Annotated in this window: 79 protein-coding genes, 1 tRNA gene and 1 pseudogene (1 of these 81 running past the window's edge); 47 read left to right on the top strand and 34 right to left on the bottom strand. The window is 71.3% G+C overall.

The window, feature by feature from the left end:
• A protein-coding gene (locus tag ACGFIQ_RS13535) for a metallophosphoesterase family protein (RefSeq protein WP_393243355.1) crosses the window boundary here: on the bottom strand, positions 1–1,403 show its 5' portion. The gene continues 337 nt to the left of window position 1, outside the view; 1,403 of the gene's 1,740 nt are visible here — the first part of the coding sequence; it begins with the start codon at positions 1,401–1,403; the stop codon falls past the left edge of the window.
• Between the two features lie 144 nt (positions 1,404–1,547).
• Here ACGFIQ_RS13535 and ACGFIQ_RS13530 point away from each other — a divergent pair.
• Positions 1,548–1,624 (top strand) — tRNA-Thr (locus ACGFIQ_RS13530).
• A 378-nt stretch (positions 1,625–2,002) separates the two neighbouring features.
• On the opposite strand, the gene ACGFIQ_RS13525 is transcribed toward ACGFIQ_RS13530, so the two are convergent.
• The gene (locus ACGFIQ_RS13525; RefSeq protein WP_393243353.1) at positions 2,003–2,821 is read right to left on the bottom strand and encodes a TrmB family transcriptional regulator sugar-binding domain-containing protein; all 819 of its coding nucleotides are present in this window, start codon (positions 2,819–2,821) and stop codon (positions 2,003–2,005) included.
• A 931-nt stretch (positions 2,822–3,752) separates the two neighbouring features.
• Here ACGFIQ_RS13525 and ACGFIQ_RS13520 point away from each other — a divergent pair.
• Both ACGFIQ_RS13520 and ACGFIQ_RS13515 read left to right on the top strand, forming a co-directional pair.
• Entirely contained in the window at positions 3,753–4,532 is a 780-nt protein-coding gene (locus tag ACGFIQ_RS13520; protein ID WP_393243351.1) for a thioesterase II family protein, read from the top strand.
• Between the two features lie 215 nt (positions 4,533–4,747).
• Positions 4,748–15,262, top strand: a complete 10,515-nt coding sequence (locus ACGFIQ_RS13515; protein ID WP_393243349.1) for an SDR family NAD(P)-dependent oxidoreductase — start codon at positions 4,748–4,750, stop codon at positions 15,260–15,262.
• Between the two features lie 3 nt (positions 15,263–15,265).
• Here ACGFIQ_RS13515 and ACGFIQ_RS13510 read toward each other — a convergent pair whose 3' ends face one another.
• Genes ACGFIQ_RS13510 through ACGFIQ_RS13500 form a run of 3 tightly spaced genes read right to left on the bottom strand, consistent with a single transcriptional unit; the run spans position 15,266 to position 16,592 of the window.
• On the bottom strand, positions 15,266–15,718 hold the full coding sequence (locus ACGFIQ_RS13510) for a hypothetical protein (protein ID WP_393243347.1): 453 nt from the start codon (positions 15,716–15,718) through the stop codon (positions 15,266–15,268).
• Positions 15,715–16,416 carry an SGNH/GDSL hydrolase family protein gene (locus ACGFIQ_RS13505; protein ID WP_393243345.1) on the bottom strand — a complete coding sequence of 234 codons (702 nt, stop codon included), beginning with the start codon at positions 16,414–16,416 and terminating at the stop codon, positions 15,715–15,717. Before ACGFIQ_RS13505 ends, ACGFIQ_RS13510 begins: the two co-directional genes overlap by 4 nt.
• Complete coding sequence (locus tag ACGFIQ_RS13500) at positions 16,413–16,592, bottom strand: hypothetical protein (RefSeq protein ID WP_393243343.1); 180 nt, start codon at positions 16,590–16,592, stop codon at positions 16,413–16,415. Before ACGFIQ_RS13500 ends, ACGFIQ_RS13505 begins: the two co-directional genes overlap by 4 nt.
• A gap of 762 nt (positions 16,593–17,354) precedes the next feature.
• Between ACGFIQ_RS13500 and ACGFIQ_RS13495 the strand changes: the two are divergent.
• The 5 genes and pseudogenes from ACGFIQ_RS13495 to ACGFIQ_RS13475 all read left to right on the top strand — a co-directional run.
• Positions 17,355–28,517 (top strand): annotated as a pseudogene (locus ACGFIQ_RS13495) (SDR family NAD(P)-dependent oxidoreductase); the annotation flags it as partial.
• 43 nt (positions 28,518–28,560) lie between these two features.
• Positions 28,561–34,986, top strand: coding sequence for an SDR family NAD(P)-dependent oxidoreductase (locus ACGFIQ_RS13490; protein WP_393243341.1), 6,426 nt, complete (start codon positions 28,561–28,563; stop codon positions 34,984–34,986).
• A 46-nt stretch (positions 34,987–35,032) separates the two neighbouring features.
• Entirely contained in the window at positions 35,033–40,996 is a 5,964-nt protein-coding gene (locus tag ACGFIQ_RS13485; protein ID WP_393243339.1) for a type I polyketide synthase, read from the top strand.
• 44 nt (positions 40,997–41,040) lie between these two features.
• Positions 41,041–42,408 carry an MFS transporter gene (locus ACGFIQ_RS13480; RefSeq protein ID WP_393243337.1) on the top strand — a complete coding sequence of 456 codons (1,368 nt, stop codon included), beginning with the start codon at positions 41,041–41,043 and terminating at the stop codon, positions 42,406–42,408.
• A 31-nt stretch (positions 42,409–42,439) separates the two neighbouring features.
• A complete protein-coding gene (locus tag ACGFIQ_RS13475) occupies positions 42,440–43,918 on the top strand; it encodes a cytochrome P450 (protein WP_393243335.1) in 1,479 nt (492 codons plus the stop codon).
• 69 nt (positions 43,919–43,987) lie between these two features.
• Here ACGFIQ_RS13475 and ACGFIQ_RS13470 read toward each other — a convergent pair whose 3' ends face one another.
• The gene (locus tag ACGFIQ_RS13470; protein WP_393243334.1) at positions 43,988–44,716 is read right to left on the bottom strand and encodes an LPXTG cell wall anchor domain-containing protein; all 729 of its coding nucleotides are present in this window, start codon (positions 44,714–44,716) and stop codon (positions 43,988–43,990) included.
• A 108-nt stretch (positions 44,717–44,824) separates the two neighbouring features.
• On the bottom strand, positions 44,825–45,676 hold the full coding sequence (locus ACGFIQ_RS13465) for an aminopeptidase (RefSeq protein ID WP_393243332.1): 852 nt from the start codon (positions 45,674–45,676) through the stop codon (positions 44,825–44,827).
• A gap of 139 nt (positions 45,677–45,815) precedes the next feature.
• On the opposite strand from ACGFIQ_RS13465, the gene ACGFIQ_RS13460 reads away from it, so the two are divergent.
• Complete coding sequence (locus ACGFIQ_RS13460; protein ID WP_393243330.1) at positions 45,816–46,373, top strand: DUF4240 domain-containing protein; 558 nt, start codon at positions 45,816–45,818, stop codon at positions 46,371–46,373.
• A 57-nt stretch (positions 46,374–46,430) separates the two neighbouring features.
• Here ACGFIQ_RS13460 and ACGFIQ_RS13455 read toward each other — a convergent pair whose 3' ends face one another.
• Positions 46,431–47,048: a pyridoxamine 5'-phosphate oxidase family protein gene (locus ACGFIQ_RS13455; protein WP_393243328.1), complete on the bottom strand. Its 618-nt coding sequence runs from the start codon at positions 47,046–47,048 to the stop codon at positions 46,431–46,433.
• A gap of 167 nt (positions 47,049–47,215) precedes the next feature.
• Here ACGFIQ_RS13455 and ACGFIQ_RS13450 point away from each other — a divergent pair, with 167 nt between their 5' ends.
• From ACGFIQ_RS13450 to ACGFIQ_RS13440, 3 genes are read left to right on the top strand one after another with little or no spacing between them, the layout of a single operon-like run.
• Entirely contained in the window at positions 47,216–47,719 is a 504-nt protein-coding gene (locus ACGFIQ_RS13450) for a DUF2231 domain-containing protein (RefSeq protein WP_393243326.1), read from the top strand.
• Positions 47,719–48,270, top strand: a complete 552-nt coding sequence (locus ACGFIQ_RS13445; RefSeq protein ID WP_393243324.1) for an Hsp20/alpha crystallin family protein — start codon at positions 47,719–47,721, stop codon at positions 48,268–48,270. Before ACGFIQ_RS13450 ends, ACGFIQ_RS13445 begins: the two co-directional genes overlap by 1 nt.
• An 8-nt stretch (positions 48,271–48,278) precedes the next feature.
• On the top strand, positions 48,279–49,385 hold the full coding sequence (locus tag ACGFIQ_RS13440) for a glycosyltransferase family 9 protein (protein WP_393243322.1): 1,107 nt from the start codon (positions 48,279–48,281) through the stop codon (positions 49,383–49,385).
• A gap of 1 nt (position 49,386) precedes the next feature.
• On the opposite strand, the gene ACGFIQ_RS13435 is transcribed toward ACGFIQ_RS13440, so the two are convergent.
• Both ACGFIQ_RS13435 and rfaE2 read right to left on the bottom strand, forming a co-directional pair.
• Complete coding sequence (locus ACGFIQ_RS13435) at positions 49,387–50,265, bottom strand: glycosyltransferase family 2 protein (protein WP_393243320.1); 879 nt, start codon at positions 50,263–50,265, stop codon at positions 49,387–49,389.
• Positions 50,262–52,082 (bottom strand): D-glycero-beta-D-manno-heptose 1-phosphate adenylyltransferase, encoded by a 1,821-nt coding sequence (gene rfaE2 / locus ACGFIQ_RS13430; protein ID WP_393243318.1) that lies wholly within the window; start codon positions 52,080–52,082, stop codon positions 50,262–50,264. Before rfaE2 ends, ACGFIQ_RS13435 begins: the two co-directional genes overlap by 4 nt.
• Before the next feature lie 155 nt (positions 52,083–52,237).
• On the opposite strand from rfaE2, the gene ACGFIQ_RS13425 reads away from it, so the two are divergent.
• A complete protein-coding gene (locus ACGFIQ_RS13425; RefSeq protein ID WP_393243316.1) occupies positions 52,238–52,777 on the top strand; it encodes a type 1 glutamine amidotransferase domain-containing protein in 540 nt (179 codons plus the stop codon).
• 164 nt (positions 52,778–52,941) lie between these two features.
• Positions 52,942–54,618 (top strand): MDR family MFS transporter, encoded by a 1,677-nt coding sequence (locus tag ACGFIQ_RS13420; RefSeq protein WP_393243315.1) that lies wholly within the window; start codon positions 52,942–52,944, stop codon positions 54,616–54,618.
• 39 nt (positions 54,619–54,657) lie between these two features.
• Here the strand turns inward: ACGFIQ_RS13420 and ACGFIQ_RS13415 are convergent, their stop codons facing one another.
• On the bottom strand, positions 54,658–55,512 hold the full coding sequence (locus tag ACGFIQ_RS13415; RefSeq protein ID WP_393243313.1) for a helix-turn-helix domain-containing protein: 855 nt from the start codon (positions 55,510–55,512) through the stop codon (positions 54,658–54,660).
• 150 nt (positions 55,513–55,662) lie between these two features.
• Here ACGFIQ_RS13415 and ACGFIQ_RS13410 point away from each other — a divergent pair, with 150 nt between their 5' ends.
• A complete protein-coding gene (locus ACGFIQ_RS13410) occupies positions 55,663–56,772 on the top strand; it encodes an NAD(P)/FAD-dependent oxidoreductase (protein ID WP_393243311.1) in 1,110 nt (369 codons plus the stop codon).
• Positions 56,773–56,779: 7 nt separating this feature from the next.
• On the opposite strand, the gene ACGFIQ_RS13405 is transcribed toward ACGFIQ_RS13410, so the two are convergent.
• On the bottom strand, positions 56,780–57,412 hold the full coding sequence (locus tag ACGFIQ_RS13405; RefSeq protein ID WP_393243309.1) for a TetR/AcrR family transcriptional regulator: 633 nt from the start codon (positions 57,410–57,412) through the stop codon (positions 56,780–56,782).
• Positions 57,413–57,541: 129 nt separating this feature from the next.
• Here ACGFIQ_RS13405 and ACGFIQ_RS13400 point away from each other — a divergent pair, with 129 nt between their 5' ends.
• Positions 57,542–58,576 (top strand): aldo/keto reductase, encoded by a 1,035-nt coding sequence (locus ACGFIQ_RS13400; protein WP_393243307.1) that lies wholly within the window; start codon positions 57,542–57,544, stop codon positions 58,574–58,576.
• Between the two features lie 122 nt (positions 58,577–58,698).
• On the opposite strand, the gene ACGFIQ_RS13395 is transcribed toward ACGFIQ_RS13400, so the two are convergent.
• Positions 58,699–59,190, bottom strand: a complete 492-nt coding sequence (locus tag ACGFIQ_RS13395) for an NUDIX domain-containing protein (protein ID WP_357068488.1) — start codon at positions 59,188–59,190, stop codon at positions 58,699–58,701.
• Positions 59,191–59,247: 57 nt separating this feature from the next.
• Between ACGFIQ_RS13395 and ACGFIQ_RS13390 the strand changes: the two genes are divergently transcribed.
• Entirely contained in the window at positions 59,248–60,897 is a 1,650-nt protein-coding gene (locus ACGFIQ_RS13390) for a fatty acid--CoA ligase (protein WP_393243305.1), read from the top strand.
• A gap of 185 nt (positions 60,898–61,082) precedes the next feature.
• Here the strand turns inward: ACGFIQ_RS13390 and ACGFIQ_RS13385 are convergent, their stop codons facing one another.
• The 6 genes from ACGFIQ_RS13385 to ACGFIQ_RS13360 all read right to left on the bottom strand — a co-directional run bounded on the left by ACGFIQ_RS13385 (position 61,083) and on the right by ACGFIQ_RS13360 (position 66,387).
• Complete coding sequence (locus ACGFIQ_RS13385) at positions 61,083–62,093, bottom strand: NADPH:quinone reductase (RefSeq protein WP_393243303.1); 1,011 nt, start codon at positions 62,091–62,093, stop codon at positions 61,083–61,085.
• Positions 62,094–62,121: 28 nt separating this feature from the next.
• Positions 62,122–62,775 carry an HAD family hydrolase gene (locus ACGFIQ_RS13380; RefSeq protein WP_393243301.1) on the bottom strand — a complete coding sequence of 218 codons (654 nt, stop codon included), beginning with the start codon at positions 62,773–62,775 and terminating at the stop codon, positions 62,122–62,124.
• 32 nt (positions 62,776–62,807) lie between these two features.
• The gene (locus tag ACGFIQ_RS13375) at positions 62,808–63,635 is read right to left on the bottom strand and encodes a hypothetical protein (protein WP_393244000.1); all 828 of its coding nucleotides are present in this window, start codon (positions 63,633–63,635) and stop codon (positions 62,808–62,810) included.
• Positions 63,636–63,823: 188 nt separating this feature from the next.
• Complete coding sequence (locus tag ACGFIQ_RS13370) at positions 63,824–64,498, bottom strand: FKBP-type peptidyl-prolyl cis-trans isomerase (RefSeq protein WP_393243299.1); 675 nt, start codon at positions 64,496–64,498, stop codon at positions 63,824–63,826.
• 146 nt (positions 64,499–64,644) lie between these two features.
• Positions 64,645–65,280 (bottom strand): DUF4241 domain-containing protein, encoded by a 636-nt coding sequence (locus ACGFIQ_RS13365; protein ID WP_393243297.1) that lies wholly within the window; start codon positions 65,278–65,280, stop codon positions 64,645–64,647.
• Positions 65,281–65,355: 75 nt separating this feature from the next.
• A complete protein-coding gene (locus tag ACGFIQ_RS13360) occupies positions 65,356–66,387 on the bottom strand; it encodes a Ku protein (RefSeq protein ID WP_393243296.1) in 1,032 nt (343 codons plus the stop codon).
• Between the two features lie 85 nt (positions 66,388–66,472).
• On the opposite strand from ACGFIQ_RS13360, the gene ligD (ACGFIQ_RS13355) reads away from it, so the two are divergent.
• Positions 66,473–67,414 carry a non-homologous end-joining DNA ligase gene (gene ligD / locus ACGFIQ_RS13355; protein ID WP_393243294.1) on the top strand — a complete coding sequence of 314 codons (942 nt, stop codon included), beginning with the start codon at positions 66,473–66,475 and terminating at the stop codon, positions 67,412–67,414.
• A complete protein-coding gene (gene ligD, locus ACGFIQ_RS13350) occupies positions 67,404–68,315 on the top strand; it encodes a non-homologous end-joining DNA ligase (RefSeq protein ID WP_393243292.1) in 912 nt (303 codons plus the stop codon). The genes ligD (ACGFIQ_RS13355) and ligD (ACGFIQ_RS13350) overlap by 11 nt, the downstream gene beginning before the upstream one ends.
• 315 nt (positions 68,316–68,630) lie before the next feature.
• Here the strand turns inward: ligD (ACGFIQ_RS13350) and ACGFIQ_RS13345 are convergent, their stop codons facing one another.
• Complete coding sequence (locus ACGFIQ_RS13345) at positions 68,631–70,931, bottom strand: esterase-like activity of phytase family protein (protein ID WP_393243290.1); 2,301 nt, start codon at positions 70,929–70,931, stop codon at positions 68,631–68,633.
• A gap of 54 nt (positions 70,932–70,985) precedes the next feature.
• Complete coding sequence (locus tag ACGFIQ_RS13340; protein ID WP_393243288.1) at positions 70,986–72,104, bottom strand: hypothetical protein; 1,119 nt, start codon at positions 72,102–72,104, stop codon at positions 70,986–70,988.
• Between the two features lie 139 nt (positions 72,105–72,243).
• On the opposite strand from ACGFIQ_RS13340, the gene ACGFIQ_RS13335 reads away from it, so the two are divergent.
• From ACGFIQ_RS13335 to ACGFIQ_RS13305, 7 genes are all read left to right on the top strand, one after another.
• Positions 72,244–72,996 (top strand): TIGR03089 family protein, encoded by a 753-nt coding sequence (locus ACGFIQ_RS13335; protein ID WP_393243286.1) that lies wholly within the window; start codon positions 72,244–72,246, stop codon positions 72,994–72,996.
• 266 nt (positions 72,997–73,262) lie between these two features.
• Positions 73,263–76,154, top strand: coding sequence for a hypothetical protein (locus ACGFIQ_RS13330; RefSeq protein ID WP_393243284.1), 2,892 nt, complete (start codon positions 73,263–73,265; stop codon positions 76,152–76,154).
• A 59-nt stretch (positions 76,155–76,213) separates the two neighbouring features.
• Positions 76,214–76,366 (top strand): hypothetical protein, encoded by a 153-nt coding sequence (locus ACGFIQ_RS13325; RefSeq protein WP_393244049.1) that lies wholly within the window; start codon positions 76,214–76,216, stop codon positions 76,364–76,366.
• A complete protein-coding gene (locus ACGFIQ_RS13320; RefSeq protein ID WP_393243998.1) occupies positions 76,336–76,407 on the top strand; it encodes a hypothetical protein in 72 nt (23 codons plus the stop codon). Before ACGFIQ_RS13325 ends, ACGFIQ_RS13320 begins: the two co-directional genes overlap by 31 nt.
• 173 nt (positions 76,408–76,580) lie before the next feature.
• Positions 76,581–76,958, top strand: a complete 378-nt coding sequence (locus ACGFIQ_RS13315) for a hypothetical protein (RefSeq protein ID WP_393243282.1) — start codon at positions 76,581–76,583, stop codon at positions 76,956–76,958.
• Positions 76,959–77,054: 96 nt separating this feature from the next.
• A complete protein-coding gene (locus tag ACGFIQ_RS13310) occupies positions 77,055–82,040 on the top strand; it encodes a carbohydrate-binding protein (protein WP_393243280.1) in 4,986 nt (1,661 codons plus the stop codon).
• Positions 82,041–82,396: 356 nt separating this feature from the next.
• Positions 82,397–83,092, top strand: coding sequence for a hypothetical protein (locus ACGFIQ_RS13305; protein ID WP_393243278.1), 696 nt, complete (start codon positions 82,397–82,399; stop codon positions 83,090–83,092).
• Between the two features lie 124 nt (positions 83,093–83,216).
• Here ACGFIQ_RS13305 and ACGFIQ_RS13300 read toward each other — a convergent pair whose 3' ends face one another.
• Positions 83,217–83,588, bottom strand: coding sequence for a DUF4267 domain-containing protein (locus ACGFIQ_RS13300; RefSeq protein ID WP_393243276.1), 372 nt, complete (start codon positions 83,586–83,588; stop codon positions 83,217–83,219).
• 88 nt (positions 83,589–83,676) lie between these two features.
• Here ACGFIQ_RS13300 and ACGFIQ_RS13295 point away from each other — a divergent pair, with 88 nt between their 5' ends.
• On the top strand, positions 83,677–84,249 hold the full coding sequence (locus tag ACGFIQ_RS13295; protein WP_393243274.1) for a TetR/AcrR family transcriptional regulator: 573 nt from the start codon (positions 83,677–83,679) through the stop codon (positions 84,247–84,249).
• Between the two features lie 244 nt (positions 84,250–84,493).
• On the opposite strand, the gene ACGFIQ_RS13290 is transcribed toward ACGFIQ_RS13295, so the two are convergent.
• A complete protein-coding gene (locus ACGFIQ_RS13290) occupies positions 84,494–86,173 on the bottom strand; it encodes a DNA repair helicase XPB (protein ID WP_393243272.1) in 1,680 nt (559 codons plus the stop codon).
• Between the two features lie 172 nt (positions 86,174–86,345).
• On the opposite strand from ACGFIQ_RS13290, the gene ACGFIQ_RS13285 reads away from it, so the two are divergent.
• Together ACGFIQ_RS13285 and ACGFIQ_RS13280 are read left to right on the top strand one after the other, a co-directional pair.
• Positions 86,346–87,233, top strand: coding sequence for a L,D-transpeptidase family protein (locus ACGFIQ_RS13285; RefSeq protein WP_393243270.1), 888 nt, complete (start codon positions 86,346–86,348; stop codon positions 87,231–87,233).
• A gap of 97 nt (positions 87,234–87,330) precedes the next feature.
• The gene (locus tag ACGFIQ_RS13280; protein ID WP_393243268.1) at positions 87,331–87,567 is read left to right on the top strand and encodes a hypothetical protein; all 237 of its coding nucleotides are present in this window, start codon (positions 87,331–87,333) and stop codon (positions 87,565–87,567) included.
• A 30-nt stretch (positions 87,568–87,597) separates the two neighbouring features.
• Here the strand turns inward: ACGFIQ_RS13280 and ACGFIQ_RS13275 are convergent, their stop codons facing one another.
• Positions 87,598–90,084 (bottom strand): helicase-associated domain-containing protein, encoded by a 2,487-nt coding sequence (locus ACGFIQ_RS13275; protein ID WP_393243266.1) that lies wholly within the window; start codon positions 90,082–90,084, stop codon positions 87,598–87,600.
• A gap of 84 nt (positions 90,085–90,168) precedes the next feature.
• Here ACGFIQ_RS13275 and ACGFIQ_RS13270 point away from each other — a divergent pair, with 84 nt between their 5' ends.
• The gene (locus tag ACGFIQ_RS13270) at positions 90,169–90,792 is read left to right on the top strand and encodes an HAD family hydrolase (RefSeq protein WP_393243264.1); all 624 of its coding nucleotides are present in this window, start codon (positions 90,169–90,171) and stop codon (positions 90,790–90,792) included.
• 27 nt (positions 90,793–90,819) lie between these two features.
• Positions 90,820–91,206 carry a cold-shock protein gene (locus tag ACGFIQ_RS13265; protein WP_088986676.1) on the top strand — a complete coding sequence of 129 codons (387 nt, stop codon included), beginning with the start codon at positions 90,820–90,822 and terminating at the stop codon, positions 91,204–91,206.
• Here the strand turns inward: ACGFIQ_RS13265 and ACGFIQ_RS13260 are convergent.
• The 3 genes from ACGFIQ_RS13260 to ACGFIQ_RS13250 form a co-directional block, all read right to left on the bottom strand.
• Entirely contained in the window at positions 91,167–91,997 is an 831-nt protein-coding gene (locus ACGFIQ_RS13260) for a 1,4-dihydroxy-6-naphthoate synthase (RefSeq protein WP_393243262.1), read from the bottom strand. The genes ACGFIQ_RS13265 and ACGFIQ_RS13260 overlap by 40 nt on opposite strands.
• Positions 91,998–92,230: 233 nt before the next feature.
• The gene (locus ACGFIQ_RS13255) at positions 92,231–92,914 is read right to left on the bottom strand and encodes a futalosine hydrolase (protein WP_393243260.1); all 684 of its coding nucleotides are present in this window, start codon (positions 92,912–92,914) and stop codon (positions 92,231–92,233) included.
• Positions 92,911–94,512: an MFS transporter gene (locus tag ACGFIQ_RS13250; RefSeq protein ID WP_393243258.1), complete on the bottom strand. Its 1,602-nt coding sequence runs from the start codon at positions 94,510–94,512 to the stop codon at positions 92,911–92,913. Before ACGFIQ_RS13250 ends, ACGFIQ_RS13255 begins: the two co-directional genes overlap by 4 nt.
• Between ACGFIQ_RS13250 and ACGFIQ_RS13245 the strand changes: the two genes are divergently transcribed.
• Positions 94,511–95,440: a DUF3027 domain-containing protein gene (locus ACGFIQ_RS13245; protein WP_393243256.1), complete on the top strand. Its 930-nt coding sequence runs from the start codon at positions 94,511–94,513 to the stop codon at positions 95,438–95,440. The genes ACGFIQ_RS13250 and ACGFIQ_RS13245 overlap by 2 nt on opposite strands.
• Positions 95,441–95,477: 37 nt before the next feature.
• Here ACGFIQ_RS13245 and ACGFIQ_RS13240 read toward each other — a convergent pair whose 3' ends face one another.
• A complete protein-coding gene (locus ACGFIQ_RS13240) occupies positions 95,478–95,723 on the bottom strand; it encodes a DUF2530 domain-containing protein (protein WP_393243254.1) in 246 nt (81 codons plus the stop codon).
• A gap of 88 nt (positions 95,724–95,811) precedes the next feature.
• On the opposite strand from ACGFIQ_RS13240, the gene ACGFIQ_RS13235 reads away from it, so the two are divergent.
• The 5 genes from ACGFIQ_RS13235 to thpR all read left to right on the top strand — a co-directional run bounded on the left by ACGFIQ_RS13235 (position 95,812) and on the right by thpR (position 100,407).
• Positions 95,812–97,290, top strand: coding sequence for an NCS2 family permease (locus ACGFIQ_RS13235; protein ID WP_393243996.1), 1,479 nt, complete (start codon positions 95,812–95,814; stop codon positions 97,288–97,290).
• A gap of 115 nt (positions 97,291–97,405) precedes the next feature.
• The gene (locus ACGFIQ_RS13230) at positions 97,406–97,855 is read left to right on the top strand and encodes a MarR family transcriptional regulator (RefSeq protein WP_357251878.1); all 450 of its coding nucleotides are present in this window, start codon (positions 97,406–97,408) and stop codon (positions 97,853–97,855) included.
• A 73-nt stretch (positions 97,856–97,928) separates the two neighbouring features.
• Positions 97,929–99,212 (top strand): MFS transporter, encoded by a 1,284-nt coding sequence (locus tag ACGFIQ_RS13225; RefSeq protein WP_393243252.1) that lies wholly within the window; start codon positions 97,929–97,931, stop codon positions 99,210–99,212.
• Between the two features lie 96 nt (positions 99,213–99,308).
• On the top strand, positions 99,309–99,818 hold the full coding sequence (locus ACGFIQ_RS13220) for a hypothetical protein (RefSeq protein WP_393243250.1): 510 nt from the start codon (positions 99,309–99,311) through the stop codon (positions 99,816–99,818).
• Between the two features lie 7 nt (positions 99,819–99,825).
• A complete protein-coding gene (gene thpR / locus ACGFIQ_RS13215; RefSeq protein WP_393243248.1) occupies positions 99,826–100,407 on the top strand; it encodes an RNA 2',3'-cyclic phosphodiesterase in 582 nt (193 codons plus the stop codon).
• Here thpR and ACGFIQ_RS13210 read toward each other — a convergent pair.
• A complete protein-coding gene (locus ACGFIQ_RS13210; protein WP_393243246.1) occupies positions 100,377–101,189 on the bottom strand; it encodes a helix-turn-helix domain-containing protein in 813 nt (270 codons plus the stop codon). The genes thpR and ACGFIQ_RS13210 overlap by 31 nt on opposite strands.
• Before the next feature lie 236 nt (positions 101,190–101,425).
• Between ACGFIQ_RS13210 and ACGFIQ_RS13205 the strand changes: the two genes are divergently transcribed.
• Both ACGFIQ_RS13205 and ACGFIQ_RS13200 read left to right on the top strand, forming a co-directional pair.
• A complete protein-coding gene (locus ACGFIQ_RS13205; RefSeq protein WP_393243244.1) occupies positions 101,426–102,094 on the top strand; it encodes a DUF4097 family beta strand repeat-containing protein in 669 nt (222 codons plus the stop codon).
• Between the two features lie 15 nt (positions 102,095–102,109).
• Positions 102,110–102,949: an alpha/beta fold hydrolase gene (locus tag ACGFIQ_RS13200; protein ID WP_393243242.1), complete on the top strand. Its 840-nt coding sequence runs from the start codon at positions 102,110–102,112 to the stop codon at positions 102,947–102,949.
• Positions 102,950–103,044: 95 nt separating this feature from the next.
• Here ACGFIQ_RS13200 and ACGFIQ_RS13195 read toward each other — a convergent pair whose 3' ends face one another.
• Positions 103,045–103,305: a hypothetical protein gene (locus tag ACGFIQ_RS13195; protein ID WP_393243240.1), complete on the bottom strand. Its 261-nt coding sequence runs from the start codon at positions 103,303–103,305 to the stop codon at positions 103,045–103,047.
• A gap of 227 nt (positions 103,306–103,532) precedes the next feature.
• On the opposite strand from ACGFIQ_RS13195, the gene ACGFIQ_RS13190 reads away from it, so the two are divergent.
• Positions 103,533–103,982, top strand: coding sequence for a hypothetical protein (locus ACGFIQ_RS13190; RefSeq protein WP_393243238.1), 450 nt, complete (start codon positions 103,533–103,535; stop codon positions 103,980–103,982).
• A gap of 79 nt (positions 103,983–104,061) precedes the next feature.
• On the opposite strand, the gene sepH is transcribed toward ACGFIQ_RS13190, so the two are convergent.
• The 3 genes from sepH to ACGFIQ_RS13175 all read right to left on the bottom strand — a co-directional run bounded on the left by sepH (position 104,062) and on the right by ACGFIQ_RS13175 (position 107,765).
• The gene (gene sepH, locus ACGFIQ_RS13185) at positions 104,062–105,141 is read right to left on the bottom strand and encodes a septation protein SepH (RefSeq protein ID WP_393243236.1); all 1,080 of its coding nucleotides are present in this window, start codon (positions 105,139–105,141) and stop codon (positions 104,062–104,064) included.
• Positions 105,142–105,326: 185 nt separating this feature from the next.
• Complete coding sequence (gene serC, locus ACGFIQ_RS13180) at positions 105,327–106,454, bottom strand: phosphoserine transaminase (protein WP_393243235.1); 1,128 nt, start codon at positions 106,452–106,454, stop codon at positions 105,327–105,329.
• A 204-nt stretch (positions 106,455–106,658) separates the two neighbouring features.
• The gene (locus ACGFIQ_RS13175; RefSeq protein ID WP_393243233.1) at positions 106,659–107,765 is read right to left on the bottom strand and encodes a citrate synthase 2; all 1,107 of its coding nucleotides are present in this window, start codon (positions 107,763–107,765) and stop codon (positions 106,659–106,661) included.
• Positions 107,766–108,047: 282 nt separating this feature from the next.
• Here ACGFIQ_RS13175 and pdxH point away from each other — a divergent pair, with 282 nt between their 5' ends.
• From pdxH to ACGFIQ_RS13140, 7 genes are all read left to right on the top strand, one after another.
• On the top strand, positions 108,048–108,677 hold the full coding sequence (gene pdxH / locus ACGFIQ_RS13170; RefSeq protein ID WP_393243994.1) for a pyridoxamine 5'-phosphate oxidase: 630 nt from the start codon (positions 108,048–108,050) through the stop codon (positions 108,675–108,677).
• On the top strand, positions 108,674–109,969 hold the full coding sequence (locus tag ACGFIQ_RS13165) for an MFS transporter (RefSeq protein ID WP_393243231.1): 1,296 nt from the start codon (positions 108,674–108,676) through the stop codon (positions 109,967–109,969). The genes pdxH and ACGFIQ_RS13165 overlap by 4 nt, the downstream gene beginning before the upstream one ends.
• An 18-nt stretch (positions 109,970–109,987) precedes the next feature.
• Positions 109,988–110,917, top strand: a complete 930-nt coding sequence (locus tag ACGFIQ_RS13160; RefSeq protein ID WP_393243229.1) for an aldose 1-epimerase family protein — start codon at positions 109,988–109,990, stop codon at positions 110,915–110,917.
• A complete protein-coding gene (locus ACGFIQ_RS13155; protein ID WP_393243227.1) occupies positions 110,917–111,519 on the top strand; it encodes a nitroreductase family protein in 603 nt (200 codons plus the stop codon). Before ACGFIQ_RS13160 ends, ACGFIQ_RS13155 begins: the two co-directional genes overlap by 1 nt.
• A 187-nt stretch (positions 111,520–111,706) precedes the next feature.
• Positions 111,707–112,012, top strand: a complete 306-nt coding sequence (locus ACGFIQ_RS13150; protein WP_091395231.1) for a type II toxin-antitoxin system VapB family antitoxin — start codon at positions 111,707–111,709, stop codon at positions 112,010–112,012.
• 52 nt (positions 112,013–112,064) lie between these two features.
• Entirely contained in the window at positions 112,065–113,225 is a 1,161-nt protein-coding gene (locus ACGFIQ_RS13145) for an acyl-CoA dehydrogenase family protein (RefSeq protein ID WP_393243225.1), read from the top strand.
• Positions 113,226–113,324: 99 nt separating this feature from the next.
• On the top strand, positions 113,325–114,173 hold the full coding sequence (locus tag ACGFIQ_RS13140) for a DUF4230 domain-containing protein (RefSeq protein WP_393243223.1): 849 nt from the start codon (positions 113,325–113,327) through the stop codon (positions 114,171–114,173).
• Positions 114,174–114,798: 625 nt separating this feature from the next.
• Here the strand turns inward: ACGFIQ_RS13140 and ACGFIQ_RS13135 are convergent.
• Positions 114,799–115,008, bottom strand: coding sequence for a PspC domain-containing protein (locus tag ACGFIQ_RS13135; RefSeq protein ID WP_088951236.1), 210 nt, complete (start codon positions 115,006–115,008; stop codon positions 114,799–114,801).
• Between the last annotated feature and the right edge of the window lie 335 nt (positions 115,009–115,343).

Genomic DNA, 115,343 nt, shown 5'->3' with positions numbered 1-115,343 from the left:
CCGTAGAACGGCAGCGCCAACCAGACCCAGGTGCCGCCGGTGGCCAGCGCCACCTGGGCCACGCCGTGGCCGACGCCGAGAAGCCAGTGCCGGGCGTGCCGCTTGCCGCTGGCGTTGGGCGGCTTGGCGAACAGCACCGCCGCCAGCACCGTCACGAGCACCATCAGCACCAGCGGGACGCTGAACAGTCGCTGGTCGGTGCTGTCGGCCCAGTTTGTCGTCGCGCCCGCCATGGCCAGCATCAGCAGGGTGTGCAGGATGCCGAGCAGCGTCGTGAAGCCGGGGTTGCGGAACGGCAGCCGGGCGAAGATGCCCCAGCCGTAGCGGCGGGAGCGGGCCGCGTCCGGATAGCGGGCCACCAGATCGTACGGCTGCGACACGCTGGCCCGCCGGGCCAGCGTGTCGCGTGGCGGCACCTCGATGCGCTCCGGCAGCTTGTGGGTGGGGTACAGGTACGCCCCGCCGCCGCCACAGGTGATCAACTGCCGGTTCGGGCCGGCGTACCGGGCGTAGTGGTGCAGGTCGCCGGAGAGCAGCAGCCGCACCTGTGCCCCGGTCGGGTCGATGATCGTCCGGATGAAGTAGTCGATCGAGTCGTACGCCATCGGGCTGTCGGCCGCCTTGACCCAGGTCGGCGACGGCCCGGCCAGGATCACCTTCGACTCCGGGCCGAGCCGGCGGGCCACCTCGTCGAAGTAGGCCAACTGCGGGTCGTCCAGGTACGAACCGGACTGGTCGTCCACGCCGAGCAGCCACCAGCCGGCCGGCAACTCAACAGCGAAGTACGACCGCGACTGCCCGGTACGCCAGCCGGCGAAATTACGGTCCCGGGAGCGGACGAACAGCCGGAGGAACGCCGTCAGGCCGTCGTACCAGTCGTGGTTGCCCGGCACCGCGAACAGCGTGGGACGCTCGGGCGGGGTCGTCGGCAGCGCGGCCTGGTAGGGGCCCTTGCACCGGTTCTCGTACTCTTCGTAGGCCGCCGACGGGTACACCTGGTCTCCGCCCATCACCAGGGTCTGCGCCCTGGGCAGCCGGTGCCCGTCCACCGTCAACGCCGGCTGGGCCAGCAGGTACGCCACGGAGTAGGTGGCGTGGAAGCCGTCACCGAGGTCGGCCACGTAGTCGAGCCAGAGCCCACCGTCCGGCCCCGCCTGCTGGAAGACGTCGTCGCCGAAGGCGTTCTGCAACTCGCGCTTGTCCAGGTACGCCCCGAAGAGGACCGCCAGCAGCGTGCGGATGCCGGTGCTGATCAGCAGGAACGGTGCCAGCCACGGCACCGGCTTGCGTGGGGTGAAGCCCAGCTCCAGCGGATCGGTGGAACGTGGCCGGGGCCGGGCACTCTCGCCGTGGGGGTGATCGTCGGCCGCCGGAGCCGGGTGGTCGTCGCGTTCGTCGTTCACCCGCCGCAGCGTAGTACCGGATCCGGCGAGACGCTGTCCGGTAACGGGCCAGTTGGCAGCCGTTGTCCGGTTGGCGGTGGTGGGAGGGGCGAGGGTATCCCGTTCGGTGTTGGGCAACGGGGTGCCGTACACTTGCTGATCGTTGCCGCCTTAGCTCAGTCGGCTAGAGCGACGCACTCGTAATGCGTAGGTCGACGGTTCGATTCCGTCAGGCGGCTCCAGGGCGAGGCCCTGACCAGCAGAAATGTTGGTCAGGGCCTCGCGTTTGTCGATGGGATATTGAATCGGCCCCCGAAACCCCCCGATAACGCCCGTAGGCGATCAGGTTCGACATGTCTGGACAGGTCGGGCGTCGGCTTCTGGTCTGTCCGCGCCTACGTGGACCCGCGCGGAGCCGTGATCGCGACCCAGGCTCAACTCAGACGGCACTGTCACTTCTGGCCCGGAGGAGATGCTGTCCTCGTACCCGATCCGGCGTGCGACGCTTGAGGCGCTGGACCTTGTACAAACGCGGCTGTACCCCAATGCCGTCAGTCCCGAGCGGCTCTCACCCGCGCGCGTCCGCCGCGGGTTTCGGCACCTACGCCTTGAGGTTCAAGCTAGATGATGCCGAGTTCGGCTGCCCGGGCGCCGGCTTGGAAGCGGGAACTGGCCCGGATCTCGCGCATGATGTCGGCGACGTGGCGGCGGTAGGTGCGCACCGAGATGCCCAGTTTGCGGGCGGCCACCTCGTCCTTCTCGCCGGCCACGAGGCTGGCGAGGATCGATTTCAACGGCTCGCCGCGCAGCTTCTCGTGGCACTGGACGGCCCCGGGAAGCGGAGCGCCGGAGCTCCAGGTGGCTGCGAACATGGTGCGCAGCACCTGCACCAGGGGGTTCATCGAGACCAGCACGGTCTGCGGGCTCTCGTCCTCGCGGTGCGGTGTCCGCAACACCGCCTCGCGCCCGTCGGTGATCACCAGATCCTGGTCGGGCAGGTCGCGGGTGCGATGCCCGGGCTGGTTGCCCGTGGGCCGTACAGGGTGGAGCCTGGCGGCGTTGACCGGCGACGGCACCACGGCTTTCACGGGGATGCCGCGGTGGCGGGCGGCCTGCAGAAGGCGAACGGCGTGGTTCCGGCGATCGGCGGACAGGTCCCGAGGCGACAGCGCGCAGAGGATCTCGCGCTCCGCCTTGGTGATCATCTCGTCCATCGCGGTGTGGAACGCGGTCTCGCCGCCGGGGAGGATCTGGATGTGCCGGCTGTCGTGCTGCCGCCTCGACATGGCTTGTCTGATCAACTCCTGGGCCTGATGGAGGCTGCTCTCCACCTCGTCCTCGGGGTGGACCCAGGCGCGGGGCGCGTTCAGGTGTGCCCCTCTGGTGAGGAAGTTCTCTTTCTCCCGGCAATGTGAACTCTTGGTGTCCGGCGTTGTCATCAAACCCCCGTGGTTCAAGCCTTGGCAGGAATCAGTCAAGACTAGCGGCTCGGAGCCATTGACGGCCTCCATGTCTGACAGCTTATTGCCACGGGTGCATCCCGCCGAAATGCAAGTTCGGGCAGAACCATCCATAGTGCACTTAAAACTGTCTGTTGATGAAAGTATGAGCGCACGGTGATGGCGCTTTCGATCATTCTTCTTTGTGCAACGTGCGCGGTTGGCCGCGCTTCCTGCGCGAACGCGAACCTACTGGCGGGTCACCTATCGATGATCTTGGAAAGGGCAATGACTGAGCGTCAACGGTGTCACGACGACACCACGACACTTCATTCCCCAGTGGCGTTTTGATTGATGATCTGGTATAGCGGCGCGCAAAGGGCGAGGTGGTCGCGTTCCTGGTGGCCCCGGGTAGACGACCGTCCCGGCAACCGGTCACCGTTGACCTGTCGGCTAGGCGCTTGACAACCGGCCTAACGAGGGTCCGTTCTGCGGGCTACCCGCCGGGATCCGGGAACGGGCGGGAACCCCTCCGCGGTCGTTCTAGACGCCTGACTTAAGCGTCATATCCGTCAGCTCGATGTCCAACTTGGCACACTCTCTACGGTCGATGTCCGGTCGGCCGGGTTTGCTGCCGGCGATTTGCCGAGGGTCGGTAAGGAGAGCCGGCTGGCGGGCGGGTGGAACCGCTCCGGATGCCCTTCAGCACATCGTCGTTACGGCCGGGTTACTGCAAGGGCATCCATGAATGTCCACGGAAAAGCAGTTCCGGGACCATGGCAGCTTCCTGCGCGCGGTGTTCCGTGGCACCCGCACTTTGCTGTTACCTGAAGTCCGTTCGCCGCATCTGTGTGTGTGGAGGGCAGCTCATCTCTTCGGCAACGAACTCTCTCGACGACCCATCAGACCAGACCGAAGACGAGGAACGTCGATGACCGTGTTGACGCGCGGACCAGTGAGCGACGACCCGTGGCTGCACCGCGTCGCCGTCGGAGACCCGGACGCCGTACGGTTGGTGGTGCTGCCGCATGCCGGCGGTTCCGCGAGCTACTTCGCCGCGCTGGCCCGCGAGCTCGCCACGGACTTCGACGTGGTGATCGTGCAGTACCCGGGGCGGCAGGAGCGTCGCCGTGAACCGGCTCTGCGCACCATCGCCGCGCTGGCCGACGGGGTCTTCGGAGCGTGCGGCGCGCCGGACCGCCCGACCGTTCTGTTCGGGCACAGCATGGGCGCGGTGGTGGCATTCGAGACGGCGGTGCGGATGGAGCAAGCCGGCGCGACCGGGCTGCTCGGGGTCATCGCCTCCGGGCGGCGGGGACCCGCGGTGGTCGGGCACGAGGACGTGCACCGGCGCGGCGATGCCGGGCTGATCGCCGAGCTGCGGGCACTCAGCGGCACCGCCGCGGCCGTCTTCGACGACGAGGACATCATCGCCATGATCCTGCCCGCGCTGCGGGCCGACTACCGGGCGGTGGAGACCTACGAGATGAGCCCGGGCACCCGGCTCCGGACGCCGGTCTCCATCCTGGTCGGCGACGCCGACCCGCGGGTCTCCGTGGCGGAGGCGGGCGCCTGGTCCGACGTCACCGACGGTGGCAGCCGGCTGCGGACGTTCCCCGGCGGCCACTTCTACCTGGACCAGCACCGTGCCGGCGTGGCCACGGCGATCCGCGAAAGTGTCGAAGGATTCCGCGCCCGGGTACGGGCCTAACTTGATCTTTAATTCGCCAGGGAGGCCAGGTCCGGGCCCTGGTGGAACTGGGCGCTACTGCGTGCGGGAAATGATCGAGAGCTGTCGCCGGGGCAGGTGGGAAACACCATTCCGGGGCGGCTGACAGCTACTTGCCACGGATCTCCTCAGGCCCGGCGGTGCTGCGTAGTCTCCCGGAGACACTTGCCGGCCACCGATCTCACGACAGGGGTGCCATGACGGGCGCGGACCGGCAGCGGATAGCCATTGTGGGCATTGCGACCCGGACCCCGGACGCGACGGGGCCGGAGGAGTACTGGCAGCTGCTCCGCGGCGGTGTGGACGCCGTACGCGACCGCGCCCCCGCACGCGGCGGCGGCCCCGATCGGGGCGGGTTCGTCGACGGCGTCGACGAGTTCGACGCCGGCTTCTTCCGGATGTCCCCGCGCGAGGCCGCCGAGACCGACCCGCAGCAGCGGCTCGCCCTGGAACTCGCCTGGCAGGGACTGGAGGACGCGGGCATCCCGGCGGCGTCCGTGGCCGCACCGGTCGCCGTCTTCCTCGGCGTCATGGCGGCCGACTACGCCGACCTGGTGGTCCGGTCCGGCGAGGTGACCCGGCACAGCCTGACCGGCATGGGCCGGGCGATGATCGCCAACCGGATCTCGTACGCGCTGGGCCTGGACGGCCCCAGCATGACCGTCGACACCGGCCAGTCGTCGTCGCTGGTCGCGGTGCACCTGGCGTGCGAGAGCCTGCGCAGCGGCGAGGCCGGGGTGGCCCTGGCCGGCGGCGTGCACCTGAACCTGTCGCCGCTGAGCACCGCCGTGGTGGAGGCGGCCGGGGCGCTGTCGCCGGACGGCCGTTGCTTCGTCTTCGACGAGCGCGCCAACGGCTACGTGCGCGGCGAGGGCGGCGGCGTGGTGGTGCTGAAACGGCTCGACGAGGCGATCGCGAGCGGCGACCGGATCTACGCGGTCATCGAGGGCAGCGCCGTGCGTACCGGAAGCGGGGTCACCGGGCTGACCGTGCCCAGCGCGGAGACGCAGGCGCGCACCATCGACGAGGCGCTGGACCGGGCCGGGCTGCGACCGGAGCAGGTCCAGTACGTGGAGTTGCACGGTACCGGCACCCCGGTCGGCGACCCGATCGAGGCGCGGGCGCTGGGCGCGACCTACGGCCGGTCCCGTTCCGCGCCGCTGGTGGTCGGCTCGGTCAAGACGAACATCGGTCACCTGGAGGGCGCCGCCGGCATCGCCGGGCTGATCAAGGCGGTGCTCTGCGTGCACCGGCGCGAGCTGGTGCCCAACGTCGACTTCGGCACTCCGAACCTGGCGATCCCGCTTGACGAGCTGGGTCTGCGGGTGGCCGAGCGCCTCGAGCCGTGGCCGGCGACCGGCCGGGTCGCGGCGGGGGTGACCTCGCTCGGCATCGGCGGCTCCTGCTGCCACCTGCTGCTCACCGAGGCACCCGCCGCCGCGCCCGCGCTGCCGGTGAGGGAGCAGCCGTCCGCTCCGTTCCCGATTCCGGTCTCCGGTTCCGACCCCGAGGCGGTCCGTACGCAGGCGGCCCGGCTGCACGATCACCTGATCGGGCGCCCGGAGCTGGACCTGCGCGACGTCGCGTTCTCCGCGGCCACCACCCGCACCCAGCTCGAGCACCGCGCGGCGGTCGTCGCGGCGGACCGCGACGCGGCGCTGGCCGGCCTGTCCGCGCTGGCCGCCGGGGACGGCACCGCTGCCGGTGTGGTGTCCGGCCGGGTCTTCGCCGGCCGCACCGCGGTGCTGTTCACCGGCCAGGGTGCGCAACGTGCCCGGATGGGCGCCGACCTGGCCCGGGCGTACCCGGTGTTCGACCGGGCGCTGGGCGAGGTCTGCGCCGAGCTCGACGCCCGGCTGGGCCGGTCGCTGCGGGCGCTGCTGGAGGCGGCACCGGACAGCCCGGACGCTGCCCTGCTGCACGAGACCCGGTACACCCAGCCGGCCCTGTTCGCCGTCGAGGTGGCGCTGTTCCGGTTGGCCGAGTCGTTCGGCGTACGCCCGGACGTGCTGATCGGACACTCGGTGGGCGAGCTTGCCGCCGCGTACGTGGCTGGTGTCCTGTCCCTCGCCGACGCCGCCGAGCTGGTCGAGGCCCGCGGCCGACTGATGGGCGCGCTGCCGCCCGGCGGCGGCATGGTCGCCGTCCAGGCGGCGGAGACCGAGGTCCGCGCCACTCTGCCCGAGGGGTTGTCCGTCGCCGCGGTCAACGGCCCGCTGGCGGTCGTGGTCTCCGGCGATCTGGCCGCGATCGACGCCTGGCTGCCCCGGTGGGCGGGCCGTAAGACCAGCCGGCTGACCGTCAGCCATGCCTTCCACTCCGCGCTGATGGATCCGATGCTGGCCGAGTTCGGGCGGGTCGCCGCACGGCTGACCTTCCACGAGCCGCGGATCCCGGTGGTGTCCAACCTGACCGGCACCCTGGTCTCCACCGAGCTGACCGACCCCGGCTACTGGGTCCGGCACGTGCGCGAGGCGGTCCGGTTCCACGACGGGGTGCGGTCACTGCGCGAGTACGGCGTGACCCGGTTCCTGGAGCTCGGCCCGGACGCGGTGCTGACCGCGGCAGCCCGGCAGACCCTCGGCGACGACCCAGAGGTGATGCTCGCCGCGGCGGCGCGCGCCCGCCGACCCGAGGTGGAGACCTTCGCGGCGTTCCTCGGCGCCGCGCAGGTCGCGGGTGTCGCGCTCGACATGACGGCCGTTCTCCCGGACGCCCGGCGGGTGGAGCTTCCCCCGTACGCCTTCCGTAAGCAGCAGTTTCCGCTGCCCGCGGCCGACGTCACCGCTCCTGAGCTCTACCAGGTCGACTGGGTCCCGGTCGTCGCCGGTCCGGCGGCCACCGCTGAAGTCAAGGTCGCCGAGGCGGTCGAGATCGTCGAGGCGATCGACGCCGTGACCACCCTGCTCCTTCTGCAGCGCTGGATCGCCGGCGGGCCGGCGGGCACCCGGCTGATGCTGGTGACCCGCAACGGCATCGCGGCCGGGGACGAGGCGCCCGACCTGAACGTGGCGCCGGTGTGGGGTCTGGTGCGCAGCGCCCAGTCCGAGCACCCGGGCCGGTTCCTGCTGGTGGACACCGACGACCCGGACACCGACCTGGCGACGCTCGGCGGGCTCGCCGCCGCGGGCGAGCCGCAGTTGGCGATCCGCGCCGGCCGGCTCCTGGCGCCGCGGGTGGTGCGCTGCGACGCGGCCGGTCCCGTCCCGGCGTACGACACGGACGGGACCGTGCTGATCACCGGTGGGACCGGCAGCCTCGGTTCGGCGTTCGCCCGGCACCTGGCCGGCACGCGCGGGGTGCGGCGATTGTTGCTGGTCAGCCGCCGCGGACTGGCAGCGGATGGCGCGGTCGAACTGGTCGCCGAGCTGGCCGCGCTGGGCTGTGCCGCCGAGGTGGTCGCCTGCGACGTGTCCGACCGCGCCCAGGTGGCCGAACTGGTCGTCGGACGCGACCTGACCGCCGTCGTGCACGCGGCCGGTGTGCTCGACGACGGCCTGGTGGTTTCGCTCACCCCGGACCGGTTGGCCGCGGTGATGCGCCCCAAGGGCGACGCCGCCCGGCACCTGCACGAGCTGACCGCCGACCGGCCGCTGACCGCGTTCGTGCTGTTCTCTTCGGTGGCCGCACAGATCGGCAGCCCCGGGCAGGGCAACTACGCCGCGGCCAACGCCGCCCTGGACGCGCTCGCCGCGCACCGCCGGGTGCACGGCCTGCCCGCCACCTCGCTGGCCTGGGGCCTGTTCGACGACCCGGCCGGCATGGCCGGCACCCTGGACGCGGCCGCCTCGGCCCGTTGGGCGCGGACCGGCATCCGGCCGCTGGCCGCCGGCTCCGCCGCGGAGCTGTTCGATCGCGCGCCCGGCATCGGCCGGGCCGTGCTGGTCCCGGCCCGGTTTGACCTGCCCGCGCTGCGGGAGATGGCCGCCGCGGGCACACTTCCGCCGCTGCTGCGCGGCCTGGCACCGATCCCGGCCCCGTTCGGCACCGCTCCGGTCGGCACCGCACAGGCCCCGGCCGGTACGGCTCTGGGGCAGCGGCTCGCCGCCGTGCGACCGGCCGACCGGGACCGGCACCTGGTGGAGCTGGTGCAGGGCCACGTCGCGGCCGTCCTCGGACACGGGTCGGCCGGCGCGATCGACCCGCTGCGCGCGTTCAAGGAGCTCGGGTTCGACTCGCTCGCCGGGGTGGAGCTGCGCAACCGGCTGATCCAGGACACCGGCGTCGAGGTGCCGTCCACCCTGGTCTTCAACCATCCCACCACGGCCGGCGTGGCCCGACTGCTCCGCGACCTGGTGGACGGCGGCGACGCCATCGGCCGGGCCCCGGTCGCGGTGCGCCCGGCGGCGGCCGACGAGCCGCTCGCCATCGTCGGCATCAGCTGCCGCTACCCCGGCGGGGTGGGCTCGCCAGACGACTTCTGGTCGCTGATCGCCGACGGCCGCGACGCGGTAACCGGCCTGCCCGAGGACCGCGGCTGGGACCTGCAACGGCTGTACGACCCGGATCCGGAGCGGGCCGGCACGCTCTACACCCGCGGCGGTGGTTTCCTGCACGACGCGGGTGACTTCGACGCCGGCTTCTTCGGCATCAGCCCGCGCGAAGCGCTCGCCACCGACCCGCAGCAGCGGCTCATGCTGGAGGCGTCCTGGCAGGCGTTCGAGGACGCCGGCATCGACCCGGCGACGCTGCGCGGCTCGGACACCGGCGTCTTCTGCGGCGTCATGTCGTCCGACGACTACGGCAGCGGGAACCCGCCGGAGCTCGAGGGCTTCCGGCTCACCGGCACGACGAACAGTGTGGTGTCCGGCCGGGTGGCGTACGCCCTGGGTCTGGAAGGTCCGGCGGTGTCGGTGGACACGGCCTGCTCGTCGTCGCTGGTGGCCCTCCACCTGGCCGCACAGGCGCTGCGCAACGGGGAGTGCTCGCTGGCGTTGGCAGCCGGCGTCACCGTGATGGCCAAACCGTTCCTGCTGGTCGAGTTCAGCCGCCAGCGCGGCCTGGCGGCGGACGGGCGTTGCAAGCCGTACGCGGCCGCCGCCGACGGCACCGGCTTCTCCGACGGCCTCGGCGTGCTGGTGCTGGAACGGCTGTCCGACGCGCGCCGCAACGGCCGCCGCATCTGGGGCCTCGTCCGGGGCAGCGCGGTCAACCAGGACGGCGCGTCGAACGGTCTGACCGCGCCGAACGGGCCGTCGCAGGAGCGGGTGATCCGGCTGGCGCTGGCTCAGGCGGGCCTGACCGCGGGCGACGTGGACGCCGTCGAGGGTCACGGCACCGGCACCCGGCTCGGCGATCCGATCGAGGCACAGGCGCTGCTGGCCACCTACGGCCGCGACCGAGGCGAACGCGACCCGTTGTGGCTGGGCTCGGTGAAGTCGAACATCGGTCACACCCAGGCGGCCGCCGGTGTCGCCGGTGTGATCAAGATGGTCCAGGCGATGCGTCACGAGATGCTGCCGCGCACCCTGCACCTGGATGCGCCGTCGCCACACGTGGACTGGGCGTCGGGCGGGGTGCGGCTGCTGACCGAGGCACAGCCTTGGCCGGCCACGGACCGACCGCGCCGGGCCGGCATCTCGTCGTTCGGTGTCAGCGGCACCAACGCCCACGTGATCGTCGAGGAGCCGCCGGCCGTCCCGGCGGCGGCCACTCCCGAGCCGGGCTGGGGCGCCGGTCCGGTGCCGGTGCTGCTGTCCGCGCGCGGCGACGACGCGCTACGGGCGCAGGCCGACCGGCTCCGCGCGCTGCTGATCGCCCGGCCCGGGCTGACCCCGCTGGACGTGGCGTACTCGACCGCGACCACCCGTGCCCAGTTGGAGACGCGGGCTGTGGTGATCGGCGCCGACCGCGGCGAGATGCTCGCCGGGCTGCGTGCGCTGTCCGCCGGGGAACCGGCGCCGGAAGTGGCTGAAGGGCAGTCGGCCACCGGTGCGACCGTGTTCGTCTTCCCCGGCCAGGGTGCGCAGTGGGAAGGCATGGCGGTGGAGCTGCTGGACTCGGCCCCCGTTTTTGCCGCCGAGATCGCCGCCTGCGAGGAGGCGCTGTCCCGCTACGTCGATTGGAAGCTGACCGACGTGCTGCGCGGCACCGGCGGTGCGCCGTCGCTGCAGCGGGTGGACGTGGTGCAGCCGGCGCTGTTCGCGGTGATGGTGTCGCTGGCCGCGCTCTGGCGCTCGTACGGGGTCCGGCCGTCCACCGTGGTCGGCCACTCGCAGGGCGAGATCGCCGCGGCCTACGTGGCCGGTGGTCTCACCCTGGACGACGCCGCCCGCATCGTGGCGGTGCGCAGCCAGCTGGTCCGCGACCGGCTGGCCGGCTCGGGGGGCATGGTCTCGCTGGCCCTGCCGGAACCGGTGGTGCGCGAGCTGATCGGTCCGTACCACACCCGGGTGTCGATCGCCACAGTCAACGGCCCGACGGCCGTGGTGATCGCCGGGGAACCAACGGCGCTGGACGAGATCGTGGCGGCCTGTGAGCGTGACGGGGTCCGTGCCCGCCGGGTGCCGGTGGACTACGCGTCCCATTCGCCGCAGGTCGAGGTGCTGCGCGACGAGTTGCTGCGGTTGCTGGAACCGATCGCTCCCCGCGTGGGCGAAGTGTCGTTCTATTCCACCGCGCTCGGCCGCTACCTAGACACCACCGAACTCGATTCCGGTTACTGGTACCGGAATCTGCGCGAACCGGTGGGCTTCGAGCCGGCGGTCCGCGCACTGATCGCCGACGGTGCGGCAGCGTTTCTGGAGATCTCCCCGCACCCGGTGCTCACCATGGCCATGCAGGAGACGGCGCAGGCGGCCGACGCCGCTGACCGGATCGCGGTGCACGGCTCGTTGCGCCGCGACGAGGGCGGCCCGCGCCGGTTCCTGTTGTCGCTGGCCCAAGCGCACGTCGCCGGGGTGGGCGTGGACTGGTCGGCCTGGTTCGCCGGTTCCGGTGCGGTCCGGGTGGACCTGCCGACATACGCGTTCCAGCGGCAGCGGTACTGGCTGATGCCGGGTGCGGCCACCGGGGACGTGGCCGCCGCCGGGCTGGGCCGGCTGGACCACCCGCTGCTCGCCGCCGTCGTGCAGCTCGGCGACCGCGACGAGTGGATGTTCACCGGCCGTGTCTCGGTGCAGGCGCAGCCGTGGCTGGCCGACCACGCGGTGTTCGGCACCGTGCTGATGCCCGGCACCGGCCTGGTGGAACTGGCCGCGGCGACCGGCGAACAGCTCGGCTGCCCGGTGGTGGACGAGCTGGTGCTGCAGCTGCCCCTGGTGCTGGCGGCCGACGAGTCCCGACAGGTGCAGGTCCGGGTCGGCGAGACCGACGGCGACGGCCGCCGTGAGGTGGCGATCTACTCCCGGCCGCCGGACGCCGCCGTGACCGATGCCTCACGGATGAGCTGCCACGCCCGCGGCTGGCTCGGTACGGACCCGGCGGCGATGGCGGTACCCTTTCCGTCGTCCTGGCCGCCGGCCGGCGCGGAACCGGTACCGGTGGACGCCCTGTACGGGCGTCTGGCCGAGGCCGGATACGAGTACGGACCGATCTTCCAGGGCGTCCGGGCGGCGTGGCGGGACGGCGCGGACGTCTACACCGAGCTGGCGGTGCCGGACGAGGCCGGCACCGGGTTCGGCGTGCATCCGGCGTTGCTCGACGTGGCCTTGCACGGCGCCCTGCTGGGCAAGCAGACCGGCTCCGCCACCGATCTGCCGTTCTCCTTCTCCGGTGTGGTGCTCGGCTCCGGTCGCAGCCGGTCGCGGGCGCGGATCTCGCCGGTGGACGACACCACCGTACGGATCGACATGGTGGACGAGGCCGGCGATCCGGTCGCCACCGTGTCGAAGCTGGTCTTTCGGCCGGTCGACCCGGCGCAGCTGGAGCGCGTACCCGGCAACGCCCCCGACGCGCTGTTCCGGGTGGACTGGGTCACGCCCGCCGACGCCGTGAACGGCGCGCAGGCGCCCCGGCTGGTCGTCGGCGCCGGTGTGGCCGTACCCGCCGGCACCTACCCCGACCTGGACGCACTGGATCGCGCGTTGGCCGGGGGAGCGCCGGTCCCCGACCTGGTGGTCGCCCCGATCCGCGACGGCGCGGACGTGCACGCGACGACGGCGCAGGCGCTGGACCTGGTGCAGCGGTGGCTCGCCTCGGAGTGGCTGACCGACGCCCGGCTGATGGTGGTCACCGCGCAGGCGGTCGCCGCGGGCGGCGGTGTGGCGGACCTGGATCAGTCACCGGTGTGGGGTCTGCTGCGCAGCGCGCAGTCCGAGCACCCGGGCCGGTTCCTGCTCGTCGACACCGACCAGCCCGTCGACACCGAGCAGCCGGACTGGGCCGCGCTGGGCGCGCTGGGCGAACCGCAGATGGCCGTCCGGGAGGGCCGCACGCTGGTGCCGCGGCTGCGGCGGGTCGACCCGCCGCCCCCGGGTGCGGCGTGGCGGCTGAGCCAGGACGGCAAGGCGTCCCTGGAGGACCTGACGCTGGTCACCTCCGACGCGGACCGGTCGCTCGGCCGCACCGAGGTCCGCGTCGGCGTCCGCGCGGCCGGCCTGAACTTCCGCGACGTGCTGATCGCGCTGGGCCGGTACCCCGGTGACGCCCCGCTGGGCAGTGAGGCCGCGGGCGTGGTGCTCGAGGTGGGCGCCGAGGTCACTGACCTGTCGCCGGGCGACCGGGTGATGGGGCTGGTGACCGACTCGTTCGGCCCGATGGCGGTCGCGGACCGGCGGATGCTGGTGCCGATGCCGGCCGGCTTCAGCTTCGTGCAGGCTGCGGCGATCCCGATCGCCTATCTCACCGCCCTGTACGGGCTGGCCGACCTGGCCTCCGTCGGTGCCGGTGACCGCGTGCTCATCCACGCGGCGGCGGGCGGTGTCGGCATGGCGGCCGTGCAACTGGCCCGGCTGCGCGGCGCCGAGGTGTACGCGACGGCGAGCCCCGCCAAGTGGGACGCGGTCGAGGCGGCCGGCGTCGACCGGTCGCGGATTGCCTCGTCGCGCGACCTCGGTTTCCGGCCGGCGCTCCTGGCCGCCACGTCGGGCGCGGGCGTGGACGTGGTGCTGGACGCCCTCGCGGGGGAGTTCGTCGACGCCTCGCTGGATCTGCTGCCGCGCGGCGGCCGGTTCGTGGAGATGGGCAAGGCCGACATCCGCGACGCGGCCACGGTCGCGGCTGCGCACCCAGGCGTCCAGTACACCGCGTTCGACCTGTTCGACGTGGACCGCGACCGGATCTACGAGATGCTGACCGAGGTGGTCGACCTGTTCGAGCAGGGCCGGCTGCGGCACGCGCCGGTCCGGACGTGGGACGTGCGCGACGGCCGGGAGGCGTTCCGGTTCCTGCGCGAGGGCCGCAACACCGGCAAAATCGTGCTGACCGTCCCGGCGCCGCTGGACCCGGAGGGCACGATCCTGATCACCGGGGGCACCGGTGGCCTCGGCGCGCTGTTCGCCAGGCACCTCGCGGCGACCCGCGGCGCGAAGCGGCTGCTGCTGCTCAGCCGCCGCGGCCCGGCCGCACCCGGCGCCCCGGAACTGGTCGCCGAACTCGCCGGGCTGGGCACCGAGGCGCGCGCGGTCGCCTGCGACGCCGCCGACCGGCCGCAGCTCGCCGCGTTGCTGGACTCGCTCGACCACCCGCTCACCGCGGTCATCCACGCGGCCGGTGTGCTCGACGACGGTGTCATCGAATCCCTGACGCCCGAACGCCTGGCGACGGTCATGCGTCCCAAGGTGGACGCGGCCCGGCATCTGCACGAGCTGACCAGTTCCGACGAACTCGCCGCGTTCGTGTTGTTCTCCTCGGTCGCCGCCCTGATGGGCACCGCGGGACAGGGCAACTACGCCGCGGCGAACGCCTACCTGGACGCGCTCGCGGCACACCGGCGCGCTGGCGGTCTGGCCGCGACCTCCCTGGCGTGGGGTCTGTGGGCCGACGCCACCGGCATGACCGGCGAGCTCGGCGAGGCCGACCTGGCCCGCCTGGAACGGGTCGGCATCGACCCCCTGCCGACCGGGCTGGGCCTGCAACTCTTCGACCAGAGTCTCGGGTACGCCGATGCGCTGCTCGGTCCGGTACGGCTGAACGTCGCCTCGCTGCGGGCCCAGGCCCGCGCGGGGACGCTGCCGCCACTGTTGCGCGGCCTGGTCCGGGCACCAGTCACCCCGCGGGCGGCGGCCACCACCGGTTCGCTGACGGAACGGCTCACCACGGTCGTCCCGGCGGACCGGGAACAGGTCGTGCTCGATCTGGTACGGGCCCAGGTGGCCGCCGTGCTCGGGCACTCCTCGCCGGAGGCGGTCGACGCGGACCGGGCGTTCAAGGCGCTCGGCTTCGACTCGCTGGCGGCGGTGGAGCTGCGCAACCGGCTGAGCCGGGCCACCCAGCTCCGTCTGCCCACCACGATGATCTTCGACCATCCGACCCCGGCGGCGGTCACCGGTTTCCTGCTTGCCAGCGCGGGCGTGGCGCAGGAAAGGCCCCGCCCGCCGATGGAGGCCGAGCTGGCGAAGCTGGAGGCGCTGCTGAGCGAGGTGGCCGGCGACGCGCAGCGCCTGGCCGAGGCGGAACCCCGGCTGCGGGCGTTCAGCAATCGGCTGCGCACGGTGCTCGGCGGGGGTACGCCGTACCACGAGGAGACCCCGATCGACCCCGACGACGCGCTCGGTGGGGTGTCCGATGAGGAGATGTTCGACCTGATCGACAAGCAGTTCGGGGCGGCCTGACGGTCACGCCGAGCCGGCCTCCGCGTCCATCCGGATCAAGTGCAGCAACCGGCGTACGGCGAGGTGGTGCGCCCCGGAACTGATCACCAGCGCGCGGTAGACGAAGCCGTGCAGTCCCGGGAACGCCGCGTACGTGCGGGCGCTCACCACCGTGCACCCGGCGCCCTCGGTAAGGGTCAGCACCAGCGAGTAGCGGGAGAAGCGGTGCCGTCCGGTCAGGCGCAGGATCCGTCCGGGCACCGCCTCCGCCACCCGGAAACCGGTCAGGGTGGCGCCGTCCTGTTCCAGGGGCGTCCGCGACGAGCGGGGCGGATCGGCGGCCAGCAGCCGGGCGATGGCCTCGCTGGCCGCGAAGCGGGGACCGGCGACCTGCGTGGTGAGCGCGCGCCACACCCGGTCCGGCGACGCCACCACGTCCATCCGGTGCTCGTCGACGAACGGGAGGCCGGCGGTCACGGCGTCACATGATCGGCAATGATCCCGGACCAACGGCGGTAGCCGACCGCTGACGGATGGAAGTGGTCGCGGGCGAAGAACTCCGGTCCCACCGGCAGCAGCGACGTGGCGTCCACCCACACCGCCCGCGGGTGCTCCTTGCACACCTGCCGGGCCACCTCGTCGAGCATCCGGGCCCGCTCGGCCAGATAGCGGCCCAGGACGCCGGGCATGGACGGGAAGATGTCGAACGGAGGGATGCCGGTGACCGCCACCCGTCCTGCCCGCTGGCCCAGGTCGTCCACGATGGCCGTGACGTCGTCGCGCCACGCCTGCGGGTCGCGCCGGCTGAGCACGTCGTTGACCCCGGCCAGCACCACCGCCACGTCCAGCTCCGAACCGATCGTGGGGAGCAGCTTGTAGCGGATGCGGCGCGCGGTGGCGGCGTGCTGCCCGGCCACGGACCATTCGACGCGGCGGCCGGTGCGCTCGGACAGCTCACGCGACAGCGCCCCGGGCACCCCGTCGTCGTGGTTGTCGACACCGCAGCCGGCCGCGGTCGACTCACCCACGATCGCGATTCGCAGCGGCGCGCCGGTGCCGCCACCGTCAGGTACTACCTCACCGGTGGTGGGTCCGCCGGCCGGTGGTACGACCTCGGTGCGCGACCGCACCAGGTAACCCTGTGCCGCGACGACCGGCATGAGTAACGGGTTCATTCGGCATCCACCTGACGGCTGCCGAAGAGGCGGAACTCGGATGCCGGGGCCACACCGATCCGGCCGGCGACTTCGGTAGTCGTGGCGGCGGTCGAATCACGGTCGGAAAGTGCCGATGCCCCGGCCATGATCCATTGTCGACGGCGCTGAGCCGTGGTGCCCCGTTCGGTTCCCATCCCGCCAGCATCGCGTAGTGACCACTTCCAGACAAGCAACCGGTCACCCGGCGGGGCGTGCTCCGCCGATCTGCTCGACGATGCTGGGCGTAGCCCCTCTAACTAACGCATCACCGCGGTCACGTCACTGAGACACAAGTCACTGGTTCCGCACGACGGGAAGGGTCCGCTCCCGCGTTATCCGGCAAAATAGGTCAATAGCGTGGCGCGTCATTCGGTGGTCGCCGGCCTCGTATTGTTCCGCGTTGCACATTTTACGTGTCGGTAACGCGTCCCCGATCACCGCTGCGCAACTTCATGCCACCGCGCCGGATTCGCGCAGAAATCCGCTTGGCAACGTCTTGACCTGCGTTTTTGCAATGCTGGCCGCGAGTTCGGGACGTGGGTTGGGCGATCTCATAAATGATCTTGGCAGGTACCGGACGATGCCTTCTTCGCGGCATGACAACGACGAACGCTGCTGCGTATCGTCACCCCGCAACGAGCGTTCGGTGATGCTTTCCGGGTCCGCAGGAATGGCTAGGCAGCCCGATGACGCGCCGCGTAACGCGGCGAGGTGAACGACGGCCTCGGCGAGGTCTCCCCCGACGAGGCAGGCGACCTGATCGACAAGGAGCTCGGATCCGTATGACCCAGGCGACGGACGATCCGCGGGACGGCCTCAGTGCGGGCGAGCAGAGGCTGCGCGCCTACCTGCGCAAGGTGACCGGAGAGCTGCTCACGTCGACCCGCCGGGTGCGCGAGCTGGAGGAACGCGACCTCGAGCCCCTCGCCATCGTCGGGATGAGCTGCCGCTACCCGGGCGGCGCCACCTCACCCGAGGCGCTGTGGCAACTGGTGGCCGACGGCCGCGACGCGGTGACCGGTCTGCCCACCGATCGCGGCTGGGACGTCGAGCGCCTGTACGACCCGGACCCCGACCAGGTCGGCCACGTGTACGCCAGCGGCGGCGGCTTCGTCGACGGCGTCGGCGACTTCGACGCGGACTTCTTCGGCATCAGCCCCCGCGAGGCCCTGGCGATGGACCCGCAGCAGCGACTGCTCCTCGAATCGTCGTGGGAAGCCCTCGAGGACGCCTGCATCGACCCGTTGTCGCTGCGGGGCACCCGCACCGGCACCTTCTTTGGCGCGCTCGCCTCCGAGTACGGCGGCGACATGCCGCCGGAGCTGGAAGGCCTGCGCCTCACCGGCACCACCACCAGCGTCCTGTCCGGCCGGGTCGCCTACACCCTCGGGCTGGAAGGCCCGGCGGTGACCGTGGACACCGCCTGCTCCTCCTCGCTGGTCGCCCTGCACCTCGCGGCCCAGGCGCTGCGCAGCGGCGAGTGCTCACTGGCGCTCGTGGCCGGGGTGACAGTGCTGGCAAAACCGTTCCTGCTCGTGGAGTTCAGCCGGCAGCGCGGCCTGGCGCCGGACGGCCGGTGCAAGCCGTACGCGGCGGGCGCGGACGGCACCGGCTTCTCCGACGGTGTGGGCGTGCTGGTGGTGGAGCGGCTGTCGGATGCCGAGCGCAACGGTCACCGGATCCTTGCCGTGGTGCGTGGGTCGGCGATCAATCAGGATGGTGCGTCGAATGGTTTGACGGCCCCGAATGGTCCGTCGCAGGAGCGGGTGATTCGGCAGGCCTTGGCCAGTGCGGGTCTTACGGCCGGTGACGTTGATGTCGTCGAGGGGCATGGCACGGGGACTCGGTTGGGTGATCCGATCGAGGCTCAGGCGTTGTTGGCGACGTATGGGCAGGATCGCGAGTCGCCGTTGTGGTTGGGGTCGGTGAAGTCGAATATTGGTCATACGTCGGCGGCGGCGGGTGTCGCGGGTGTGATCAAGATGGTGCAGGCGATGCGGCATGAGGTGTTGCCGCAGACGTTGCATGTGGATGCGCCGTCGCCCGAGGTTGATTGGGATTCTGGTGCGGTTCGGTTGTTGACCGAGGCGCGGCAGTGGCCGGTTTCTGAGGGCCGTCCTCGCCGTGCGGGTATTTCGTCGTTTGGTATCAGTGGGACGAATGCGCACGTGATCATCGAGGAAGCCCCGGTTGTGCCGGTGGTGGAGTCGGTGCCTGTGGTGGAGTCTGCGGGTGTGGTGCGGCCGGTGCCGGTGGTGGTGTCGGCGCGGTCGGAGCAGGCGTTGCAGGCGCAGCTAACCCGGTGGGCGGTGCTGGACGGTGATGTGCGTGATATCGCGTTTTCGGCGGCGACGACTCGGGCGCATCTACCGTTTCGGGCGGCGGTGGTAGCCACTGACCGGCTGGATTTCAGCACGGTGCTGCGGGGCAAGGTCCTCAGCGGTAAAACCGCGGTGATGTTCACTGGTCAGGGTGCGCAGCGGGCCGGGATGGGTGTGGATCTGGCGACGGTGTATCCGCTGTTCGCCCAGGTGTATGACGAGGTTTGTTCCCGCTTCGACTTCGACCCGCGGTCGTTGCCGGTTGAGGAGTTGAATGATACGGCGTTTACGCAGCCGGCGTTGTTCGCGGTTGAGGTGGCGTTGTATCGGTTGGTGGAGTCGTTGGGGGTTCGTCCGGATTATTTGATCGGTCATTCGGTGGGTGAGATCGCGGCTGCGCATGTCGCGGGTGTGTTGTCCCTGGATGATGCGTGCACGTTGGTGGCGGCGCGGGGTCGGTTGATGGGTGCGTTGCCGGCTGGTGGGGCGATGGTCGCGGTTCAGGCTGATGAGGCTGAGGTCCTGGCGACCCTGCCCGATGGTTTGTCGGTGGCGGCGGTCAACGGTCCGCAGGCGGTTGTGGTGTCCGGCGACGCGGCGGTGATCGAGGCGTGGTTGCCGCGGTGGGCTGGTCGGAAGACCACCCGGTTGACGGTCAGTCATGCGTTCCATTCGGCGTCGATGGATCCGATGCTGGCCGAGTTCGGGCAGGTCGCGGAAACGTTGACGTGGAGTCCGGCGCAGATGCCGGTGGTGTCGAACGTGACAGGTGCGCTGGCCGGCCCGGAGCTGAGCACCCCGGAGTATTGGGTGCGGCATGTGCGTGAAGCGGTCCGCTTCCACGACGGTGTGCAGGCGTTGCACGAGCTGGGGGTGCGGCGTTTCCTGGAGTTGGGTCCGGATGCGGTGTTGACCGCGATGGCCCGGCAGAGTGTCGATGACGCCCTGTTCGTGGGTGCGTTGCGCAAGAACCGGGACGAGGCGGAAACCTTCGCCGGGTTCCTGGCCCAGGCGCATATCGCCGGTGTTGATCTGGACTGGGCGGCCGTCATCCCCGACGGGCGGCGGGTTGATCTGCCGACGTATGCGTTCCAGCACCAGCGGTACTGGCTGAACCCGGCCACCGGCTCAGATCCCGCCGCCGCCGGCCTCACCGCAATCGACCACCCACTCCTGACCGCCGCCGTCCAACTCGGCGACCACGACCAGTGGCTATTCACCGGACGAGTGTCCACCGAGGATCAGCCCTGGCTGCGCGACCACGCCGTCTCCGGCACGGTCCTGCTGCCCGGCACCGCGTTCGTCGAACTGGCCCTCGCCGCGGGCCGGCACGCCGGCAGTCCGGTCATCGACGAGCTCACCCTGGAAGCCCCGCTGATCCTGCCCGACCACAGCGTGATGGGGCTGCAGGTGACCGTGGACGAGGCCGACGAGGACGGCCGCCGCGCCGTCACGGTGTACTCCCGCCACGGTGAAGGCGGATCCCGCTGCCACGCCCGGGGCATCCTCACCACCCGTGCCGAGCCAATCCGCCCGTTCGACACGCCGTGGCCGCCCGCGGGCGCCGAACCGGTCTCCGCCGACGCGCTCTACACCCGGCTCGCCGACGCCGGATACGAGTACGGACCGGCCTTCCAGGGCGTGCACGCTGCCTGGCAGGACGGCGACCACATCTACGCCGACGTGGTGCTGCCCGACGACCAGGCCGGCAGCGCGGGGAAGTACCTGCTGCACCCGGCCCTGTTCGACGCCGCCCTGCACGCCGGCCCGGACCTGCTGACCGGTGGCGACGGCACCTCCGCCGGCCTGCCGTTCACCTGGTCCGGCGTCCGCGTCGACGTGCGGGGCCTGAGCCGGATCCGCGTCCGGGTCAGCGCCGCCGGCCCGTCGGCGCTGCGCATCGACCTGGCCGACGACCACGGTTCGCCGGTCGCCGCCGTCGACTCCCTCGAACTCCGCCCGGTGGACCCGAGCCACCTGGCCGCGACCCGGCCGACCACCACCGACTCGCTGTACCGGGTCGACTGGGCGCCGGTGTCCGTACCGGCCGCCGAACCGGCCCGGGTCGCCCGCTACCAGGACGCCGACGGGACCGCCGACCTGGTGGTCGCCGCCGTCGAGGGCCCGGCGGCCGTCGAGCAGGCACTGACCGTGCTGCAGGGCTGGCTCGGCTCCGACGCCGACCCGCACGCCCGCCTGGTGATGCTCACCCGCGGCGGCGCCCCGGTCGGCGGCGAGATACCCGATGTGATGCAGGCTGCGGTGCAGGGCCTGGTACGCAGTGCCCAGTCCGAGCACCCGGGCCGGATCCTGCTGATCGACCTGGACTCGCACGATTCCGAACCGGACTTCGCCGCTCTGGCCGCCCTGAACGAGCCGCAGCTGGCGGTGCGCGCGGGTCAGGTGCTGGTGCCACGGCTCGCCCGCACCGGCGTGCCGGTCACCGGCGACGACTGGCGACTGGCGGCCGGGCGGACGGGATCCCTCGAGGACCTGGCGATCGTCCCGGCCGACGCGCAGCGGGCGCTCGGCGCCGGCGAGGTGCGGATCGGCGTCCGTGCCGCCGGTCTGAACTTCCGCGACGTGCTGATCGCCCTCGGCCTATACCCGGGGGAGGCCCCGCTGGGCAGCGAGGCCGCAGGCGTGGTGCTCGAGGTGGGCGCCGACGTGACCGATCTGTCAGCTGGCGATCACGTTATGGGCCTGGTGACCGACTCGTTCGGTCCGACCGCGGTCGCGGACCGGCGGATGCTGGCGCCGATGCCGGCCGGCTTCAGCTTCGTGCAGGCCGCCGCCGTGCCGGTCGTCTACCTCACCGCCCTGTACGGGCTGGTCGACCTGGCCGCGGTGGGCGCCGGCGACCGGGTGCTCATCCACTCCGCCGCCGGTGGTGTCGGCATGGCCGCCGTGCAGCTGGCCCGGCACCGTGGCGCCGAGGTGTACGCCACCGCGAGCCCGTCGAAGTGGGATGCGGTCCGCACGCTCGGGGTCGACGGCGCCCGTCTCGCGGCCTCCCGGGACCTGGGCTTCAAGGACGCCTTCCTCGACGCGACCGGCGGCGCCGGGATGGACGTGGTGCTGGACGCCCTCGCGGGGGAGTTCGTCGACGCCTCGCTGGATCTGCTGCCGCGCGGCGGCCGGTTCGTGGAGATGGGCAAGGCCGACATCCGCGACGCGGCCACGGTCGCGGCTGCGCACCCAGGCGTCCAGTACACCGCGTTCGACCTGTTCGACGTGGACACCGACCGGATCCAGGCCATGCTGGCCGAAATCAGCGACCTGTTCCAACAGGGTGCGCTGCGGCACGCCCCGGTGCGCGCATGGGACGTGCGGGAGGGCCGGGAGGCGTTCCGGTTCCTGCGCGAGGGCCGCAACACCGGCAAAATCGTCCTGACCGTCCCCGCCCCGATCGACTCCGAGGGCGACGTCCTCATCACCGGCGGCACCGGCGGACTCGGCGCGGTCCTGGCCCGGCACCTGGCCCGCCACCACGGCGCCAAGCGGCTGATCCTGGTGAGCCGCCGCGGTCCCGCCGCTGTCGGCGCCGGTGAACTGATCGCGGAACTCACCGACCTCGGCGTCGCCGCGACCGCGGTCGCCTGCGACGTATCCGACCGGGCGCAGGTGGCCGAGCTGGTCAGCGGCCTGCACCTGACCGCCGTCATCCACGCGGCGGGTGTGCTGGACGACGGTCTGATCGAGTCGCTCACCCCCGAACGCCTCGCGAAGGTGATGCGCCCGAAGGTCGACGCGGCCCGGCACCTGGACGAGCTGACCCGTGGGCAGGACCTCGCCGCGTTCGTCCTGTTCTCCTCGGTGGCCGCGCTGATCGGCAGTCCGGGGCAGGGCAACTACGCCGCCGCGAACGCCGCCCTGGACGCCATCGCCGCCGGCCGCCAGGCCGCCGGATACCCAGGCACCTCACTGGCCTGGGGCATGTGGTCCACCGACACCAGCATGGCCGGCACCCTCGACCAGACGTCGGCCGCCCGCTGGGCGCGCACCGGTGTCGAGGCATTCCCGGCCGAATTCGGTCTGGAACTGTTCGACACGGCGCTGCGGCTCGACCCCGCACTGCTCGTACCGGTGAAGCTCAACCAGGCGGCGCTGCGCGCCCAGGCCGACGACGGGTCCCTCCCGCCGCTGCTCAGTGGTCTGGTGAAGATGCCGGTCCGACGGGTCCGGTCGGTGGGCGGTTCGCTCGCGCAGCGGTTGGCGGAGGTGCCGGAACGCGATCGCGAGCAGGTGGTCCTGGACGTGGTCCGGACGCAGGTCGCTGCCGTCCTCGGCCACGCGTCACCCGGCGCGATCGACCCGGAGCGGGCGTTCAAGGAACTTGGGTTCGACTCGCTTGCTGCGGTGGAGTTGCGGAATCGGTTGACTCAGGCGTGTGGTGTGCGGTTGTCGTCGACGTTGGTGTTTGACCATCCGAGTCCGATCGCTGTGGTGCGGTTGTTGTTGTCGGAGGTGGGCGGGGCCGAGCGGCCGGTGGTGGTGGCGCCGTCGCGTCGTGGTCGGGTGAAGTTGGATGAGCCGTTGGCCATTGTGGGTATGAGTTGTCGGTATCCGGGTGGGGTGGATTCGGCCGACGAGTTGTGGCGGTTGGTGGCCGAGGGCCGTGACGCGATCACTGGGTTGCCGCAGGATCGTGGTTGGGATCTGGAGAGGTTGTATGACCCGGATCCGGAGACTGTCGGCACGGTTTATACCCGTGGTGGTGGCTTCATGGAGAACGTGGGTGACTTCGACGCGGATTTCTTTGGTGTCGGTCCGCGTGAGGCGTTGGCGATGGATCCGCAGCAGCGGCTGTTGTTGGAGGCGTCGTGGGAGGCTTTGGAGGATGCGGGGCTTGATCCGTTGTCGGTGCGGGGCACGGATACCGGTGTGTTCTGTGGTGTGGTGACCTCCGATTATGGGCCGGCTCGTCCGCCGGAGTTGGAAGGCTTCCGTCTCACTGGTTCGACGAGCAGCGTCACGTCTGGGCGGGTGGCGTACACACTGGGTTTGGAAGGCCCGGCGGTGTCCGTCGACACGGCCTGTTCCAGCTCGCTGGTCGCGTTGCATCTGGCTGGTCAGTCGTTGCGGTCGGGGGAGTGCTCCCTGGCGCTGGTCGCTGGTGTCACCGTGCTTTCCGGGCCGTTTCTGCTGCAGGAGTTCAGTCGGCAGCGGGGGTTGGCTCCGGATGGCCGGTGCAAGCCTTATGCGGCGGGCGCGGACGGCACTGGTTTCTCCGACGGGCTCGGCGTGCTGGTGGTGGAACGGTTGTCGGATGCCAAGCGCAATGGTCATCGGGTTCTTGCGCTGGTGCGTGGCAGTGCGGTCAATCAGGATGGTGCCTCGAATGGTTTGACGGCACCGAACGGTCCGTCGCAGGAGCGGGTCATTCGGCAGGCTCTCGCAAGTGCCGGTCTCACCGCCGGTGAGGTCGACGCGGTCGAGGGCCACGGCACGGGCACGCGCCTGGGTGATCCGATCGAAGCGCAGGCGTTGTTGGCGACGTACGGCCAGGACCGTGAGTCGCCGTTGTGGTTGGGGTCGGTGAAGTCCAACATCGGTCACACGTCGGCCGCCGCGGGTGTCGCGGGTGTGATCAAGATGGTGCAGGCGATGCGCCACGAAGTCCTGCCGCAGACGTTGCATGTGGATGCGCCGTCACCTCACGTCGATTGGGAGAGTGGCGCGGTTCGGTTGTTGACCGAGGCGCGACAGTGGCCGGTTTCCGAGGGCCGTCCCCGGCGTGCGGGTATTTCGTCGTTCGGTATTAGCGGGACGAATGCGCACGTGATCATCGAGGAAGCCCCGGTAGTGCCGGTGGTGGAGTCGGTGGGTGTGGTGCGGCCGGTGCCGGTGGTGGTGTCGGCGCGGTCGGAGCAGGCGTTGCAGGCGCAGCTAACCCGGTGGGCGGCGCTGGACGGTGACGTGGCTGATATCGCGTTCTCAGCGGCGACGACCCGGGCGCATCTGCCGTTTCGGGCGGCGGTGGTAGCCACTGATGGGCTGGATTTCGGCACGGTGTTGCGGGGCAAGGTCCTCAGTGGCAAAACGGCGGTGATGTTCACCGGTCAGGGTGCGCAGCGGGCCGGGATGGGTGTGGATCTGGCGAAGGTGTATCCGCTGTTCGCGGAAGTGTATGACGAGGTTTGTTCCCGCTTCGATCGTGATCCGCGGTCGTTGTCGGTGGAGTTGTTGAATGATACGGCGTTTACGCAGCCGGCGTTGTTCGCGGTTGAGGTGGCGTTGTATCGGCTGGTGGAGTCGTTGGGGGTTCGTCCGGATTATCTGATCGGTCATTCGGTGGGTGAGATCGCGGCCGCGCATGTCGCCGGGGTGTTGTCCCTGGATGACGCGTGCACGTTGGTCACCGCGCGGGGCCGGTTGATGAGTGCGTTGCCTGCTGGTGGGGCGATGGTCGCGGTCGAGGCTGATGAGGCTGAGGTCCTGGCGACCCTGCCGCAGGGTTTGTCGGTGGCTGCGGTCAACGGTCCGCAGGCGGTCGTGGTGTCCGGTGCGGCGGCGGTGATCGACGTGTGGTTGCCGCAGTGGGCTGGTCGGAAGACCACCCGGTTGGTGGTCAGTCATGCGTTTCATTCGGCGTTGATGGATCCGATGCTGGCCGAGTTCGAGCAGGTCGCGGAAACGTTGACGTGGAATCCGGCACGGGTGCCGGTGGTGTCGAACGTGACAGGTGCGTTGGCTGGTCCGGAGTTGAGTTCTCCGGAGTATTGGGTGCGGCATGTGCGGGAGGCGGTCCGCTTCCACGACGGTGTGCAGGCGTTGCACCAGCTGGGGGTGCGGCGTTTCCTGGAGTTGGGCCCGGATGCGGTGTTGACCGCGATGGCTCGGCAGAGTGTCGATGACGCCCTGTTCGTGGGTGCGTTGCGCAAGAACCGGGATGAGGCGGAAACCTTCGCGGGGTTCTTGGCCCAGGCGCATATCGCTGGTGTTGATCTGGACTGGGCGGCCGTCATCCCCGACGGTCGGCGGGTTGATTTGCCGACGTATGCGTTCCAGCACCAGCGGTACTGGCTGAACCCGGCCACCGGCTCAGATCCCGCCGCCGCGGGCCTCACCGCAATCGACCACCCACTGCTGACCGCCGCCGTCCAACTCGGCGACCACGACCAGTGGCTGTTCACCGGACGGCTGTCCACCGAGGATCAGCCCTGGCTGCGCGACCATGCCGTCCTGGGCGCCGTCGTCGTCCCCGGTACCGCGTTCGTGGAACTTGCCCTCACCGCCGGCCGGCACGCCGGCAGCCCGGTCATCGACGAGCTCACCCTCGAAGCGCCACTGGTGCTGTCCGGTACCGCCGCGGCCCAGCTACAGGTCACCGTCGGCGAGGCCGGCGACGACGGACGCCGGGCGGTCGCCGTCTACTCGCGGCAGGTCGACGGTGAATCCCGGTGCCACGCCCGTGGCGCCCTGGCCGCCACGGCCGGTGCGATCGTGCCGTCCGGTGCGACGTGGCCGCCTGCCGGCGCTGAGGTGGCCTCCGCGAACACCCTCTACACCCGGCTCGCCGACGCCGGATACGACTACGGACCGGCCTTCCAGGGCGTGCACGCCGCCTGGCAGGACAACGACCACTTCTACGCCGAACTCACCCTGCCCGAGCCGTACGCCGACACCGCCGCGTCGTTCACGCTGCACCCCGCTCTGTTCGACGCCGCCCTGCACGGCGGACTCGACCGGATCGACACGGGCGACGGGGCCGGGTTGCCGTTCACCTGGTCCGGTGTCCGTGTCGAGCAGCCGGGCGCCGCGCGGCTGCGGGTCCGGGTTGGCTCGGCCGGCAGCTCCGCGCTGCGCATCGACATCACCGACGACCACGGCTCGCCGGTCGCCACGGTGGAGTCGCTCGTGGTCCGCCCGATCGACGTCGCACAGCTGCAGGGCGCGCTGCGCACAGGGAACACCTCGATGTACAGCGTCAAGTGGCAGTCACTGCCGATGCCGGTCCTCAACGGGCACCGCCCGCCGCGGGTCGTCGGTCTCGGCGGGTTCACCCGGGTCGCCGAACGCTACCCGGATCTGGACGCGCTGGACGGTGCCCTGGTCGACGGGGCGCCGCCGCCGGACATCGTCGTGGTGGGCGTGTCCGAGCCCGCGGCCGGGCTCGGCCTGGCCGCGGCGGCGCAGTCGGTCGCCGAGGACACCCTGCTGCTGCTGCAGCGCTGGCTGGCCATCGACGCCCTCGCCGACAAGCAGTTGGTCATCGCCACCCGCCTCGGCATCGGCGTGGGCGACCAGGCGCCGGACGTGGCGCAGGCGCCGGTGTGGGGTCTGGTGCGCAGCGCCCAGTCCGAACACCCCGGCCGGTTCGCCCTGGTCGACCTGGGTGCCGGGGACGACGAACCGGACTGGGTCGCACTGAACCTGCTCGACGAGCCACAACTCGCCATCCGGGCCGGCGTCCTCTCCGCGCCGCGGCTGGTGCGTGCCGGCCATGCGAGCGGCGCCCTGCCCGTACCGGATCCGGACGGGGTCGTGCTGATCACCGGCGGCACCGGCGGCATCGGCGCGGTCGTGGCCCGGCACCTCGCCGGTTCGTACGGTGCGAAGCGGCTGCTGCTGGTCAGCCGGCGCGGCCCGGACGCGGCCGGTGTGCCCGACCTGATCGCGGATCTGGCCCGGCTCGGCGCGGACGCCCGCGTCGCGGCCTGCGATGTGGCCGACCGGGACCAGTTGGCCGCGCTGCTGGACGGCCTGGACCACCCGCTCACCGCGGTGGTGCACGCGGCCGGTGTGCTCGACGACGGTGTCGTCGGCTCGCTTACCGTGGACCAGCTGCGCCGGGTCATGGCGCCGAAGATGCACGCCGCCGTGCACCTGCACGAGCTGACCGCGGACCGGCCGTTGTCCGCCTTCGTGCTGTTCTCCTCGGTGGCCGCCCTGATCGGCAGCCCCGGACAGGCCAACTACGCGGCGGCCAACGCGGTCCTGGACGCGCTAGCCCAACGGCGCCACGCCGACGGGCTGCCCGGCGCATCGCTGGCCTGGGGCCTCTGGGGTGAGGCCGGCGGGATGGCCGGCGAGCTCAGCGGCCGCGACCTGGCCCGGATCGAACGGATGGGCGTCCGGCCGCTGCCCACCGAGCTGGGCGTCGAACTGTTCGACGAGGCCGCCCGGCACGGCGCCACGCTGCTCGCCCCGGTCACCTTCGACCTCGGCACGCTGCGGGCCCAGGCCGGCTCCGGCATGCTGCCGGCCCTGCTGCGTGCGCTGGTGAACGTGCCGGCCCGCCCGGTGGAGACGGACACCTCGTTCGCGCAGCGGCTCGCCGCGGTCAGCGCGGCCGAACGCGAACAGGTCGTCCTGCACCTGGTGCAGACCGAGGTCGCGGCCGTCCTCGGGCACACCACAGCGGGCGGCATCGACCCGGCCCGGGCTTTCAAGGACCTCGGATTCGACTCGCTGGGCGCGGTCGAGCTGCGGAACCGGCTCGCGCGGTCCGCGGGCGTCCGGCTGCCGTCCACGCTGGTCTTCGACTATCCGACGTCTGCGGCGGTCGCCGGCCTGCTCCTCACCGAACTCGGTGGCGGACCCGCCGGCGGATCGTCGATCGACGACGAGTTCCAGCGGCTGGAGGAGATGCTCACGGCGGCCGCGGCCGGTGACCGGCAGCGGGCCGTCGGGCGGCTGCGCTCGCTGATCGCGTCGATCTCCGACAGCCAGCCGGGCACCGATGACCGCATCGCCGCGGTCACCAACATGGACGAGGTCTTCGACCTGATCGACGCCGACTTCGGTGAGCTGTGACGGGCGTATCTGGTGGTTCCCGATCAACCAGGGGGACAAGGTCATGAGTGTTGAAGTCACCGACGCGCAGCAGGAGAAGCTGGTCCGGTACCTGAAGAAGGTCGGGGCCGACCTCAGCGAGACCCGGGCCCGGCTGCGTGAGGTCGAGGACCGCGCCACCGAACCGCTGGCCATCGTGGGGATGAGCTGCCGCTACCCGGGCGGGGTCACCTCGCCGGACGACCTGTGGAAGTTCGTCGCCGACGGGCGGCACGGCACGTCCGACTTCCCCACCGACCGCGGCTGGGACACCGACCACCTGTACGACCCGGACCCCGACCACCCCGGCACCGCGTACACCCGCGGCGGCGGCTTCGTCGAGCGGGTCGGCGAGTTCGACGCCGAGTTCTTCGGGGTCAGCCCGCGCGAGGCGCTGGTCATGGACCCGCAGCAGCGGCTGCTGCTCGAACTGTCCTGGGAGGCGTTCGAGGACGCCGGACTGAACGTCACCGCGCTGCGCGGCTCCGACACCGGCGTCTTCTGCGGTGTCATGTACCAGGACTACGGCTTCGTCGCCGGGCAGAGCGACCGCCGGTCCGAGCTGGAGGGATACCTGACCCTCGCCTCGGCGGGCAGCGTCGCCTCCGGGCGGCTCAGCTACACGTACGGCTTCGAGGGACCGGCCGTCACCATCGACACGGCCTGCTCGTCGTCGTTGGTCGCCGTACACCTGGCCGGCCGGGCGCTGCGCAACCGGGAATGCTCCCTGGCGCTGGTCGGCGGTGCCACGGTGCTGGCCCGCCCCAACGTGTTCGTGGAGTTCAGCCGTCAGCGCGGTGTCTCGCCGGACGGGCGCTGCAAGTCGTACGCCGAGGCCGCCGACGGGGTGGGCTGGGCCGAAGGGGCCGGGCTGCTGGTCCTGGAACGGCTGTCCGACGCCCGCCGCAACGGCCACCAGGTGCTCGGCGTGGTCCGCGGCAGCGCGGTCAACCAGGACGGCGCCTCGAACGGGCTCACCGCCCCGAACGGGCCCTCGCAGGAGCGGGTGATCCGGCAGGCGCTGGCCGACGCCGGCCTCGGCCCGGCCGACGTGGACGTGGTCGAGGGACACGGCACCGGTACGCCGCTCGGTGACCCGATCGAGGCGCAGGCGCTGCTCGCCACATACGGGCGGGAACGGGAGAACGGCGCGCTGCGGCTCGGCTCGGTGAAGTCGAACATCGGCCACACCCAGGCCGCCGCGGGCGTCGCCGGGATCATCAAGATGGTCCAGGCGATGCGGCATGGCACGCTGCCGCGCACGCTGCACGTGGACGCCCCGTCGTCGCAGGTCAACTGGGACGACGACGCGGTCCGGCTGCTGGTCGACTCGGAACCGTGGCCGGCCGGGGAACGCACCCGCCGCGCCGGGGTCTCCTCGTTCGGGGTCAGCGGCACCAACGCCCACGTCATCATCGAGGAACCCCCGGCGGCCGAACCGGTCAGCACCGGGACCCCGGCGCCGACGACGATCCCGGTGCTGCTGTCGTCGCGCGGGGAAGCCGCGCTGCGCAGCCAGGCCGACCGGCTCCGGGCGTACCTCATCGCCAACCCGGACGTCGCGCTGCTCGACGTCGGCTTCTCCGCCGCCACCGGGCGCAGCCACCTGGAGCAGCGGGCCGCGGTGGTCGCCGCCGATCGCGGGGAACTGCTCACCGGCCTGGCCGCGCTGGCCGCCGCCGAACCCGACCCGAACGTCCTGGACGGGCAGCCGGCCGGCGGGCGGTCCGTCTTCGTCTTCCCGGGTCAGGGCTCGCAGTGGGAACGGATGGCGCTGGAACTGCTCGAGTCGTCGCCGGTCTTCGCCGCCGAGATCGAGGCCTGCGGCACCGCCCTGGCGAAGTACGTGCCGTGGCAGCTGGTGGACGTGCTGCGCGGTACGCCCGGTGCGCCGTCGCTGAGCCAGGTCGACGTGGTGCAGCCGGCGCTGTTCGCGGTGATGGTGTCGCTGGCCCGGCTGTGGCAGTCGTACGGGGTCCGCCCCACCGCCGTCCTCGGGCACTCCCAGGGTGAGATCGCCGCCGCGTACATCGCCGGTGGGCTGTCCCTGGACGACGCCGCCCGGGTGGTCGCGCTGCGCAGCCGCGCGGTCCGCGACCGGCTCGCCGGGCACGGCGGCATGGTCTCTGTGGCGCTCGGCGAACGACAGGCCGAGGAGCGGATCGCCCGGTACGACGGGCGGGTCTCGGTGGCCGCGGTGAACAGCCCCACGGCGACCGTGGTGGCCGGTGAACCCGACGCGCTCGACGACCTCGTCGCCGGCTGTGAACGTGACCAGATCCGCGCCCGCCGGGTGCCGGTGGACTACGCCTCGCACTCCGCCTCGGTGGAGGCGATCGAGGACGACGTCCTGCGCGATCTGCAGCCGATCTCGCCGCGGACCGGCGACATCCCGTTCTACTCGACCGCCGACGGCGAGTTCGTGGACACCGCCAAGCTCGACGCCGGCTACTGGTACCGCAACCTGCGCGGCCGGGTCGGTTTCGAGCCCGCGGTCCGCGCCCTGGTGGAGAACGGCGCCACCTGCTTCGTCGAGGTCTCCCCGCACCCGGTACTCACCATGGCCGTCGCCGACACCGTCGCCGGGCTGGACGCCGGTCCCCGGGTCGGCGTGGTCGGCTCGCTGCGCCGCGACGAAGGCGGCCACCGTCGCTTCGCCCGCTCGCTGGCCGAGGCCCACACCGTCGGCGTCACCGTCGACTGGTCCGCCTTCTACGCGGGCACCGGCGCCGCCCAGGTGGCCCTGCCCACGTACGCCTTCCAGCGGCAGCGCTACTGGCTCACTCCCGGCGCCGGAGCCGGCGACCCGGCCGCGGCCGGGCTGACCCGGTTGCAGCACCCGGTGCTGGGCGCCGCCGTGCAGGTCGGCGACCGCGACGAGTGGCTGTTCACCGGGCGCATCTCCGCGGACGGCCAGCCGTGGATCCGCGACCACGCCGTCTTCGGCATGCTCCTGGTGCCCGGCGCCGCCCTGGTCGAGATGACGCTCGCGGCCGCTCACCGGGTCGACTGCCCGGTCATCGACGAGATCGTCCTCGAGGCGCCGCTGGTCCTCACCGACGACGGCGCCCGGCAGATCCAGATCACCGTCGCGAAGGCCACCGATGACGGGCGCCGGGCGGTGGCCGTCTACTCGCGGCCCGAGATCGCCCGCGAGGACGGCGACCGGGAGGTGACGTGCCACGCCCGCGGCTGGCTCACCGCCGACGCCGAACCGGCCACCCCGTTCCCGGCCGTCTGGCCGCCGCCGGGCGCCGAAGCGGTCGCGGTGGACACCCTGTACGCGCGGCTGGCCGAGAACGGCTACGACTACGGCCCGCTGTTTCAGGGCCTGACCTCCGCCTGGCGCGACGGCGACACCACGTACACCGAGGTGGCCCTGGCCGACGAGGCAGCCGGTGCCCCGTTCGGCCTGCACCCCGCGCTGTTCGACGCGGTGCTGCACGGCGGGCTGCTGGACAAGGCCCCCGGCGACCCGGTCGACCTGCCGTTCTCCTGGACCGGGGTGCGCCTCGGCGCGACGACCGGCACCCGTCTCCGCGTCCGACTGTCCCCGGGCGGGGACTCCGCGCTGCGCATCGACGCCACCGACGACGGCGGCACGCCCGTGCTGACCGTGGAGAACCTTGCCTTCCGGCCGGCCGGCCAGGCCCAACTCGAGGCGACCCTGCGCGGCGGCCGGCAATCGCTGTACCGCGTCACCTGGGAGACCGTCACCGACCTGCCCGAGCCGGGCGAAGCGTCGCGGGTCGCCGTTCTCGGGGAGGGCGGCCTCGCCGAGCTGGACCGCGCCCTCGCCGACGGCGCCGAGACTCCCGGCCTGGTGGTGTCGCCCATCGCGGCCGTCACCGCCGGCGACCCGGCTGAGGCCGTCCAGGCGCAGACCGCCCGGACGCTGGAACTGCTGCAGAGCTGGCTCGGCTCGGACGCGCTCTCCGACGCGCAGCTCGCCGTGCTCACCCGCGGCGGCGTCTCGGTCGGCGGCGAGGCCCCCGACCTGGCGCAGGCCGCCGTCTGGGGCCTGGTCCGCAGCGCCCAGTCCGAGCACCCCGGCCGGTTCGTCCTGGTCGACACCGACGGCGGGGACCAGCCCGAACCCGCGGTGCTGGCCGCGCTCGGCGAGCCGCAGGTCGCGGTCCGCGGCGGCCTCGTCTCGGTGCCCCGCCTCGGTCGCGTCGAGACCCCGGCCGCCGGTGACGGCTGGCGGCTCGCGGTCGGCCGCAAGGGATCCCTGGAGGACCTGACGATCCAGCCGTCGGCCGGGGAGCGGGCGCTGGGGGTCGGCGAGGTCCGCATCGGCATCCGCGCGGCCGGCCTGAACTTCCGCGACGTCCTGATCGCCCTCGGCCTCTACCCGGGCGACGCGCCGCTGGGCAGCGAGGCGGCCGGCGTGGTGCTCGAGGTCGGCGCCGAGGTGACCGACCTCGCCCCGGGCGACCGGGTGATGGGCATCGTCATGGACGCCTTCGGCCCGGTCGCGGTGGCCGACCGGCGGATGGTGGCACCGTTTCCGGACAGCATGTCGTTCATCGAGGCGGCGGCCGTCCCGGTCGTCTACCTGACCGCCTACTACGGCCTGGTCGACCTGGCCGGCCTGCAGCGCGGCGAGAAGATCCTGGTGCACGCCGCCGCCGGCGGGGTCGGCATGGCCGCGGTCCAGCTGGCCCGGCACTGGGGTGCCGAGGTGTTCGCCACGGCCAGCGCGCCGAAGTGGGACGCGGTGCGCGCACTCGGCATCCCGGGCGACCGGATCGCCTCGTCACGCGACCTCGGCTTCCGGGAGGCGTTCCTGGACGCCACCGGCGGCGCCGGTGTGGATGTGGTGCTGGACGCCCTGGCGGGTGAGTTCGTGGACGCCTCCCTGGACCTGCTGCCGCGCGGCGGCCGGTTCATCGAGATGGGCAAGGCGGACCTGCGGGACCCGGACGTGGTGGCCGGGACCCACCCGGGGGTTCGCTACCGGTCGTACGACCTCTTCGAGGCCGGCCCGGACCGCATCCAGCAGATGCTTGTCGAGATCCTCGACCTCTTCGGCCGGGGCGTGCTGGAGCCGTCACCGATCCGTACCTGGGACGTGCGGCAGGGCCGGGACGCGTTCCGGTTCCTGCGCGAGGGCCGCAACACCGGCAAGGTGGTCCTGACCGTGCCGGCGCCCCTGGACCCGGCGAAGACCGTGCTGATCACCGGCGGCACCGGCGGGCTGGGCGCGGTCCTGGCCCGGCACCTCGCCGGCCACCACGGCGTACGGCACCTCACACTGGTGAGCCGGCGGGGCCCCGCCGCGGCCGGCGCCGGCGAACTCGTCGCTGAACTGGCCGAGCTGGGCGCCACGGCCGAGGTGCGCGCATGCGACGTGTCGGACCGTACGCAGGTGGCCGAGCTGGTCGGCTCGCTGGACCTGACCGCGGTGGTGCACACCGCCGGCGTTCTGGAAGACGGCCTGGTCGCATCGCTGACGCCGGACCGCCTGGCGACCGTGCTGAAGCCCAAGGTGAACGCGGCCCTGCACCTGGACGAGCTGACCCGCGGGCAGGACCTCGCCGCGTTCGTCCTGTTCTCCTCGGTGGCGGCCCTGATCGGCAGCCCCGGGCAGGGCAACTACGCGGCGGCGAACGCGGCCCTGGACGCGCTCGCGGCCAAGCGGCGCGCGGAGGGTCTGCGTGGCACCTCGCTGGCGTGGGGCCTGTGGGCCGACGCCACCGGCATGACCGGTGAACTGGACCAGGCCGAACTGGCCCGGCTGGAACGCATCGGCGTGTCCGCCATGTCCGCCGAGGTCGGCGTCGAGCTGTACGACCAGGCGATGCGCGTCGACGAAGCGCTGATGGTTCCGGTTCAGCTGGACCTGGGCGCCCTGCGCACCCAGGCCCGGGCCGGGCTGCTGGCGCCGCTGCTCCGCGGGCTCGTCAAGGCGCCGGCTCGGCGCGCCGAGGCCGGCGGCCGTTCCCTGGCCGAACGCCTCGCCGCCGCTCCGCAGGACGACTGGGCCCAGCTCACCCTCGACGTGGTCCGGGCCCAGGTCGCGGCGGTCCTCGGCCATGCCACCCCGGACGCGGTCGACCCCGGCAGGGCGTTCAAGGAGATCGGCTTCGACTCCCTCGCCGCCGTTGAGGTCCGCAACCGGCTCACCCAGGCCACCGGCCTGCGGCTGCCGTCCACCCTGGTCTTCGACCACCCCACCCCAGCGGCGGTCGCCCAGTTCCTGCTCGCGGCGGCCGTGCCGGGCGCGGCACCGGCCGATCCCCGGCAGCACGAGGAGAACCAGATCCGCACCGTGCTGGCGGCGATCCCGATCGCCCGCCTGCGCCGGGCCGGCCTGCTGGACACCCTGCTCGAACTGGCCGGCGACGACCACGACGACACGGACACCGGCAGCGACGATGACGGCGACGGCATCGACGACATGGACGTCGAGGCGCTGATCCGGATGACCGAAGAGGACGCGGCATGACCGACACCAGCAACCTGGCCGCGTCCGCGCGACCGGACCGGAGGGCATGAGCATGGCCGCGGACCAGACCGCCGTCGTCGAGGCGCTGCGCAGGTCGCTCAAGGACAACGAGCGCCTGCGGCAGCAGAACCGGCGCCTCGTCGCCCAGGCCACCGAGCCGCTCGCCATCGTCGGCATGTCCTGCCGGTACGCCGGTGGCGCCAGCTCACCCGAGAAGCTCTGGGAGCTCCTGGTGAACGGCGGCGACGCGGTGACCGGTCTGCCCACCGATCGCGGCTGGGACCTGGAGCGCCTGTACGACCCGGACCCCGACCAGGTCGGCCACGTGTACGCCAGCGGCGGTGGCTTCGTCGACGGCGTCGGCGACTTCGACGCGGACTTCTTCGGCATCAGCCCCCGAGAGGCGGTCGCGCTCGACCCGTCGCAGCGGCTCATGTTGGAGTCGTCGTGGGAGGCGCTCGAGGACGCCGGTATCGACCCGGCCTCGTTGCGCGGCAGCGACACCGGCGTCTTCTGCGGCGCGGTCACCTCCGACTACGGCGGCGCAGTCCCGGCCGAGCTGGAAGGCCTGCGGCTGACGGGTTCCACCAGCAGTGTGGTGTCCGGGCGGGTGGCGTACACGCTGGGTCTGGAAGGTCCCGCGGTGTCGGTGGACACAGCGTGTTCGTCGTCGCTGGTCGCGTTGCACCTGGCGGGTCAGTCGCTGCGGTCCGGGGAGTGCTCCCTGGCCCTGGTGTCGGGCGTGACGGTGCTGGCCGGGCCGTTCCTGCTCGTGGAGTTCAGCCGGCAGCGCGGCCTGGCGCCGGACGGCCGGTGCAAGCCGTACGCGGCGGGCGCGGACGGCACCGGTTTCTCCGACGGCGTCGGAACCCTGGTGGTCGAGCGACTGTCGGACGCCAAGCGCAACGGTCACCGGATCCTTGCCGTGGTGCGTGGGTCCGCGATCAACCAGGACGGTGCCTCGAATGGTTTGACGGCCCCGAATGGTCCGTCGCAGGAGCGGGTGATTCGGCAGGCCCTGGCCAGCGCAGGTCTCACGGGGGGTGAGGTCGACGCGGTCGAGGGGCATGGCACGGGGACTCGGTTGGGTGATCCGATCGAGGCGCAGGCGTTGTTGGCGACGTATGGCCAGGATCGCGAGTCGCCGTTGTGGTTGGGGTCGGTGAAGTCGAATATTGGTCATACGTCGGCGGCGGCGGGTGTCGCGGGTGTGATCAAGATGGTGCAGGCGATGCGGCATGAGGTGTTGCCGCAGACGTTGCATGTGGATGCGCCGTCGCCCGAGGTTGATTGGGATTCTGGTGCGGTTCGGTTGTTGACCGAGGCGCGGCAGTGGCCGGTTTCCGAGGGCCGTCCTCGCCGTGCGGGTATTTCGTCGTTCGGTATCAGTGGGACGAATGCGCACGTGATCATCGAGGAAGCCCCGGTTGTGCCGGTGGTGGAGTCGGTGCCTGTGGTGCGGCCGGTGCCGGTGGTGGTGTCGGCACGGTCGGAGCAGGCATTGCAGGCGCAGCTTGGTCGGTGGGCCGCGCTGGACGGTGACGTGCGTGATATCGCGTTTTCAGCGGCGACGACCCGGGCACATCTACCGTTTCGGGCAGCGGTCGTAGCCACTGACCGGCCGGATTTCAGCACGGTGCTGCGGGGGCGGGTTCTCAGCGGTAAAACGGCGGTGATGTTCACCGGTCAGGGTGCGCAACGAGCCGGGATGGGTGTGGATCTGGCGACGGTGTATCCGTTGTTCGCGGAAGTGTATGACGAGGTTTGTTCCCGCTTCGATCGTGATCCGCGGTCGTTGTCGGTGGAGTTGTTGAATGATACGGCGTTTACGCAGCCGGCGTTGTTCGCGGTTGAGGTGGCGTTGTATCGGTTGGTGGAGTCGTTGGGGGTTCGTCCGGATTATCTGATCGGTCATTCGGTGGGTGAGATCGCGGCTGCGCATGTCGCGGGTGTGTTGTCCCTGGATGATGCGTGCACGTTGGTGGCGGCGCGGGGTCGGTTGATGGGTGCGTTGCCTGCTGGTGGGGCGATGGTCGCGGTTCAGGCTGATGAGGCTGAGGTCCTGGCGACTCTGCCGGAGGGTTTGTCGGTGGCTGCGGTCAACGGTCCGCAGGCGGTCGTGGTGTCCGGCGACGCGGCGGTGATCGACGTGTGGTTGCCGCAGTGGGCTGGTCGGAAGACCACCCGGTTGACGGTCAGTCATGCGTTCCATTCGGCGTTGATGGATCCGATGCTGGCCGAGTTCGGGCAGGTCGCGGAAACGTTGACGTGGAGTCCGGCGCAGATGCCGGTGGTTTCGAATGTGACAGGTGTGTTGGCTGGTCCGGAGTTGAGTTCTCCGGAGTATTGGGTGCGGCATGTGCGGGAGGCGGTCCGCTTCCACGACGGTGTGCAGGTGTTGCACCAGCTGGGGGTGCGGCGTTTCCTGGAGTTGGGTCCGGATGCGGTGTTGACCGCGATGGCTCGGCAGAGTGTCGATGACGCCCTGTTCGTGGGTGCGTTGCGCAAGAACCGGGATGAGGCGGAAACCTTCGCGGGGTTCTTGGCTCAGGCGCATATCGCTGGTGTTGATCTGGACTGGGCGGCCGTCATCCCCGACGGTCGGCGGGTTGATTTGCCGACGTATGCGTTCCAGCACCAGCGGTACTGGCTGAACCCGGCCACGACCGGTGATCCTGCCGCCGCGGGCCTCACCGCTGTCGACCATCCACTGCTGACCGCCGCCGTCCTGCTCGGCGACCGCGACGAGTGGCTGTTCACCGGACGCATCTCGCAGGAGTCCGCCCCGTGGCTCGGCGACCACGTCGTCCTCGGCATGGTCATCGTCCCCGGCACCGCGTTCGTCGAGCTGGCCGCCGCGGCCGGCCGGCACGCCGGCACGCCGACGATCGAGGAGCTGGTCTTCGAGGCGCCCCTGATCCTGCCGGAGACCGTCGAGGCGCGCCTGCAGGTGACCGTCGGCGAATCCGACCCGGGCGGCCGTCGCGAAGTGGTGATCACGTCACGGCGGCCCGGCGACACCGCGCCCCACCGGCACGCTCGCGGCACTCTGGTCGCCGCGGACTCGGAGCAGGACTGGTGGCAGCCGGAGCAGTGGCCGCCGGCCGGCACTGAACCGATCTCGGTGGACGACCTCTACACCCGGCTCACCGAGGTCGGCTTCGACTACGGCACCGCCTTCCAGGGCGTCCGGGCGGCCTGGCGCAACGGCACTGATGTGTACGCCGACGTGGCCCTGCCGGACGAGCACGCCGACGGGGCGCGCGGGTTCGGCCTGCACCCGGCGCTGTTCGACGCCTCGCTGCACAGCGGGCTCGGCTGGGTCGACCGCGGCTCGGCCGGGCTGCCGTTCTCCTGGACCGGGGTCCGCTTCGGACACAACGGCCTGGCGCAGGTGCGGGTCCGGATCGGCTCGGAGGCACCGTCGACGCTGCGGCTCGACATCGTCGGCGAGCACGGCGAAGCGGTCGCCGGCATCGACCGTCTCGTGTTCCGGCCGGTCGAGCCGGCGCAACTCGAGGCGGCGCAGCGGACCGGCGACAAGACACCGTTCCGGGTCGACTGGGTCCGGGCCGCCACCGCCGCTTCGCAGCCGGTCCGCAGCACGCGGATCACTTCCGGCGCCGACCTGACCGCTCTGGAGGCCGCGCTGGCGGACGGCGTGGCGGCACCGGACATGGTGGTCGCCGAGCTCGCCGTCGCCGACACGACGGGTGTGGTGGCGGCCGCCCACGCGCTGACCACGCAGACGTTGCAGTTGCTGCAGTTGTGGCTGGCGAGCGAACGGCTGGGCGGCACCCGTCTGGTGGTGGTGACGCGTGGGGCGGTGGCGGTGGGTTTGGAGGCGCCTGATTTGGTGCAGGCGCCGGTGTGGGGGTTGGTGCGTAGTGCTCAGTCTGAGCATCCGGATCGGTTTTTGTTGGTGGATGTTGAGCCGGGTGTGGGGTTGCCTGATTTTGGGGTTTTGGTTGGGGTGGATGAGCCGCAGGTTGCGGTGCGTGGTGGTCGGGTGTTTGTGCCGCGGTTGGTGGCGGTGTCTGAGTCGGTTGGTTCGGCTTTGGTTTTGGATCCGGATAGGACGGTGTTGATTACGGGTGGTACTGGTGGTTTGGGTGCGGTGTTTGCTCGGCATGTGGTGCGGGCGTATGGGGTGAAGCGGTTGTTGTTGGTGAGTCGGCGTGGTCCGGCGGCGGTGGGTGTGGATGCGTTGGTGGCGGAGTTGGGTGGGTTGGGTGCGGTGGTGGAGGTGCGGGCGTGTGATGTGGCGGATCGTGGTCAGTTGGTGGAGTTGTTGGGTTCGGTGCGGTTGGGTGCGGTGGTGCATGCGGCGGGTGTGTTGGATGACGGTGTGGTGGAGTCGTTGTCGGTTGGGCAGGTGGGTCGGGTGTTGCGGCCGAAGGTTGATGCGGGGTTGTATTTGCATGAGTTGACGGTGGGGATGGATCTGTCGGCGTTTGTGGTGTTCTCGTCGGTGGCGGCGTTGATGGGTAGTCCGGGTCAGGGTAATTACGCGGCGGCGAATGCTTTCTTGGATGCGTTGGCGTTGCGGCGTCGTGCGGAGGGTTTGGTGGGGACGTCGTTGGCGTGGGGTTTGTGGGCTGAGGCGGCTGGTATGGGTGGTGGTTTGGATGGGGCTGAGGTGGCCCGGTTGGAGCGTATGGGTGCGTCGGCTTTGTCTGGTGAGTTGGGTGTGGAGTTGTTTGATGCTTCGTTGAGGTTGGATGAGGCGTTGGTGGTGCCGGTGCGGTTGGATTTTGGTGTGTTGCGGGTGGCGGCGCGGGCGGGGATGTTGCCGCCGTTGTTGCGGGGTTTGGTGAAGGTGCCGGCCAGACGCGCTGCTGCCGGTGGGTCACTCGCCCAGCGACTGGCCGGCGTGCCCCGTACGGAGTGGGAGATCATCGCCCTGGGTCTGGTCAAGGCCCAGGTCGCAGGCGTTCTCGGGCACACCGACCCGGACGGCGTCGAGGCCAACAGCGGCTTCAAGGAGCTCGGCTTCGACTCCCTGGCCGCCGTCGAACTGCGCAACCGGCTGAGCCGGGCGAGCGGCGTACGGCTGCCGTCGACCCTGGTCTTCGACCATCCCAGCCCGGCCGCCGTCGCCCGGTTGCTGCTGGCGGAGATCGGCGACGCGCCGCTCACGTCGTCGACCGGCGCCGCGGCGATCACGGCCGTACCGGCGAACGGCCACGGCACTCTCGGCACCCTGCTGCGGCACGCCTACGCCGAGGGCGCTATCAGCCGGGCGGTGCCGCTGCTGACCGAGGCGTCCCGCTTCCAAGCCAGCTTCAGCACCGCGGCGGAACTCGGCGACACCTCCGGGTACGTGGTGCAGCTCGCCTCGGGCGGGCCGGACGCCGCCGCGCCGAAGCTCGTATGCGTCCCGTCGTTCGTGGTCGGCTCCGGACCGCACCAGTTCATGCGCTTTGCCGACCGCTTCGAGGGCCGGCGCGACGTGTACGTCTGCTCGCTGCCCGGCTTCCGCGGCGACGACCCGGCACCGGCCTCGTGGAGTGCCGCTGTCGACGTGCTTGCCGAGTCCATCCGCCAGGCCGTCGGCGACTCGCCGTTCGTCCTGGTGGGTTACTCGATCGGCGGCGTCGTCGCGCACTCGCTGGCGACCCGGTTCGAGGCCGCCGGCACCCCGCCGGCCGGCCTGATCATGATCGACACCCCGACGCCGGAGGGTGAGCAGGAGAGCAACCGGGTCTTCGCGATGGTGATGACCGAGATCCTCGAACGCGGCAACGAGGCGATCTCCATCGACGACGCGAACTGGCTCGCGATGGGCACCTGGATGCGGCTGCTCGCGGAGCGGCCGCGGGACCGGGTCGCCGCCGCCACGCTGCTCATCCGGGCCGGGAAACCGTTGCCCACCAACACGTCTGCCGAACACTGGCCGTCCTGGGAGGTGGGTGCCGAGCAGGTCGAGGTGCCGGCGGACCACTTCGCCCTCATCGAATCCGCGGTGGACGAGACGATCGCCGCTACCGAACGGTGGTTGATCCGATGACGCAGGGGCTGACAACTCCACGTGTGCACACTGCCGCGCCGGACATGCGGCACCGTGGACTGTCGCTCGCGGTTATCCTGGTCGGCGTCTTCGTCTGCTCGCTGGACCTGTTCATCGTCAACATCGCCTTCCCGAACCTGGCGATCGAGTGGCCGTCGTCGAGCCTGAGCGACCTGTCCTGGGTGCTCAGCGCGTACGCCATCACGTTCGCCGCCCTGCTGATGCCGGCCGGCTGGTGGGCCGACCGCTACGGGCGCAAGCGCGCGTTCCTGGCGGGGCTACTGCTGTTCACCGTCGCCTCCGCGGCGTGCGCCCTGGCGCCGTCGCTGCTGGTCCTGGTGGTGTCGCGGATTCTCCAGGCGGCCGGCGGCGCGCTGATGCTGCCCAGTTCACTGGGGTTGCTGCTGCCGCTGTTCACGCCCGCCCGCCGCGGCGCCGCGGTTGGCCTGTGGTCCGCGATGGCAGGTGCCGCCGCGGCCTTCGGCCCGCCCATCGGCGGCGTGCTGGTGCAGATCGGCTGGCGCTGGGTGTTCCTGGTCAATCTGCCGATCGGTGTGGCCGCCATCCTGATCGGGCTGCGCACCCTGCCGGAGATCCGCGAGAAGGCGCGTACGGCGCCCGACGTGCTCGGCGCGCTGGTGCTCGCCACGACGGTGGCGGCGACCGTGGCGGCCATCGTGCAGGGCGAGTCGTGGGGCTGGACCAGCCCGCGCGTCGTCGGCCTGTTCACGGTCGGCGTGCTCGGCGTCGGCTTCAGTGGGTGGCGTGCCCGGCGGCACCCGGCACCGATCATCGAGCCGGCGCTGCTGCGGGTGCCCGGGGTCGCCCTCGGCAACCTGGCCACCATGCTGTTCTTCGGTGGCTTCGGCGCGATGGTCCTGGCGACCACGCTGTTCCTCACCGGGGTCTGGCAGCACTCGGTGCTGCGTGCCGGTCTGGAGATCGCTCCGGGACCGATCATGGCGGCGTTCTTCGCGGTGCCCGGCGGGCTGCTGTCCGCCCGTTACGGACCGCGGCTGGTCGGTTTCACGGGCGGCGTCCTGTTCGCGGCCGGCGGAGTCTGGTGGGCGCTGGCCACCACCGCCACCCCTCAGTACGCCGCCACGGTCCTGCCGGCCGGCCTGATCGCCGGCATCGGCTCTGGGCTGGTCATGCCCAGCCTGTCCGCGGCGGCCACGCTGCCGCTGCCACCGGAACGCTTCGCCACCGGAACCGCCCTGTCGTCGATGTGCCGGCAGGTCGGGCTCGCCCTCGGAGTGGCGGTCGTCGTGGCCGTCCTTGGCGTCCGGCCGGACGTCGGCGCATTCCATACGACGTGGCTGTTCATGGCGGGCTGCGGCCTCGCCGGTGGCGTCGCCCTGCTTGCGATCCGTGGTGGACGTGGCCGTTCCCAGCACCTCAGCAACACGTGACGTGACCTGATCGACGAGAAGGGTGACAGAGGTGGATGTTCCGAACCCGGTCCCGGCAGATGCCCAGGACCAGACCGACAAGTGTCCGGTCGACCACGGCGCAGCGCTCGCGCCGGCCGCCGTGAACGGCGAACCGGCCCGGGCGACCCGGCGGATGGCCACCCCGGCCAGTGCCCTACCCGGTCCAAAGACCCTGCCGGCGCTGCAGATCCTGCGTTACTGGAAGCGGCCGGACTGGTTCGTCGAGCAGTGCCGCGAACAGTTCGGGAGCCGGTTCGCGCTGCGCATCCGGATCCCACCGCGCCCGCTGTACGTCCTGTCGGACCCCGAGGACGTCAAGACGATGTTCATGGCGCCGGCCGACGTGCTGCACACCGGCAACGGCTCCGCCACCATCGAGAAGTTCACCGGGCAGACCGGCCTGGCCTGGCTGGACGAGAACCCGCACAACGTGCGCCGCCGCCTCATCATGCCGAGCATGCACGGCAAGGCGCTGCAACGCATCGAGGCGTCGATCGACAAGATGGCCGTCGCGGAGATCGCGACCTGGCCGCGCGACCGGCCGGTGGCGATGCACCCGCTGATCCACCGGTTCACCCTCAACGTCATCCGCGAGGTCATCTTCGGCAGGAAGGGCCCGAGCAACTGGGACGAGCTGATCAGCGTCCTGATCGACATGATGTCGCTGAACAACCGGATGGCGTCGGCCGCCGTGATCCACAAGATGTCCCCGAAGATGGTCCGCAGGCTTGCCAGGATCAAACCGCTCGGCCTGGGTGACTTCTTCAAGCAGCGCGCGCGGTGCGACGCCCTGATCGCCGATGCGGTCAAGGAGCACCAGGCCACCGCCGAGCTGGGCGACGACATGCTGTCCGTCCTGCTGAAGATCAAGCACGAGGATGGTTCGCCGCTGACCGCGGTGGAACTGCGCGACGAGATGATGACCATCTTCCTGGCCGGCACCGAGACGACCGCCTCCGCGATCGCCTGGGGCTTCGAGTACCTGAGCCGCAACCACGAGGCCCGGGAACGGCTGATCGCCGAGATCGACGCGGGGGAGAGCGACGACTACCTCACCGCCACCGTGAACGAGGTGCTGCGGCTGCGGCCGTCCATCCCACAGATCATCCCGCGCGAGGTGATGAAGCCGATCGAGATCGGCGGGGTGCTCTTCGAGCCGGGCATGCTGCTCTGGGCCAGCGCCTACCTGCTGCACCGGGACCCGGCGCTCTACCCGGACCCGGACGCGTTCAAGCCGGAACGCTTCGTGGGCGTCAAGCCCGGCACCTACACCTGGATCCCGTTCGGCGGCGGGCGGATCCGTTGCCTCGGCGCGTCCATCGCGCTGATCGAGATGAAGGTGGTGTTCCGGGAGGTTCTGCGCCAGCACCTGCTGGTGCGCCCGGAGCCGGGGCCGGAGAAGACTCGCAGCCGCAGCGTCTCCACCCTGCCGGCGAACGGCCCCCGCATGGAACTGCGGGAGCGGACCCGCGCCAGCAGCTTGGCCTGACCGTGCCGGCGGCCCGCCCGGAAAAGTCCGGGCGGGCCGCCGTCAGGTGCGCTGGGCGCGTCGAGCGAGCTATGCCACGAAGCGGGAACGGCGTCGGCGTCCGATCAGGTAACCCACGCCGCCGAGGAGCAGCAGCGCACCGCCGATGCTGGCCACGGTCACGGTGTTGGCGCCGGTGACAGGCAGCCCACCGCCCTCGCCGCCGGAGGCGCCCAGGCTGGCGGAGGACGTGGGGGTCGGTGCAACAGTCGTCGTGGCGCTCGGCGTCGCGCTGGGCGTACCACTGGGCGTGGCGCTCGGCGTCGGCGTCGGCTGAGGGGCACAGTCAAGCGCACGTGCGGCGTACAGGCCGTCGTTGAGGTAGGCCAGGTAGGTGTCGACGGACCCGGCACCGAGCGTCTTCTGCGCGGACTCCTGCACCTTGGCACCAGCACCCGTCAACGTCCGGACCACCGAGACCCGCAGAGCCACTGACCAGGCATTCTGCACATCCGCCTTGAGGAATGCGCGGAGTTCTTCGGTGGTGCCCTTCAGTCGCTCCTCGATGACGTCCGGCAGAACGGGCAACTTCTCTTCGGTCGCCGTGTCCAGGATCCGATAGGCCAACAACCGCAGCTGCGCGGTGGTGGCGGTGTCCAGATCAGTGGTGAGCCACGTGCGAATGTCCGTGTACGTCTTGCGCTCGACAGTCTGGCAGGCCTCGTTCAGCCCGGGTGATCCGGCTTGCGCCACCGCCGGTGCCGCCGGAATCAGAAAGGCCAGCGCTATCAGGGCGCCGGCCGGGAACTTCCACCGCATGCGGGTCTTCCTCCCCGTTGTAGATCAAAACATGCAGATATTACCGACGGTGGGCGGAAGGCCAAGAAGGGGTGGGCGAAGGGCCGGAGGCCGCAATTCAGATCTGTGCTACGCGGAAGGAGTCGGGGTCTCCCGGGAACTGCGCAGCGCGCCGACGGCCGTCAGCCCTGCTCCGGCCAGCGCGGTTGCCCTCTCCACGGCCGACGACACCTCAAGCGAGTCTTTCGCTGACGTGCCCACCCTCATCCCCAATTGCAGGATGGCGTCCTGGCCCGGATTGACCGTGTCCCACCAGCCCGACCACAGTCCGGCGAGATTCGAGTACACGTCGGCCGTTGCGAGCGACAGCAGGAACAACCCCACCGGGAGCAGCCAACGGCGGTCGGCCCGCCATCCGGACAGCGCGAGTGCCCCCATGGTCACGAGGGCAGCGAGCAGCGCCGGCCACACAGTTGCGAGCAGATCCGGCAGAGGGTAGTCGACGAACTCCCGGCTGGAGTCCAGCCCGAACCAGGCGAGCAGCAGCAGCGCGAGGACCGCCGTCGCCACACCCCGCCGCCTGCCGCGGGCCGGTAGTGCCAACACACCGGCGGCGAGACAGACGACGCCTAGCGCCAGACCCAGCGCGGCGAGCCGCTGCCTGTCGATGGAGTCCCGCCATGGCCCCACTATGGACGCCTCCGCTGCCGCTGGCCCATATGCCGCCCAGCCCACCTCGACGGCCTGCTCCTGGTGCCAGAGCAGCCTCATGGCCGCCACCACGGCAAGGAGGCCGATGCCCGCGGCGACGGCCCACCGCACGCGACGCGCACCGCGACCCAGCAGGACGTGGCCGAGCAGTGCGAGCAGCATGACCAGGCCGAACTGCAACGACGCGGCTGTCATGGCGAGCAGCGCGGTCGCAGCCGAGAGCACTCCGGCCGCGACGGATGCGACGAGCAGGCCGAACGGAAGGCGCATGGCCGAGATCGTGACACGTGGGTCGGAATCGCGTGGTCCCAGCCGAGCGGTGTGGGACGGGCGTTGGATTGGCGGGGTGGCCGTCGCCGGCAGTTGGCCGGCGGCCGGGAGTGTCGGTGGCTGTCGATACGGTCCGGCGGTGACCGTGACCACCGATGCCCCTCCGACGTTGCCCACCCCCGCCGACGAGGCCCGGCTGTGGTCGCTCATCGAGGCGGCGTGGGCCGAGTTGGGTGCCGAGCCATCGGCGCTGCGGCTGGCCCTCGTCGAGCGTGACCCCGCCGATGATGACGACCGCGACGACGATGACGACCCGTCCCACGCGATCGACGCCTGGCTCGACGCCTTCCTGACCCGGTTGCGGCGCCTGACCGCCGAGCTGAGCGGGCAGGAGTTGACCGACCTCGACCGGGTGGTGGAACGCAAGCTGTACGACATCGACCGGGAGGACATCCACGAGGTGACCGACGGGTCGGACGACGGCTTCCTCTACTGCCGGGGCTTCATCGTCGCCCTCGGTCGGGCGTTCTACGAGGCGGTCCGCGCCGACCCCGCGATGGCCGTGTCGGACGCCGACTGCGAAGAGATGTGCTACTTCTTCGCGCACCTGCACAACGAGCGGTTCGGTTCCTGGCCGGAGACCGGCTCCGGCATCTCCCGGGAGTCGTTCGGCAACGCGTCCGGCTGGTCGGCCTGACCGACATCATCCGCGTCATTTGGCGGCGAGCAGACCCAGCCGGACGCCCCGGGCCGGTCAGGCGTAGATGTTCTTGGCGTACTCCGGGCCGTAGTACCGCTCCAGGTCCTCCAGGCTCACCACCGGCGCCTCGACCTCCTTGATCAGGCGGGGGCGGGACGGCAGCACGTCGGGTTGCCAGGTCTCCGGCTGCCACAGCGCGGACCGCAGGAACGCCTTCGCGCAGTGGTAGAAGATCTGCTCGATCTCCACCACCACGGCGAGCACCGGCCGGTGTCCCTTGACCACCATGTCGTCGAACCAGGGCGCGTCGCTGAGCAGGCGGGCCCGCCCGTTGATCCGCAGCGTGTCGGTGCGCCCCGGGATCAGGAAGAGCAACCCGACGTGTGGGTTGTCCAGGATGTTTCGGTAACCGTCGGCCCGCCTGTTGCCGGGCCGCTCGGGCAGCGCGATGGTCGTGTCGTCCAGCACCATGGCGAACCCGGCCGGGTCGCCCTTGGGGGAGACGTCGCAGCTGCCGTCCGCACCGGCGGTGGCCAGCAGGCAGAACGGCGACGCGGCGAGCCACTCACGGTCCCGCTCGTGCAGCCGTTGGCGTTCCTTGTTGGCGGCCCGCGCGGTTGGTGCCCCGAGCAACTCGCGCAGTTCCTCGTGCGAAGTGATCTCCACCGTCACGTGATCCTCCCTCAGGCGTTGACCCGTTGGCGGGGCACCGCCATTCGTCAGCCTAGGCCGCCGTGACCAGGGTGAGGTTTGTGCACGGTTGCCGGGGGTAGGGCCTCACCCGACGCGCCCGCCGCACGAGACCGTTCCGCAGGACGCCAACCAGTGGAGGCCGGGAGATGGAGAGCCGACTCAAGGTACTGGGTCATCCAGTCCATCCGATGCTCGTCATGTTCCCGGTCGCGTTGCTGGCCACGGCGGTGCTGTTCGACGTGGTCGACACCGTCGGTGGCCCTGACCTGCTCGGCGAGGTCGCGTACTGGAACATCACCGTCGGCCTGATCGGCGGTCTTCTCGCGGCGGCGGCCGGCTCGTTCGACCTGCTGGCCATCCCGACCGGCACCCGCGCCAAGCGGGTGGGTCTGCTGCACGCCGCCGCCAACGTCGCGGTGATCCTGCTCTTCGCCGCGGTGTGGGCCGTCCGGCTCAACGCCGACTCCCGGGCCGCGGGCGGTGCCCTCGTCGCCATCGAGGTGGTCGCGGTGGGGATCCTCGGCATCAGCGCCTGGCTGGGTGGCGAGCTTGTCGACCGGCTCGGTGTGGGCGTCGACCGCGACGCCGGCCTGGACGCGCCCAGCTCACTGCGGCCGCAAACTTCCACCCAGCGGATCGGAGAGGTGTGATGAGCGAACAGCAGGCCGGCGGATTCGGTCGGGGCTGGCGGGGCGGCCGGCAGCAGGGCTGGGACCCGATGGGGGAGTTGCAGTCGCTGCGCGCCGAGCTGAGTCGCCTGGTCGGCGGCCGGGCCGGCGCGTCCGACGTCGACCTGGCCGAGACCGCGGACGGCTGGGAGGTAGTCGTCCGGCTGCCCGGGGTGGCACCGGAGGAGGTGGCTGTCGAGTTGGACGACCTCGAATTGTGCGTACGGGCCCGCTCCGAGGCGGAGGTCAACGCCGACCAGGGCATCCCCGGTGGCTTCGAGACCCGCGGCTTCGAATACCGCGTCAACCTGCCGTCGCGGGTCGACCCGGACGCCATCGACGCGGTCATGGACCACGGCCTGCTCCGGGTCCGGTTGCCCCGGGCGATCCGGCCCACGCCGCGCACCATCACCGTCGGTCGCACCGGGCCGCGCTCCGGCAACCCCTCCACGGGTACGCCGATGCCGGCCGACCCCGCCGCGGACCGGGAGCTGCACCGCCCGGACACCGTCGGCGAGGCGGACCGGACATAGCGGGCTGCGTGGGCACTCCGTCCCTGCTCGGCCCGACCGGCGAGCGAGTCGAAGACGTGCGGCGGATCGCGGTGCTGCGCGCCAACGCACTCGGCGACTTCATCTTCGCCCTGCCGGCGCTCGACGCGTTGCGTGCCGCGTACCCGGAGGCGGAGATCGTGCTGCTCGGAGCGCCGTGGCACGCGAAGCTCTGGCGTGACCGGCCCGGCCCGGTGGACCGGGTGCTGGTGGTGCCGCCGGCGCCCGGCATCCGTGCGCCGGACCCGGGCGAGGCGGAGTCGTCGATGGACGTCTTCCTGGCCGCCGCCACGGGTGCGGGTTTCGACCTGGCGGTGCAGATCCACGGTGGCGGCGCGAACTCCAACCCGCTGATGGGTCGGCTCGGGGCTCGGGTGACAGTCGGTCTGCGCGCCGACGACGCGCCGCCACTGGACCGGTGGCTGCGATACGTCTACTACCAGCACGAGGTGATCCGCTACCTGGAGGTGGTGGCGCTGGTGGGAGCGCCGGCGACCACCATCACGCCGACGCTTGCGGTGACCGACGCCGATCGCGCCGAGGCCGCCCGGGTGCTCGGCCCGGAGCGGCGGCCCCGGGTGGCGTTGCATCCGGGCGCCACCGACACCCGTCGCCGCTGGCCTGCCGAGCGCTTCGCCGAGGTGGCCGGTGCGCTGCACGAGGACGGATACGAGGTGCTGGTCACCGGTACGCCCTCCGAGCGGGAGGTGGTGGACCGGGTGGTCGCCACGGCACAGGTGCCGGTGCGCCCACAGGTGGGCACGCTCAGCCTGGGCGGGCTGGTGGGCTGCTACGCCGACTGCGCGTTGGTCGTCTCGAACGACACCGGCCCGCTGCACCTGGCCGCCGCGGTTGGCACGCCCACGGTGGGGATCTTCTGGGTCGGCAACCTGATCAACGGGGCCAGCCCGCTGCGGGGTCGGCACCGGCCGATCAGCTCGTGGACTGTGCACTGCCCGGTGTGCGGGGTGGACTGCACGCCGGGCATCTATCCGCACCGGCCCGGCGACGGTGAGTGCCCGCACCGGGATTCCTTCGTCACCGACGTCCCGGTCATCGAGGTGGTGGAAGCAGCCCGGGAGTTACTCACCCCGTAGTTCAGGCCGGCTGCGGGGTGTCCTCGTCGGCCAGGACGACCTCCCACGCCTCCACGTCCCGGTCGGTGACGGTGGTGGGAGATTCCAGGTGGTAGGCGCCGCTGGGCAGGATGCCCGCACCACCATCGCGGGCCAACACCGCCAGCTGCGCGGCCACGTCCTCGCCCTGGTGCTTCTCCTGCACCCGACGCCAGAAGTCGAAGCCACCGGCGGCGACGAGCTTGGCCCGGTCGTACAACACGCATCCGCCGATCCAGGACACCTTGTACGCCCGCCACGCACCCGGCGGCAGCGCCAGATGTTCGGTGATGTGCAACAGGTTGGCCGCCGAGTGGATCCGCGCCCGGTTCCACTGCGGGGTGTCGGGTCGGACCCGTTCCGGCGTGGGCGAGCCGATCCACTCCTCGTAGTGCCCGTGCGAGTCCGGCCGCACGTCGTCGGCGTACGAGAGGCCGTGCACCCCGTTGCCGACGAAGCCGCAGCCCAGCTCGCCGATCGCCGTCACCAACCGGTGCAGTGTCCCCGGTTCCAGCCAGATGTCGTCGTCGAGGCTGAGGACGTACCGGGCGGTCGACGCGGCGAGCAGGTACGCCCGGTGCTCGGCCAACCCCCGGCGGGGCAGCCGGCGGGTCAGCAGCACCGGGTGACCCCGGTGCCGCAGCGCCCGGACCATGGTGGCGGCGGCGGGATGCGCGTACGCCGGGTCCCCGTCGGACTGGTCGCTGACCACCACCCCGAAGTCGGGTACCCCGTCCTGGGCGGCGAGCCCGCCCAGGGTGACAGCCAACTCGGCGGGCCGGTTCCGGGTCGGTATCAACACGTCGACCAACCGGTCGGCGCGGAACTCCGCCGGGCTGCCGAGGTCCAGGGGGCGGTTCACGACGCCTGGGTGCGGGAGCTGAGTGACGGGTCGGGCTCCCGGTCGGGGCTCTGCGGCGACGGGTCCTGACTGTGTGACCGGATCCGCTCGATGATCGCCGAGGTGGACCGGTCCGGCACGTACCCCAGGGTGTGCACCTGGCCACCCAGCCGGCGCACCAGCGGCGCCTCCGGCACCAGCTCCGGCGGGTAGTCCCCGCCCTTGACGTAGACGTCCGGCCGGACCGCCTCGATGAGCGCGGCCGGCGAGTCCTCCTCGAAGACCACCACATGGTCGACACAGGCCAGCGCGGCGAGCAGGGCTCCCCGGTCCTCGACCGGGTTGACCGGCCGGTCCGGGCCCTTCAGCCGGCGTACGCTGCCGTCCGAGTTGACCGCCACGATCAGCAGGTCACCCAACGCGCGGGCCTGCTCCAGATAGCGCACGTGCCCCCGGTGCAGCACGTCGAAGCAGCCGTTGGTGAACACCACCGACCGTCCCGCCTCGCGGTACTCGGCGACGATCGCGTCCAACTCGTCGCTGCCCACCAACGCGGGATGGCTCACGGTCTTCCGCGGTTGGTCGAGTGCGGCGAGCAGATCCTCCCGCCGGCACACGCAGGTGCCGGTGTCGGAGACGGTGATGGTGGCCGCCAACTGGGCGAGCTGCGCGGCGGTGGGCAGCGGCGCGTCGGCGGCCAGGGCCAACGTCATCGCCGCCAGGTATGCGTCGCCGGCACCCACGGCGTGGCTGGCCGGGACCGGGGTGCTGTGGCTGCGCCGCGGCTCCCCGTCGGCGCCGCCGACCACCGCCCCCTCGGTGTCCAGGGTCACCGCGACCACGTCGGCGCCGGTGTGCGCGCGCAGCTCCGCGAGGCGCGACTCCGCCAGGACGGCCCGGTCGACGCCCTCACCGGCCCGGGTGTTCACGGTGACGCCGGTGCCGGTGACGCTGAGCCCGTCGCCGGTGAGAGCCACCCGGCCCTCGCCCGGGGTGGGCTCACCGACCGGCCCCGGGTGGTTCTTGGTGACCTCGTCGGTGCGTACCCCGCCGGGTGCCGCGCCCACGGTCAACTCGGACGGGCCGTCCGACGGGTCGCCGTGCGGGTGTTCCAGGTGCAGGTCGATGCCGGTGGTCGATCGGGTAGCGCCGCTGGCTCGGGCCAGCAGCCGGGTCGCCTCGGCGAAGCTGGGCGTGACCACTGTCGGCGCGAGGCCCCGCCAGTCGGCCAGGTCGTGGGCGTCCAGCGCGACAGTGGCGTACCGCTCGCGTTGCTCGACCAGCCACGCGCGCACCGGGGCGGGCAGCGCCCCCAGGCCGTAGTCGCAGACCACCAGGGTCGGCGCCTCCCCGCCGGCGGCGGCGCGCAGCTCCTCGGTGGCGCAGCTCAGGGCGGTGAGCAGTCGGGTCACGCCCTCCGGGTCGAGCGCGTCGTCCGCGTCGCCGGAGTCCTCCCGCAACAGGATCTGGTTGCCGGCCAGCATCCGCCGCTTCACCGGGGTGGGCCGTCCGGGCTGGTTGACGGTTCGGTCCCAGACGCCCGCGCGGTCCAGACAGTCGTGCAACTCGTCGCCGGCCACGTCCGCGCCGACAGGTGCCACAAGCACCGCCCGGCCGCCGAGAGCGGCGACGTTGACCGCGGTGTTCGCGGCCCCACCGGCGGCGGAGATCCGTCGGCGCAGGGTGAGGACCGGTGCGGGCGCCTCCCGGCAGAGCCGCTCCGAGTCGGCGAAGCGCCACTCGTCCAACATGGCGTCACCGACGATCAGGACTGGGCGTTCGAGCCAGCTCTCCACGACGGTGGCGAGCCGGCGCTGTTCCGCTGCTGCTCCTGCCATGCCTCCCCGGGTCCCCAGCGCCCTCCGGGCCAAACCTGGCCCGCGCCTGAGCTGCGGCTGTGTCACCAGCGTGCCCTTGCTGCTCGGCTGGGTCGTTTCGGACGTGCGGAGCCGGGAAGGAAATTGCGGTGACCCCGGAAAGGAGACGTACCGAGATGGCAACGACACTGCAGGGCAAGCGAATCGCCTTCCTGGCCGCCGACGGCGTCGAGGAGGTCGAGTACGTCCAGCCGCGTGCGGCGGTCGAGGACGCCGGCGCGACGGTCGAGCTGGTCTCGCTCAAGCCCGGGTCCATCCAGTCCTTCAACCACCTGGACCAGTCGAAGACGTACGACGTGGATGTGACAGCGGACAAGGCGGACGCCGCCGGCTACGACGCGCTGGTGCTCCCCGGCGGCGTCGCGAACCCGGATTTCCTGCGCGGCGACCCGGACGCGGTGCGCTTCGTGAAGGCGTTCTTCGACGCGGGCAAGCCGGTCGGGGTGATCTGTCACGGTCCGTGGACGCTGATCGAGGCGGACGTGGTGCGCGGCCGACGAATCACGTCCTGGCCGACCCTTCGTACCGACCTGACCAATGCCGGCGCCACCTGGGTCGACGAGGAGTGCGTAACCGACGGCAACCTGACCAGCAGCCGCAACCCCGACGACCTCCCCGCCTTCTGCGCAAAGATCACCAAAACCTTCGCCACCTGACCCCCACCCCTGCCTGGTTGATCATGGGGTTATTGCCATCCGCCCGGCGTGTCGTGGCAATAACCCCCATGATCAACGCCGCAGACGGGGGGTGGGGTGGGGTGGGGTGGGGTGGTTTTTTGGGGTTGGGCGCATGTTCTGCGGGTTGCGGGATAGACGGGCACATGACCAGCGACACCTCCGCCGCGCCGGTGCTGAATCGTCAGCAGATCCGGCTGCTCATGTTCGGTCTGATGACCGGCATGCTGTTGGCCGCACTCGACCAGACCATCGTCGGTACGGCCCTGCCCACCATCGTCGGGGAGTTGGGCGGGATCAACCACTACTCGTGGGTGGTCACCGCGTACCTGCTCGCGTCGACGGCGTCGACACCGCTGTACGGCAAGATGGCCGACCTGTACGGGCGTCGTCCGGTCTTCCTCTTCTCGATCGGCACGTTCCTGGTCGGGTCGCTGCTGGCGGGGCTGTCGCAGAACATGACCCAGCTGATCGTCACCCGGGGCATCCAGGGTCTCGGCGCCGGTGGTCTGCTGACCCTCGCGTTCACCATCATCTCGGACGTGGTGTCAGCCCGGGAGCGTGGGCGCTACCAGGGCCTCTTCGGTGCGGTCTTCGGGATCTCGTCGGTGGCGGGGCCGCTCGTCGGTGGTTACTTCGCGGAGACCGACTGGCGCTGGATCTTCTACATCAACGTGCCGCTGGCGGTCCTGGCGATCGTGGTCTGCTACCACGTGATGCGGCTGATCCCGTTCGAACGCCGGGACCACTCGATCGACTGGCTCGGTGCCGGTCTGCTGGTCGCCGGGGTGAGCTCCCTGCTGTTGGCGTTGAGCTGGGGTGGCAACGAGTACGCCTGGGGATCGGGTGTGATCATCACGCTCTTCGTCGTCGGTGCGGTGCTGGGGGTGCTCTTCGTTCTGCAGGAGGCCCGGGTGGCCGAGCCGATCCTGCCGCTGCGGCTGTTCCGTAGCGCCACCTTCGCCCTGGCCAACGCGGCACTGCTCGTCATCGGTCTGGTGATGTTCGGTTCGATCATCTTCATCCCGCTCTACCTGCAGATCGTCAAGGGCGCCTCGCCGACCCGCAGCGGTCTGCTGATGCTGCCGATGATGGCCGGCATCATCATCACCTCGATCCTGACCGGTCGCGCGATGACCCGGATCGGCAGGTACAAGTGGTTCCCGGTGGCCGGCTCGGTGACCCTGCTGGTCGGCATGTTCCTGTTCACCCAGTTGGAGGTGGGCACCTCCCTCTGGGTCGCGTTCGGGTACATGGTGGTGATCGGCATCGGGCTGGGCCTGTGCATGCAGTCGCTGATCCTGGCGGTGCAGAACGCGGTCTCCGTCCGGGACCTGGGCGCCGGCACCTCCTCGGCGACCTTCTTCCGGTCGCTGGGCGGGTCGTTCGGGGTGGCGATCCTCGGCACGGTGCTCTCGTCCCGGCTGACCAGCGGGCTGGGTGACCGGCTGCCCGGCGCGATCGCGCAGCTCCCGCCGCAGGAGCAGGCCGCCGTGGCGGCCAGTGGCGGCACCAACATCTCGATCAACGATCCGGCCACCATCCTGGCCCTGCCGGGGCCGGTACGCGCGGCCATCCAGGGTGCCTTCGTCGACGCGTTGGACACGGTCTTCCTGACCGCCGGCCTGATCGCGATCGTGGCGGTGGTGGTCACCCTGACGCTGCCGAACACGCAACTGCGGGGTGCCGGCCCGCAGGGTGCCACCGGCGGCGCCGACCCGCTCGGCGGTGAGGCTCCGGCCCCGGGCGGCAAGCCGTTGACCCGCGAATCCAAGGAGGAGGCCGCCGCCGACATGGAGGCCAAGTCCCAGACGATGATCTGATCCGTGCCCGCTGGCCGCCCCGGTCCGGGGCGGCCGGTGTCACCCGGCCACGAGGCGTAGCGGCTGCGGGTGTTGGCCGTTGAGGCGGTCGAGCGCGGCGGAGGTCGCCGCATCGGCGGGCAGGTACACGATCAGATGTTGGTCGTCGTCGGCCGGGAGTTCGAGGGTCTCGTAAGCGAGCCGGAGCAGACCCGCCTCGGGATGGGCCAGCCGGAAGATGCCGCTGGCCTTCGGCAGGCTGGGCACTGTGTCGACGCGCCGGGTGAAGGCGTCGCCCGCCGTGATGGTCAGCTCGTCGGCCAGGGCGGCCATCGGCGGGTAGGCCCGGAACGGACCTTGTTTGAGGGCGGCCACCTGCTCGTCGGCCAGGTGGTCCCAGTCGGGGTATGCGCTGCGAGCCCGGGCGTCGCTGAGGATGAACCGGGCGAGGTTGGCCGTCGTCGCGTCCAGCAGACCGATCGGACCGACCAGCCGCACGTACCCGGCGGTGTGGGCGAGGACGTCGCTGAGCTGGTTGAGCAGCACCGCCGGTGCGGGTTCGAGACGGTCGAGCAGCGCCCGCACGCTCGGACGTACCTCGCCGCTCGGGGGGATGCGGCCCCGGCAGTTGTAACTGGGATCGGCCGCCTTGGTGAGGTGGTGCAGGTGGGCGCGTTCGTGCCAGTTCAACCGGAGTGCGTTCGCGAGCGCGGCGAGCACCTGCGGGGACGGTCGGCGGTCGCGGCCCTGTTCGAGTCTCGTGACGTACTCGACGCTCACGTCGGCGAGGGCCGCCACCTCGGATCGGCGTAGCCCAGGGGCGCGACGGCGCGGCCCGGCGGGGAGCCCCACCTCGGCCGGTGTTACCGCTTCCCGGTGGAGGCGCAGGAACAACCCAAGCTCGTTGTCGCTCACCACCCGAACGTAACAACGTCGGCCAATCGGATGGTGTCCCTGCCACTACCAGCCTCAGTCCGGTCTCCCTGGAGGTCGGCGAGCTGACGACCGTGGGGAAGGCGTTCGACAGCTGTCGAGCGTGAATCCTCGGTCGGCAGGAGCTGGATCATGAGTCGTACGGTTGCGATCGTTGGTGGCGGTTACGGGGGCACGGCGGTAGCCAAGGCGTTGGAGGCCGAGGCCGATGTCGTCCTCATCGATCCTCGGGACGCGTTCGTCAACGTGGCGGGATCGCTGCGGGCGCTGACCCGGCCCGACTGGGCCGGCAACATGTTCTTCCCCTTCGACACGGTGCTCACCCGGGGCAGGGTGATCCGGGATCGAGCCGTCTCGGTAGATCTTGGTGGTGTCACGCTGGCCTCGGGTCAGCGTGTCGCGGCGGACTACCTGGTCCTGGCCACCGGCTCCGGTTACGCCTACCCGGCCAGACCCACTGCCGACTCGATCGAGGAGGCGCTCGATGACCTGCGCCAGACCAACAAGGAACTGGTCAGCGCCGAGCGGGTGCTGATTCTCGGCGCCGGGCCGGTCGGGCTGGAGTTGGCCGGCGAGATCAAGGAAGCCTGGCCGGACAAGCACGTGACGATCGTCGACCCGGCCGAGCAACTGCTGCCGGCCTTCGGTCCGGAGCTGCGCGACGACCTGCACCGGCAGCTCGACGAGTTGGGCGTCGAGGTGCGGCTGGGCACCAGCCTGGACGCGCCCTTGACCACCGAGGCCAATCGGGCCGCGACCGTCACGGTCACCACCACCGACGGCGACGAGATCACCGCCGACATCTGGTTTCGTGCGTTCGGCCTGCGGGTCAACAGCGACTACCTCGCCGACGGTCGGCTCACCACGCTCACCGCACAGGGGCAGGTGCCCGTCACCGAAACTCTCAACGTGCGCGGGGCCGACGGCGTTCTCGACCATGTCTACGCGGTCGGCGACCTCACCGATGTCGCCGAGGACAAGATGGCCGCGTACGCGTTGGGGCACGCCGAGGTCGTGGCGCAGAACATCGCCGCCCAGCTGCGTGGCGAGCAGCCCACGGCCAGTTACCAACCGATGCCCCACCCGATGATCCTGGTCCCGCTCGGGTCGCGGCAGGGTGTCGGTCAGATGCCGACGCCCGACGGCCCGGCCGTCGTTCCTGCCGCGGTGGTCTCCGAGTACAAGGGCGTCGACCTGTTCACCGGGCGTTTCACCGAACAGTTCGGCCCCACCGCCGGTTGAAGCCGGGTCAGGCGGGGCGGCGGTAGACGCCGTACCACCAGGTCGCGGCCAACTCCCGGGCGGCCGCCGCGTCGCTCTCGGGGTCGGCCGAGGTCGTGCTGACGTGGTCGGCCAGGAAGCGGTCGCCGCCGACCACGATCAGCCGGCTGGCCGTCGTCACGTCCAGGTCGGCGGGGGTACGCCCGGCCTGCTGTTCGATCCGGAGCACGTCGACGGTACGGGTGACGAACTGCTCCAACCCCGCCGCCCAGTACTCCCGGACCACCTCGTCGTACGCGGCGACCTCGTTGATCGCCGCCAGCACCGGAGCGTATGTCCGGTAGATCCGGATCACGTCGGCGAAGATCTCGGTCAGCACCGCCAGCGGATCGCCCGGTGCGCTGGGGCTCCACTCGCCGGTACGGCCGAACGAGCTCTCCCGCATGGTCCCGGCGAGGCGCATGAGCAGCTCGCTCTTGTCCCGGAAGTGGGTGTAGAAGGTCGACCTCGCCACCCCGGCCTCGGCGGCGATCCGCTGGACGCCGAGGTCGGTGAAGCGGGCCCCCTGCTGGAGCAGCCGCTCGGTGGCCGCCAACACCCGCGCTTCGACGGCGGCACGCCCGTCGGGGTTGCTCGGACGGCGGCGGGTGATCGAGGGCATAGCCGGAATCCTAGGTGGCCAGGTGCGCGACCGGCGACGTACGCTCGTTGCCGGACATGGTGTCCGACATAATGACCGGGAAGCGCCCGCTGGCGGGCCCCGAAACACGCACCACGAGGAGCGACACACGTGAAGTACCGACTGCTGGGCACCACCGGGGTGTACGTCTCGGAGATCTCGCTCGGCGCGATGACCTTCGGTGGCAGTGGGCACCCGATCTACGGCAGCCTCGGCGGGCTGTCCCTGCCCGACGCCCAGCGGCTGGTGGACACCGCGCTGGACGCCGGGGTCAACTTCGTCGACACCGCCGACGGCTACAGCGACGGCGAGAGCGAGGAACTGCTCGGCCAGGCGCTCGGCAAGCGGCGACGCGACGTGGTGCTGGCCACCAAGGTGCACTCCCGCACGGGGCCCGGCCCGAACGACGTCGGCACCTCCCGACTGCACATCATGCAGAACCTGGAGGACAGCCTGCGTCGGCTGGGCACCGATCACATCGACCTCTACCAGATCCACAACTTCGACCAGATCACTCCCATGGAGGAGATGCTGCGCGCGCTGGACGACGCGGTCCGGCAGGGCAAGGTCCGCTACATCGGCGCCGCCAACTTCGCCGCCTGGCAGATCTCCAAGGCGCTGGGCATCTCCGCCCGCGAGAAGCTGGCCGGCTTCGTCTCGGTGCAGGAGTACTACTCGCTGCTGGGCCGGGACGTGGAACGCGACGTCGTGCCGATGGCGCTCAACGAGGGGGTCGGGCTGACCGTCTGGAGCCCGCTCGCCGGCGGCTTCCTCTCCGGCAAGGTCAGCCGGGACGGCGCCGTCGCCGACAGTGGCGCACGCAGCGCCCAGCCCGGTTACTCCAGCTTCACGCCGTTCGACCCCGAGCACGCCTTCGGCGTCGTCGACGTGCTCAGGGGCGTCGCCGAGCGGCACGGGGTCAGCCCGGCCCGGGTGGCGGTCGCCTGGCTGCTGTCCCGGCCCGCCGTGACCAGCGTGATCGTCGGTGCCCGCAAGCAGGAGCAGCTGGTGGACAACATCGCCGCCTCGGATCTCACGCTGACCGAGCAGGATCTCACCGAGCTGGACGAGGCCACCAAGCTGCCGGTCGCGTACCCGAACTGGATCCAGGAGGGGTTCTTCGCCGGGATGCGCCTGCCGCAGTGACGCACGGCCCCGGGGGTGGGCCGCAGTGACGCATGGCCCGGGGGTGGGCCGTGGCGACGCATGGCCCGGGGGGTCGGGCCGTAGCGACGCACGGCCCCGGAGTCGGCGACTCCGGGGCCGTCCTACTTCAGGATGAGCCTGTTGGTCTGCTCGAAGACGTCCAGGTCGGCCAGGGTCTCGGTGACCGAGGCGGAGAGCGGGGCGGGGAACCGGTCGCGGGGGAAGAAACCGGCGTCGGTGGTCTCGTCGGTGACCCGGGCCAGTTGCCCGTCCCACTCCTCCACCTTGAACGCCGTGGTGAAGACCTGGTACGTGTGCCCGTACATGTTGGTGCTCGTCCGGTCCGGCCCGGTGTAGAGGGCGAACGCGCAGACCCGCAGCGCCCGCAGCCCGGTCTCTTCGCGGACCTCGCGGACCGCGCAGTCGGCGATCGACTCGCCCAACTCCATCGCCCCGGCCGGCATGGCCCACTGGCCGTTGTCCGAGCGTTGGATGAGCAGGATGCGTCCGGCGTTGTCGCTGACCACGGCACGGGCGCCGACGAACATCAGCGTCCGGTCCCCGGCGAGTGCGCGCAACTGCCCCACGTACGAGTCGGCCCAGGAGATGCTCACCTGCGACAACTTACCGGGGGTTCCCAATGTGTGACCGCCGACACTAGCTTGTTACCCATGCGTAGCACGATGATGGACGCCCCTCTGCAGATCTCCCGGATCCTCGACCACGGTGCAGGGGTGCACGGCACGGCCGAGGTGGTCACCTGGACGGGCGCCGAACCCCGCCGGATGACGTACGCCGAGGTGGGCCGGGCCGCCGCCCGGCTGGCACACGGGCTGCGCGACGAGTGTGGGGTGACCGGCGACGAGCGGGTCGCCACCTTCATGTGGAACAACAACGAGCACCTGGTCGCCTACTTCGCGGTGCCGAGCATGGGTGCGGTGCTGCACACGCTCAACATCCGGCTCTTTCCCGACCAGGTCGCCTACATCGCCAACCACGCCGAGGACCGGGTGGTGCTCGTCGACAGCACGCTCATTCCGCTACTGGCCCGGGTGATCGGTGAGCTGGCCACGGTGCGGCACGTGGTGGTGGTCGGTGGTGGTGACCCGGCGGCGCTGGTGGCGGCTGCCGGCGACCGGATCACCGTGCACCACTGGGACGCGCTGCTCGCCGGCCGGCCGGACGTCTTCGACTGGCCCGAGGTGGACGAGCACGACGCCGCGGCGCTCTGCTACACCTCGGGCACCACGGGCAACCCGAAGGGTGTGGCCTACTCGCACCGGTCCATCTACCTGCACTCGTTGCAGGTCTGCATGCCGGAGGGCTTCGGTCTCGGGCCGACCGACCGCGAGTTGGCCATCGTGCCGATGTTCCACGCCATGTCCTGGGGCCTGCCGTACGCGGCCTTCCTCTCCGGCGCGTCGCTGATCATGCCGGACCGGTTCCTCCAGGCCGCGCCGATCGCCGAGATGATCGCCGCCGAGCGGCCCACCCTGGCCGGGGCGGTGCCGACCATCTGGACCGACCTGCTGGCCTACCTGGACAGCCACGACGTGGACACGTCCTCGCTCGCCGAGGTGATCGTCGGTGGCTCGGCCTGCCCGCCGGCGCTGATGCACGCGTTCGACGAGCGGCACGGGATCGACGTCATCCACGCCTGGGGGATGACCGAGATGTCCCCACTGGGGTCGGTCTCGCGTCCGCCCGCCGGTGCGACGGGCGAGCAGGCGTGGCGCTACCGCTACACGCAGGGGCGGGTGCCGGCGGGCGTGCGGGCGCGGATCGTCGGGCCGTCCGGCGAGCAGTTGTCCGCCGACGGCGAGTCCGTGGGCGAGCTGGAGGTCCGTGGGCCGTGGGTGACCGCCAGGTACGTCGGCGACGACACCCCGGACGAGGAGAAGTTCCGGGACGGCTGGTTGCGCACCGGCGACGTGGGCACCCTCTCGCCGGACGGGTACATCACGCTGACCGACCGCGCCAAGGACGTGATCAAGTCCGGCGGTGAGTGGATCTCGTCGGTGGAGCTGGAGAACGCGCTGATGGGCCACCCGGCGGTGCTGGAGGCGTGCGTGGTGGGTGTGCCGGACGAGCGGTGGGACGAGCGACCGCTGGCCACCGTGGTGGTCCGGGAGGGCGCCTCGGTGACGGCCGAGGAACTGCGCGACTTCCTGGCCGGCTCGGTGGCGCGCTGGCAGCTGCCGGAGCGCTGGGCGTTCATCGACTCGGTGCCGAAGACGAGCGTGGGCAAGTTCGACAAGAAGGTCGTCCGTTCGCGGTACGCGGAGGGCGAGCTGACCGTCCGGGAGTTGGCAGCGCCGTAACGTCTTGCCCGGCACTGTCGCCGCTGGCGGTGGAGTGCCGCTGGACATTCCTCCGCAGGGGCGGCCCCGGCGTTCGCACCGCGCCGGGGCCGCCCGTTCCACGCGGGGCGACCCGCACAGTCATTGTTGCGAAACTTGTTCGCTTCTGTCCTGATGACGGGGAAATCAGATGGTCGGCGACCCGATCAGGCGTCGCTGGTGGTGACCAGCACCTTGCCCACCGCCGAGTCCTCCACCGCCTGGTGCGCCGCGGCCGTCTCGGCCAGGGAGTAGCGGTGCAGCGGCAGGCCGGCATCGGCACCGACCCGGATGCCGCCCTGGGTGGCCGCCGCCGCCACGTCCTTGACGCCCTGCGCCTTGGCCGCCTTCGGCTCGGTGTAGACGAGCACGAACTGCCAGCGCGCGTTCGGCACCATCATCGCCCGGATCGGAATGGCCACCTCGTCGCCGCCGTCGTCGGCGTACACGCAGACCGCGCCGCCGTGCCGCAGCACCCGCACGTCCACCGCCGCGTTCGTCGCCGGAGCGACCTCCACGATCGTGTGGACCCCGTCGGGGGCGATCTTGCGGACCTCCGCGACCACGTCCTGCTCGCGGTAGTTCACCACGTACGAAGCACCGGCCGCCGCCGCGAGCTGGGCCTTCTCCGCGCTGCTCACCGTGGCGACCACCGTGGCATCGGCCCAGCGGGCGAGCTGGATCGCCGCATTGCCGACCGCACCCGCCCCGCCCTGCACCAGCACGGTGTGGTCGGCCAACGCGCCGGCACGCAGCGTGTCCGGCATGAACTCGCCGGCGGTCAGGCAGCGGTGCGCGGTGAGGAACGGGATGCCCAGCGCGGCCCCCACCTCGAACGAGGCGTCACCGAGGCGGACCGCCTGTCGCACCGGCACCAGCGTGTACTCCGCCGCCGTGCCCCACGGCCGCTGCCAGGCGGCCTCCCAGATCCAGACGCGCTCACCGATCAGGTCCGGGTCGACCCCATCGCCGACCGCCTCCACCACGCCCGCGCCGTCCTGCCCGGGAATCTGCCAGCCCTGCGGCGCGGAGGACCGGCGGGACTTCCAGTCGGTCGGGTTGACCCCCGACACCGCCACCCGCACCAGAACCTCACCCGCCCCGGGTGTCGGCACCGGCCGGTCGACCAGTTTCAGCACCGAAGGGTCGCCGGTGTGCTCGTACACGATGGCTCTCATGCGTGGTCTCTACCCCCCTCGGCTGGCGTCAACCCAGGCTGTCCACCAGCTCCGGGGTCAGCTCACCGATCGACCCCAGCGTCACCACGGCGAGCCGGGCGGCGTCCGGGTCCAGGGGATACGAGCCGTGTGGCACGGCAACCACCCGCATCCCCGCCGCGGCGGCCGACCGCACCCCGTTCGACGAGTCCTCCACTGCCACACAGTGGGCCGGGTCGACGCCGAGGCGCTCGGCGACACTCAGGTAGACGTCGGGTGCGGGCTTGCCCCGCTCGGTCTGCTCGGTGGAGAGGGTCGCGCCGAACGCGTCGGTCAGGCCGGTGGCGGCCAGCGCCGCCTCGATCAACCGGGTCGGCGACGAACTGGCCAACCCCAGCGGCCACCGCCCGGCCAGCCGGCGGACGACCTGGTCAGCGCCGGCGATCAGGGGTACGTGGGCCCGATAGCGACGGGCCATCTCCTCGACCACCTCGACGGCGACCTGCTCGGCGGTGCGCCCGACGCCCAGCTCGCCGCTGAGGTAGTGGGCCCACTCGCCGGTGCTCATCCCCATCAGCCGTTTCTGGGTGTCCGGCTGCCACGTCCCGCCGTGCGCGGCAACGTACGCCCGGCGGACCTCCTCCCACACCGGCTCGGAATCCACGATCACGCCGTCCAGGTCGAAGACCACCGCATCCGTCACGGGCCCATCCTGCCTGACCGGTGGGCGCTCGGTCAGCCCGGCAGCGCGGGCAGGCCGAGCGGGCTGCTCTCGGGGAGCAGGGTGTGGCCGGAGCGGGCGATCGGCTCCAGCAGCTCTTGGAGCCGGTCCGTGTCGGGGGCACCGAGCGCCTGCCACGGGTGCCCGGCGGCCCGGTCGGTGGCGTCCTCGACGGCCTGGAACTCGGCCCGGCCGTGCTCGGTGGGCGCGCCGTCGCCGGTCAGCCAACCCCGCCGCGTCAGCCGCTCGCGGGCGGCCTGCCACTGCTCCTCGGACCAGCCCCGACCCAGCAGGTACTGCGGCGGAGAACCGTCCAACGCGACCCGCCAGGTCAACGTCTCCACCGGGTCCAAACCGGCGGCCACCAGCGCCGCCACGTGCCCGTCGCCCCGGTGTTCGCGCAGCGTGGTGGCCGCCTGCCAGAGCCGCGCCAACGGATATTCCCCGACCGGAAGCGCCGCGTTGGCCGCGCCGAGCACCCGGCCGGCGGTCTGCGCCGCCGAGGCGGCCCGTTCCAGCAGGTCGGCGGCCTCCGCCAGGTGCGACTCCGGCAGTTCGTAGGTCAGCTCGGCGAGCGCCTGCACGGCACCTGTCAGTCGGGCGCGCAGCGCCTCCGGCGGGGTGGCCAACCGCCAGACCGCCGGCAGCGCGCGGGCCACCATCGGCGGCGCGAAGTTGAAGAAGGCGGCGATCACCGGGGCCGCCTCGGTGGCGCCCAGCGGCGCGGCCCGGCCGGCGAAGTAACCACGCCAGTAACCGCGCAGACCGACCGCCTCGTACGCGGCGCGGGCCCGGGGGTGCAGGTAGGTGACCGCGTGGACCGGCTCGAAGTACGCCCACATCGACCGGGCGGCCCGCCCAGGCTCGTCCAGCGCCGTCATCTGCACCTCCGCGTCGGAGTCCCGGATCTCACCCCGGACGGCGAACCGCCCGGGGTGACGCCGAACCTACTGCCGCTGGGTGACGGGCCGGAAGCCCCATGTGAACAACTCCATCGCACCCCGGCGACAACCGGGGCGATCCGGGCGGGTCACTGGGCGGCGATCACGTCCACCACGAAGCGCAGCGGGCCGGTCGGGCGCCCACCGGCGGCGGCCGGGTCGTTGCCGTAGCCCAGCTCGCCCGGGATGTCGAGCTGCACCCGGCTGCCCACCGTCACGCCGACCAGGCCCTGGTCCCAGCCGGGAATGACCTGGCCGACACCGATCGGGAAGGTCACCGGCTGCCCGCCCTTCCAGGAGGAGTCGAACTCCTTGCCGTCCTTGTAGAACACCCCCACGTAGTTGGTGGTGATGTTCTGGCCCTTCTTGACGGCCGGGCCGGTCCCCTTGATCAGCGGGGTGACCGCGAGCTTCTTGAGCTCGCCCGTGCCCGGCTTCACCGTCGGCTTGGTCTTCAGCGCCGGGTCGGCGTCGGCCGGCAGTTGCGGAGCGGGGGGCGCGGCGGGCTCGTCGGGGGCCGGGACGGTCGCGGACGGGGTCGCGTCGGCCTGGTTTTTCTGCTTGTCGTCGCCTCCGCCGCCGATCGTCACGAAGACGCCGATCAGCACCCCGGCAACGGCGACGGCGGCGAGGCCGCTGATCACCGCGTTGCGCTTGCGCTTCCGGTCGGCGGCCTTCTTCGCCGCCAACTGGGCGGCCAGCCGGCGCCCCGACTTGGTTGCCGGGCTCTGGTCCGGGCCCGTCTGCTGCGTCCGCTCGCTCACGTCGTCGACTCCCTGCTGCGAAGTGTGGCCGGCACCCGGTGCCGGGGGGAAAGCCGACGCACACGGTACCCGCACCACGGCCCACCGTGCCCGCCGCGGAGGTCGCGGATCGCCCAACGCGGCAGTTCCGTGTCGTTCCCGGTCGGTTATTCCGGGACGACCATGAAGTCGGTCACGAACGAGGTGACCCGGCCGTCGTCGGCACGGCCGATCCAGGTGCCGTAGCAGCCGTCGCCCCAACCGGTGGCCACGGTGACGACGTTGGCACCGCTGGCCTCGTCCAGGACGGCGGTGATCAGCCCGGGGACCGGGGACGAGGGCAGCCTGTCGATGAAGACCTGCTCGACCTGGTCGTAGTCCCAGCCTTCCAGGACACTGAGCGCCGTCGGGTCGGCGAGGGTGCCGGCACCGGCGTCCACCCCGTACCCGAAGTAGTCGTCCGCACCGAGGGTGGCGACGTCCTGGTCGCCCGCGACGGCCGGCTCCCAGCGGGTGGCCGGCTCGTCGGAGACCAGCAGCTGGAACGCGGCCACCCGCCGGTCCACCTCGGCGTCCTCCCGGAGCACCACGGCCACCCAGGCGCGGGCGGCGTACCGCCCCGGCGGCACGGTCACCGTGAACGGCTCGGCCTCCGGGCAGACCAGCGGGTCGCACCCGACCACCTGGCCGGTGGGCAGCACGACGTCACCCACCGGGTGCGCCTCGATCAGGTACGCGCCGTGCTGGTCGGTGAAACGGGCGCCGGACGTCAACAACCGGTCCAGGTCAGGGGTGTACGGCATGAGGGCTCCTCCGGTGGCCAGCGGCCGGCGGAGCGTACCCAACCGGGCGGACACCGCCGCCGCTGCCGTACCCGGTCAGGCGCTCTTGCGGGGTGCGGCCTTGCGGGCGGTCGTCTTCTTCGCCGGCTCCGCCTTCTTCGCGGTGGTCTTCTTGGCGGCGGTCTTCTTCGCCGGCTCGGCGGCCTTCTTCTCGGCCGTCTTCTTCGCCGCGGTCTTCTTCGCCGGGGCCTTGGCCGCCTTCTTCTCTGCCGCCTTCTGCGCCGACCGGGCCGACGAGATGGGTGTCGGCTCGCCACCGCCACCGCCGCCACCACGGGCGGCTGGCTCGCCGCGGGCCGCCTTGGCCCGCTCCACCGAGGCCTTCAACGCGGCCATCAGGTCCACCGCCGCGGCCGGGGCCTCCTCGGCCTCCTCCGGCTGGACGACCTCCCGACCCTCCACCTTGGCGTCGATGACCTCCTGCAACGCGGCCCGGTAGTCGTCGGTGAAGACGTCCGGCTCGAACTCGCCGGTCATCGAGTCGATCAGGGAACTGGCCATCGCCAACTCCGGCGGGCGCACCTTGAGGTCCTCGTCGAGGAAACCAAAATCCGGGGTACGGATCTCGTCCGGCCAGAGCATGGTGTTGAGCAGCAGCACACCCTCGCGGACCCGCAGCGTGGCGAGCTGCTCCCGCTGGCGCAACGCCACCTTGACGATGGCCACCCGCTCCGAGTCGATGAGCGCGTCGCGCAGCAGCACGTACGGCTTGGCGGCCGTGCCCTCCGGCTCGAGGAAATACGCCTTGTTGTAGAGGATCGGGTCGACCTGCTCGGCCGGGACGAACTCCAGCACGTCGATCGCGCGGGAGCTGGTCAACGGCAGGTCGGCGAAGTCCTCGTCGGTGAGGATCACCATCTCGCCGCCGCCGATGTCGTAGCCCTTGGCGATGTCGTCGTAGGTGACCTCCTCGCCGCAGACCGAGCAGGTGCGCTTGTAGCGGATCCGGCCGCCGTCCTCGCGGTGCACCTGGTGGAACCGAATGTCCTTCTCCTCGGTCGCGGAGTAGAGCTTCACCCCGATCGAGACGAGCCCGAACGACACGGCTCCCTTCCAGATGGCACGCATCCTGCGCTCCCTTCCCCGGTATCGACCATGCTCGCATCCCGAAGAACCGGACGCGAGGTGTTCGGCCTGCTACTACAGTCGGGTCGTGCCCGGCGCGCCGCTCAAGCCGATGCTCGCGATGACCGGGCCGCTCCCGGCGGGTGCCGGCTGGGCGTACGAGTTCAAGTGGGACGGGGTCCGCGCGCTGGCCGACATCTCCGGCGGCGACCAGCACCTGTATGCCCGCTCCGGCGTGGAGATCACCGCCGCGTACCCCGAGCTGGCCACCCTCAACGAGCAGGTCGACGATGCCCTGCTCGACGGCGAGGTGGTGCTGCTCGGCCAGGGCGGGCAGCCGTCGTTCACCGCGTTGGCCGAGCGGATGCACGTACGGGACCGGGCCAAGGCGGCCCGGCTGGCCGCGGTCATGCCGGTCACGTACATGATCTTCGACGTGCTCCGGCTGAACGGCGACGACCTGACCGGGTGGCCGTACGAGCGCCGCCGGGAGGCCCTGGACACGCTCGCCCTCGGTGGCCTCCGCTGGGCGGTGCCGCCGGTCTTCGCCGACGGCCCCGCCACCTACGAGGCCGCCGGGGAGCACGGTCTGGAGGGGGTCATGGCCAAGCGGGTAGGTGCCGTCTACCGCCCGGGGGTGCGCTCGCCGGACTGGGTGAAGGTCAAGCTGGAGGTGACAGGCGACTTCGTCATCGGCGGTTGGCGACCGGGCGCGCGCCGGATCGGCGGGCTGCTGGTCGGGGTGCCCGGCCCGGACGGCCGGCTGGTCTACCGGGGGCGGGTCGGCGGTGGGATCGGCGCGGCCGTCGAACGGCAGCTCCTCGCCGAGCTGGAGCCGCTGCGTTCCGGCGCGTCACCGTTCGCCCCGGGTGTGCCGCGCGAGGATGCGCGGGGTGCCATCTGGGTAGAACCCCGGGTGGTGGTGGAGGTGAAGTACGGCCAGCGCACCCCGGACGGCCGACTGCGCTTCCCCCGGGTGCTGCGGTTGCGCCCGGACAAGCCTCCCGAGGAGGTCGACGATGCCGGCTGAGCGGCTACGGGTGGACGTCGAGGGTCGCCCGCTGGAGCTTTCCAACCTGGACAAGGTGCTCTACCCGGCGGCCGGTTTCACCAAGGGTGAGGTCATCGACTACTACACCCGGATCTCGCCGGTGCTGCTGCCGCACCTGCGGGACCGGCCGGTGACCCGGATCCGCTTCCCCAACGGGGTCGAGGACAAGTCGTTCTTCGAGAAGAACACACCGGCCGCGACCCCGGACTGGGTGCGTGTGGAAAACCTGCCCGCGCCGGGGTCGACGAAGGGTCGGGAGACCATCGACTACGTGGTGGCCGACGACCTGCCCACCCTGGTCTGGCTGGCCAACCTGGCCGCGTTGGAGCTGCACACGCCGCAGTGGAAGGTCGGCCAACAGCCGGACATGATGGTCGTCGACCTGGACCCGGGGCCACCGGCCGGGCTCGCCGAGTGCTGCCCGGTGGCGGTGCTGATGCGCGACCGGCTCGCCGACGACGGCATCGACTCGTACCCGAAGACGTCCGGCAAGAAGGGCATGCAACTCTGCTGCCCGATCGCCGGCACCCAGTCCTCCGATGACGTCTCCGCGTACGCCCGGCGGATCGCCCAGGAGTTGGAGCAGGAGCACCCGAAGCTGATCGTGTCGAAGATGGCGAAGAACCTGCGCCCGGGGAAGGTCTTCATCGACTGGAGTCAGAACAACGCGGCGAAGACCACAGTCGCCCCGTACTCGCTGCGGGCCCAGTCGGTGCCGTCGGTGTCGACGCCGCTGACCTGGGACGAGGTCGAGGCCGGCGCCCGCGGCCGGAAACCGGCAGTCCGCCAGTTCACCGCCGCCGAGGTCCTGGCCCGGGTCGAGGAGTACGACGACCTGCTCGCCCCCCTGCTCGACGGCGGCCCGGAGTTGCCGGGCTGACACTGGGTGACGGTGGATGCCCCGGTGCTCACGGGCGGCACCAGCAGCAGAGTGTCACGGGCTGCGGTGTCCCGCCCGGGCCACCCACCGCCTTTGCTCTGCATACCTATATGCACCACCGCGCTGAACTGGGACTTCGCGACGGCCGCGCGGTCGAGAGGCGGGAACGCTTATTACGGAGCGTGCGCGTCGCATATAGGGGTGCAGAGCAAAGGCTCCGCGGTGGGTGTGGTGGCCCGTAGCTGGGGTCACCTGACGTGATCGGCCGGCGTCCACCGCGGGGGTGGACGCCGGCCGCAGGGAGCTGGCGGTGGGTCAGTTGCGGCCGAAGACCTCGCGGCTGGAGCCGAGGCGCAGGAGCACCGTCTCGCCGGTGGCGTCCTGCATCCCGTCGTTGTCGGTGATCGCGTACACCTCGCCGTTGCCGGCGACGGTCAGGCCCTCCAGTTTCTCCTGGGTCCAGCCGTTCGTGGCGCGCAGCGCGGGCAGCACGTCGACGGCGAGCGTCTTCGGCAGCACGGTCAGCGGGCCGGTCGCCGCCGCGGCGGGCAGCGGCACCGTGTAGATCCGCTTGACCGTGGCGGCCGGCCCGTTCAGCTTGTCCCGCTCGATGACCGCGAGCCGGTCGCCGACCACTGTGATCTCGGAGAGGCCCATCCAGTCACCGGGCACGGTGGTGGCGCCCAACTGGTAGCCGTACCAGCTCCAGGTGCCCGCCGTGACGTCGTAGCGGCCCAGCCGGACGATCCCGGCCGGGTCGGTGCTCAGCTCCCGCTGCACGGCCACCCAGACGATCTCCCGGCCGTGCCGGTCGGTGGTCGCCGTGACGCCCTCCAGGCCCTGCTTGCCCAGGCCGGCGGCGACCTCGGCGGGCAGTGTGACGGTCTGCCGGGTCACCCCGGCGGCGTCGAGCCGGACCAGCTTGTTCTCCGCGCCTTTGGTGCCCTCGACGGCGAGCCAGAAGCCGCCCTGCGGACGGGCGACGATGCCCTCCGCGTCATACCCGACAGGTGCGCCGGCCGCGTCCCGCACCGGCAGCGCGCCGGTGATCAGAGCCGGTGACCGCTTCGCGTCGATGGTGAGGATCCGGGTCTGGCCGTACGCCGCGTCGGTGACGCTGTAGAGCTGGTCCCGTTTGCCCGGCACCGCGCTCAACGCGCCGAGCGCGCCCCACCCGATCGGGGTGCCGGTGCGGTCCGCGCCGGAGACGATGCTCGGGAACTCCGGGGTGCCCCTGCCGAGCTGGAAGAGCGACACCGAGGCGCGGACGTTCACCGAGGCGTCGTCCTCCTCACTGGAGACCGCGAGCAGCCCGCGTGACGGGATGGGCAGCAGCCCTTCCGGCCCGTTCGTGGTCGGCAGGATCTGCCTGAACACCGGCCGGGTGGGGTTGCCCAGGTCGTAGACGGCGACGAAGTTGCTGCGCTCCGAGCCGACGAACGCGTACCGCACGCCGTCGTACTCGGCGACGGCCACGCCCTCCGGCTCGGTGCCCTTCTTGCCGGCCCGGTCATCGTTGTGCAGCCCGTAGGTGACGGCGAGCCGCTCGAAGGTGTTACCGGCGTCCCAGGCGACGCGTCCGGTGCGGCCGTCGAAGACCGACCAGCCACGGGTGCCGCCGTGCCAGTCGCCCTCGTTGGCGGTGGCGAGGTAGCGGTCGTCGACCCAGGCCACCGCGTCCGGCTCACGCGGCACGTCGGCGATGCTGCCGGTCAGGTCGATGACACCGTCCTTTGCGGTGTCGATTCCGCTGATCGTGGCGGTGCCGGCGCTGAACACCGTGGTGATCCGGCCGGTGGGCAGGTCGATGAGGGCGACGCCGTTGTTCTCCTGGAGCGTCACGGCCAACTGGTTGCGGCTGTTGATCGAGACGTACTCCGGCTCCGGGTCGGTCGGCGCGGCGAGACCGGCCTGGACCAGGGCGGGCAGCGCGCTCCCGTCGCCGCCGGTCAGCGCGACCGGCCGCAGCCGCCAACCGGCCGGGGACTTCCCGGTCAGGTCGACGATCTGCACGAAGCCGGCGGGCGCCTGGGGCAGGTCGCCCTCCTCGCCGCCGGGCGGGGTGGCCTCCTCGTCGCGCTCGTTCTCGATGGCGATCGCCGCGTACCGCTTGTCCTTGCTGATCGCGATCGAGTCCGGCTGACCACCGAGGTCGAAGCTGGCCACCCGCTTGCGGCTGGCCAACTCGATCACGTCGAGCCGACCCGATGGCGCGGTGTAGCTACCGCTGGTGTTCACCACCACCAGCACGTACTTTCCGACCACGGCGACCGAGGTGGGCTCGTCCTCGGCGTTGCCGAGCTGTGCCAGGGAGAGTGTGCCGAGGCCGCGCGGCCGGTCGGCACGGGAGATGTCCAGGAAGCCGATGCGCCGGGCCAGCGCGTCGGTGTGGACGAGGGTGCGGCCGTCCTCGCTGACCGCCGAGATCTCGGCGACAGTCGCGGTCGCCGGGTCCTCCCCGGTCGGACGGTTCTGGAACACCGGATACGTGGCGACCCGGTCGAAGGCGAGCGGCGGGTGGTGGTGTCCGCCCGCCGACGCGGGGGTGGCCCCGGTCAGGCTGGCGGCGGCGACACCGGCTGCGGTGAGCGCGGTGAATGCTCTTCTGAGAGTCAAGGACTTCCTCCGTTAGGTCGTACCCGCACGGAGGCTGACAGTTGTCGGGGAGCGTCAGCTTGCGTCGACATGAACAGTCGGCGAAGCACCGCGCAGCCGCCACCAGGCACCCACGACCAGGGTGACCGTGACGACGGTGACCGCGATGTCGCCGGCCAGGGCCGCCGCCGGGCTGGCCGGGGAGTACGGCGGCACCACGTACGCGAACGCGGCGGCCATGACCAGGCCCGCGCTGCCGGCGACAAGCACGTGCCGCTGCCCCCAACCGCCGCGCGTCGACAGGTACGCGATCAGCCCTCCGGCGACGGCGGCGAGGGCAAGCGCGATGATCATCCCCGGCCAGCCGAGCGCCAGGTCGGAGCCGAGGCGGACGAGGACGACAGGCAGACCGACCCAGAGCGGGTGCGGCACCCGACGGGCCCGGCGCGGGCGGGGGCGGCGCCAGCGGGGCAGCAGCGCCGTTCCGACGAGCGCGAGGACCAGTGCTGCCGCGAAGGCCAGCTGGAGTGGACTGGCCAGGAAGCCCTTGTCGTGGTTGATGTTGGCGAAGATGAACAGGCTGCCGAGCAGGTAGATCAGACCGACGACGAGGAGACCGGGTCGGCCCAGCCAGGGCCGATGCCGGCGGTCCGCCCCGAGGAACGACTCGATGAGCACGATCGGCGCGCAGATGGTCAGCACGATGTGGTTGCCCACATAGTCGAACGCCTGCCGGAGGCTGAATTCGAGCCCGGGCACCAGCGTCGCCTCGGCGGCGGCCCGGGTGTCGGCGTACTGGGTGTCGTCCAGGAAGTCGGGGTTGAACAGCGACTGGTCGACCAGCCCGGCCTGGAGTACGCCGAACGCGGCGGCGAGCAGCACGATCGTCGGCCAGCTCGCGCCGAGGTGCCGGGCGGTCTCCCGGATCAGGATCGCCGCGCCGCCGTACATCGGGCCCAGGAAGATCAGCACCGGGAGGAAGTCGTCGATGGCGAAGCCGCCCCACGAGCACTCCGCCGCCCACGGTGCGAGCAGCAGCAACGCGATGACTGGCAGGAGCCGCCGACGCAGCGGCAGCCGGCCAGCGCCGGCGGGGCGGTCGGCGGCGGGGTGGTCAGCGCCGGCGGGGCGGTCGGTGTCGGCGGGGTGGTCAGCGGCGGCGGGGCCGTCGGCGGGGTCGGGTCCGGTGGGCACGGGCGCTCCTCGGCGTTTCGGGGGTCACCTGCACCGTGCGCCGGCCGCCCGGCCACCCGATACGGCCATCGGGCGACGACCGCCGCGACCAAAGTCGTTCAGTAGGGTGGTGCCGACGTCGCACCCGGGGAGCGTGGAGATGCAGCCAACCGTCACGGCCGAGCAGACGGTCCAGCCCGCCGATGCCGAGCAGCCCCTGCTCAGCTACCGCGACGAGGCGACCGGCGAGCGCGTCGACCTGACCGCACAGCAGGTCGGTTCGTGGGCGGCGCGCAGCGCGAGCCTGCTGCGGGACGGTTGCGGTCTCGGTCCCGGCAGCCGCGTAGCGGTGTTGCTGCCGCCGCACTGGCGTACCGCCGCGGTGTTGTTGGGCGCGTGGGCCTCGGGCCTGGCGGTGTCGTTCCGGCCGCGCGCCACCGCGGGCCTGGCGGTGCTGGAGCCCGGCGGCGACCGGCCCTTCGACGCGGTCCTGGTGACCCCGCAGCGGCAGGACGACTGGCTGGAGGACGTGCCGGACGCACCGCACCGCTACCTCGTCGGCACCGGCCCGGGACGGTTGGCCGACGTGCCGCTGGGCTGGTTGGACTGGTCCGCCGAGGTGCTCCGCCACGGCGAGGCCACGCCCGACCACACCGCCATCCGCCCGTCGGACCCGGCCACCGCGGACGGCACCACCTACGGCCAGTGGGGTGCGATCGCCCAGGAGTACGCGAGGATGCTGGGCCTGCGCGCCGGCGACCGGCTGCTCGTCGACGCCGCCGAGCACGAGGAGCCCCTGAAGTGGCTGCTCGCGCCGCTCTCGGCCGGTGCGTCAGTGGTGATCAGCGCGAACCTCGACCCGGCGCGGCGGGACGCGATCGTCGCCGCCGAGCGGGTGACCCGGGTCCTCTGAGCCGTCCGGCGCAGTCGATCAACTAGCGCTCACCTACACGCGGCCTCGCACCTTGATCGACTCGGCTTTCGTGAAACCGCGGCATTGAAGTGCCCCGGATGGCCCGACTTGCGGGAAGTCGAGTCGATCAACGCGGACCGTCCGGTCGATGACAGAGCAGGATTTCGGGACGTGAGCGCTTGGCGCGCATCGATACTCTCGCGAATGGGATGGCGAGGCACGCCATTCTCGTCCGGGGGGACACGATGGTCGAGCGCGTACGAAGAATGCTGGCCGCATCAATCGGGATCATGCTCGGTGCGGTCCTGGTCACCGTCACCGCCAGTCCGGCACAGGCCGACCAGCAGTTGGACCTGCAAAAGTCCGGCTGGGCCTACACCGACTCATCTCTACCGAAAAAGTCGTTCGTCAACCCTGCCGGAGACGCGCCGATCGGCGCCTGGGCAGATGCGCGCGGCAACAAGCACAGGTCGCGGTCCTATTTCACCTTCGACGTCTCGCGCTTCCGCAAGGCCATCGTCCACCGGGCCGACCTGATCATCAAGGAGCGATCGGCTGCCGACTGCTCGACGGCTCAGCCCGTCCAGCTCTGGCGCACCGATCCGATCAAGGCGACCACGAGTTGGGAGTCCGAGCCGCGCCGGCGTGAACTCATCGGCACCACCCTGGCCGGCGGCTCGGCGGCCTGTCCCGGCTACCTGGTCTGGGACCTCATGCCGACCCTGCAGAGGCTTGCGGATCAGGACAAGCAGACGCTGACCGTCGAGATCTCCGTGCCGCACGGCGACGAGGGCAAGCTCTCGCACGGCCGCAAGCTCTATCCGTTCCCGGCGATCCGCAGTGATGTCAACCACGCCCCGACGGTCGCGCAGATCGGGCTCGAATGGCCGTCCTGGGCCTGCGGCACCAAAAAGAACCCGCAGCCGGTCGGGGCACGCAGCTACACCTTCATGCTCCGGGGCGCGGATGCGGACAGCGGTGACCCGCTACTCAACGGGCAGTTCGCCGCCTGGCCGGTCGGCCACGAGGACCAGCGGTCCGAGCAGCTTGGCTCGAGTTACGGCAACACCCTCGCCAAGGTCCCGTGGGAGATGTCGCAGTACCCGCACGGGACAGTAGTGGCGTGGACCGCCCGTGCCTACGATGGTCAGGACTACTCGAAGTGGGCTCCACCGTGCTACGTGAAGGTGGACGGGCAACGGCCGGCCCCGCCCGTGATCACCTCGACGAAATACCCGGATGACGGCGAACCCCACGGCGGCTCCGGGGTGCCGGGCACGTTCGTCTTCACGGCGAACGGGTCGCCGGACGTGGTCGGCTACTACTGGGGACGCTACGGCGAGACCTACAACTACGTCCCCGCGCCCGCACCCGGCGCGAACGTCACGCTCGAATACACGCCCACCTCCTTCACTGAACTGCTGAGCGTACGCAGTGTGGACAGCGCGTCGAACTCCTCCGAGGTGACCAACTACCGGTTCTTCGTGCGATCCACCGGACCGCAGGTGCAGGTGACGGTCGGGGGTGTCGGCCTGCCGAGTCAACTGGCGATCTCGACGAACGTCGAGGGGGTCACCGAGTTCGGCTACCGGATCGATGGCGGCGACGAGACCAGGGTCCCGGCGAGCGCCGACGGCGCCACCGAAGTGTCGGTGACGTTCCCGCAGGCCGGCAACATTCGGCTTGAGGTGCGCAGTTACGTCGGCAGCGAGTTTGTCGGCGCGTACACCGGGCAGGTGTTCGTCCGTGACACCCCGCTCGTGGAGTCGGCCGACTTCGCCTTCCCCGACCACGACGGTGTGGTGGGTCGTCCGGGCAGCTTCACGTTCCGACCCGGCCGGGCCAGGGTGGTGGCGTACGAGTACGGGTTGCTCCGCGGCGAGATGCGACGCGTCGACGCGGCAGCGGACGGCACCGCGGTGCTGAGCTGGACGCCGACCGAGCCGGGCTGGCACACGTTCATGGTGCGCAGCATCAGCGCCGACGGCACCGTCTCGGAAGTCGTCCAGTACGAGTTCAACGTCATCGACACGAAGCCGAGCGTCTACTCCCAGACCTACTACGAGTACGGCGCGTGGGGCGGCGTGGGCGTTCCCGGCGACTTCCACATCAGCACCGCGATGCCGGACGTGGATGTCTTCCTCTACCGCTACAACGACGGGCCGGAACAGGCCCTCGACCAGGTGGACAACGAGGCTCGGTTGACCCTCGCGCCGGATCGCTCCGGCAGCAACACGCTTGCGGTGCGGACACGCTTCCTGGACGGGTCCTTCTCGCCGACGCGGACCTACACGTTCGAGGTCAGTGATGCGCCGGTGGTGACGTCCAGCGCGTACCCGGAGAACGGTTCCGCCGGTCAGCCAGGCCAGCCGGGTCAGTTCACCTTCAACCCGGGCCGCTCCGACGTGGTGGAGTACCGCTATCTGCTGGACTACAGCAGCGAAGAGCAGGTCGTGGCCGCCGGGCCCGACGGCCGGGCCACGATCGAGGTCACGCCGCCGCACCCCGGGTACACGCTGTTGACCGTCTCCAGCCGGACGGCCGACGGCACCGTCAGCGCCGAGCGACGGTACTACTTCCGGGTACGCGATCCCCGCGTGAGCGTCTACAGCGCCTATGACGAGTACACCGCGATCGGCGGGATCGGCGCGACCGGCAGGTTCAGCGTCCGCACCGAACTGGCCGAGGTGACGACCTTCGAGTACCAACTCAACGGCGGCGCCTGGCAGAGCGTGCCGAAGACTCCAGACTCGTCGGTCACCGACATCTCGGTAACAATGGATCGCAACGGCGCGAACGTCTTCTCGGTGCGGGGCCGCACCGAGGCGGGGGAGTACTCACCGCGGACGGACTACCCGTTCCTGGTCGGCACGGCGCCGCAGGTGTCCTCGGTTACCTACCCGACAAACGAGTGGGGCGGCGGCGTCGGCGTGCCGGGTGACTTCACCTTCACCCAGGGCTCTCCGGGCGTCGTCGAATTCGAGTACACGGTTGACGACGGGCCGGCGGTGCTGGTGGCGGCGAATGCTGCCGGAGTCGCCACCGCGAGCTACACGCCGATCGCGACGAGCTTCCAGACCATGAGGGTGCGCGGACGTACGGCCGACGGCGTGTGGACCGACACGACGAACTATCAATTCCTGGTCAACTCGGCCTGAGTGCGGGTCGACTCCATATCGGCGACGGCGCGGTGTCGAAATGCCGTGGCATCGCCGATATGGAGTCGATCAAGGGTGCGGAGTTCGTCGCCACCTGCGCCGAGTTTCCGTCCCTCTCCTGGCTGGCCCCTTCCCAGATCGAGGCTCTGCAGGGGCTCCAGGACGTACTCTGCACCGCGAGCTGGCCATCCACGCCGCCGAGAACGGCATGAGCCTCAACCAGTACGTCCTGCGGAAGCTCAGCGCCACCTGACCGGTCGGGGCAGCCCGTGGCGTTCTGGAGAGCGCAGTTGATCAACTAACTGTTCATCCCCGCTGCGCTCGTTTCTCATCAAGCTCGCCCGGCGAGTTCGCCGACGGCCGGCAGGGTCACCGAACGGCCGCGCCCACCGGCGTGCCACAGCACCTGTAGACCGGAGCGCTGGCATGCCCTCAACCGCACGGTGGCCCCGCCGCATCGTGACCGCGGTGGCGTTCACCCTCACCCTGCTCGCCACGGCGGTCCCCGCCCAAGCCCACCCGTACGGCTATCCGCAGACCGTGACCATCGCGGCGGGCGCGACCCGCCCCGAGGTGGTGCGCCTGACGTGGAACGCGGGCGACGGCCCCGGCGGGTACGCCCACGACTGGACGTTCGGCGACGTGCCCGCGGCGAGCGAGGCGAGCGTTGCCGACCACGACCGCGCCACCGTCTGGAAGGTCGCCGCGAGCGTTGGCCCGCTGCTGCTCCTCGCGACCGTCGTCTCGCTGCTGCGACGCCAGGTACGCCGTCGGCGGGCCGCCCGCAACCGACAGTCGTCCTGATACCGGCCACCCGCTCTGGCCCCCTTGCCCGCCGCGGTCGGCACTCCGGTGCCCGGCTCGGCGGTTCCTAGCACCCGACCAAGGAGAACCCTCGCCATGACGCACGCACAACGTGCGCGTAGGAAACGAACACGCGGAATTCTGCCCGCGGTCGCGCTCCTGCTCATCGCCGGACCGGCAACGGCCCTCAACCCCCCACTCGCCGGAGCGCAGGCGGTCCCGACCAGCGGTAACACGCCGCTGATCAACCTGGCCGACGGGCAGAACCTCGAAGGCAAGGTTCCCGTCGTCGTCGAGCCGGTCACCGAGAACGACTCGGTGACCACCCTCGCGGTCGACGGTGACAAGGTCGGCGCCGAGAAGACCGCCGGGACCGCCCACTTCGCGTTCGAGATGGGTGGCAACGGCACCGAGGCCCGCTACCGCAACTACGTCACAGTCAACGGCCACACCGCCGAGGCGGATCGCGTCTACCTCCCGGACATCCCCGGTGGGCAGGTCGGCACGCTCGACTTCCCGGGTGACTGGTTGCGGCCGGGGGCCAACACGGTCACCGTCCACACCGGAGCGAACTGGGTCGACTCGACCACCAAGACCGCCGTGGGCTACGAGGAACTGCCCAACGGTGAGGGCGGCCGCTGCCCCAACTACGACGACTACGCCTTGAGCAGCATCAGCCTCAGCCTGCTCGGCGTGGTCGCCGACGGTGAGCAGAACCTGTTCAGCTACAGCTTCGGTGACGGCACCTGCGGCAGCTCGGCGAAGCTGCTCAACCAGGACCTGACGTTCGTCGTCTCCGGCGAGCCGGGCAGCACGTCCGGCCTGCGCACCGACCTGGACACCACCAAGCTGACCAACGGTACGCACACCGTCAGCGCGACCACCCTGTCGGGCGCGAAGACGTCCGTCACGGTCGACGTCAACAACTCGCCGGCCGGCGCGGCGGTCGTCACCCCCGGTGACGGTGCCCGCATCCGTGGCACGCGACCGGTCATCGCCGCGCTGCCCGGCGGCGGCAAGGAGCACGTCGAGTCGCTTGCCATCGACGACAAGCCCGCCGAGAACGCGGAGACGCTGGCCACCGGCACCGCCACCCTCGGCCTCACCGTCGCGGCCGGCAACTCGGTCGAGGCCCGCTACCAGAACTACGCGGTGGTCAACGGCCACCGGGTCGACCTCGGCGGCGACTACGGCGCGACCGGCGCGGAGGACGTCAGGCTGGCGTTCCCGACCCGGTTCTTGCACCTCGGTGACAACGTCGTCGAGATCCGGACCGGTGACTACAACGGCACTCTCAACGGTGCGACCTGCGCCAACCACGACGACTTCACGCTCACCCGGGAGGCGACGAGCCTCGCGCTGAGCACGGCGGGCACGGTGACGGCCGGCACCACGTACCTCGTCACCACCAGCGGCACGACCGTGACGAAGGCGGAGACAACCGCCACGTCGTTGGCCCTGGGCGACGGGAACTGCGCGGCCAACAGGGACGCCGAGTTCCACTTCACCATCGACGGCGCCCCGACGACGCGTACGGTCGACACCCTCGGCAGCGGCGGCGACGCGCACCTGAAGGTGTTCGTCGGTGGCAACGGCAGCGACAACGGGTACGACAACAAGGTGCTGGTCAACGGCATCCCGCTGGAGATCGGCCTGTGGGAGAAGGAGACCGCCGACCTCGCGTTCCCGAACGAGTGGCTGGTGCCCGGTGTCAACGCCGTCGAGTTCGTCGCCGGCAACGACCACGGCAGTGCCAAGCCGGGCGGCTGCGACAACTACGACGACTTCACCCTGCGGGACTTCCAGCTGTTGCCGACCGGTGCGAAGGCGACCCAGCTGACCCGCTCGATCGCGCAGACGACAGTCACCATCGGCTCGGGGAGCTACCCGCCCGGATCCCAGGTGACCACGTACCTCGGTGACGGCACCTGTGGCAGCAGCCACAACGCGGTGCTGACCAAGATGGTCCTGTTCGACGTGACCGCGCAGGACGGCTCGGCACTGCCGGCGCTGGGCAAGCGCGCGGACGTGGACACGACGACGATCGCGGACGGCGCCCACACCATCAGGGCAGTCGTCGGGGACAAGACCTCGACGCGGCGCTTCACCACCGACAACACCGCACCGGAGATCGAGAGCAGTGTCCCGGCCGCCGGGCAACGGCTGACCTCGACAGTCGCGCTCAACGTCAAGGTCAAGGACGCCTCCGGCGTCGCCGGTACGCCCGTCCTCACGCTGGATGGCGCGCCCGTCAGACAGGGTGACCAGATCGGCCACGGCCTGCCGGCCGGTACGCACACCATCGCGTTGACGGCGACCGACGCGCTCGGCAACACCGCCACCCGCGAGGTGCGGTTCAGCAGCGCCAGCATCCCGGACGTTCCGACCGAGCTGAACTCGACGATCAAGGGCACCGACCCGCTCTCGGCGGAGTTGTCCGCCCGGATCCCGGGTGCGGAGGGTGTCGGGCTGACCGCCACCTTCACCAAGGCCGACGTGGTCCTGCCCACGGGCGGCTACCAGGGCGAGGCGGCCGACGTGCCGACCACGCTCGACGTCCAGCACGACAAGACCGTCGACGTCGCATCGCTGCGTCCGCTCGACGGCGCGACGATCGACACCCCGTCCAGCCGTGGAGTGGTCTTCCAGCGGTACGACCTGCCGCTCGGCGCGACCAAGCAGGTGCCGACGCTGCGCTGGTCGGGCACCATCGACCCGGCCCGGATCGTGGCGCTGCGGGCGTGGCACCCGGCCACCAAGAAGTGGGTGGCGTTGACCAGTTCGCGCGGGCAGGCCGGGCAGGACACGGTCCTGACCGCGCAGGTGGAGGCCGGCTACCGCGACGGCGGTGTGGTGCACGTGCTGGTCACCGGCGAGGACCCGTTCGCCGACGACCTGTCGCCGCACGACGCCACCGCACAGAACGACAAGGACCGCTTCGAGGATCCCGCGTCGTACGACTTCTCGCTGGCGCACTTCACCGACACCCAGTACGTCACCGAGGGCGCGGCCGGCGGCACGTACGACGACTTCGACGGCAACGCCGAACCCTCCGACGTCGAGACGGCCGAGGAGCAGGCGATCTGGTCGGCCGCGTACCGCGACCAGATGCAGTGGATCGCCGACAACTCGGCCAGCCGAAAGATCGCGTACGCCGCGCACACCGGCGACATCATCGAGAACGACTACTACGACCCGCTGGCCAAGAACCCGGACGGCTCGCTGAAACGGCCCGGCCTGCACGAGCAGGTGGAGAAGGAGTTGGCCGCCGCCTCCGGTTTCCAGAAGATCCTCGACGACAACGGCGTGGTCAACCAGGTGATCGCGGGCAACCACGACGACCAGTTGGGTGCCGAGACGGGCCCCACGTCCCGGTTCAGCCGGACCTTCAGCGCCGACCGGTACTACGGCACGGCGAAGTCCTGGCCGACGGGCACCGAATACCACGCGTGGGACGAGGTGACCAAGGCCGACGGTACGGTCACGCCCGGCCGGGACAACCAGAACAACTACCTGCTCTTCTCGGCCGGTGGCCTGGACTTCGTCGCGGTCGGCCTGTCGTACGGGGTGACGCCGGCGGAGGCCAAGTGGGCTGACTCGATCTTCAAGCGGTACCGGGACCGCAACGGGATCCTGCTCTCCCACGACTACCTGAAGCCCTCGGCCAACCCCGACGGTCGTGGCGCGGACTTCTCCGCGCCGGACGGCTCGCCGCTCTTCAAGCAGGTCGTCGAGACCAACCCGAACGTGTTCCTCGTCCTCGCCGGCCACGAGCACGGCGTCGGCACCAACCTGAAGTCGAAGATCGGCGTGACCGTCAGCCACGACGTCGTCGAACTGCTGGCGGACTACCAGTTCTACACGGTGACCGCCGCCGAGCTGTGGCCGAAACAGGTGGCCGCCGACGGCACCATCGACGTCAACGGGGACGGCAGGCCGGACCACAAGGCCACCGACCGGTTGCAGTTCGGGGCGAGCTTCCTGCGTCTGCTCCAGTTCGACGTGGACCGGGCCGAGATGCACATCGACACGTACTCGCCGTTCCTGAAGAACTTCGGCGCGACCGAGTACGACATCCGCCAGGACGGCAGCCAGACCAAGCCGCGCTACAACGGCTCGGAGGACAACCTGACGCTGCCGGTGGACCTCACCACCCGCAAGACCTCGTTCCGCACCGACTCGCTGGCCGCGTACGTGCCGTCCGCCACGATCGGCACCGACGAGGTCACCTCGAACGGTGTCGCCACGGCAACCTGGGACAGGCTCCTGCCGGGCACCGCGTACGGCTGGATCGTCTCCGCGCGGAGCGCCGACGGCGGCGAGGCGGTGGCCCAGCCGGCGGTGTTCGTGACCGCCAAGCAGGTCCCGACGATGACCGTCACCGCCGCCCCGACCGACTGGGGCACCGCGGCGACGGTGACCGTGCGGGTCACGGCCGGCAGCACGCCGGTCACCGGTGCGGTGGAGTTGCGCGAGGGTACGACCGTCCGCGGCTCGACCACGGTGACCAACGGCGTCGCGACGTTCACCCTCCCGGTGGGCCTCGCGGGCGGCCAGCACACGCTGACCGCCTCGTACGCGGGCGACGACCACCTCACGGCGGTGCAGGCCACCACCACCCTGACGGTGAACCTGCCGGCGGAGTGGAGTTCGTCGACCGTCTACAACGACGGGGACCGGGTCACCTACCAGGGGCGGGTGTTCCGGGCCTCCTGGTACAGCAAGAACCAGAAGCCCGGTGCCGACCCCAACGGCGCATGGCAGGAAATCGCCATGACCGAGGACGGCACGGCGATCTGGACCGCGTCGCGGATCTTCAACTCGGGCGACTTCGCGATGTACGACGGCAGGAAGTGGCGGGCCCAGTGGTACACCCGCAACCAGAAGCCGGGCGACCGCAACGGCTCCTGGGAGGAGATCGCTCCGACCCCGCCGGACAACAGCCCGGCGGCCTGGACGCTCACCAAGGTCTACAACGCCGGTGACCGGGTCTCCTTCAAGGGGCACGTGTACGAGGCGAAGTGGTGGACCCGGGGCCAGGAGCCCGGTGACCAGTTCGGCCCCTGGAAGATGATCAAGTAGTCCGGCTCGCGCAGTGCCGGCCCGGGACCGCTGCTGGTCCCGGGCCGGTGCGCGTTCGGGCCCGGCGCCGTTCGGGCCCTCCCGCCTTGATCGACTCGGTTTTCAGAAAGACGGGGTGTCGACGGGCCTCGGATACCGCGATTTCCTGAAACCCGAGTCGATCAAGGCCGTGGGCTCGTTACCCGTCCGGTGGAGGCGGCCCGTTCCGTCCGCTCTCACATTTTCCCTGCTCCTACGCTTCGCCGAAGGCACGCGCACGGCCAGCGCACCGGCCACTTTCCCGAGTCGGTCGTGGGCTGCGGCCGACCACCGAGCAGGGCGGGGGGCAGATGGCGTCGAGGCGTACCCGTCGGATTGTGGTTTCCGCGGTGGCCGGCGGCCTGTTCGCCCTCGGGGTGGTCGCGCCCGGTCCGGCGGCGGCGCCGCTGCCCCGCGCGGCCCAGGCCGACGGTCCCACCGCCCCCGACACCCGCGAGCCGCGTCCTCCGTTGCTCCCCGCCGACTTCCAGGGCATCGGCCGGTACGTCGTGCGGGACCTCGGCATCGACGTGCCGTTCAGATGGCAGGGCCGGGACGGCAACAGCCAGATGATCGCCGGCGGCCCGAACCACCCGATCTGGTTCACGAACCTGATCTACGAGAACACGCTCTACACGCTCACCTACAAGTGGCCGAACATCCCGCTGTTTCCGCCCCGCGCGTGCAGCAAGGTGCCGGGGTTCCTCAACCGACAGATCTTCAACGACAAGCTGAAGACGTCCCGCTATGTCGGGCCAGAGATCCTGCAAGGCGACCAGGACCGGCACGTCGACCACTGGCGTGTCGGCGTCGTCGGTGGCTCGACCGTGCCGGGGGAGTTCTTCCGGTTCCCGCTCGCGCTCGGCGACATCTACGTCGACCGGCGCGACCCGACCCGGTGGTGGCAGGTGTTGCAGTTCGGCCTGCAGAACCTCTTCGACCCGGAGTTGGACGAGTGGTTCACGATGGACACCTTCGACCACCGCCCCGGCGAGGTCACCCTCCCCGACCGCTGCCCACCCCCCACGCCGTAACGCCCCGCGCCCCGCGCATTGATCGACTCGGCTTTCGTGAAACCGGGGCATCAACCTGCCGTGGATGCCCCGACTTCCGGGAGGCCGAGTCGATCAAGGCCCTGCGGTGCGGCAGGGTCAGTGGTTAGAGGGCGAACAGCAGGGCGGCGTCGAGGAGGACGACGACGGCGGTGGCGAAGTGGATGCCGAAGGCTACGGCCTTCGTTCCGCCGTTGCGGAGCACGATGACGGTGTCGCCCAGCGGGACGAGCGCGACGATCAGCATGAACCACGCGACCGCATCGGCGGTGGTGAAGGCGATCAGGGCGAGGCCGAGCAGCCCGAAGGTGAGGTCCTTCAGGCCTTTGACAGTCAGGTAGGCGGGATCGCCGTCCGGGCGGGCCGGCACGCCGTACCCGGCGGCTGCGGCCCGCGGCACCAACAGGAACCGCGCACCGATGAAGACGACGAAGAGACTGAGCACGACGGCGAGCCCGTAGGCGAGGGAGGTCAACATGGTCCACTCCAGTTGCTAGCGCTGCTAGATATAGGAGCGACGCTAGCAGAGCGTCGGCAGGATATCTAGCGGTGCTAGAGTTCTCGTCATGTCGACTCAGACACGCCGGGAGCGCGAGCGGGCGGAACGGGAACGGGCCATCGTCGCCGCAGCGCGCGACCTGGCCCTGGCGGAGGGCTGGGACGCGGTCACCACCCGACGGCTCGCCGCCGAGATCGAATACAGCCAGCCCGTCCTCTACAGCCACTTCAGGGGCAAGGACGCCATCATGGCGGCGGTCGCCGTCGAGGGTTTCGCCGAGCTGGCCACCGCGCTCGCCTCGGCCCGCGCCTCGGCCGCCGATGCCCGCCAGGCGGTCGCCGATGTCGCGGCGGCGTACGTCGCGTTCGCCGAACAGCGTCCCGCGCTCTACGACGCGATGTTCACCCTCGCCGTGGACCTGCCGTTCGCCAGCCAGGGCGTCCCGACCGACCTGGCCCGAGGCTTCGCCGAGCTGGCCGAGACGGTGCGCCCGGCCGCCGGGGACGACGACCTGGAGACGGTCACCGAGACGTTCTGGAGCGGCCTGCACGGCCTGGTCACGCTGATGCGCAGCGGCCGGCTCCGCCGCGCCGGCCACCAGCAGCGGCTGGCCGTGCTCGTGCGTCACTTCTCCCGTTGACCGTCGCCGTCACGACCGGCCGCATCACCGAGGGTGACGCTACGACTCGGGCGGGCGGCATCAGCTCCACAGCGAGCGCGAGAGGCACCCCGCCCCGGCCGGCGTGGCCCGGACGGGCCTCGATCGACTCGGCTTTCAGGAAGGCGCGGCATCAACTTGCCCCGGACACCCCGACTTCATGAAAGCCGAGTCGATCATCGCCGCCGGGCCGCCGGGCCGCCGGGCCGACAGGCCGACAGGCCGGTCAGTCGAAGGTCGGGAGGGACGGGCCGAGGACGTCGTCGGCGTCGACGATCGTGTACGCGTACCCCTGTTCGGCGAGGAAGCGCTGCCGGTGTGCCGCGTACTCGGTGTCGATCGTGTCCCGCGAGACGACCGTGTAGAAGTGCGCCTGCCGGCCGTCGGCCTTCGGCCGCAGCACCCGCCCCAGCCGTTGCGCCTCCTCCTGGCGTGACCCGAACGTGCCGGACACCTGGATCGCCACCGCCGCCTCGGGCAGGTCGATGGAGAAGTTGCCCACCTTGGAGATCACCAGGGTCCGCAACTCACCGGACCGGAACGCGTCGAACAGTCGTTCCCGCTCCTTGTTGGTGGTCGAGCCCTGGATGATCGGCGCGTCGAGGTATTCGCCGAGTTGGTGCAGTTGGTCGATGTACGCGCCGATCACCAACACCTGGTCGTCCGGGTGTCGGTCGACGAGGGCCTTCACCACGGGAAGCTTGGTGCGGGCGGTCGCTGCCATCCGGTAGCGCTCCTCGGCCTCCGCCGTCGCGTACGACATCCGCTCGGCGTCGGTCAGGGTCACCCGGACCTCGGTGCACTCGGCCGGGGCGATCCAGCCCTGCGACTCGATGTCCTTCCACGGCGCGTCGTACCGCTTCGGGCCGATCAGGCTGAACACGTCACCCTCGCGGCCGTCCTCGCGTACCAGTGTCGCGGTGAGGCCCAGCCGGCGGCGGGCCTGGAGGTCCGCGGTGAACCGGAAGATCGGCGCGGGCAGCAGGTGCACCTCGTCGTAGACGACCAGGCCCCAGTCGCGGGCCCCGAACAGGTCCAGGTGGGTGAACGCGCCGCCGCGCCGAGAGGTGAGCACCTGGTACGTCGCGATGGTGACCGGGCGGATCTCCTTGCGCTCGCCGGAGTACTCCCCGATCTCCTCCTCGGTCAGCGACGTGCGGGCGATGAGCTCCCGCTTCCACTGCCGGCCCGCGACGGTGTTGGTGACCAGGATCAGCGTGGTTGCCTTCGCCTCGGCCATCGCCGCCGCGCCGACCAGGGTCTTGCCGGCGCCGCAGGGCAGCACCACCACACCCGACCCGCCGGCCCAGAACGCCTCGACGGCCTCCCGCTGGTACGACCGCAGCGTCCACGGCTTGCGCCCGTCCTTGCCGGCCTCGGCCAGCTCGATCGGGTGCGCCTCACCGTCCACGTAGCCGGCCAGGTCCTCCGCCGGCCAACCCAACTTGAGCAGGGCCTGCTTGAGCCGGCCACGCTCGGACGGGTGCACCCGGATGGTGTCGTCGTCGATCTTGTCGCCGAGCATTCCGGCGAGTTTCTTGCTCTTGGCCACCTCGATCAGCACCAGCCGGTCCAGTGCGCGCAGCACCAACCCGTACGCCGGGTCGTTGGCGAGTTGGAGCCGGCCGTACCGGTCCATCGTGTCCGCCACGTCCACAAGCAGTGCGTGCGGCACCGGGTAGCGCGAGTACTTGAGTAGCGAGTCGACCACACCCTCCGCGTCGTGCCCCGCCGCCCGGGCGTTCCACAGGCCCAGCGGGGTCAGCCGGTAGGTGTGCACATGCTCCGGGGAGCGCTCCAGCTCGGCGAACGGTGCGATCGCCATCCGGCAGGCCTGCGCGTCAGGGTGGTCGATCTCCAGCAGCAGCGTCTTGTCCGACTGCACGATCAGTGGTCCACCGCTCACGCCAGCGTCCTCTCCTCGGTTGGTCGCCCGGCTGGGACGTGTCGCATACCCGCCGCCGGCCGACCATCCAGTGTTGCACGATGTGGGATCCGCGAAGAAAGATGCGCACCGGGCGCAACCGTGACGGCACTCACGAACGTCTAGTAGGGGAACGACGGCCAGGGGAGGTTCCATGAGGCATGTCCGGATCTCTTCCCGGCTGGTCGCTCTGGTGGTGGTTGTGCTGGTCGGCGCCGGTGCGTGCGCGTTCGATCCGCAGTCCGGTGGGAGTGGTGGCGGGGGAGCCGCCCCAGCCGGTGCTGCGGAACAGGCAACGGGGGCGAGCGCTACGCCCGGCCCGGACCAGCGCGGCCAGCCCACACCGGCCGCACCCAGCCCGACGCCGAAGGCATCCCGGCCCCCGGCGCCGAAGCCCACCCGCAGCGCGCCGCCGAAGCCGACCACCGGCACCGGTACGCCGACGGTGGCCGGCTGCCCCCAGGGGCAGCACCAGCGCGAGGTGGAGACCTACCTGGCCCGACTGGGCGGGTTCGGGGCGGTGACCGTTGACGGCCGGCAGTCCGCCGTCGACTGCGCCGCGATCAAGAAGTTCCAGAAGAGGTACGGCATTCGCCCCGTCGAGGGTCGCGCCGGGCCGACCACCTACGACGTGGCCCAGCGCCTCGCCACCACCGACTCGGCCAGGTGCAGGGCCGGCACGGGCACCACGTTCTGCGTGGACCTGACCCGGCAGACCGTCTGGGCGGTCCGCGGCGGCAAGGTGATCATGCCGCCGACGGTGACCCGCACCGGGATGTCCGGCTACCGCACCCCGGCCGGCACGTTCACCGTCAACTTCCGCAACCCCAAGGAGTGGTCCGACCCGTACGAGGTGTGGCTGCCGTACTGGCAGCACTTCACCCAGGGCATGGGCTTCCACGAGACCACCACCTACCTGCACGACAAGTCGATCGGTTCGCACGGCTGCGTCAACCTGCTGCACGCCGACGCCGTCCGGATGTGGGAGCTGGGCAGGGTCGGCACCCGGGTGGTGCTGGTCGGCCGCCGCCCCGGCACCTGACCGACACGGAGCGAATCACGGCGATAACCCCCTGTCCGACCGGTCCAACGAGTGTCACGCTGGGAGGCCAGGGCCGGACCGGGCGGGGAGGCTGGGTATGACGGTCGACCGTGAGGTGATCCCAGAGCACGACCAAGCACCACCCGACGAGGTGTCCCGCGCGACGGTGATCGCCTACGCCGTCGCCGCGACGCTCCTCGTCGGGTGGTTCCTCTTCGGCTGGCTGGTGCTGCGGCAGGGCTTCGTCGACTCGGTCGGGGAGTCCGCCGGCGCCGGCTTCGCGCTGCTGCTGGTCATCTCGGTGGTCGGCACCGTACGCCGCAGCCGCCGCTGACCGACCGGGCCAGCGGCGGCGTTGCCCCGATCAGTCCGCCAGCACCGCCGCGGTGATCCGGTGTAGCGCGAACGTGTGCAGCATCTCGGTCCGTTCGTCCTCGGCGCGGAGGTAGCCGGCACCTATCGACACCGGCTTGACCAGCCGCGACGCGGTCGCCCCGTGCGCGTCGACGTAACCGACCCAGACCAGCGCCTTGTCGCGGACCGCCTGCTGGAGCACCGCCAGGGCCTCGCTGTGCGTGTGCGGCGGCACCGGGCCACCGCCCAACCCGGCCGCCCCGCCCCGCACCACAGCCGGTGCCCGTCGGGCCGCCCGCGCCGCCGCATCCCCCCGTCGGATGTGCTCGACGACCCCGAGCAGCCGGGGCATGGGCAGCTTCGGGGCGGCCAGCGGATCGAGTGTCCGGGTGGTCACCGACACCCGGGCCGGCGCCCGCCGGATCCGCGGCCGGGCCAACACGGTGCCGCCGGTGCCGTCCTCCTGCACCGGGGCGAACCCGGCGTCGCGCAACGCACCCAACAACCGACCAACCTGGTACGGCGTACACAGCACCGTCGGCGCGAGCCGGCGCAGTGTCAACGACTCCAACCGGCGGTCGGCCAGCACCTCGCTGATCAGCGTCTCGTCGTCGCTGCGCAGGTACGCCCCGGCCAACCCGACCCGCAGCCCACCGTGCTTACGGGCCACGTCGTCCACCAGGTAGGTGAGCCCCTGCGGCACCGGGGTACGCGACCGTCGCCGGAACACGTCGTGCAGGTCGTCGGCCGTGTAGCCGGAATCCAGCGCGCGCCGCACGCTCGCCGTGGTGACCCGGTGCACGCTGGCCCCGCCGGCCGACTCGAGCTCGGTCATCGCCTCCAACTCGGCAGCGAGCGCCGGTTCGGGTGGGCCGGGCACCACCACGGTCAGGTCGGCCTGCACCAGGAAGTGGTCGACCGGGGCGGGCAGCAGCGCGTCCAGGGCTCGGGCGGCACTGGACGGGTCACCGCTCTCCACGTCGGCGTGTACGCCCAGCGGGTCGTCGTCGCCCCGCTCGTCGGCCGACGTCAGGTCACCCAGCAGCAGCCGACCGTACGAGGTGAGCGCCCCCAGCCCGGTCACGCCCAGCTGGGCGGCCTCGGCCAGCACCTCCCGGTGGGCGGCGTCCCGGCCCCGGCTGCGCCGCGGCGCCCGCCAGTCCAACAGCTCCTGCACCTCCTCCGGGGTGGGTGCGGTCGCCGGCTCCAGGTCGGCGAGCACACCGAGCACCGCCCGCCGGGTGGCCGGCGCGCTGGCCCGTTCGGCCTCGGCGGAGAGCGCGGTGATGGGCCGATCCCGGTCGTCGCGCCGGCCGACCAGGCCCACCTGCCGGCTCATGGTCAGCCAGGCTCGGGCGAGCTGCTCCCAACGCTGGGCCAGTGAGGCGGCCCGCCACACCTCGTACCCGCCGGTCGGCAGCACCTGCTGGTCCGCCCCGTACCGGCTGGTGGTCGCACCGGGCATCTCCAGCTCGCCCGCGAGCCCCGCCGCGTACGCCACCTCGATCAGCAGTGCCGCGGTCGGCTCGTCCAGCCCGCCGGTGCGGGCCAGTCGACGCAGGTCCCGCACGCCGATGCCGCCCGAGCGAAGCACCGGCGCGGGTTCGTCGGCGAGTTGTTCCAGCAGCCCTTCGGTGTGTCGGACCACCTCCATCGTCTGCCCGGCGCCGGCCGAGTCGACGGCCTTCGCCTCACGTGGCGCGGCGGCGACCGGCGGTGGGCTGGTGCGCAGCGGCCCGAGCGGCCCGCTGTCGCGGCGGAGCAGCAGGCCGACCTCGCGGGGCAGCTCCACCGTGCCGCTGGCCGTCGACGAGCCGGTCGTCACGGGGACCAGGAGCCGGTTGTCGACGAGCCAGCGCACCGGGGAGCCGGTCGGGGCGCCACCGTTTGTCGGATCGGAGAGCACCGGGTCCGCCGCGCCCAGCGGCGGCGCCTGCAGAGCGCCCGGCGGCACGCTGCCCACCGGTGGGCCAGCCGCCAACCGGTCCAGGATCGCCCGGGCCGAGGGTGGGGCGGCGAGCAGCGTCCGTCGTAGTTTCGCCGGGTCCGCGCAGAGGGCGGCCGTGCGCGGGTCCAGGTCCGCGGCTGGCCGGCCGAGCCCGGCGGGGTACGGGGCGACTTCGTCGACGGCGGGCACCACCTGTAGCGCGTGCTCCGGGCCGTACAGCAGAAAGAGCGCGCGCAGCCGGCCCACGGCGGCCCGGATGGCCGTCGGAGCCGGCGGGTGGGGCCCGGCGGTCGCCATGGCGAGCACGGCGTCGGTGGCCGTGGTGCCGTCGTCCGGGTTCCGGGTGAGGCGGGCGGCGTCGAGGATCTGGAGGGTGAACTGGTCCAGCCCGTCCAGCGCGCGCGCCACCGAGACCCGGGACTGGGCCCGGATGGCCAGGGCGGAGACGTCGGCCGGCACGGGCACGACGAGGTCGGGCCGCAGTTGGAGGAGCGCGGCCAGTGACTCGTCGGGCAGCGACCGCAGGTGGTCGGCGAGTGAGGTGGTCATCGTCTTTCCACGCTAGCCCGGCAGTGGGCTCTCGCGCCCCTCGGACGTCCGGCCGAGTGGGGGTCGCCGGGTAGGTTTCTCGACATGCCCGCACTGACCGTCGGATTCGACCTCGACATGACCCTGGTGGATTCCCGCCCCGGCATCGCGGCGGCCTATCGGGCGTTGACGGCGTCCACCGGCGTTCCGGTGGACGCGGAGCTGGCGGTGTCGCGGCTCGGGCCACCGCTGCGCACCGAGATCGCGCACTGGTTCCCGCCGGAGCAGGTCGAGTCGGCCGTACGGGCGTACCGCGAGCTGTATCCGGCGTACGCGATCACCCCGACGGTCCCGTTGCCGGGCGCACGGGAGGCCATCGACGCGATCCGGGCTCGGAGCGGCCGTGTGCTCGTCGTCACGTCGAAGATGGGTCGGCTGGCCCGGTTGCACCTGGACCACCTCGGCCTCACTGTCGACGAGTTGGCCGGTGACCTGTTCGCCGAGCAGAAGGCGACGGCCCTACGGGAGCACGACGCGACCCACTACGTCGGTGACCATGTGGCGGACATGGTCGCGGCGGCGACCGCGGGGGTGCCCGGCATCGGTGTCGCGACCGGCCCGTGCTCCCGCGATGAGCTGCGCGGGGCCGGGGCGAGGGTGGTGTTGGACGATCTCACCGAATTCCCGGCGGCGCTCGACGGCATGATCCAGCTAGCCTTGGAGCAGTAGCGGCTCAAGTGAAGCAGGGGTTTTCAGGTGCCTACGGGGCGAGTGAAGTGGTACGACACGGCCAAGGGGTATGGCTTCGTCACCAGTGACGAGGGCGGCGACGTGTTCCTGCCCAAGGGCGCGCTGCCGGCGGGTGTCACCGACCTCAAGGGTGGCCAACGGGTCGACTTCAGCGTGGTTGACAGTCGTCGGGGCGCACAGGCCATGGGCGTCAAGCTGCTGGACGCGCCGCCGTCGATGGCGGAGTTGCGCCGTCGGCCGGCCGAGGAGCTGCACGGCCTCGTCGAAGACATGATCAAGGTGCTGGAGGCGAAGGTCCAGCCGGACCTGCGCCGGGGTCGGTACCCGGACAAGAAGACGGCGCAGAAGATCGCTCAGCTGGTCCACGCGGTCGCCCGCGAGTTGGAGGTCTGAGGCACCAGGCCGGCGGTGGCGGCTCGGTCGAGCAGTGCCGCCACCGCGGCGAAACCGGCCTCGCCGAGGTCTGCGGTGAACTCGTTGACGTAGAGGCCGATGTGCCGGTCCACCACGTCGAGTTCCATCTCCTGGGCGTGCGCCAGCACGTACTCCCGGCTGGCCGCCGGGTCCGCCCAGGCCTGCCGGACCGACTCGCGGACCCAGCCGGCCGCGGCCTCCGGGTCGACCGCGCCGCGCCGGGCCAGGATCGCGCCGAGGGGAATGGGCAGGCCGGTGTCGGCCTCCCACCACTCGCCGAGGTCGACCAGGGCACTCAGCCCGTGTCGGTGGTAGGTGAACCGGGCCTCGTGGATGACCAACCCGGCGTCGTAGCGGCCAGCCGCGACACCCGGCATGATCTCGTGGAACGGCACCACTTCGATCCGGGCCGGCGGCCGTCCGGCCGACCAGAGCCGAAACAGCAGGTACGCGGTGGTCCGGTCGCCCGGCACCGCCACCGTGGCACCGGTCAGGTCGGTGCGGTCGCCCTTGGTGAGCACCAGCGGACCGCAGCCGCGACCAAGGGCCCCGCCGCAGGGCAGCAGGTGGTAGTCGTCGAGCAGCCAGGGCAGCGCCGCGAAGCTCACCTTCACCAGGTCGAACGCGCCTTTCTCGGCCGCCGTGTTGGTGACGTCCACGTCGGCGTACGTCACCTCGACCGGCGGCGCGCCCGGCACCCGCCCGTGCACCAGGGCGTGAAAGACGAACGTGTCGTTGGGGCAGGGCGAGATCGCCAGGGAGAGCGCCACGCCCCCACGTTATCCCCGCCCCCGCGCGTCCGGTCGGCGCGGTCTGGTGCCTGTGATCTGTCCGGCCGTTCGCCCGTGCCGTGCCCGTGCCGGCGAGGTGCACCCTCTTGCCCCATTGGCGGGGCAGCTCTACAGGCGCTGACGAAGGGATGTACACAACACCAGGGGCACTGTCCACAGGGTTATCCACAGGCGGGTTGATGCTGTTGACGGCGCGAGTCGGCCGTCGGCGCTCACGCGCGAAGTCCGTCCTCCTCGGTGGCGGTCAGCGCGAACGCCGGGGCCGCCGCGGTCAGGGCGGTGAGGGCTTCGCGCAGGCGCCAGGCGTTCCGGTCGCGGGGGCCGATCGGGTTGGAGATGGTGCGTAGCTCGGCGAAGGGCACCCCGGCCTGCGCCGCGGCGACCGCCACGCCGTACCCCTCCATGGCCTCGGCGACTGCCTCCGGATGCCGGCCGCGCAGCTCTTCGGTGCTGGCGGCGGTGCCGGTGACCGTGCTGACCGTGAGCACCGGGCCGATAGTGGCCGCCGGGAGGGCGGCCCGCAGCGCCGCCAGCAGGACCGGATCGGCCCGCACCACACCGCCGACCCCGAGCAGCGCGAGTGGCATGCCCAACTCGTCGACGGGGATGAAACCGTCAGGTGACTCGGCGCCCAGGTCGGCGGCGATGCTGGCGGTGCCGAGCACCGTGTCACCGACCTCGGCGCGGCCGGTGAAACCGCCGGCCACGCCGGCGCTGACCACCGCGCGGTACGGGCGTCCGGCGGCCTCGGCCAGCGCCAGCAGGCGTGCGGTGGCGGCACCGGCGACGGCCGGGCCCACGCCGATCGGGGCGACGGTCACGGTCGGGTCGGACAGCCCGGCGCGGACCGCGTCCGCCTCGGCCGGCACCGCCGTCACCACCAGCAGACCGGTCACGAGAGCGGGCCGGGGGACTCGCGGCGGGTCTCCTCGTCGGCGCCGCCACCCGGGCCGCCGACGGCGGAGGACGGTCGGTAGATGTGGTAGCCCGGTGGGGCCAGGCTCGGATCCTCGTACGGCGGGGAACTGCTCTGCACCGGTGCCGGCGAGGTGGGGGTGGAGTCTTCGGGCTCGTCCGCCGGCTCGTCCTCGGTCAGCTCGTCGTCGCCGAGCGGTCGGCCGGCCAGCTTCTCGCCGCGTAGCCGGGCGGCGACCAGCACACCCCGGATCGCGGCCAGGACACCCACCCCGGCGGCGACCGCGATGCCCATCCGGCCGTCGAACGGGACCAGGCCCAACCCTCCTCCGGCGACGAAGGCGAGCATCAGCACCGTCTCGGAGTGGGCGAAGGAACTGGCCCGCAGCCGCTCCGGGATGCGCTCCTGGATGGAGGCGTCCACGGCCAGCTTCGAGATCCCGCTGACCAACGCCGCGACCAGGCAGAGCAGGGCGACCATCACCAGCGAGAACTGGATGACGGTGAGCACCGCCACCCCCGCCACGATGATCATGCTGCTGGACTGGATGGCGGCCGGCCGGTGGATGCGTAGTCGGGTGCCGATGGCGGTGGCCAGGAAGGTGCCGACCGCGAGCGACCCGCCGACCACCCCCAACGCCCACTCGGCCCCCAGATCCCGGCCGAACGCCACGGTGGTCAGGTCACCCTTCTTGATCGCGAAGGCGAGGAAGAGCAGCAGGAAGCCGTACACCGCGCGTAGCGTCGCGGCACCGATCAGGGTGGCGATCACCACTCGGCCGGCGGGACGACCCCGACCCAGTGGCCGATCGCCGCCGCGGCGGCCCAGCGCCCGCAGCGCCCGGGGCACCCGCTCCGGTGGCTCCGAGTCGGCCTTCGGCGGTAACCGCAGGGAGATGACCATGCCGATCAGGAAGATCACCGACGCGACGCGCAGCGGCCACTGTGGGCCGAACCAGAACGCGGCCAACCCGATCGGCGCCACCAACGCGCCCGCGACCGTGCCGTAGACGCTGGCCCGGGCACCCACCTGGGAGAGGCCGAGCCCTTCCGGCAACAACCGGGGCACCGCCGCGGACCGGGCCACGCCGTACGCCCGGGACAGGGCCAGCACCCCGAACGCGGCCGGATAGAGCCCGAAACCGTGGATGTAGTCGGAGATCAACCAGGCCAGGAACGCGCGGCCGAGCATCGTGGCGGCCAGGGCGTACCGCCGGCCGTGCCGGAAGTGGTCCAACAGCGGGCCCACCACGGGGGCGAGCATGGCGAACGGCACCATGGTCACCAGCAGGTAGAGCGCGACCTTGCTGCGGGCCTCGCCGAGCGGGACGTTGAAGAAGATCGTCCCGGCCAGGCCGATGGCGATCAGCGTGTCACCGGCACAGGAGACCGCGTGCAGGTCGAACAGCCGGACCATGCCGACCTCGCCGCCGGCACCCCGGGCCCGGGCCCGACCGGCCCGCCGGGTCACCCAACGGCCGCTGCCCACCGAACCACGCAGCAGCAGACGAACGGCACGGATCCCGGTGCCGACGGTCCGGCCGAGGACGGATCGCCCGGAGCGGGAGTACGACGGCATGTGCACCATCCTCGCCCATCCGATCCGGGTACGCCGCGCCACCACGGGGAAAGGTTCCCCGGGAGTCACTGTCACCCCTGCGGGGCGCATGGGGAACAATGGTGAGGTGACCAGGCCCGCCTCCACCCGCGCCGCCCGTCTCGACCAGGTCTGCGCCGCCGCCGTCGAGGTGGCCCGCGCTGGCATCACCGAGGTGGACGCCGACGATGTCGGCGACCACCTGCAGGTCGTGGCCGAGGGTGAACGGCTGGTGACCCACTACTTCGAGTGTCGCCTCGCTGGCTATCGCGGCTGGCGGTGGGCGGTCACCGTCACCCGCGTGTCGCGCAGCAAGACGGTGACCATCTGCGAGACGGTCCTGCTGCCCGGCCCGGACGCGCTGCTCGCGCCCGGCTGGCTGCCCTGGCAGGAGCGGCTCAAGCCGGGCGATCTGGGCCCGGGTGACCTGCTGCCGACCTCGCCGGACGACGATCGGCTGGTCCCCGGCTACCTGCTCTCCGACGACCCGGCGGTCGAGGAGACGGCGTGGGAGTTGGGCCTCGGGCGAGCGCGCGTGCTCTCCCGGGAGGGTCGCATCGAGGCCGCGCAGCGCTGGTACGACGGCGACCACGGCCCCGCGGCGCCCATCTCCACCGCAGCGCCGGCCTCCGCCCGCTGCGGCACCTGCGGTTTCTACCTGCCGCTGGCCGGTGCGATGCGGCAGGCGTTCGGGGCGTGCGGCAACTTCTACGCCCCCGACGACGGCCGGGTGGTGAGCGCCGACCACGGTTGCGGCGCCCACTCCGAGACGTTGATCGAGGCGGCCGAGACCGCCGTCGAAGAACTACCGACGGTGTACGACGACAGCGCGGTGGAGGCCATGTCGGTCAGTCGCGCCCCGGGTTCGGTGGAGACGACCGAGCCGGCGGAGCCGTACGGGCACTCCTGACCGTTCGCGCCGGGGCGACCCGGGTGCGGTGGTGGGGTCAGCTCGCGCGTCGCCGGCGGCGGTTGGCGTCGTGGCGCAGCATCACGGCGAGACCCGGGAAGCCCCACAGGAAACCGGCGAGGCAGGTCCAGAGCCAGTTCTGGTGACCGTGGTCGGTCAGCCAGCCCCGAAAGAAGATCAGCAGGACCAGCCCGGCCACCGCCCACGCGACCAACCCGGCGAGAGCGAACGGCACCATCGGCGGGTCCAGTGGTGCGGGCCGCGGTGGTTGCTCGTTCGGCATTTGGCAAGCGTACGCGATCCACTTCCCCTGCCCACTCGTGATCTGGGACGATGCGCGCGACAACCAGAAGATCACCTGCGAGGACCCGATGGCCGTAGCGCCGCCCGAGAACGGCACACCTCCTACTCCCACTCATCCCCGTAACGGTTTCGACAGGTTCTTCGAGATCTCCGCCCGTGGCTCGACGGTGAGCCGTGAGGTGCGCGGTGGCCTGGCGACCTTCTTCACGATGGCGTACATCGTGGTGCTCAATCCCCTGATTCTGGGCGGCGCCGTCGACGGTGACGGCAAGACCCTGCCGATTGCCGCGCTGGCTGCCGCGACCGCGCTGGTCGCCGGCCTGGTGACCATCCTGATGGGTGTGGTCGGCCGGTTCCCGCTGGCGCTCGCCGCCGGTCTGGGTGTGAACGCGCTCGTCGCGTACGAGATCGCTCCCGAGATGACCTGGGCCGACGCGATGGGCCTGGTGGTGATCGAGGGTGTGCTCATCGCGGTGTTGGTGCTGACCGGTCTGCGGACCGCGGTGTTCCGTTCGGTGCCGACGCAGCTGAAGACCGCGATCGGGGTCGGTATCGGTCTGTTCCTGACCATCATCGGTCTGGTGGACGCCGGCTTCGTCCGGCGGCTCCCGGACGCCGCGAACACCACGGTCCCGGTCGGCCTGGGCATCGGCGGCAAGCTGGTGAGCTGGCCGCTGCTGGTCTTCGTGGTGGGTCTGCTGATCACGCTGGTACTCGTGGTGCGCCGGGTGAAGGGTGCGATCCTGATCGGCATCCTCGCCTCCACCGTGCTGGCGGTGATCGTGGAGGCGGTCGGCAACATCGGCCCGTCGTTCGTGGACGGGAAGCCCAACCCGAAGGGCTGGGCGCTGAACGTGCCGGAGTTGCCGAAGACGGTGGTGGACCTGCCGGACCTGTCGCTGCTCGGCAAGTTCAACGTGCTCGACTCGTGGGGGCGCGCCGGCTGGGTGGTCGTGCTGATGTTCGTCTTCACGCTGCTGATCACGGACTTCTTCGACACCATGGGCACGATGGTGGCGGTGGGCCAGGAGGGCGGCCTGCTCGACGAGCAGGGCACCCCGCCGCGTACCAAGGAGATCCTGCTCGTCGACTCGATCGCCGCGGCGGCCGGCGGTGCGGCCAGCACCTCCAGCAACACGTCGTACATCGAGAGTGCCGCAGGTGTCGCGGAGGGTGCGCGGACCGGTGTGGCCAGCCTGGTCACCGGCGTGCTCTTCCTGCTGGCGATGTTCCTCGCGCCGCTGGTGGTGGTCGTGCCGTTCGAGGCGGCCTCGACGGCCCTGGTGGTGGTCGGTTTCCTGATGATGACCGCGGTTCGGACGATCGACTGGTCCGACTACGAGATCGCCATCCCGGCGTTCCTCACGATCGTGCTGATGCCGTTCACCTACTCCATCTCCAGCGGCATCGGCGCCGGCCTGATCACCTTCGTGGTGCTCAAGCTGGCCCGGGGTAAGGCCCGCGAGGTGCACCCGCTGCTGTACGGGGTGGCCGCGCTGTTCGTGCTGTACTTCCTGCGTGGGCCGATCGAGACGCTCGTGCTCTGACCCGCGTCCGGGCGGGGAATCGAACAGGATTCCCCGCCCGGAACAGCACTAACCTCCTCGTGAGCCTGGTCATAACCGATGTCGTTAGCCATGCTCATTAGTTAAGCTAACTACTGTGACGGAGCGGACGGTGACGGCGAAACGCGTGCCACCGGCGCAGCTGGCCCCCCAGTTGCGTGATGCGATCACCCGACTCAACCGGCGGGTCCGCCAGGCCCGACCGGTCGGCGACCTCACGGTCACCCAGGTCTCCGCGCTCACCAGCCTGCGGCTGGCGGGTGCGATGACCCCCCGGGAGCTGGCCGATGTCGAACGGGTGCAGCCACCGACGATGACCAAGATCGTCGGGAAGTTGGAGGACCGCGGCCTCGTGCGGCGGACACCCCATCCGACCGACGGTCGGCAGGTCATCCTGGCGGCGACCGAAGGGGGGCACGCCGTGCTCGACCAGTTCGAGCGGGCCCGCGACGAGTGGCTGGCCCACCGGCTGGCCGCGCTCGACGAGGACGAACGGGAGACCCTGCAGAGGGCCGCCGAGATTCTCCAGCAGCTCGCTCGCGCCTGAGCCGCACCCGCGCCACCGGGTCCGTGCCGTCACCTGTCGATGACGCGTACGTCCTTAAGGAGGCGCACCAAGAGTGCAGGCCAAGCTGAGCACGATGTTCCAGTCCCTACAGGTCCGCAACTACCGGCTCTTCGCATCCGGGCAGCTGATCAAGTTGATCGGCGTCTGGATGATGTTCATCGCCCAGGACTGGCTCGTCCTCGACCTCTCCAACAACTCGGCCACCGCGCTCGGCGTGGTGACCGCCTGCCAGTTCACCCCGGTGCTGCTGCTCACCCTGCTCTCCGGCCGGCTCGCCGACCGGTACGACAAGCGGGTGCTGCTCTTCGCCGCCAACGCCTTCTGGAGCCTGCTGGCGCTCGGCATGTCCCTGCTGGTCCTCACCGACCTGGTGCAGCTCTGGCACGTGTTCGCCTTCGCCGCGCTGCTCGGCACGGCCAACGCCGTGGAGACCCCGGTCCGGCAGGCGTTCGTCTCCGAACTCGTCGGCACGCCACTGCTGCCCAACGCGCTGTCGCTGAACGCCGCCGTGTTCAACTCGGCCCGGATCGTCGGCCCGGCCGTCGCCGGCCTGGCCATCGCCGCGTTCGACGTCGGCCCGGTGTTCCTCTTCACCGCCGTCAGCTCGATCGCGCCCCTGGTCAACGTCGTCCGGATGCGCACCGCCGACCTGCACCGCGACGCCCTGCTGCCGCGCGACGAGCGGGCGTCCGCACGGGTCATCGACGGGCTGCGGTACGTGTGGCGTCGGCCCGACCTGCTGTTGCCGATGGCTGTCATGTCGGTGATCGGCATGTCGCTCTTCAACTTCCAGCTCACCCTTGCCGCGCTGGCGAAGACGGTCTTCCACACCGGTGCCGCCTCCTTCGGCCTGTTCAGCACGGCGCTGGCCGTCGGCGCGCTCGGCGGAGCACTCAGCGGCACCGGTCGGCGCAGCCGCCCGTCGGTCTGGCTGGTGCTCGGTGCGGCGATCGCCTGCGCCAGCTTCGGCACCCTGGTCGGCCTCGCCTCGGTGTACTGGCTGGTCGTGGTGCTGCTGGTGCCGACCGGCTTCTTCATGGTCTTCTTCGCCCAGGCCGCCAACCAGCGGGTTCAGTTGGGCGTGGACGCCGCCTTCCGGGGTCGGGTGATGTCCCTGTGGGTGCTGGTGTTCCTGGGCACCAACCCGGTCGGCGCGCCGCTGATCGGCTGGGTCGCGGAGCACTTCGGTGCCGGGGCCAGCATCTGGATGGGCGCGTTGATCTCACTGGCCGCCGCGCTGATCGCCCTCGCCTGGCAGTTGCGCCGCTCCGGTGCCCGGCTGCGTTTCCGGGTGCTCCCGATGCCCCGCTTCTACGTGACCTCCGCTGACTGCTGAGGTTTGGCGAAGCAACCGCGGCAGTCTCGTTGTACGGATTGCGCGGATGCGGCCAAATCGCTGGCGGGACGGCACGACTGGGCTTAGCGTCGATACGTGGGAGTCGGACGCGCGCTGATGCTGGCCCTGGCGTTCCTTGCCGTCGCCAGTCTGCCGGCGGCGATCGCGCTGCTCTTCTGCTATGACGAGATCCTCGACCGGGTCGTCTGCGGCTGGTCCGAGTGGCGTGAACGCAGACGGGAGAAGCGCACCATCGCCCGTCTCGACCGGGCCGTCGAGGCCGACGCGCTGACCCGGGACATCGACCTGAGTGGTTTCGACAGTGTCGGCCGTCGGCCCCTGGAGCAGCTCGCCGCCGACCTGCGCCGCCTCGGTGGTCAGCGACTCGGTGGCACCGGCCGGTCGACGGTCTGGCACGGCGCGCTCCTGCAGGCGTACGACGATCGGCTCCGGTTGGCCTGCCGAGCCCTCGGCATCACCGAACACCTCGCCGAGTTGGAGGGCGTCGACCAGGAGATCGAGCGGGTCCGGGTGGAGGGTGTGCTGCACGCGGCCGGGCTGGCCCTGCCCGCGGCCCGAGCCGGGCACTGGCAACGGCACCGCTGAGCGCCGGTTGCGGCTCTTCGTCGCGGTCTACCCGCCCTCCGAGTCGGTCGGCCACCTCGGCGCGCGGGTCGCGCGGCTACGGGTCGGCGCGGCGTCCGCCGCCGGCACCGACGTCCGGCTCGCCGATCCGGCCCATCTGCACGTCACCGTGGGCTTCCTCGGCGACGTCGAGGCGGCCCGGCTGGTCGAGGTGCGGAGTGCGCTCGGGCTGGCCGCCGAGGGGTTCCGTGCCGGCCGGCACGCCCTGGCCCGGCTCCGCCTCGGCGGCGGTGGCCGGTTCGGTCAGGGCCGGTCGACTGTGCTCTGGGTGGGCCTGCGCGGCGAGGTCGAGGCGCTGCACGTGCTGGCCGGGCTGGTCCGGTCCCGGTTGCGACAGGCTCGGCTGCCGTGCGACGCCAGGCCGTTTCGCCCACACCTGACCGTGGCCCGGCCCGGCGATCGGATGGACCCGGCCGACGTCGAGGCCGACCGGGCCGCACTGGACGACTACCAGGGTCCGGAGTGGCCGGCGACCGAGCTGCTGCTGGTGCGCAGCCGCCTCGACTCCCGAGGCTCGCGCTACGACCGGCTCGCCGCCTGGCCGCTCTGATCCGGTGCCGTCGGCGCGACGACCCGCACGGGCACCTGTCCCTGGGCCGCGATCGGTGGGGCGGCGGCAGTCTCGGGCCCGCTGCGGAGGACTTCGCGGGCCTGTTCGGCGGCGCGGACGATGCTCTCGCTCATGAAGTCGAGGAAGCGGGCGATGTTTTCCAGGCGGGCGGCGGCCGGGGTGTGCGCACCGAGGAGGGCGACGCCCTGCCGCGCGGTGGCGACGAGTTGGTCGTTGGCTCGGGCGCTGGCGATCGTCGCCTGGTAGAAGAGCTCGTTGTCGACGACGTAGCGGTCGCGGCGGCGTTCGTCGCGTTCGCGGCGGACCAGGCTCTGACCCTCCAGGAAGGTGATCGCCTTGGAGATGGACGCCGGGCTGACCTGAAGGCGCTGGGCGAGCTCGGCCGCGGTGAGGGTGCCCGCGTCGGTGATGAACAGGCAGGTCAACACGCGTGCCCCCATCTTGTTCAGACCCGATGCCATGAGGACGGTGGTGAACGCCTCCTCGTAGTCGGCCAGGGCCTCGGCGTCGCGCCCGTGCTGCGGGAGGGCCGCTTCCGTCGGGCGGGAGGAGGCTGGCCTGCGCCGGTGGGCGCGGCGTTCGGTGGCGCGGTGGGCCAGGTCGGCGCGGTAGCCCAGGGGGCCGCCATTGCGCATCACCTCGCGGGTGATCGTCGAGGTGGGTCGGTCGAGACGTCGCGCGATCTCCGCGTAGGGGAGGCTGTCGACAAGCCCCAGCGCGATCTGCTGGCGTTCCTGCTGGGTGAGTCGGCCTCCCGGCACCTGATCTCCCTGGTGATCCCTCGTGGCGGCCCCGTGACCCCTTCACGATAGCGTTCACTTCTGGCTCATTGCAACAGGCGTGGTGCCGACCGTTGCATTAGGCGGCAGCCTTGTTGCAATGATATGGGTATCCTGAGCTGCAAAAGCTTCTCCCGGACGCAACGAGTTTGTTGCCTGCTATTGGAAAGCAACGTAGCGTTTCCGGTATCAGAAACGACGTACGAGCACCGGAGAGCATGATGCAGACGTTCGACACCCCCGCCCCGATCTCCGCCATCCTGAACATCCCCGCCGGGCGCATCCAGCTCATCGCCGCGGACCGCGTCGACACCACTGTCGAGATCCTGCCCACCGACCCGACCAGGAGCCGCGACACCAGGGCCGCCGAACAGGCCACCGTCACGTACACCGACGGCGTCCTGCGGATCACCGCCGCAACCCCCGGCAGCCCGCTCGTCGGCCCCTCCGGATCGCTGGAGGTGACAGTCCGACTGCCCGCCGACTCCCGCATCGACGCCAAGGCCGCCAGCGCCGAGCTGCGGGGTGTCGGGCGCCTCGGCGACGTCATCTTCGACGGCGCGTACCGCCAGATCAAGATCGATGAGGCGGCGAGCGTCCGCCTCACCGCGATCGACGGCGACGTCCAGGTCGGCCGGCTCACCGGCCCCGCCGAGATCAGCACCACCAGGGGCGACATCCGGATCGCCGAAGCCGTACGCGGCGCCGTCGTGCTGACCACTCAGTCCGGCGACATCTCGATCGCTGCCGCCGCCGGCGTCTCGGCCGCGCTGGACGCCGGCACCGGCCACGGTCGGGTCAGCAACGCCCTCCGCAACGACGGCACCACCGCCCTCGACATCCGCGCCACCACCGCCCACGGCGACATCGCCGCCCGCAGCCTCTGAACAGGACGGATCACGATGACGAACAACAGCATGTCCGCGACCAGTTCGACGTGGACCGGCCTGGTGCCGGTCGACGACACGGCCCTGGCCGTCACCGACACCGGCGGTCCCGGTGTCCCCGTGGTCTACCTCAACGGTCAGTTCGCCACCCAGGGGTACTGGCGTCGGGTCATCGCCGACCTGGGCACCGGTTGGCGGCACATCACCTACGACGAGCGGGCTCGCGGCAGGAAGTCGAAGCGCTCGACGGACTACTCCTTCGCGGCCGCCGTCCGCGACGTCGACGCCGTACTCGCCGCCAGCAAGGTGGACCGCGCGCTGGTGGTGGGCTGGTCCTACGGGGCGGTCGTCGGGGCGCACTGGGCCAACCGGAACCCGGAGCGCGCTCTCGGTGCGGTCCTGGTCGACGGCGCGTTCCCGCACGACTGGCTCGACGAGGCCATGGAGCAGCGGATCCGGAAGATGTTCCGACGGATGAACGTGTTCATGCCGCTGCTGCGCCCCACCGGGCTGACCCCGCGAATGAATGCCGCCCAGATGGCGGACAGCAACATCGAGTTGGGCAGACTCTCCCGGGAGCGCGAGCTGGGCCCGGTGCTCGACGGCATCACCGTGCCGGTGCGGTACGTCGTCGCCTCCGGCACGTCCCTCGGCAGCCGCGGCGACGAGCAGGAGACGATCCGTGCCAGCCTCGACGCGGTAACCGCCCGCAACCCGCACATCCAGATCACCGCGAAGGTCACCAGCAACCACGGCGCGATCCTCAAGAAGGACTTTCCGGCCGTCGCCCAGGCCGTACGCGAGGTCGCTGCCCTTGACCAGGCGGCGGGGACCTTGCGAGATGGCCTGCTGTAGAGGGCGAGGCCAGCACTTCCTGGGTACGCCCAGTCCGTGTCGCCGTCGAGAGGGCGGGACTCGGACTGGGCGTGCCTCGTCCTGCGGCAGTTCCGCTAGTCCGCCTCAATGCCGGCGGCCCGCAGGATCTGGCGGACCCGTTCTCGGCTGTAGCCGGTCCGCTTGACGAGATCCACTTGGCGGACACCGGCCCGGTATTCCGCCGCCATGGCACGGTGCAACTCCGTGCGCGCCTTCTCGACCCGAGTCCGAGCTTCGGCCTTGATCTGCCGGGCGGCACGTGCGGCCTGATCTTCCGCCTGGGGTAGCGCCTCTTCGGCGGCCCTCAGTGCGTGCATAGCCCGTTCGAGATCCACTTGGCCATCTTTGCTGGGGCCTCTGTAGGCCAAACGAATCGGGGCAGCAGCTAGGCCAAACGACATCTTCCATCGATTGGCCAAATAGACTATCGTCTGCATTGGGCAATGCTTATCGTCGGGCAGACGCCTCTCGGGGACGTGATCGCACATCGGAGGTGCAACTCGTGGCCGATCTACCCTTCCAATTGGCCGACTGTGGAGAGTCAGCGACCATCCGGATCGAGGTGTACAGCGCCATCGACGAATCGGGCGCTGGATCCCTGGACGGCGCGGTCTACGTCTGCCCCGCGCACCCGGACGCGGCCGCCGATGCCATCGCTGCGGCGGGATTCACCTCTTCGACGACTTCGATGAACACAGACCTGCAACGGCCATGCGGATATGTGCACGTCTACCCCACGGGTGCCCTGGCGGCCGCGAGTCGTCATCCCCGATGGTGTGAGCGGAACGGATGCGACCGGCGCGGCGAACACTGGTCTCAGGTCGCCCTGATCGACGACGACCGGCGGCAGCCGTCGATCGTCTCGGTGTGGTTGGTGCAGACACTCGCTCCGACGGCCGAAACGATCGTCGCGTTGTCTGTCACTGACCGTACGGCGGCTGTGCGGGTGTTGTTGTCCGTCGGTCAGGCGCGAGCCCTGCGCTATCGGCTCGGCAGCCTGCTTGCGGTGTAGGGGGTGACGGGTGAGGTGACTCGACACCGCCCTGCCTCGCGTCGACGGGTGGCCGTTCACCACCCGTCGACGCGCAGCGTCAGGAGGACTCGCGCGCCGCCGGCCCGCTGCCGAAGAGCACGTCGTCCCAGCTCGGCAGGCGCTTGCGGGGCTTGCCGTTGGCATCTGTGGACTCGCCACCGGCGGCCGCCGCCGCGCCCGTGCGGCGGGGCCGCAGCACCGCCAGCGACGGCACGGCTGGCACCTCCTTGGGCGCGTCCGAGTCGTCGTCGAAGGCCGACCCCTGGCCACCGCCGAGCAGTGCGGCGGCACCCCCGCCGACCGGCCGCTGCCGAGGCGCGTCCGAACCAGCAAGAGCAGCAGGGGTACGCGGCTCAAGGCCACGACCCGACGAGGCGCCCAGTGGGCGGTCAAGTGAGGCGAGCAGCGCGTCCCGACCGGCCCGGATCGGATCCCGGCCCGGGCGCGGATGCTCGGACGCCGCCGGCAACCCGTGCCCACCACGGCTCGGCTCGCCGCGCGAGGGACCGGGCAGGCCGTGCCCGCCCCGCTCCGGTGCCGGCTCCTGGCCGAGGATCGGCGTGGGCCGTTCGGCGCACAGGTATTGCGCCATGTCGTCGTGCGGGGCGACCGACTGCCGGGTCTTGTCGAGATCCCAGATGGCCTGCGCGGTGGCCTTGCCGGACGGCCAGGTGGCGATGATCCGCCAGGTGCCGTCGTCCCGCCGGTACGCGTCCCAGGAGATCTTCTCGGTGTCGATGCCGTGCTGGCTCAACCGACCGTTGACCACCTCGGCGAGCGGGGTGGGCTTCTCCGCGCCCTTGAGCCGGGTGCGGCGGGCGTGCTGGGCGAGCATCGCCCGCTCCTGGAGGACCGGGCCGGCATAGCGCAGCACCCGGTCGACCGGCACCCCGGCGATCCGGGCGACGTCCTCGGCGGACTCACCGGAGCGGATGCGGGCCTGGATGTCCCGAGGGGACAGCGAGGGAGCCGGGTCGACGGTCGTCGGAGCCGCCGGCAGCGGCGGCGCACCGGGCTCGGCGTGCAACGCCCCCGAGATCCGGTCGTCGATCGGCAGGGCGAGCAACCGCCCGACCTCGTCGGCGAGAACCAGGGCATGGCCGTCCTCGGAGAGGGCGACGAAGCGTACTGGGCGCATAGCGTTGCCTCCGTCCCGCTTCGCTGGCCGCACGCCACGAGTCGGCCACCCAGGCGTCTCGGACCACCGTACGCGCATCTGTCTCGGGGTGGGGGAAGCGACACCCGGCATGTCGCGACTGAGCTGCAACGATGATCACGGTCGGTGTCCGTGGAGGCCCCCACGAACACCGACCGTGACGAACGTCAGAGTCGTTCGATGACGTAGTCGATGGACGCGGTGAGCGCCTCGACATCCGCCGGCTCGACGGCCGGGAACAGCGCCACCCGCAACTGGTTGCGACCGAGCTTGCGGTACGGCTCGGTGTCGACGATGCCGTTGGCGCGCAGCGCCTTCGCGATCGCGGTGGCGTCCACCCCGTCGGCGAAGTCGATCGTGGCGACCACGTTGGACCGCAGCGCCGGGTCGGTGACGAACGGGGTGGCCACGCTGGACCGCTCCGCCCAGCCATACACCGTGGCGGCGCTCTCGGCGGTGCGCTTGGCCGCCCAGGACAGGCCACCCTGCGCGTTCATCCAGTCGGTCTGCTCGGCGGCCAGGAAGATGGTGGCCAGCGCCGGGGTGTTGTAGGTCTGCTCCAGCCGCGAGTTGTCGATCGCGGTGACCAGGTCGAGGAAGGCGGGGATGTAGCGCCCGGACGCCTTGATCTCGGCGGCGCGCTCCAGTGCGGCCGGTGACATCAGGGCCAGCCACAGGCCCCCGTCGGAGCCGAAGCACTTCTGCGGAGCGAAGTAGTAGACGTCGGTCTCGCCGACGTTGACGTCCAGGCCGCCCGCGGCGGAGGTCGCGTCGACAAGCAGCAACGAGCCCTCGTCCGCCCCGGCCACCCGGCTGATCGGCACGGCCACGCCGGTGGAGGTCTCGTTCTGTGGGGTCGCGTACGCGTCCACACCGGACTCGGCGACCAGGCTCGGCGCGCTGCCGGCCTCGGCCTTGCGGACGGTCGGGTCACCGAGGAACGGCGCGTCCTTGACCGACTTGGCGAACTTGGCGCCGAACTCGCCGAAGCTGGCGAACTGGGCCCGGTCGCGGACCAGGCCGAAGGTGGCGACCTCCCAGAACGCGGTGGTGCCGCCGTTGCCGATCACGACCTCGTAACCCTCGGGCAGCGCGAAGAACTCGGCGATGCCGGAGCGCAGCCGGGCCACCTGGTCGCGGACCGTCTTCTGCCGGTGCGAGGTGCCCAGGTAGCTGGTGGCGACCTCGGCGAGTGCGGACACCGCCGCTGGGCGGACCTTGGACGGGCCGCAACCGAAACGGCCGTCGGCGGGCTTGAGGTCATCGGGAATCCGGATGGTCGGTGCGTCAGCCACGGTCTTGAAGATCCTTCCGCAAGGGCGAGGGCGGGCCCGGCGACACTGCCGGCCCTCATCCTCGCACTCGGACCCATCGGTGCAAGCCGGGCCCCCGAGGACTGGGCTGAGTCCTTCGCCACACCTCGGCGGCAACCGCCCGGCTGACGTGCCGAAGGGCCCCTCCACCACGTCAGGCGTGGCGGAAGGGCCCTTCGGGACAGGTCAGACGCCGTGCGGGATGGCGGCCCAGCCCTCGACGTCGGACGGCTTGCGGGTCTCCGGGCCGACGTAGCGGGCGGACGGACGCACCAGCCGCTGCAGGCGCTTCTGCTCCAGGATGTGCGCGCTCCAGCCGCCCATCCGCGCGCAGGTGAACATCGAGGTGAACATGTGCGCCGGCACCTCGGCGAAGTCCAGTACGACGGCCGACCAGAACTCGACGTTGGTGGCCAGCACCCGGTCCGGGCGGCGGGCCTGCAACTCGGCGAGCGCCGCCTTCTCCAGCGCCTCGGCGATCTCGAAGCGCGGTGCGCTCAACTCCTTGGCCGTGCGCCGGAGCACCCGGGCCCGTGGGTCTTCGGCGCGGTAGACGCGGTGGCCGAAGCCCATCAGCCGCTCGCCGCGATCGAGCACGCCCTTGACGTAACCCTCCGCGTCGCCGCTGCGTTCCACCGCCTCCAGCATGGTGAGCACCCGGGAGGGCGCGCCACCGTGCAGCGGGCCGGAGAGGGCACCGATGCCCGACGAGATGCAGGCCGCCGCGTCCGCCCCGGTGGAGGCGACGATGCGCGCGGTGAAGGTGGAGGCGTTCAGGCCGTGCTCGGCGGCCGAGATGAAGTACGCGTCGACGGCCTTGACGTGCCGCGGGTCGGGCTCGCCGCGCCAACGCTTCATGAACCGCTCGACGATGGTCTGCGCCTTGTCGATCTCCTTCTGCGGCACCGCCGGCAGGCCGAGGCCCCGGGCGGACTGGGCGACGAAGGAGAGCGCGGTCACCGACACGCGGGCGAGGTCCTCGCGAGCCTGCTCGTCGGAGATGTCCAGCAGTTGGCTGAGCCCCCAGTACGGGGCGAGCATGGCGACCGCCGACTGCACGTCGACGCGGATGTCGCCGGAGTGCACCGGCACCGGGAACGGCTCCGCCGGAGGCAGACCCGGCCCGAACCGACCGTCGACGAGCAGCGCCCACACGTTACCGAACGACACCTGACCGATCAGATCCTCGATGTCGACCCCGCGGTAGCGCAGCGCGCCACCCTCGCGGTCGGGTTCGGCGATCTCGGTCTCGAAGGCGACGACGCCCTCCAGCCCGGGTTTGAAATCGGCCATGTCGCTCTCCTGGATCTGGTCGGTGCGCCCGGTCGGCTCATCCGGCCCGGTCGGCCGAGCGCCCTCTAGGCGACCATCAGGGATGTGTTCGCAACATCTTGCCTGCTGAGTGACCGGATACGCGACCCACAGCGACTGTGCTGCACGCGACATCCCCGGACGCGCATTCTCTGGCGGACTCGGTGAGACTGGGCGGGGCGGGCTGGCCAGCGCGGGAGGGTGCCGGCGGACCTGCCGAGAAGGAGTGGGGACGTGACGGGCGACACACCCGCCCCGGCCGCGATGCGTAACGAGTACGCCGCGGACCTGGGCCTGATCGAGGCTGACCTGGCCGCCGACTGGCACAGCCAGTTCGACAGCTGGTTCGCCGACGCGGTGGCCTTCGGGCTACCCGAACCGAACGCCATGGTGGTGGGCACCGCCGACTCGACCGGCCGGCCGAGCGGCCGGACGGTGCTACTCAAGGGGTACGACCCGGAGGGCTTCGTCTTCTTCACCAACCACCAGTCGCGCAAGGGCGTCGAGGTGTCCGCCAATCCGTACGCCAGCCTGGTCTTTCCGTGGTTTCCCATGCAGCGGCAGGTGGTGGTCGCCGGCCCTGTCGCACCCGTCGACCGCGCGACGAGTGCGGCCTACTTCGCCAGCCGGCCGCGCGGCTCCCAACTGGGTGCCTGGGCCAGCCCACAGTCACAGGTGGTGTCCGGCCGGGCGGCGTTGGAGGAGCGGTACCAGGAGGCGGCGGAGCGGTTCGCCGACCAGGCCGAGATCCCGACCCCGCCGCACTGGGGCGGGTTGCGGGTGCGACCCGAGTCGGTGGAGTTCTGGCAGGGTCGGGCCGGCCGACTGCACGACCGGCTCCGCTTCCGCCGCCTCGACGAGGGTGGCTGGACCGTCGAGCGGTTGGCGCCGTGACGGGTGTGCGGGAGGCCCGGTCGCGCGGGGCGCGCCGCTGGGCGATCGACGTCCGTCCGCTGCGGGTGCCCGCGTACCGGCGGCTCTGGCTCGGCAACACCGTGGCGATGTTCGGTTTCCAGTTCACCGCCGTCGCGGTGCCGGTGGAGATGTACGCCCTCACCCGGGACTCGTTCTGGGTGGGCCTGCTGGGTGTGGCTGCCTTCGTACCGTTGCTGGTCTTCGGGCTCTGGGGCGGTGCGGTCGCCGACGCCCGCGACCGCCGTGCGGTGCTGCTCGGCGGCTCATTGTTGCTCTGGGCATCCACCCTCGGTCTGCTGGTCCAGGCGTTGCTCAACGTGGGCAGCCCGGTGCTGCTGCTGGCGTTGATGGCGGTGCAGTCGGTGGCCTTCGCGATCAGCTCGCCGGCCCGCAGCGCCATGCTGCCCCGGCTGGTGCCCGACGATCTGGTGGCCTCCGCCACCACCCTGAACTACACGACCTTCACCGCCGCGTCGGTCGCCGGCCCGCTCGCCGCCGGCCTGATCCTCGCCGCGTCGCCGGACACCACGGTGGTCCTGCCGATCGCGTACGGGTTGGACGCGGTGCTGTTCACCGCGATGCTCTGGGCGGCGCTGCGGCTGCCCGCGCTGCCGCCCGAGCCGACCGCCGACGGTGAGCCCCGGCGCGCCGGCCTGGCCAGTGTGGTCGACGGTTTCCGCTACCTGGCCACCACGCCGGTGCTGCTGCTCTCCTTCGGGGTGGACCTGATTGCGATGATCCTGGCGATGCCGCGGGCGCTCTTCCCGGAGATCGCCCACGAGAGGTTCGGTGGCGGCGCAGCGGTCGGCCTGCTCTACAGCGCCATCGCGATCGGCTCGATGATCGGTGGGCTGACCTCCGGCTGGATCGGCCGGCTCCGCCGGCAGGGCCTCGGCCTGGTGGTCGCGGTGGTCGCCTGGGGGATCGCCATCGCCGCGGCCGGGCTGGCCCACCAACTCTGGTTGATGGTCCTGCTGCTCGCCGTGGCCGGTGCCGCCGACCTGGTCAGCGCGGTGCTGCGGCAGTCGATGCTGCTGGTCTACGCACCGGACCGGATGCGCGGCCGGCTCCAGGGCGTCAACATGGTGGTGGTGGCCGGTGGCCCGCGGCTGGGCGACCTGCGGGCCGGCACGATGGCCGCCGGGTTCGGTGGCGGGGTGGCCTGGGTGGCCGGCGGGCTCGCCTCGGCGGCGCTCGTCGTGGTGCTCGCGGTCGCGTTCCCGGCACTGCTGCGCTACCGGGCGGCGGCGTCGAGCGGGGACCGGACCTGACCGGTTAGGGTCGCCGACATGGAAAGCCCCGAGCAGCGCGCGTTCTCCGGTGCCCAGTGGACCATCTCCGCCGCCGGCCACGAGGCCGTCATCGTGGAGGTGGGTGGTGGGCTCCGGACGTACCGGCACGACGGTGTCGACCTGGTCGACGGGTACCAGACCGACGAGGTCTGCCCCGGCTGCGCCGGGCAGGTGCTGGCACCCTGGCCGAACCGGATCAGCGATGGCCGCTACTCGTTCGGCGAGCGGACGCACCAGCTCCCGCTGACCGAGCCGGAGCGGCACGTGGCGATCCACGGGCTTGTCAACTGGGTGCCGTGGCAACTGCTGGAGCAGTCGGCGGACGCGGTGACCCTGGGCTACGACCTGCCGCCGCAGCCCGGCTACCCGTGGCCGTTGCGGCTGCTCAGCCGGTGGAGCATCGGCGCGGACGGTCTGCGCGCCGAGCACGAGGTGACGAACATCTGTGGCGAGTCGGTGCCGTTCGGCTTCTCCGTGCACCCGTACCTGCAACTGCCGGGCGTCGCGGTCGACGACCTGGTCCTGCGGCTGCCCACCCGGAGCCGGGTGCTCGTCGACGGTCGGCTGCTGCCGATCGGAGTGACCCCGGTGGCCGGCACCGAGTACGACTGGACCAGCCCCCGCCGGATCGGCGCGGCCGTGCTGGACTCCTGCTTCGGTGAGGTGATCCGCGACGCCGACGGTGGCTCGTCGGTGAGCCTGGCCGCGCCGGACTCCTCGACCGGGGTGAGCATCTGGGCCGATGCCGAGTTCGGCTGGTGGCAGGTGTTCACCGGGGACGCGCTCACCGGTGCGCGGCACCGCCGTTCGGTGGCGATCGAGCCGATGACCTGCCCGCCGGACGCGTTCCGGTCGGGCAAGGACCTGCTCACGCTCAAGCCCGGTACGACCTGGCGGGGTGCCTGGGGCATCCGGCCCGGGGCCTGATGGAGTTCGCCGAGGTCGTCCGACGTCGGCGGATGGTGCGCAACTACGACCCGGACCGTCCGGTCCCGCCCGACGTGGTGGATCGGCTGCTCGACCACGCGATCCGCGCCCCGTCGGCCGGGTTCGCCCAGGGCTGGGGTTTCCTGGTGCTGGAGGAGCCGGCCGACCGGGAGCGGTTCTGGGCGGCCACCACCCCGGAGGGCGGTGGACGGGAGCGCTGGTTGGCGGGGATGCGCCGGGCGCCGCTGATCGTGGTGCCGCACGCCAACGAGTCGGCGTACCTGCGGCGCTACGCCGAACCGGACAAGGGCTGGACGGACCGGTCCACCGAGCGGTGGCCGGTGCCGTACTGGCACGTGGACACCGGCTTCGCGACGTTGCTGATGTTGCTCACCGCGGTGGACGAGGGGCTGGGGGCGTGTTTCTTCGGCATCGCCCCGCAGCGGCTGGCCAGTTACCGGGACGCGTTCGGGGTGCCGGCGGAGTATCAGCCCATCGGTGCCGTCACAATCGGTTACCGGGCACCCGACCATCGGTCACCGTCGCTGCGCCGTGGACGTCGTGGAGTGGACGAGGTTGTCCGGCGCGGCCGGTGGAGCTGAGCGCGGCGTCCCGTTCGTCCGAATGCGGATCGGACGACCGGTAGCGAAACTGACATCAGGGAGCAGAACGTAGCGCGCGCTGGGCGGCTAGGCTGGCACGGTCATCGGTGCCGCGCCGCGCGGTGCCCGCCGCGGCCCGGCTCGGCGCTGTCGGTCGGCCCGGCCACGGGGAGGGGAGCGTGCCGTCGTGATCTTCAGAGCGGTCCGGGACGGGCGTCCCTACCCGGAGCACAACCTGACCCTGAAGCAGTGGGCGGAGATCCCGCCCCGCCCGCTGCGCCTCGATCAGATGATCACCACCAAGCGCGAGTTGGCGCTCGACAAGCTCCTCGCCGAGGATTCCACCTTCTACGGTGACCTCTTCCCGCATGTCGTGCAGTGGAACGGCGGGCTCTACCTGGAGGACGGGCTGCACCGCGCCCTGCGCGCCGCCCTGCAACAGCGCAACCAGATCCACGCGCGGGTGCTGGTGCTCTCCGGGCCGATCGAGTGAGCGTCGTCGGCTGAGGCTGCGTCGTCGGCTGAGGCTTCGTTAAGGTGACGGCATGACTGCCCTCGATCTGCTCGACCTGGACTCGTCGCTCGGCGAGGAGGAGCGGCAGATCCGCGACGTCGTCCGCCAACTCGTCGACGACCGGGTGCGACCGCACGTCGCCGACTGGTACGAGGACGGCCGGGTCCCGGCCCGGGAGTTGGCCCTCGAATTCGGCAAACTCGGGCTGCTCGGCATGCACCTGACCGGCTACGGCTGCGCGGGCGCCTCCGCCGTCGCGTACGGGCTGGCCTGCCAGGAGCTGGAAGCCGGGGACTCCGGCCTCCGTTCCCTGGTCTCGGTGCAGGGTTCGCTCGCCATGTACGCCATCTGGCGCTACGGCAGTGAGGAGCAGAAGCAACGCTGGCTGCCGTCGATGGCCACCGGCGCGGCGATCGGCTGCTTCGGCCTGACCGAACCGGACCACGGCTCCGACCCCGCCTCGATGACCACCCGGGCCCGCCGCGACGGCGACGACTGGCTGCTCACCGGCGGAAAGATGTGGATCACCAACGCGCCGATCGCCGACGTCGCGGTGATCTGGGCGCGCACCGACGAGGGCGTGCGCGGTTTCGCCGTACCCATGGACACACCCGGTGTCACGGCCCGGGAGATCCGCCGCAAGATGTCGCTGCGCGCGTCGGTGACCGGCGAGATCGTGCTCGACGACGTCCGGCTTCCGGCGGACGCCCAACTGCCCGAGGCGGTCGGGCTCAAGGCGCCGCTGAGCTGCCTCACCGAGGCCCGGTACGGCATCGTCTGGGGCGCGGTCGGCGCCGCCCGCGACTGTCTGGAAACCACCCTGGCGTACGCCACCACGCGCACCCAGTTCGGTCGCCCGCTCGCCGGCTTCCAACTCACCCAGGCGAAGCTCGCCGACATGGCCGTCGAGCTGGTGAAGGGGCAACTGCTCGCGCTGCACCTGGGTCGACTCGCCGACGCCCAACGGCTGCGGCCCGAGCAGGTCAGCGTGGGCAAGCTGAACAACGTCCGGGAGGCCCTGGCCATCGCCCGGCAGTGCCGCACCATCCTCGGCGCCAACGGCGTCTCCGGCGAATACCCGGTGATGCGGCACGCCAACAACCTGGAAAGCGTGCTGACGTACGAGGGCACTTCCGAGATCCATCAACTGGTCGTCGGACAACGGCTCACCGGGCTTTCCGCGTTCGCCTGACCTGCCCGTTCGTGCTGTCCTGGCGCTCGACGAGCGACTGTCGTAGCGGGGCCGTACCGTCATTGACAGACGACGTGTCTGACGAGGACGGTGAGCGTGATGGCCCGCGACGCTGGCAGCAACGAGCCCACGAGGGAGTTTCCCGGTTACCCGACCGGCGACGACCTCCGGGAGCGGTCGACCGCTACACCCGAGCCGACCACGGATACGCCGGGCGGCTTCGGCGGTTCTGGTGGCCCCGGCGGCCCCGGTGACCCTCCTGCCGGTCCCCCCGGCGGCCCGACCGCCGGTGGCTTCGGCGGTGGTGGCGGGGCGGCCCGTGGCCTGCTCCTATTGCTCGGCGCTGCCGCGCTGGCCGTGGTGGTGCTGCTCGGCATCCAGGCGACCGGCCTCCTGCCGGAGTTCCGCAACCCGTTCGCCAAGGAGCAGACCGACCGCAGCCAGCCACCGCTGCTGAAGTCGATCCAGGACCTCAGCCGCTACGTGGCCGCGGAGGGCAACTTCCAGGTCGTGGTCGACACCCAGAACGACAGGCGCAACGTGCCGGACTTCCTGCTCAACGAGCGCACCCTGTTCGTCGGGGCCGGCAGTGTCGAGGCGTACGTCGACTTCACCAAGATCGGTGAGGGTGCCGTCGTCCCCTCCGCCGACGGCAAGTCCGTCGAGATCAAGCTGCCCGCCCCGCAGCTCGGCGAGACCAACCTCGACATGGAGAAGAGCTACGTCTTCGCGGAGCAGCGCGGTCTTTTCAACCGGCTCGGCGACCTGGTCGGCAACGACCCCAACCGGCAACAGCAGGTCTACCAGCTCGCCGAGGAACGGATCACCGCCGCCGCCCGCGACAGTGGGCTCTCCGCCCGCGCCGAGGAGAACACCCGCAAGATGCTGGAAGGGTTGCTGCGCTCCCTCGGCTACCAGCAGATCACCATCACCTACACGGCCCCCTGACCCGTCAGGCCGGTCACGCCCGCAGCGCCCGCCCCGACGTCCGTCGGAGCGGGCGCTGCCCTTCTCGTGACCATGTACTTCCGGTACTCCCCGCCGCCCGTCCGCTGAGTCCCGCCCCGGTACGCCCCCGCGCCGCCGGCCCGCAGACGTCTCGCGCGCCGCAGACGTCTCGCGCGCCGCAGACGTCTCGCGCGCCGCAGACGTCTCGCGCGCCGTGCCCGCCATGATCCACTCGGCTTCATTGAAGTCGGGGTATCGCGGCCCCCCGGACGCCCCGGGTTTCAGCAAACCGAGTGGATCTATAGGAACGGCGTCCCGCGTGGGCGCCGCCCCGTCCCGCGTGGGCCCCGCGTCGCCCTGCCCCGCGTCGCCCTGCCCCGCGTCGCCCTGCCCCGCGTCGCCCTGCCCCGCGTCGCCCTGCCCCGCGTCGCCCTGCCCCGCGTCGCCCCGTCCCGCTCGGGCATCGCCCGCGTCGCCCGGTGCTCGCCGGGCGAGATCTGCGCAACGTCGGGGCTGGTGCTGCCTCTGACGCTGGTGAGGCAGCAACTTCGGTGAAGTTGCTGCCTCATGGTCAGGGGTTCTGGCCTCGCCGGGGGCGCTGGTGGCGCGCGGCGAGAGGCGCGGGTCAGTGCTGGGTGGAGGCCAGGTAGCGGTCCTCGTTCGGCATGAGCACCCACAGGACCAGGTAGACGATCACCTGGGTGCCGGGCAGCAGCAGGGACAGCAGGAACAGCAGCCGGACCATCCCGGCGGACATGCCGAACCGCCGACCGAGGCCGGCGCAGACACCGGCGAGCATGCGCCCCTCGCGGGGCCGGACCAGTTTGCGACTCATCGTCGTACTCCCACTCTGCGGCGGTGCGCCGCGTCTGCAATCCACGGTAGAAGGGGGTGGCCACCTCGCCCTCGGTCCTGAGGATGAGCGGCAACCCGTGGACCCGTAGGTGCTTTACCCGGGCTGCCCCTCGCTGACGCCTCCCCGAGCCGTCCGCCGCTGTCCGCTGTCCGCTGGGGCCCGCCGCCGCCGGCCACGGCGTTGGTCGAAGTCAGACGAAGATCGCGCTTGATCCTGGTTGTCAACGCCGTTGCGTTTAGCGCTGTGGCCTGGAGGCAAGCCCTTTGTCGAAGGTTGTGATGGTGGCGTGGAAGGTGTAGGTCTGCGGGGTTACG

Origin of the sequence: Micromonospora sp. NPDC048898 (assembly GCF_043198035.1) — a bacterium.
GTDB lineage: Bacteria > Actinomycetota > Actinomycetes > Mycobacteriales > Micromonosporaceae > Micromonospora.
Note: the sequence above shows the minus strand (reverse complement) of the source record. Positions and strands in the feature narration are given on the sequence as shown.

Coding starts and splice junctions, on each gene's coding strand:
- ACGFIQ_RS13205 (WP_393243244.1), top strand. CDS start 101,426: ATGATGCAGACGTTCGACACCCCCGCCCCGATCTCCGCCATCCTGAAC.
- ACGFIQ_RS13390 (WP_393243305.1), top strand. CDS start 59,248: ATGCGTAGCACGATGATGGACGCCCCTCTGCAGATCTCCCGGATCCTC.
- ACGFIQ_RS13330 (WP_393243284.1), top strand. CDS start 73,263: ATGCTGGCCGCATCAATCGGGATCATGCTCGGTGCGGTCCTGGTCACC.
- ACGFIQ_RS13365 (WP_393243297.1), bottom strand. CDS start 65,280: ATGCCGTACACCCCTGACCTGGACCGGTTGTTGACGTCCGGCGCCCGT.
- ACGFIQ_RS13470 (WP_393243334.1), bottom strand. CDS start 44,716: ATGCGGTGGAAGTTCCCGGCCGGCGCCCTGATAGCGCTGGCCTTTCTG.
- ACGFIQ_RS13300 (WP_393243276.1), bottom strand. CDS start 83,588: ATGTTGACCTCCCTCGCCTACGGGCTCGCCGTCGTGCTCAGTCTCTTC.
- ACGFIQ_RS13450 (WP_393243326.1), top strand. CDS start 47,216: ATGGAGAGCCGACTCAAGGTACTGGGTCATCCAGTCCATCCGATGCTC.
- ACGFIQ_RS13335 (WP_393243286.1), top strand. CDS start 72,244: ATGCAGCCAACCGTCACGGCCGAGCAGACGGTCCAGCCCGCCGATGCC.
- sepH (WP_393243236.1), bottom strand. CDS start 105,141: ATGCGCCCAGTACGCTTCGTCGCCCTCTCCGAGGACGGCCATGCCCTG.
- ACGFIQ_RS13175 (WP_393243233.1), bottom strand. CDS start 107,765: ATGGCCGATTTCAAACCCGGGCTGGAGGGCGTCGTCGCCTTCGAGACC.
- ACGFIQ_RS13515 (WP_393243349.1), top strand. CDS start 4,748: ATGACGGGCGCGGACCGGCAGCGGATAGCCATTGTGGGCATTGCGACC.
- ACGFIQ_RS13520 (WP_393243351.1), top strand. CDS start 3,753: ATGACCGTGTTGACGCGCGGACCAGTGAGCGACGACCCGTGGCTGCAC.
- ACGFIQ_RS13405 (WP_393243309.1), bottom strand. CDS start 57,412: ATGCCCTCGATCACCCGCCGCCGTCCGAGCAACCCCGACGGGCGTGCC.
- ACGFIQ_RS13360 (WP_393243296.1), bottom strand. CDS start 66,387: ATGCGTGCCATCTGGAAGGGAGCCGTGTCGTTCGGGCTCGTCTCGATC.
- ACGFIQ_RS13505 (WP_393243345.1), bottom strand. CDS start 16,416: ATGAACCCGTTACTCATGCCGGTCGTCGCGGCACAGGGTTACCTGGTG.
- ACGFIQ_RS13485 (WP_393243339.1), top strand. CDS start 35,033: ATGAGCATGGCCGCGGACCAGACCGCCGTCGTCGAGGCGCTGCGCAGG.
- rfaE2 (WP_393243318.1), bottom strand. CDS start 52,082: ATGGCAGGAGCAGCAGCGGAACAGCGCCGGCTCGCCACCGTCGTGGAG.
- ACGFIQ_RS13235 (WP_393243996.1), top strand. CDS start 95,812: ATGGCCGTAGCGCCGCCCGAGAACGGCACACCTCCTACTCCCACTCAT.
- ACGFIQ_RS13250 (WP_393243258.1), bottom strand. CDS start 94,512: ATGCCGTCGTACTCCCGCTCCGGGCGATCCGTCCTCGGCCGGACCGTC.
- ACGFIQ_RS13240 (WP_393243254.1), bottom strand. CDS start 95,723: ATGCCGAACGAGCAACCACCGCGGCCCGCACCACTGGACCCGCCGATG.
- ACGFIQ_RS13280 (WP_393243268.1), top strand. CDS start 87,331: ATGACGGTCGACCGTGAGGTGATCCCAGAGCACGACCAAGCACCACCC.
- ACGFIQ_RS13135 (WP_088951236.1), bottom strand. CDS start 115,008: ATGAGTCGCAAACTGGTCCGGCCCCGCGAGGGGCGCATGCTCGCCGGT.
- ACGFIQ_RS13145 (WP_393243225.1), top strand. CDS start 112,065: ATGACTGCCCTCGATCTGCTCGACCTGGACTCGTCGCTCGGCGAGGAG.
- ACGFIQ_RS13410 (WP_393243311.1), top strand. CDS start 55,663: ATGAGTCGTACGGTTGCGATCGTTGGTGGCGGTTACGGGGGCACGGCG.
- ACGFIQ_RS13375 (WP_393244000.1), bottom strand. CDS start 63,635: ATGTGGGCGTACTTCGAGCCGGTCCACGCGGTCACCTACCTGCACCCC.
- ACGFIQ_RS13445 (WP_393243324.1), top strand. CDS start 47,719: ATGAGCGAACAGCAGGCCGGCGGATTCGGTCGGGGCTGGCGGGGCGGC.
- ligD (WP_393243292.1), top strand. CDS start 67,404: ATGCCGGCTGAGCGGCTACGGGTGGACGTCGAGGGTCGCCCGCTGGAG.
- ACGFIQ_RS13525 (WP_393243353.1), bottom strand. CDS start 2,821: ATGACAACGCCGGACACCAAGAGTTCACATTGCCGGGAGAAAGAGAAC.
- ACGFIQ_RS13155 (WP_393243227.1), top strand. CDS start 110,917: ATGGAGTTCGCCGAGGTCGTCCGACGTCGGCGGATGGTGCGCAACTAC.
- ACGFIQ_RS13480 (WP_393243337.1), top strand. CDS start 41,041: ATGCGGCACCGTGGACTGTCGCTCGCGGTTATCCTGGTCGGCGTCTTC.
- ACGFIQ_RS13310 (WP_393243280.1), top strand. CDS start 77,055: ATGACGCACGCACAACGTGCGCGTAGGAAACGAACACGCGGAATTCTG.
- ACGFIQ_RS13275 (WP_393243266.1), bottom strand. CDS start 90,084: ATGACCACCTCACTCGCCGACCACCTGCGGTCGCTGCCCGACGAGTCA.
- ACGFIQ_RS13245 (WP_393243256.1), top strand. CDS start 94,511: ATGTGCACCATCCTCGCCCATCCGATCCGGGTACGCCGCGCCACCACG.
- ACGFIQ_RS13500 (WP_393243343.1), bottom strand. CDS start 16,592: ATGGGAACCGAACGGGGCACCACGGCTCAGCGCCGTCGACAATGGATC.
- ACGFIQ_RS13200 (WP_393243242.1), top strand. CDS start 102,110: ATGACGAACAACAGCATGTCCGCGACCAGTTCGACGTGGACCGGCCTG.
- ACGFIQ_RS13285 (WP_393243270.1), top strand. CDS start 86,346: ATGAGGCATGTCCGGATCTCTTCCCGGCTGGTCGCTCTGGTGGTGGTT.
- ACGFIQ_RS13270 (WP_393243264.1), top strand. CDS start 90,169: ATGCCCGCACTGACCGTCGGATTCGACCTCGACATGACCCTGGTGGAT.
- ACGFIQ_RS13420 (WP_393243315.1), top strand. CDS start 52,942: ATGACCAGCGACACCTCCGCCGCGCCGGTGCTGAATCGTCAGCAGATC.
- ACGFIQ_RS13325 (WP_393244049.1), top strand. CDS start 76,214: ATGGAGTCGATCAAGGGTGCGGAGTTCGTCGCCACCTGCGCCGAGTTT.
- ACGFIQ_RS13465 (WP_393243332.1), bottom strand. CDS start 45,676: ATGCGCCTTCCGTTCGGCCTGCTCGTCGCATCCGTCGCGGCCGGAGTG.
- pdxH (WP_393243994.1), top strand. CDS start 108,048: ATGCGTAACGAGTACGCCGCGGACCTGGGCCTGATCGAGGCTGACCTG.
- ACGFIQ_RS13140 (WP_393243223.1), top strand. CDS start 113,325: ATGGCCCGCGACGCTGGCAGCAACGAGCCCACGAGGGAGTTTCCCGGT.
- ACGFIQ_RS13425 (WP_393243316.1), top strand. CDS start 52,238: ATGGCAACGACACTGCAGGGCAAGCGAATCGCCTTCCTGGCCGCCGAC.
- ACGFIQ_RS13295 (WP_393243274.1), top strand. CDS start 83,677: ATGTCGACTCAGACACGCCGGGAGCGCGAGCGGGCGGAACGGGAACGG.
- ACGFIQ_RS13160 (WP_393243229.1), top strand. CDS start 109,988: ATGGAAAGCCCCGAGCAGCGCGCGTTCTCCGGTGCCCAGTGGACCATC.
- ACGFIQ_RS13385 (WP_393243303.1), bottom strand. CDS start 62,093: ATGAGAGCCATCGTGTACGAGCACACCGGCGACCCTTCGGTGCTGAAA.
- ACGFIQ_RS13315 (WP_393243282.1), top strand. CDS start 76,581: ATGCCCTCAACCGCACGGTGGCCCCGCCGCATCGTGACCGCGGTGGCG.
- ACGFIQ_RS13490 (WP_393243341.1), top strand. CDS start 28,561: ATGAGTGTTGAAGTCACCGACGCGCAGCAGGAGAAGCTGGTCCGGTAC.